The organism is Paenibacillus dendritiformis, from assembly GCF_945605565.1.
GTDB classification, from domain to species: domain Bacteria; phylum Bacillota; class Bacilli; order Paenibacillales; family Paenibacillaceae; genus Paenibacillus_B; species Paenibacillus_B dendritiformis_A.
The window spans coordinates 4,018,952-4,134,294 of the sequence record NZ_OX216966.1; the positions used below are offsets into that span (position 1 = coordinate 4,018,952).

The window sequence follows — 115,343 nt, forward strand, 5'->3', positions numbered from 1 at the left end:
ATTGACCTGTAAAATTAGGTCTAGAAAGGGGAGGGGACTACAAACATGAAAAAAGAAATACTTGTGTTTATTTCGGATAACTATGCAGACTGGGAAAGCGTTTTCATTTGTGCAGAGCTGAATAAACCCGAAACAGGATTCATCATTAAAACATTGGCAGTTAATAAAAAGCCAATAAAATCAATGGGTGGCTTCACGGTTGTTCCAGACTATTCACTTGCTGAAATGCCAACACATTTTCATATGCTGATCTTAGTGGGGGGCACTTCATGGCTGAAAAGAGAGAATGATGATGTAAAGCAAGCAGTTGATTTATGCATTAAAAAACGTATTCCGATTGCGGCGATATGTGATGCGTGTACTTTTTTGGCGGATAAAGGATATTTAGATGATAAAGAGCATACAGGCAATTCACTAGTCTATTTAGAGAAGTATGCACCAAACTACAAAGGCTCGAAGCACTTTATTGAAAAGCAAGTTGTTTCAAAAGATGGATTGATTACTGCTAACGGAACATCAGCGGTTGAATTTGCTAAAGAAATTCTTACATATTGGCAGGTAATGCAAGAAAACAAACTAGAAGATTGGTATCAGATGTTTAAAGTGGGCTTTTATAAAGAATAAACATATGTCTTCGTTAAAAAATGCCGCATTTGTGGCATACGGTTTCTTGTGTGAGTTTATCATTATCCTTTGATTTTCTCGTCCCGCGTTAGACAAGACTAGTGAGTAAAGTTAAAATGGTCAGATGATCGTAAACATGAAGAGGGGTGTTCCTTGGTGACAAAGAGTAGAATGAATCCAAAGGTTGATGAATATGTAAGTAAAGCCCAAAAGTGGAGAGAAGAATATGAGAAGTTAAGAAATATTGTTCTTGACTGTGAGCTGACCGAAGAATTTAAGTGGATGCATCCTTGTTACACGTTTGAGAAAAAAAACATAGTTTTAATACATGGATTTAAAGACTATTGTGCGCTTCTGTTTCACAAAGGTGCCTTGTTACAGGATGCCCATGGGATTCTAATCCAACAAACGGAGAATGTACAGGCGGCGCGCCAGATTCGGTTCACCAATCTTCAAGAAATAGTTGAAATGGAAGCCATCTTGAAAGCCTATATTTATGAAGCCATTGAAGTTGAAAAAGCCGGTTTGGAAGTGAATTATAAAAAGAATACAGAGTTCATAGTTCCTGAAGAATTTCAAAATAAACTCAATGAAAGCCCTGACTTGAAAACTGCTTTTGAAGCATTGACGCCAGGACGGCAAAGAGCATACCTTCTTTATTTTTCCGAACCCAAACAATCCAAAACTCGAGAGTCAAGAGTTGAAAAATGTATGCAGCAAATTCTCAATGGAAAGGGATTAAGGGATTAAATGAGATTAGAATATTCGATGAGAAAATAAAGTACAACATGGGGTCACATTTATCTTAATACATCAGGATGTATTTTAGGTCTTTACCACAATCTTTTGACTATGCAAAAAGTACGCGCTTCCATTTTGCTTACCTATCCGTATCCGGATACTGGAGCACCTAATTTTTGGATTATCATTTTTCGAGTGATGAAGGTATAGGATTGAACACGATGTATCCTCGCTTTTTTACAGTTTCCAGCTATAGGATAAAAAAGAAGCTGCCGATAGAAGCCCTCGGCAGCCAGTTTAAATTGGCGGAACTTATCTGTTCTAAATAAAGATCATTATGGCCCGGGTACGTCAGTTTCGGCTTAAAGCGGCCCTTGTGGTCCTTGCTCACCTTGAGGCCCTTGAGCGCCAGTTGCTCCTTGCGGTCCTTGATCACCCTGAGGTCCTTGAGCGCCAGTTGCCCCTTGCGGCCCTTGGTCGCCTTGAGGTCCTTGGTCGCCCTGAGGCCCTTGAGCGCCAGTTGCCCCTTGTGGTCCTTGGTCGCCCTGAGGTCCTTGAGCGCCAGTTGCTCCTTGCGGCCCTTGGTCGCCTTGAGGTCCCTGAGCGCCAGTTGCTCCTTGCGGCCCTTGGTCGCCTTGAGGTCCTTGGTCACCCTGAGGTCCTTGAGCGCCAGTTGCCCCTTGCGGTCCTTCAGGTCCTTGCTGACCTTGAGTACCTTGAGGCCCTTGAGGTCCTTGCTGGCCTTGAGTACCTTGAGGTCCTTGGTCGCCTTGAGGCCCTTGGTCGCCTTGAGGTCCTTGGTCACCAGTTGCTCCTTGCGGTCCTTGGTCGCCTTGAGGTCCTTGGTCACCCTGAGGCCCTTGGTCGCCTTGAGGTCCTTGGTCACCCTGAGGTCCTTGGTCACCCTGAGGTCCTTGAGCGCCAGTTGCCCCTTGCGGTCCTTGGTCACCCTGAGGCCCTTGGTCACCCTGAGGCCCTTGGTCGCCTTGAGGTCCCTGATCGCCAGTTTCTCCTTGCGGTCCTTGGTCTCCCTGAGGCCCTTGGTCGCCTTGAGGTCCCTGAGCGCCAGTTGCTCCTTGCGGCCCTTGGTCGCCTTGTGGCCCTTGGTCACCCTGAGGCCCTTGAGCGCCAGTTGCTCCTTGAGGTCCCTGATCGCCTTGCGGTCCTTGGTCACCCTGAGGCCCTTGAGCGCCAGTTGCCCCTTGAGGTCCTTGGTCACCCAGAGGTCCTTGGTCACCCTGAGGTCCTTGGTCGCCTTGAGGTCCTTGGTCGCCTTGAGGCCCTTGGTCACCTTGTGGCCCTTGGTCACCCTGAGGCCCTTGAGCGCCAGTTGCTCCTTGAGGTCCCTGATCGCCTTGCGGTCCTTGGTCGCCTTGTGGCCCTTGGTCGCCTTGTGGCCCTTGGTCGCCTTGAGGTCCTTGGTCACCCTGAGGTCCTTGGTCGCCTTGAGGTCCTTGGTCACCTTGTGGCCCTTGGTCACCTTGTGGCCCTTGGTCGCCTTGAGGTCCTTGGTCGCCTTGAGGTCCTTGTTCGCCTTGAGGTCCTTGGTCGCCTTGAGGTCCTTGGTCGCCTTGAGGTCCTTGGTCGCCTTGAGGTCCTTGGTCACCTTGTGGCCCTTGTTCGCCTTGTGGCCCTTGTTCGCCTTGAGGTCCTTGGTCACCCTGAGGTCCTTGGTCGCCTTGAGGTCCTTGGTCGCCTTGAGGTCCTTGGTCACCTTGCGGTCCTTGGTCACCTTGTGGCCCTTGGTCGCCTTGAGGTCCTTGGTCGCCTTGTGGCCCTTGGTCGCCTTGTGGCCCTTGGTCGCCTTGAGGTCCTTGGTCACCCTGAGGTCCTTGGTCGCCTTGAGGTCCTTGGTCACCTTGAGGTCCTTGTTCGCCTTGCGGTCCTTGGTCACCTTGAGGTCCTTGGTCGCCTTGTGGTCCTTGGTCGCCTTGAGGTCCTTGGTCGCCTTGTGGCCCTTGGTCGCCTTGTGGCCCTTGGTCGCCTTGTGGTCCTTGTTCGCCTTGCGGTCCTTGGTCACCTTGTGGCCCTTGGTCGCCTTGTGGTCCTTGTTCGCCTTGCGGTCCTTGGTCACCTTGTGGCCCTTGGTCGCCTTGAGGTCCTTGTTCGCCTTGAGGTCCTTGGTCGCCTTGAGGTCCTTGGTCGCCTTGTGGCCCTTGGTCGCCTTGAGGTCCTTGGTCGCCTTGAGGTCCTTGTTCGCCTTGCGGTCCTTGGTCACCTTGAGGCCCTTGGTCGCCTTGTGGCCCTTGGTCGCCTTGAGGTCCTTGGTCGCCTTGTGGTCCTTGGTCACCTTGAGGTCCTTGTTCGCCTTGCGGTCCTTGGTCACCTTGAGGCCCTTGGTCGCCTTGAGGTCCTTGGTCGCCTTGCGGTCCTTGGTCGCCTTGTGGCCCTTGGTCGCCTTGAGGTCCTTGGTCGCCTTGTGGTCCTTGGTCGCCTTGAGGTCCTTGGTCACCTTGTGGCCCTTGGTCGCCTTGAGGTCCTTGGTCGCCTTGAGGTCCTTGGTCGCCTTGTGGCCCTTGGTCGCCTTGTGGCCCTTGGTCGCCTTGAGGTCCTTGGTCGCCCTGAGGTCCTTGAGCGCCTTGTGGCCCTTGAACGCCTTGTGGCCCTTGGTCGCCTTGTGGCCCTTGGTCGCCTTGAGGTCCTTGGTCGCCCTGAGGTCCTTGAGCGCCTTGTGGCCCTTGAACGCCTTGAACGCCTTGAGGTCCTTGAGGTCCTTGAGGTCCTTGAGGTCCTTGAGGTCCAACTCCTCCATCTGTCCGTGTAGCCTCCCAATGATTCAAAATGGGATCGGCTACTACTCTAACCACTCCGGCGTTGGGTACAAGAAATACCCTCATACTGTCACCCGGATTGAAATTCATTTGAGCGGTGAAGTTTACTGTGAAAGGAAAATCAGGTTTATCCGTATTTCGGATAAATAACCTTCCGGAGTTGTTAGGTCCTTCCAATACGAGTGCAACGAATTCCACTTGAGGGTTCGCCACAAGCAAAAGGCTGACGCTTATCGTATACACGCCACCCTCGCTGGCGACGAAGGTAGAAGTCGCTGGGTTGTACTCGCCGTTCAAATCATACTCAACGGTTTGAAAGAATAAATTGAACGGTCCTGGGTTTAAAATAATTTGATCTGCACTCGCACGAGCTCTAAATGCGGATTCGGCCAACTTGATGTCACCTCCGTATTCTGATGCAGCTCCACTCCCAAAAAACTTCAGATAGTGAAGCCTTTAATATAGTATGTGGTAATGCGCGGCGAGCCTCGGCTCTTGCAGAGGTGAAATCGTATATTGTGAAATGGCCGAAAAAAGCTTTTTTTAACCAGAAAAGTACGCCGGCACGAAGGGAGCAGCTTTGGGAGAGCGCTCGGTCACAATGTCTGCAGAAGCATCTGCACAAAGAAGCCCGGAGAGGAAATCGTGCTGTTCCTCGACGGAGACATGGTCACTTTCGACGGGGAGCTGATTCCGTTCATCCAGTCAGTTGAGCAAGGGATGGACGTTGCCTTGAACCGACATTCCGGAGTAACAAACCGCAAGGATGCGCCCGGCTATGCGCCGATATCATTCACGCGCATCAGGGGCTTTTACCTATCGGGAAAGGGGCTGTTGCTTCCCTGAAGCAACCAAGATTTCCGATCGTTCACCCGCAAAAAAAGCCGTCTCCCAAGCGGCAGCCGGCTCTTTACTTTTAATCGGAATTGGGGGACAGTCTATTCATGGTGCAGGAACAGTCTGCTTGGTCCCGATATACAGCGTATCTTTCTCGGACAAACCGTACAGGTGTGCTTCCTTGACACCGTATTTTTCCGCCAAATTAAATAAAACGACATGAAACCCGGCCGCTTCCAATCGGCCAACGAATCCTTTACGATTATAAATGCGTACATGATCGTCTTGGCCGAAGTGTTCTTTTCTTGCCTGCGGCGAGGTCACCGCCGGGTCCTCTAGAATCTCCTCGAAGTTTAAAGCGATCGGCACTTGCAGAATGCTCCAGCCGTTCGGTTTCAATACGCGGTAGATTTCTCCCATTGCTTTGTGATCTTCGATAACATGTTCCAGTACATGGCTGCAAATAACAGCATCGAATGTTTCGTCAGCGTAAGGCATAGCCGTTAAGTCCACCCGTTCCATTTCCGAATCCTGAGGCATTAAATCGCCGCATATATAGGAAATGTTCGGATATCCTTTTAACCATTCTCTTAAATTTCTCTCGGGTGCAATGTGCAGTAATTTTTGCGGCCTTACGAGCAAATCCGTTTCCCTTTCGATATAGAATTTATACAACCTTTCCCTGTCGAAAGAGGAGCACACGGGACACATGGCGGTCAGCTTGTTCCACATTTCATACTGGCACTTGGGAAAATCGTAAATATCCGGCCACGGGTGAAACCGTACAATCGTATTATTGCAATAAGGACAATAGTAAGGACCCTGATGTTTGAGATGGTCAACCAATGATTTTTCTCCTTTCCTAATTCTTATCAAGCCGTTTTTTGATGACGGCTGGCACCCCCGCAGCCATAGTAAAGTCAGGGATATCGCCTTTGACAAAGGCTCCGCCGCCAATCATAGACCAGCAGCCGATGCGGCATTTCTCCCGAACCGAGGAGCCGATGCCGATGTAGGCTCCTTCGCCTACGGCTACATTACCTGCCAGATTCACACCCGGGGCGATGGTGACATAATCGTCAATGACCGTATCATGACTGATGTTGGCGCTTCGATTGATGATCACATGGCATCCGATCCGGATATTATCGGTAAGGATGGCCCCTTCGCAGATCATGCTGCCTTGCCCCACGATATTTCTCCTCGACACACGGACACGCGGATGGATTAGCGGGTCTGCGATGCGGAATCCCGACCGGATGGTATCGTAAGCGAACCGCTTCTTTAATGCCGGGGCTCCGACCCCGGCACAAACGATCTCGATCTCATGCCGCATCGCTTCAATATCATCAAGCGTTCCCAATACGGGAACTCCATTCACCAGTTGACCTTTCATTTCAGGCCGTTCGTCCAGGAACCCCAGCACCTGCACTCCCATCTCTTCGCAAAGCCAGTTGACCTCGCGGGCGTGTCCGCCCGATCCCCAGATGATGATCTTTCTCATATGGCATTCCCCTCGGTAATGCTTCCAAGCACCTTCACAATCCGCCCAACGGTGGCCTCATTCATTTCCTCCCAGAGAGGCAGACTGATAATACGGTCTGCAATCCGTTCCGTCACCTGAAGATCGGAATGGGGGTAGCTTTGAAACTGCTTCTGCTGATGGCATGCGGGGGAGAAGTAAGTCCGGGCTTCAATCGAATGGGAGGCTAACCGCCGGATGACTTCCCGGTTGCCGGGAGGGTCCGGGCTCAGCATAGAGAAAAATTGCAGGGGCACCCGGCCTTGCATCTTTTGGACAGACCATCCCCGCTGCATTAGATCCTGTTGCTGCAGTTCACGATGATAATAGCCAATGATCGTTTTTCTTCTCTCCTGTACTGCCTGGAACCCTTCAAGAGTGGCTAAGGCGATAGCGGCGGTATATTCCGATATTTTGCTGTTTAAGCCTAACAATACGGATTCCCTGGAGCTGGAGAAGCCGAAGTTGCCGGCCCGGCGGATTCGCTGAATGAGATCCTGGTCCGCGCTATACACCAGCCCGCCTTCTCCGACGCCAAACGTTTTGGTCGCGTGAAAGCTGAACACCACGGCTCCGCCGAAGCCTTTGCCGAATTGTGCGGCATCCTCCGGAACGGTCGTTCCAAAGCTGGCAGCCGCATCGATGACGACTGGAATTCCTTCCTTTAGCAGTTTATCGTATATGGATAAATCGATAGCCGAACCGAAAGTGGCGTAAGGGACGATGACCGCGATCTGCTCGCCCAGCCGCTCAACCGTTTCCACCACTTGTGCTCTGTTCATTTGCCAATCATCCGGTTCAATATCCAGGAAATATGGCTCAAGCCCGCACCACTCGGCGGCAAGAGGGGTCGCTGCAAAAGTAAAGCTGGGCATCACCGCATATTTGCCCCGGGGCCGCTTGCTTTGCGAAATCGCCAGTATCAGCCCGAGAGTAGCGTTATGCACCGTCACGGCTGCGCCGATGCCGCCGAACATTTGGGCAATCACGCGCGTTTCAAACAGATGATTTAAGGGTCCGTAATTGGAGTAAATCCGGCTTGCTTCTATTTTTTCAAAATAAGAAAGCAACCGCTCCTTTTTGACTAAATTCGGTCGCAAGAACGGAATTTCATACATGAGGCACCCTCTTCTCACTGGAATCCTTTTTCCAATCAATGTGTGTACCTTAGAGTATGAACCCCATGAACGGGGGGGGAACGGCGAATACCTTACCTGGCTCTCCGATTTTCACAGTCCTCATTCTACTGTATTCAAGATCGTATCGATCCGCTGAATGTCTTCTGCAAATTGCGGATATCCCTGCACGCGTACGCGGTAAGCAAGAAGAGCGGTTTTGTACAGCTCCTCCGTTTCCAGAAAGCCCTCCTCTCTGGAGGCGATCGTTATATCAAGCCATTCGCTGAACGCTTTAAAACCAAGCGCGTTGTTGTTTTGGCTGGCATGTAATCGAAAATAGCTGAGCGCTTCCGGAATATAAACCGCTTTTCCTTTGGACAAGAGAGATAACCAGGCAGCCATATCGTTGATCAGCGAGTATTGCTTCCCGCGGTATACTCCGAACCGTTCGGTAAGGTCCGCTTTTTTAAACAATACGGTCGTCGGTTCGCCGATCATATTTAAGCATCGGGTTAATGCGATGTTCCCCAGCGTTTTTCCATCCATCACTCTTGTCTCTTCGTAGAGTCTGACCGTTGCGGCGATAGGCGGAAGAAAGCTCCCCGATTCATTAATGGTTTGCCGGTAGGACGTGACTAGCGTGATGTTTTCGAATTCGTTAAAAAAGTAAAGCATTTTGGAGATCTTTTCTTTATGAAATACGTCGTCATCCATCAAGTAATTGATATATTCCCCCGAGGCCAGGTCGAAGCATTTGTGCCAGTTTTCAAGAAAAAGGTTTTTCTCGTTTTTATGGTATTTAATCTGGGGATAAGACGGCAGATAAGCTGCTTCCAGCATTTGTTGCACTTCGTTATTGGAGCTGTCGTCACAAATGACGATTTCGATATTCGGGTAGGTTTGTTCAAGTACGCTGTCGATGGCGATTTTTAGCGTATGGGGCCGGTTATAAGCGGGAATCACGACACTAACCAACGGATGTGCCAAGATAACTCCACCTTTCTTAAAAATGAGTTGTATCCCTCTTTGTACGATCGGATTTCTACCTCTCAGACTATTCGGTCTCAAGCGAATTGTGCGTTCATATAAGGCTTTTGGGTGGACAAATAGGAGAGCAGCGGAATACACTGCGTATGTGAAAGAAGAGAATGGTTCGTCACTTGGCTCCAGTTTTGCGTTCGACATTTGAGAAAGGGGAATCAACTCTTGTCATCGGACTTCATTCCTTTATTGACGGTTCATCTGTTTTTGACAGACAAGATTTCGAAGGATAAATTGAAAGAACCGATCTTGGAGTTGGAAGAAAACCACATCACCGTGAAAATGTATGGACCTGATGATCCATTAGTCGATGCCGGCCCCCGGAAACCGCGTGTCTATGTGTCCATAGGAGATGAATGGGAACCTTTTGCAACCCTAAGATCGCTGCCTATTCAGGAAAAAAAACGTTGGCTGCACTTCCATTCGCCGGACGAACTCGAATCGCATAAATTGTTTTATTGCTGGATCAGAGCAACGGATCCTCTCCCTGAAAACAAAGCCGTTCCTCCTACCCGTTTTTCTTCCGAGACGCCTCTCATATCCGTGTTCACGGCCAGCTACAGGTCAAAAGAAAGAATTCAACGTCCTTATCGATCGCTTTTAAATCAAACTTACCCCAACTGGGAATGGGTCATTGTGGACGATTCCGGAGATAACGAGGAGACGTACAAGAATGACTTGCTTCCTTTGAAAGACCCTCGCGTGCGCAGATATCGCCAGGATTCCCGCAATGGCTATATTGGGGCGCTCAAAAGGTATGCCGCAGGCCTTTGTACAGGGGAAATCTTAGTTGAGGTGGATCATGACGACGACCTGATGCCCGATTGCCTGGAGAAGATCGTCCGGGCATTTCAGCAAAATCCCGAATGCGGATTTGTTTACGGGGATTGCACCGAGGTGTACGCAGAGAACCTTCATGCGCATTGGTACGGCTGGGATTGCGGTTTTGGATACAGCGTATTTTATCGGGTGTGGCTGCGTGAAATGAACCGTTGGCAAAATGCGCACAGGCATACGACGATCAACGGCAATACCGTACGCCACTTGGTCGGGTTGCCGAATCATCCCCGCGCATGGTCTCGGGATTGTTATCATCTGGTCGGGGGTCATCGCGATGAGTTGCTGGTGGCCGACGATTACGACATGCTGATTCGGACGTTTCTTTGTTCCAAGTTTGCGGCCGTTCCTGATTTACTCTATATCCAGTATCGGAACGAAAGAGGAAACAACACCACGTTTCTAAGAAATAAGCAGATTCAGATCTTGGTCAGAGAACTGGAACGGGTTTACCACGATAGAATTCATTCGAGGCTGACCGAGCTGGAGCTGCCGGAGCATCTGCCGTACAGCCGTATATGGGAGACCTCCGTACACGATCCCGCCCGTAAAACGGCTCATGTCATTCATGAAGACACTTCCCGAGCTTCGATATTGTTCCCGATTCCTTATTCTCATCCGGAAACGGAGCATACTCAATTAAGAAAGACCTTCCAAAGGGGGATGGAGTCGGGCTTTAAGAACACCGAGGTTATCGTTGTGGGCCGTATCCCCAAGGAAGTGGAGTTTTTCGCTTCCCAAGCGCCTGCGGGGGCGATCCGCTGGTGGCCGATGGAGCCGGACGATTCCTTGGAGACTTGCATCCAGTATGCGAAGTATTGTGCATCCTGTAAAGAGAAAGTGGTTGTGATGCCTTAAAAGACCGGGCGAACGAGACAGGAGATCGACGACCATTTTCGAAATGCGTATCATGCCAGCGGAAAACCCCTGCGTTACTAATGAAGCACACCCCTTAGAATGGACATTGGATAAAACCCGTGGTTAATCCGATGATTTCTAAGGGGTGCATTTTGATGGCGAGAAAAGGTCAGAAAATAAGGCAAGATTTAAAAAAGTAGAAAGATACATTGAATGAGACAAATACCATCGCTCGACTTTGAAATTTAAATTTTGTTACATAAATCATTTAAATCTATAGTAGAAGGACGGTGCACAGAGAGATTGCAAACCAAAGAAAATATTTTGACTTATAACGAAGTTGTTTCAATCAGCAATACCTATTTACTTGCAGTAGTATCGGAATTGTTCGGATTAGAAGGATATGAAATTCAGCGGATTCCGGCACATGACGGAGGGCGGAATGTCGTATATACCTGTGAGAAAGAGGGCGCCGACGCAAAAATACTCAGAATCGCCTTCTTACCTGACAGAAGCCGGAAAGATTTTCTGGCCGAAGTTGAGTATATCAGGTATTTATTCGAGCATGGCGGAAGTGTCTCGGATGTAGTCAGTTCCCGGAAGGGGAATCTGCTGGAAGAGATCACTCATAATAATCACACCTTTTTTGTCTGCCTGTTTGTAAAGGCCAAGGGAAAAATGCTGGTGGAAAATCATTATCGGTACCGGGAAGGAGTTCCTATTACCGAATATTATTATAACTGCGGTAAAGCCCTGGGGAAACTGCACCAGATATCAAAAGGGTATACTCCTGTCCATCGCCGGTATAGTTTTTTTGATAAATACAATGCCGAATATATCGATAAACTGATTCCCGACTCTTTATCTCTGCTTAAGAAGAAGCTGGCAGATCTTCTTAACACCTTAGAAGAATTGGACAGAAACCGTGAGACTTACGGTATGATCCATTTTGATTATAACGATGGGAATTATTCGATAGATTTTGATACCGGGCAACTAACTGTATATGATTTCGATAATTCATGTTTCGGTTGGTATATGTATGACCTGGCAGACCTCTGGAGAGGCGGGGTGGGCTGGACACGATTTGAACCCGACGCTGGTAAACGTAAAACGTTTATGGATGCTTATTTTAAAACCGTTCTCGCGGGTTACAGATCCGAGACTAATCTCGAAGATTCGATGTTGGATCAGTTGCCTTTATTTATTCAGGTATGTGTCATGGAAAATATCGTTGCCTCCTTCGAGGATATGCAGAACAGCGGTGAAGAGCCCGAGTGTGATGAGGAGCTGTCGTATCTTATAATATGCATGGAAGACGATATCCCGTATTATGGATTTTTCCATGAAATTTTCTCTTGTGAAGAGCCTTTTGAATACGAGCAACGAAATAGGTAGTCTTAGGCCAACACAATCTTTAGCGTAGTCAAGTAGGTGTCTAGCAACATCGGGCCGATCAAGTAACGCTCGTACCCGCGATACTTCGCGGCCAGCTCATTCGGATGGCCTAGTTCAAGCAGTACGCTTTCGACATCCTCTTTAGATGCTTGGCCAGCTGGTATGTGTTCTTTCAGCATATCTTCAATCAGGCTTGCAGACTCATTCTTCTAATGAAATCAAAGAAGAACCTGGATAGTTTTATCTGGTTCTTCTTTATTGCATATAAACATACATATCAAATGTTTGTCTCAATTATATGGTTAGGAGAGATATGGAATGAGTTCTTTGGTTCTCGGTTTTCAGGAAATGAAAAACACGCAGCTATTGCACGTTGGCGGAAAAGGGTTGAATTTAGCGGAGTTATCAAAAATTGAAGGAATACAAGTACCAGAAGGATTTTGTATTACAACAGCGGGATATCAAAAAGCAATCGAGCAAAACGAAACGTATCATGCTTTGCTCAATCGACTAACTATGCTAAACGTAGAAGATCGAGATCAAATTGGTGAAATCAGCAGGAAGATTCGACAAATCATTTTGGAAGTAGAAATTCCTTCTGATGTTGTGAAAGCAGTAACTCAATATCTCTCCCAGTTTGGCGAGGAGCATGCTTATGCCGTACGTTCTAGTGCGACTGCTGAAGATTTGCCATATGCCTCTTTTGCTGGTCAACAAGACACCTATTTAAATATTATCGGCAAAGAAGCCATCCTGCAGCATATCAGCAAATGCTGGGCCTCCCTATTTACGGATCGCGCAGTAATCTACCGTATGCAAAATGGATTCGACCACAGTCACGTTTATTTAGCCGTTATCGTTCAAAGGATGGTGTTCCCACAAGCTTCGGGGATTTTATTTACCGCTGATCCGATTACTTCTAACCGAAAGGTGATATCGATCGATGCCAGTTTTGGACTTGGAGAAGCACTGGTCTCTGGCCTGGTATCTGCCGATTGTTACAAAGTAAAGGAAGGGGAGATCGTCGATAAGAGGATCGCGGCCAAAAAATTGGCAGTCTATGGACGAAAAGAAGGGGGAACAGAGACACAACAGATCGATCCTGAGCAGCAAAAGACTCAAACCCTAACTGAACAACAAATTTTACAATTAGCACGCATCGGAAGGCATATCGAAGCATATTTTGGTTGCCCGCAAGATATCGAATGGTGTCTGGTTGATGATACCTTTTATATTATCCAGAGTCGGCCAATCACGACGTTATACCCGATTCCTGAAGCGAATGATCAGGAAAATCGCGTTTATGTATCTGTCGGTCACCAACAAATGATGACCGATCCCATGAAACCGCTGGGATTGTCTTTTTTCCAGTTAACAACTACAGCACCCATGCGTAAAGCCGGTGGTAGGTTGTTTGTTGATGTGACACCTATGCTGGCTAGCAGAGACAATATATTAAATTACCTGGGACGATCCGATCCGCTTATCAGAGACGCACTGATAACCGTAATAGAGCGAGATTTTATAAAGATGTTGCCAGATGATAACACAGCACCAAGTCCGATCAAAAGCAATGCAGACAAAATGCATGAAATTGAAAACAATCCGTCAATCGTTCCTGATTCGATTAAGCGTAATCAAGAATCGATCGAAGCGTTGAAACAAAATATCCGAACGAAATCAGGATCGGAGCTGTTTGATTTTATTCTTGAAGATCTCCAGCAATTAAAGAAGATTGTATTTGATCCGCAAAGTATAGATGTGATTCTGGCTGCAATGGATGCAGCAACATGGATCAATGAAAACATGAACGAGTGGTTAGGTGAAAAACACGCAGCAGATACACTTTCTCAATCTGTACCGGGCAATATTACTTCGGAAATGGGACTGGCGCTATTGGATGTCGCTGATGTGATCCGTCCTTATCCGGAGATCATTGAATATTTGCAACATGTCAAAGATGAGCGCTTTTTAGATGAACTGCTTACGTTTGAAGGCGGGCAGGAAACCCGAGACGCGATCTATGCTTATCTCGACAAATACGGAATGCGATGTGCCGGAGAAATCGATATAACTAGAAGGCGTTGGAGCGAGAAACCAACTACGCTTGTCCCGTTGATCCTTGGGAACATCAAAAACTTTGAGCCTAATGCTAGCCAGCGGAAATTTGAGCAAGGGCATCAAGAAGCTTTGAAAAAAGAACAAGAGTTATTAGAACGATTAAAGCAATTGCCTGATGGTGAACAAAAAGCTAAAGAAACAAAACAAAAGATCGACTTCATCCGGAATTTCAGCGGGTTTAGGGAATATCCAAAATACAGCATGATTAATCGCTACTTCGTGTATAAGCAGGCTTTGCTGAAAGAAGCCGAACAACTCGTACAAGCGGGCATCATTCATGAAAAGGAAGATATCTTCTATCTCGCTCTTGAAGAACTTCACGAAGTCGTACGCACCAATAAACTGGATTACCAAATCATTAACAAACGAAAAGACGAGTACAACTATTATGAAAAACTAACTCCACCACGTGTTATCACGTCTGATGGTGAAATCATTTCAGGGGAGTACAAACGAGAAAATCTGCCTGACGAAGCTATTATAGGTCTACCCGTGTCTTCCGGAGTTATAGAGGGACGCGCACGTGTCATCTTGAACATGGAAGATGCTGATCTAGAAGATGGAGATATATTAGTCACCTCCTTTACTGACCCTAGCTGGACACCATTGTTTGTATCGATAAAAGGCCTGGTCACCGAAGTTGGCGGACTGATGACCCATGGAGCAGTTATCGCACGTGAATATGGCTTACCAGCAATTGTCGGAGTGGAGAATGCCACCAAGCGGATAAAAGATGGCCAACGAATTCGCGTGCATGGAACAGAAGGGTATATCGAAATATTGTAATGACTGAATACGTCAAGTAAGAGCCTTTGTCATAATGGACGGCATTACATGCAATCTGTGAAATATGAAGAGAGCAACACGTAGCGACAGGCACTCGTGTTGCTCTCTGTTCTAAGCACCAGGCTTCTTAACGACAAGGACCCAAACTTCAATTTCGAACATGCGGTTTTTTTATTTGATGTCATCACCTTCTTGTCATTTTCATTTAACAAGAAGGTGATGACATTTCCGTTTTTGACAAGAACTTGATTCCTTTGCCGTAAAGGACAAGAACATGATGCCAATGCCGATTAGCCCGATGATATTTTGATCGGTCTTCCAGCGTCATGACCCACTTAGAGAATTCCGATGGTGACATGCTCTTTAGGCTACCATGCATTCTGCGGTTGTTGTAGAAATCCATATAACGATCAAGTGCTTCATAGGCCTCATCAAGTGTCATAAATTCCCTCAGGCTGAACAGATCACATTCGAGTAAGCTATGAAATGGCTCAATGTACGCGTTCATATTCGGGCTGCGCGGCGGGATGCGTTCATGGACGATCTCCAGGCTCTCGCACGTATCACCAAACAGCTTGCTGACAAACTGAGGCCCGTTGTCGGTGCGGATGGTAGGTAAGTCATCGCCGGGATTCAGACGTTCTTGCGGCGCACGGCATAGTGGTTCACATGAATCCCTTTCTTCTCGCTCATATCCTCACCTCAATGAGATCAGGGTTACATCTGAAATTCAGTATTGTTATTTTGTCGATCACTTCATTTTTTTCGTTTTGTAGCGATTTTACAACTTCTTTACAACTCGACCTTACTTCTTATATATCCAATTAGTATATTAACGATGGGTCGATTGCTTGCCGATCATGATCAGTCTTATTAATAGGGACATAGAGTGACATTTTGTTTACATGTTGATCAAACTTTTGCGACATCTGCCAGCTATAGCGGAATAAGCAGAATAACCGCCATTTGCAAGGAATTGTAGAACACCTATAAAATAACCATTTTGAGGAGGAATGCTAATTGTCAGTCAGTATCAGGCTGCCGGACGAGTCCGGCAGTGAAAATAAAACAGAATCAACCGCCAAGCATGTAGCGGATTCCAAAAACAACGGACTGAAAAACAATGCGGTTTTAGGCGAATCAAACCAGATGTTCGTAGATGTACCGGCTCCGCTTCAGGACGGGGAGCAAGTTGGCGTCGCCAACCGGGATTCTGCCGAAATAAGGAACGCACGAGCTAATTCGCGGGGGGCGGGGCGCCTCGTGGGACTTGATGCAACGCGGGGGTTAGCGGTCATAGGGATGTATTTGCAGCACTTCGGATCGAACGAAACAATTTCTGCGATCGTTTCCGGGAACACAACGCTGCTGTTCGTGCTCTGTGGCGGCATCTCCTACTCTATCATGGCACGACGCATGATGGATCAAGGAGCAGAGTCGACTACATTCCGGGCGAGAATGCTTGCCCGTGCAGTGTTCGTCGATCTTATCGGGTATCTCCTCATCCTGCTAAATACTCCGTACGGGGTGATCCTGCCCGCCTATGCGGCAATGTTCGTACTGGCGTTGGTGCTGGTTCATCGTTCGATCCGGGTACTCGTTACGACAGCAGTCGCTTTGACCGTGGTGGCCCCGCCGCTGATGATTCTTGGGATGAGTGTCCTAGGGGGAGGGGACGTCCTAAGTGATATTGCGGGCGGTCCGATGTCCGCGCTCGCGATCGCACCCGCTTTCGTCGCCGGTATGGCGATCGGGCGCCTTGACCTCACCAAGGTGCGTACCGCACTCTCACTCGCGGGCGGTGGCGGTCTCACGCTCGCCGTGGGTAAGATGCTGAGCGCTTTCGTTATTCCCGGGCTGAGCCGTTCCTTCGATGCGTGGCTCATTGGCCTTCAAGGCACGGTAAGTGCCGTGCCGACCATGCCGGAGCCGAATGCAATCTGGCCGCTCAACACGGAACCGCCGCTGTGGAACATGCTTCTCTGGACATCTCCGCACAGTGCGTCGACGTTCCAGACGCTGATTGGGCTGGGGGGCTCATTCCTCGTGCTTGGACTCGTATGTCTCGTACCGAAGAAGAACTCTGTAGTGTTACTGCCTTTCGCGGCAGTCGGACGCGTGGCCTTGACGATGTATGCGGTTCAATTCGTCGTGATTTGGTCTCTCGAACTGGCGGGGATAGAATATGGTCTTGGAGGGATTCCATACGGTGATTTTCTCGTTGCGGCCGCAACGCTGGTGACAGGGTGGTTGATCGCGCGGCTCCCTTTCGGTCCTATCGAGTCATTGATGAGACACTTCGACCGCGCGTTCAGCGCCTCCCGAACATCACCGTACTCGAGTAAGCGTTCCTCCTCGACGACGGCTTTCTGACCTTCTTGCTTTCGTCTTACGGGGAGGAGTTCCGAGATATAGCTTGGTACCTGACGGATGAGTATTTCGGGATCAGCACTATAATCGCCAACATCTTAACGAAAACGTACGCTAAGCAAGTTTTTTAGCAGCGAACTATGACCCGAGAGATGGACACTTAAAAAAGAGCCCTCTCTCGGGTTCTTTGCGTTTACAAAAGCATAGACGAACTTCGTGCCCGCATTAATGAATACATTCACTTTTACAACACCGAGCGATATCAGTGGACATGAAGTTCAACGTTGAAGTTGATCGGCTTACTATTTTCTACCTATCAGGTGTTGACTTTTCAGTGGTAGTAGCAGCGTTAATAGGGTTGTGCTTTAGATAAGTCATGGAACCACCTATAAAACGTTCTGTACTTATCGTGTATAATTAGTACAGATTTTCAAGTAAGGAGAGCTCTAAAAGATGAAAAGGAGAATTTTAATCGTCGAAGATGATGTTAACATAGCCAATATCATTAAAATGAATCTAAACCTCGTCAACTATGCAACGACCGAGGTACATGACGGATTAGCGGCGTTGGAAGCAGTAAAGCGAGAGAAGTTTGATCTTATCCTGCTGGACATCATGATTCCGAAGCTGGACGGCTTTGCTTTAATGGAAAAAATTCAGCCTTGCCGCATACCGGTTATCTTCCTCACCGCGAAAAGCTCTGTGTACGATAAAGTGAACGGACTCAAGCTGGGGGCAGACGACTACATGGTCAAGCCCTTTGAAGCGATCGAGCTTTTAGCGCGGATCGAAACGGTGTTACGTAGATCCGGCAAAGAAGAGACCATGATGGAGTATCGAAACGTGCAAGTCACCCTGGACAAACGAGAGGTAACCCTCGATGGCGAGCCTGTTGAATTGACACCAAAAGAATACGATTTGCTTGTCGTACTGCTAAAAAACAAGAATATCGCACTTTCCCGAGAGCAGTTACTCAATAGAGTATGGGGCGACGTCTATTACGGTGAGACAAGAACGGTTGATATGCATATCAAATCGCTGCGTAAAAAGCTTCAGCTAAAGGACCATATTAAGACCATTTACAAAATCGGTTACCGGCTGGAGGATTAATCGATGAAGCTTTGGCAAAAAATTTATTTGTTTACGATTCTGACCTTCGTTCTTGTCTTTAATGCGGCTTCCATCATGGTCATTGAGCAAAATCATAGCAAAATGCTGAACCAGGAAATCACTAGTACATTGAGTCAGAACATGAACATTCATTCTAGCGTTGATGCGATCGTTCCGGTCTTCGGCATCTTTGATTCCATTGATTACGAGAAAGCCGTATTAACGAACATCGCCAAAGAATTTGTGGAGAAGAAAAGCGATGACCAACGCATTTATTTGCAAATATTGAACGATAGCAAAGAGGAGATTTTCAACAATGCAGACTTCATGATGCCGATACATCGCGAGGAATTGGACAAGCTGGCTACGGATGAAATCAAATATATTTTGCGGGATATCAACAAGCGTACGATATTGTTTACAACAAATGTTACGGATATTAATCATAAAAGCTACGTGTTCACCTATATGAAAGACATTACTTTCTTGTACCGGGAGCGTGCGGACCAGTACCGTTTTTTCGTTGGAGTAGATTTGATCACATGTTTAATCTATATGCTTGTTATGTTTTTCGTAAGTAAAGGGCTAACGAATCCAATCAATCGCCTCAACCGAACGGCTCAAGTCATTGCGAAGGGCGGCTTTTCGGAACGTGTTCATCTGAAATCGAAGGATGAAATAGGTATCCTGGCACGTAATTTCAACGATATGGCTTCGGTTGTTGAAAAAAAAATCAATGAACTGGAGCGGCACAATCAAGAGAAACAAAGGTTCATCAACAATCTTACCCATGAACTAAAAACACCTCTGACGTCGATTATCGGATATGCGAACTTCCTAAGAATCACCAAATATAATGAAGAGCAGTTTCTAGACGGGTTGGATGTTATTTACTCCGAAGGGAAGCGTCTGGAGTCGCTTTCAATGAAGCTGATGGACTTGATTTTGCTTCAGGAGGACCATTATCAGATGGAAGAGTATGATCTGAGGACTATCATCACAGAGATCCAACCAACTTTAGAGATGAAAGCCAAGGAGAAACAAGTTACGATTGTCATTGACTGCAAAGAGGGTAGGTTGCTGCTGGAAAAGGATTTGATAAAAATCATGATCTTCAATCTGGTAAACAATGCCCTCAAGGCATCTGCCGCAGGGCAAAGCATTACGCTCCGTACTCACTGGCGCGGAAGCCGTTACGTTCTTGAAGTAATCGACCAAGGCATCGGTATTCCCAAGGAGCATCAAGACAAAATTTTCGAACCGTTCTACATGGTGGATAAAGCTAGAACGAGAGCCAACAATGGAGCTGGCTTAGGCCTTTCGATATGTCAGAGCGTGGCAAGCATACATCATGCCGTCATTGAAGTGAGTAGTGAAGAGAATCAGGGCACGACGATCGGGGTCATCTTCGATCAGAGAGAGCGAAAGGTGAGATGATACAATGAACAAGCTCAGCATCCTTATTGTATCCGCAGCCTTCATGATCTTGACAACGGGATGTGTGGGATTCTACGACACAGTCGAAAAAGACATTGTTATGGTTAAAAAAGTAAGCAAAAATAAAATAAGCAATGAAGTAAAATACGAAGAGGTGCTATCTCAAGATACCGCAAAGACACTAAGCTTGAATGCAGTCAACAAATATTTCGATACACAGCTATCGAGAGACGATGTCCAAATCGAGTTGATGGAGATAGATCAAAAAAATTTGAAAGGTCTAGTAGAACATGGCATCAACCAGCGGCTGTCTCAGCAGGAGAGGGAGGATTTCGAAACAGAGCTGGAGAAAACTCCTGGTGGCCTATTTTATTTGACATTAACTGTTTCTTCCAAACGCAATGAAGTATATAATATCGTCCTTAATGCAAGAAACGGCGATGTGCTTAATATCTATAAACTGAATCTTGACCGTAATAAAAGTATAGATGGAAGTAGATTCATTGAACAAATAATAAAAACTGCAAATAAATTTATTCAAGAAAAGGAGAATTATAACTTGTCTGATCTGACTATGGATTTTCGAACAATCCTCTCGGATACGGCAGAAGTGTATTATTGGAGTAAAAATAACCAATTAAAATATCATGTCATTGTTCATTTAGAAGAAATGCAGGTGATTGGATTTAACAAGGATATCCTGGCGATGCTCAAATATTATACAGGGTTGACAAACTACCAATACTGGCAAGATTACAGAAACTAGACTAGTTGCTCAAAAGCAACTGGTCTTTTTTTTACGCTGTCCTGACAGTGTTACCATTAAAAGATTCCCTCAATCTTCATTCGCACTCTCATGGCAAGTTGCCCATAGATACAAACGTCACTTTCCTTCAAGCTAGCCTACTGGTACTCGAGAAAATTCGACAATTTACAAATTCATTACAACTCCATCTTACTTATCATATAGTTACATTTTATGCTTATGTTAAGCCATTAACAATGTTTAGCGTTGGGAGGGGGCGTCAGAGGGGCTCGTCAATGGAATTTTGCTCCTAAAACGTTTAACACCCTCTAAAGGAAAATGATTAGGAGGAGCAACATGATTGGGATTGGAAAAGGAAATCAAAATAATCGAGCTAAAAAAAAGAAGGTATGGATGTACGCTTCGATCAGCATTGGCGTTTTATTACTGTGCATCGCCTGCCTTTTTACCTATCAGGCCATTGGGGCCTTCAATGCACTCGATAGTTTGGATAAACCGAAGGACACGGTACCGATTGGCCAGTATAAGGAAGATGAGTCAATGAAACCCGTCAAATGGGAAGGCACTGAACGAGTCAACATCCTGCTGATGGGTGGTGACAATCGAGGGTTAAAGGAGAACGAGAAGGCTCGCTCCGACTCTATGTTACTTGCAACTTTTGATCCTGTCACGAAAAAAGCGCATCTGCTGTCCATTCTGCGTGATACCTACGTCAGGATTGAAGGCCATGGCGAAGGACGAATCAACACGGCCCTTGCACTAGGCGGACCGAACCTTGCGATGAAAACGATTGGTGATTTGTTAGGCCTTGACATTCAATACTACGTCTATACTGATTTCGAAGGATTTAAATCACTTATTGATGCGATCGACGGCATCGATTTCTATGTTGAGAAAGACATGACCTATACCGATAAAGCCGATGGGAACCGGTACGATATTCACTTGAAAAAGGGACAGCAAAAGTTGGATGGCGATAAAGCGTTGCAATACGTGCGTTTTCGTCATGACGCAATGAGCGACTTCACCCGCACCGAACGGCAGCGCAACCTGCTTTCGGCCGTAGCCGATAAGTTGAAGTCCGGTTGGAATCTCGTAAGGATGAAGCAAATATTAGAAAGCGTGGCGCCTTACATCAAGACAAACTTGGACATCTCCGACATGTTGAAACTGGCTGCGCTCGGTGCGGAGAGCCACATGGCCGGATCCGCGCAAATTCCACCGATGGATCTGCTCGTCGGCAAGTCAGTGAGGGGCGCCTCTGTTCTGGGCGTGAAAAACAACGAGAAGCTTCGTGACTATGTGCAGGAAGTGCTGTTGAAAGACGACGAGGGCAGCGTAAACACCGGCGGCAGTAGTGATAGGAAATAAGCGATATGTGGATGAGATTTTGTCAATGTATCCGGGGAATGCCTCGTCCCACCAACCATATAAAAAACTACTTTAGTAAAAGGGAGGGGAAGTGAAATGTCATTAACGATGGGTAGGTTGGATAAGCTTCATTCGAACAGGCATCTTGATGTTATGAAAGACAAACGACGCTATATGCCGGGACTGGATGGACTCCGGGCTTTAGCCGTTCTCGCTGTAATTGCTTATCATTTTAACTGGGGCGTGGCCTCGGGGGGATTATTGGGAGTAGGTGTCTTCTTTGTACTCTCAGGCTACCTCATAACGGATTTGCTGATGGAAGAGCGTAAGAGGAAGGGTCGAATCAACATGAAACAGTTCTGGTTGAGGCGCATGCGCAGACTGTTGCCGGCCATGCTACTTATGCTGTGCATTCTAACCGTCTATCTTACGATTGTTGATCCAGGAAGGCTGTCTTCGATTCGCGGGGATATTTGGTCATCGTTAACATATACGAACAATTGGTATTTAATTTACCATAATGTATCCTACTTTGAAAGCTTTGGTCCCCCTTCACCTATCGGACATCTTTGGTCGCTCGCTGTGGAGGAACAATTTTACTTGATATGGCCGTTTCTTCTCATGATCGTGATTTCTACTTTTGCCCCAACGCGCGGCAAACTTTTTTTGCTAATTCTTGCGGGAGCAGCCGTTTCGTTTGCATTGATGGTATTTTTGTATGAGCCAGGCACAGACCCGAGCCGAGTTTATTACGGAACGGATACAAGGGCTTTTGGGCTGTTGATTGGAGCAGCACTTGCAATCATATATCCAAGCCACAAATTTTCTGAACCATTTTCGCGAAAGGGAAACGCTTGGGTTAACATTTTTGGCGTTGTCGGTCTCTGCATCGTGATGTATATGTTGACAAAGACCGGGAAATACGATGAATCATTATACCGCGGCGGTATGGTCGTCCTCTCCGCAGCATCTGCATTGGTCATTGCGGCTGCGGCGAGTCCGTTCAGCGCAGTAGGCAAACTGCTTGCCTGGAAACCCCTTCGCTGGATCGGAGTCCGATCTTATGGCATATATTTGTTGCATTATCCGATTATTGTCTTAACGGGACCTGCAGATCCAAACGTGAGTCCGAATCTTCTTCTCCAGCTAGCCCAACTAATGATAACTGTTGTATTAGCCGCGCTGTCCTATAGATTTGTAGAGGAGCCCATTCGGAACGGGAAGACAAACCCATTAAGGAAAGAGGTTAGATATATGAAAAAATCAAAACCGATCAAACATTTGTTTATGCTGTTTTCCGTCGTTATGATCATCTTCATTTGTGTAGCTTGTGCAAGGGCAGGAAGCGAAAATTCCATCGAAAATTCGAAACAAACTGAATCGGCACCATTGAATAATTCAAAATCGATGTCACTTAATGCCGACTCGCAAGTCACAAAGTCAACAACCAAGGATGAGAAGCCCTCTAAGTCATCCGTAGAAGTTACAGCAATTGGTGACTCCGTGTTGGTCGGAGTAGCGCCTTATCTGAAAGAACTAATACCCGACATTGACATAGATGGTAAGGTAAGTCGGCAAATGTCTGAAGCGAAGGATGTCGTGGCACAACTCGATTCGAAAGAGAAGTTAGGAAAGATTGTCATTATTGAGCTTGGCACGAATGGGCCATTTTCTTCCGAAAAACTCGAAGAACTACTCAATACAATCGGTGAGAATAGGCAAATCTATCTCGTTAACTCCCGTGTGCCGCGAGACTGGCAGGATTCAGTAAACGAATCATTGGCCAAAGCGGCCGAGGAGCGTTCCAATGTCACATTGATCGACTGGCACTCGCTTAGCGCAGACAAATCTGAATGGTTTGCGGAGGACGGCGTTCACCCGCAACCGGAAGGAGCTAAAGCATACGCTTCGCTTATTGCTAAGTCAATTCAGTCCAAATAGCATGAAATTGTTATACCACAATATTCCTGTCACCGCGGAGCCCGTCAACATTTTAACGAAAATATTACGCTAAGCCTTCGGATATGGCCGGCTTGGCGTTTTTTCTTCCGTTAATTTGAGACTTGTTGTAGCATTTGGATGGTTTTTACACATCATGGACTAATAATGAGTAGAAGATAGAAATGAGAGGATTTTTTATGTTTGAAGGAAAAGTTCGTAAGGTTACCATCACCTTGCTAGCAGCTTATACCGTTGTGATTCTCTACTTCCTGTTCTTCGCCTTTGACAGAACAAGTCGTATTCATAACCAAGAGTATTGGTATAACCTAATACCAAATGGGGTTCCTTTGTATTTTCCATTAGGTAGAGACTTTCAAAGTTGGTTTTTTAACTTTGCCAACTTCGCAGCTTTTTTACCTTATGGGATTTTAATCCCGCTACTGTTTCCTTGCCGGTTTTTACGATTTATTATTCTATTTTGTGTGTCTATTTTTATGATTGAAATACTACAAATGATAACACATTTAGGAAGTTTTGATATTGATGATGTTTTCATTAATACATTAGGCGCTACGATCGGATTTTGCGCACAAAAACTAGTACCTCGTTCTAAAGATACAATAAAGGGTATGAGTAAAGTAGTCATAATAACGATCCTCCTTTCATTTGGTACAACCGTAATTGTTGAAGGAGTGAATAATCTTTTTGAAATACATCAAAAATAGAAGAAGGCATAGAGATAGGGCACTCCCAACATAGTTGGAGAAGTTGCCCCCCTCATTAGAGTAACTGTGACACAAAGTTACCATCTTGCTTGGAGGAGAGGCCAAAGTTACCCTCAATAGATTAATTTAGACCAAAATTAAAAGGGAAACTCAAAGTAAACTGGGCCGAGCGGCGCCGATCGTAATTAATTACGTAAAAGAATAGTTTAACGAGGAAGTCGAGAGAAGACGCCGGCTTATCGAGCAAAGTCGAAGGCTTAAAAGCAATGATGTCTTAATCGAAGAGTTAGTTGCAATGAAATAACTGGTATGTTAATATTGCGCTAACACTTATGATAGGAGTTGAAGAGGATAATGTAAAATTTCTTGCTTACGTTTAAAGAATAAAACAAGTTCTGTTTTGTTCTTTATTGGCAAGAAAGTTACCTTATTCTTTTCACTCAAAAAATATGTCCTTATCTGACTCTGCGTAGGGTTGGATTTGCTTTATTTTTTTTGAGCTGTAAGAAAGGTCAACTTTCTTGCAGCTCTTTTTTATTTGTGAACCAAGGAGGTTTTTGGAGTGTCATTGATCAAGGTAACTAACCTGACGTTTGCCTATGACGGCAGTTACGACAACATTTTTGAGCATGTAAGTTTACAAATCGATACCAACTGGAAATTGGGCTTTACGGGGAGGAACGGCCGGGGCAAGACGACGTTTCTCAATCTGCTGCTCGGCAAGTATGAGTACAGCGGAACGATTTCCTCTAACGTCAGCTTCGAGTATTTCCCGTTCCACGTCGAACACAAGGAAAATTATACATTCGATGTGGTAGCCGACATCTATCCCGACTATGAGCACTGGCAACTCATGCGCGAATTTTCGCTGCTGAAGTTATCAGAGGATGTGTTGTACCGGCCGTTCGACTCGTTGTCCAATGGAGAACAGACGAAGGTAATGCTGGCGGTCCTGTTTTTGAAGGAAAACAGCTTTTTGCTTATCGACGAGCCGACAAATCATCTGGATCTGCATGCTCGGAAGCTGGTAAGTGACTATTTGAACGACAAGAGCGGGTTTATATTGGTATCACACGATCGGGCGTTTCTCGACAATTGTGTGGATCACATTATTTCGATCAATAAGACCAATATCGAAATCCAGAACGGAAATTTTTCAGACTGGTGGGAGAATAAACAAAGACAGGACCATTTCGAACGGGCCGAGAACGAAAAGCTGAGGAAGGACATTAAGAGGCTGTCCGAAGCGTCCAAGCGGACGAGCAACTGGTCGCACGAAGTAGAAAAAACGAAAAACGGCACCCGTAACTCCGGCTCCAAGGTCGACAAAGGATACATCGGTCACAAGGCCGCCAAAATGATGAAACGATCCAAATCGATCGAGCAAAGACAGCAATCCGCGATCGAGGAAAGATCCCAGCTTCTGAGAAACGTCGAGAGCTCGGAAAGCCTGAAAATAGCGCAGATGACTTATCATAAACACCAATTGGTCGAGCTTGACCGCATTTCGATTCATTATGGAGAGAAGAACGTTTGCCGCGACATCAGCTTTACTGTCGAGCAAGGGGATCGCATCGTGCTCTCCGGTCCGAACGGCTCAGGCAAATCCAGTTTGCTCAAACTGATTTGCGGCGAGGAGATTCCTCATTCAGGCGTGTTTCGAAAAGGGAGCCAGTTGAAAATTTCTTACGTTTCACAAGATACCTCGCAGTTGCGGGGCAATTTGTCGGAATTCGCCAGATCCAGCGAGATTGACGAAAGCTTATTCAAAGCGATTTTGAGAAAACTCGATTTTTCGCGCTTGCAATTCGAAAAGGACATCGCTTCGTTTAGCGGCGGTCAGAAGAAGAAGGTTCTGATCGCGAAAAGCCTCTGTGAACGCGCTCATTTGCATGTTTGGGATGAACCGCTTAATTTTGTCGACGTCATTTCCAGGATGCAAATCGAAGAACTGCTGCTGGAGCATTCACCGACTATCCTTTTTGTGGAGCACGACAGCGAGTTTTGTAAACATATCGCGACAAAAGTTGTGGAACTGAAAGTTTAACACACTCTAGGAGGATGAAAGCGATGATCATTGAGGTTGAGGTTGTAGATGATTATGTGAACCGGTTCCTTCCGGTTGACCCGGTTCACAAAAAAATAAATCTGTTGCCGGAGGTTTACCAATCTATCGACAGATGCACGTAGCGATTATGTCCGCAAACGCATCGTGTTTTTTCCTGCATAGTTGGTTAATGACGCATTAAAGCGCCGTTCGGCGGTTGCTTTTTTGCATTTTCTCCGGCGGTAAGGAGAACACATGAAACCAACCTCGAAATATGAAACGATTGGGCAGATCTTGTCCGACTTCAAGCAGCCTGCGTACCGGTATGGGCAAATTATGGACGCTATTTTCAAACAAAAAATTGCTGAATACGAACGGATCACCATACTGCCTAAATTTTTGCGAGAAGAGCTGGCCCGGACGCTTGGTCCGTATGTCTCCAGCGTTATTCCGGTAAAGGAACTCACATCGCAGCAGGTCAGCAAGGTGCTGTTTGCCATCGGGGGTGGCGAACGCATAGAGGCCGTACGACTTTCCTATAAACGGGGGTGGCAATCGTATTGTATTTCCACCCAGTGCGGCTGCGGGTTCGGGTGCCGCTTTTGCGCGACCGGTACCATCGGCCTGAAACGGAATTTGACCGCCGACGAAATTACCGACCAATTGCTTCACTTTCACGTGAACGGCCACGCCCTGGACAGCGTGTCCTTCATGGGCATGGGGGAGGCCCTCGCCAACCCGCACCTTTTCGATGCGCTGGCGATTTTGACCAACCCGCATCTTTTCAGTTTAGGACATCGAAGAATTACGGTTTCCACCATCGGCCTGTTGCCAGGAATCGATAGGTTGACGCGCGAGTTTCCACAGGTCAATCTAACCTTCTCGATGCATTCGCCGTTCGACGATCAACGGAGCGAACTGATGCCGATCAATAAGCGGTTTCCGCTCCGCGACGTGCTGAATGCATTGGATCGCCATATCCGGCATACGGGAAGAAAGGTGTATATCGCGTATATTCTTCTTCGAGGGTTCAACGATTCGGCGGAGCATGCGAAAGCGGTTGCCGCCCTGTTGAGGGGAAGGGGAGCTTGGGAACATCTTTACCACGTGAACCTAATTCCCTACAATTCGACAGAAGTGACGCCTCAAAGCTACTTGCCATCTGACCCCGAAAGGATCAAAATGTTCGTTCGGACGTTGAAAATAAATGGTGTGAACGTTACGGTCCGAACTCAATTCGGATCAGACATTAATGCGGCATGTGGTCAGCTATACCGAACTGAGTAGTCGACGTTTGAAATTTAACATACAATGCCTGCCGCAATGCATTTGCGACAGGTAAGAGAAGCGGTTGCCGTGAAGAAGGCAGCCGTTTTCTGCTATGTTAAGAGGCGCAATAAGAAATTCATAACCCATATAGGAAAGTTGTTGTTCAAGGTATTATACGGGAACGAGCAGAAGAGCTTGTTAGTCAATCGATGTACCCTTTAAAAAGAGGTATCCTGAAGGGCCCTCAGCAGAACGATTTGAAGCTCGGCAAGGCATACGGTAACCTACGGGGCGATGGATTTCTGCGAACATACGTGCTATAATCGATCCGCCATCTTGATTGATTTTTCCTTAGATTTTAAGCAATGAAAAGGCTTGCCGATTTTCAAAACCATCATTTGGAGGAATGCAATGTGGTAACGATTGCAGAGGTGTCTCAGGACTTAGAGAGATTTACAATTTTTATTTCTAATTTAATCCCTTACTCTGATGATGTTCTATGCACACCAATAGTTGGTACATGGTCGATTCGGGACATTATTAGTCATATTATGGGTTGGGACAAAAACTTTAGTAAGACACTTAACCAGGTTATAAACAATGAAGAAGTAAAACTGGAAGAACATCACGATGTACAGGCCTTTAATGAAGCATCGGTTGCTTTCGGCAGAAAAATGAAACTGCAAGATTTACTACAGGAAGCAATTTCCCAACGCAAACAACTGACAGTAAAACTCAATATGGTGTCTGAATCAGCATTCGTCAGACAATTCCATAATAGCGCGTATACGCTGGAAACTTTTTTGCAAGAAATGTTTATTAACCATGACAAGTATCACGAAGAACAAATAAGAAAATATCTTCAAACGGTTCGATAAAATAAGGTCAATCAGCGTCTTCTTCTTGGGCAGTTTTCTCGTGTTCCCGGCTGACAAAAGCATAAAGACATTACATACCGCGTAAATCGCGGTTTTTTATTTTATATCCCCAGGCGGGTATAATAACTTTGTTGGTTATTTGTTTTTACTGTTCTGTTGTTATCAAGCGGAATTTTTTCACCAGTTCACGTTATTTGGAGCCTTGGGAAAAGAACTACTCCCTGATCATTACACACAATAATAGCCAAGTTCAGCAATTTCTATCCGGAATGATGTACAGCAGGTTGACTTTGACTGCACATTGACCGACCTATAAAGGACAAGCGGATTGTTCTTCTTGGCGAAAACGCATCGCATGGGATAGGGGAGCGGTTTACTGGAAGCAACCCTGTCAGTACCATCGTCATAATTATCAAAGGAGGCAAAAATAGTATGAAAATCATTGTTACCAGTATATTCGTACAAAATCAAGACAAGGCACTGGAGTTTTATTCAGAAAAACTGGGGTTTGTAAAAAAGGAGGACGTTCCAATGGGGAAATTTAGATGGATAACGCTTGTTTCTCCCGATGATCAAGAGGGTACCGAGCTTTTACTCGAACCGAATGACCATCCAGCCGCAAAGGAGTATCAAAAGAAGCTGTTTGCCGAAGGCATCCCAGTAACAATGTTTGGCGTTGCAGATATTCGCAAAGAGTACAAACGATTAATGGAAAAAGGCGTGAAGTTTACTATGGAACCGACAGAAATGGGCAAGGTCACAATAGCTGTCTTCGACGATACATGCGGCAACCTAATTCAGATAGTGCAGAAGTAACTTGATGACGAAGTTTGAAGCGCTGATTTTTGCGCTTCATGGATTAGCCCAGCAGGATTGGGTAGAATGCGTTCGTGAAATGAGAGCCGTCTTCATCGTATTGAATCTTATGCTGCCGGAAAATGGGGGCAAGGTCGATGTAGTCTACTCCCTTCTCTATTGCCATCTTCTGCAGGGCTGCGTTGAACGTTTCAATCTGCGGGTTCATGAACGCACCGACCGGCGATGCGGCATCTACCGGCGTAATCGACAGAACGTAGACGCGCGCCGCCGGCAGCAGTTCCCTTATACGATCGACCAGCCGGCTATATTGCTGTTTCTTTCCGTCATAGATTAATGCAGACTTTGCCTTAATCTTGTCACGGCCATGCTTCACATCTTTATTGGAGAAGTTCACTATGACCTTCAAGTTAGGACCGTACTCTGCGGATTGAACAAGCCAATCCGGTGTCAGTACCTTAAATGCCGTCATTTCCTGCGTTACGGCTTTGGCGTGGAACGGCGAGCAGACTTTGGGACTGCACTATCAATCGCTTCGATTGATCCGGAAGGCAATAAAATATATAAAGACGGCGTAGATCTGCACTTAACAAAAATGGAATTTGAGCTTATGTGCTGTTTTGTCCGTCACAGAGGCCAGATTCTGTCACGTCGGCAACTGCTGGACTTGGTGTGGGGACTCGATTATTTTTGCGATCCGATAACGGTGGATACCCATGTACGCAGCTGCGGGAGAAGGTGGGGGAAGATGTGATCAAAACGCACCAGGGGCTTGGCTACAGCGTGGAGGCGGGCGATGAATAAGCTGGGGCGCAAGCTGTTTATAAGCATCTTAGTCTCCGTCTTGCTCATTTTCGTCATGTTTATGTTGCTGGCGAACCTGTTTATGCCGAAATACTATATTTACAAAACGAAAGAACAGCTCAGGGAAGCCATAAATACGATAAACGGGCTTCCGGAAGCGGGATGGATCGATGCAATCCCGCAGATTGAGCAACAATACCGCGTGACGATCGTGTATGGCGATTTGCAGAAACGAACGGATCGATATGGCTTTCGAGAAGCAGGGTGCCGAAATATTCTGCATATGAGCAACGGCCTTCCGGGAGAGATAACCGATGCATCCGACTGTGGGAGCCCTTTTACGTAGAGGAAAGCTCGCGGCATAAAGAAATCAGGTGAAATAATAAAACCTGATACTGTGAAGGGAGCTTTTTCATCCTCAGAGGAAAAAGGAACATTTGCAGCTGAAATGCTGCAGATGGCCGTATTTAGGAGAACAAAAAACTCAAATAAAAAATAGGTCGTTTTTTACATTTATAAAATGTGACACATCGTATTGTCGAAGGACAAGAACATGTATAGATTATGATCCGCGTAATATTAAACCAGAATGGATATAAGCCGTTATCCAGATAAAGGGGCTAGAATAATGTAGGATGGAGGTGAGTACATGAGACATAAATTCATCAATAGCAAAATGCTAAAAGGAAAGCCCTTGTCACAGGATCACGTCCTATCTCGTCACGTTCCGGAAACCCATTGGTATCATGCTGCGACTCTTACCAAGATGCTCCAATCCTTCCCTGTATTATATATCAAACCCGATAAAGGTTCCTCAGGAACGGGGATTATCCGGGTCAAGAGGCTTAATAACTCCGAAAGTCTGGTCTCATTCAAGGCATCGTCCAAAAAGTACCCCAATACAAAAATCGCATCCGAAGTAGCAAAGAGAATGCACCGCGGAAAAAAGTACATTATCCAGCAAGGGATTCCACTAGCGACCTATCGAAAGAAACCTTTTGATCTGCGGATTGTGCTGCAGAAACCATCCAACCAGTGGTTGCTTACCTGGATGAGCGCCAAAGTCGCGCCTAGATCCAATTCCATCGTCACGAATGTGGCAAAAGGAGCTCGCGATGCAAAGATAATGGAAGTCCTTCGAGGAGCCGACCAACAGCTAAACGTACCCACAGTTCTGAAAGAGTTAAGCGGTGTTTCCTACAAAATCGCACGTAAATTGGGTTCTCGTTTCCCCCTTCGAATCGTCGGATTGGATATGGGGATCGACAAGAAAGGAAAGGTATGGTTTATCGAGGCTAACACGAGACCTAGCTTTCACGGATTAAACAAGTTCGATCCTGTGCAATACCGAAGATATCTTCTTGCAAAGAAGCAGACAGAAGCAAATAGCTGAAAAGTTCGTGTAAAAATCAATCAAATTAAGACGTGTAACCTATTTCTGAATGAATTAGAAAGTGAGACACAATTTTCAAGATTGTGAGCATGGAGACATCGTTATTCTATGAGTTCCAACAACGGCTTTTGCACGATTGGAGTAATAAATAAGGCAAAGGATTCAACGTTGAAGAATGTTCACAAAATAGTTTAGGTTTATCTATTGTAAATAGCTAGTTAGAGGATAAACTAAAAGGGAGCATGCAATTTGAATCTACAGCGTGTGGAACAACAGTTTCATTCACGTTTAAAATGTAATAGAGGACTACAAAGGCGTAGTCTTACTAAAGCAAAGAGGCTTAAGGTTATAGCATTCCTACTTGATAGGAAGCGGTATAACTTTAGGCCTCTTTGTGTTTATTCTCTGGTATGGGAAATGAGGACCTATCCAAATTTTATATCCAGAATATGGCGTCATCGTTTTCCGTTCCGCGTATTGTGATTACGGAGAAAGTAGTCATATAGCGTATTGAAATTTGTTTCATACCTCTTTTAGCCGAGAACAGAATCGATGTTCAAAAGTGTATCACAGCTGTAATGGTGCTATGCTCATTGCAAGTAAAATGGTTCCAAAAAATTGCATCTAAGAACTAGAGGAGGATACCTATGAGTATCGATAAAAAGATGATTGAAGAGATGGTTCGTAAAATCATCATGGAAAAAGTAGGGGCTGATGCTATTGAACAGAACGTTCATAGAGGTCCTGGAGGGATTACTTCTGTTAAAGTGCCAAATATGAAAGTAACAGAAGAGGATCGTCTCGATACAGGCAACCCTAATGATATCGTCTATTGTAAAGATCTTTTTTCGCTAAAGGAAAGTCCAAGACTTGGCTGCGGTATCATGGAGATGAAAGAAACAACCTTTGACTGGACACTTAACTATGATGAAATTGATTATGTGATTGAGGGACATCTGGATGTTATCATTGATGGTACAAAGGTGTCAGCTGGTCCAGGAGAAGTGATCCTGATTCCAAAAGGAAGTAAGATTCAATTTTCTGTGCCAGAATATGCACGATTTATCTATGTAACATATCCGGCTAACTGGGCAGAACAAGCGTAACATTCTAATTTCTACTCGCCGGAGGAAAAGCGGTTTATATTCGAGGATACGTATGAAGGGGAACTGACAAACTTGAAGTGCACCCCTTAGAATAGACATTGGAAAAACCCCTGGTTAATCCGATGAATTCTAAGGGGTGCATTTTTTATGGCGTATTCATTTTTACAACAACAGAAGACCGCAACGAAAACGAAAGAAGCTGACGCCGGTTGAGTACCGACGCCAGCTTGCGGCTTGTTTTGTTTTATAGGACCAAGTTCTTGTCCCGAGCTGAGGACAAGAACTTGGTCCTTTTGCCGAGTTGATGAATGTCTAATCAAGAGCCTTATGCCGAGGCAAGCGATGCGGCATATACGCCTATCGATCCGCGGCCTCCAGAGAAGCGCAAGCATTATATGCTCCACCGTCAATAGTGGAGCATGGTTTGTGCTGACCCAAGCGCGGTACCACAAGGAGCTGTAGCAGCCGGCCCAGGTGCAGTGTGTTCGCCATCTGCAGCGAGGGCTGCAAGCGCATGTTAACGACTGGGCTGAAGGTGCCGCAGAGAGGCGGGACCTCACGCTATTGTAACTGCTTCTTGATCCCGCTTAACTTTTCGGTTTGGCTGCTTCGGATCGTGCCACAGGTGAAGCCGCAGGGTTACTGGATTGAGCTTGGGGAGATCTAGGGCGTACTCGCAGATGCCTAAGGAATCCGCGCCTGTAGAGTCGGCGCCGGCTGGCGCGTAAGCTCCCGGCCTTCGCGGAGCGCGTGGGCGGGAGGATGCTAAAGACGGGCACAAACATGCTGGTGCCGAACAAAACAAGTGGAGCGATACGTTGCTGTAACTGGTGAATCCGGCAGGCGGGCGCTATTTGATTCCAACCAAAGAAGTTCCTTCGTTTAATGGAGAGCCTTAAAAAAATTATTAAAATTTTTATAATAACCCTTTACATACTATAGGGGGGTAGGGTATATTGGTTGTAAAATTAAGGAGGTGAGGCAATGTAGATGATGTCAGAAAGTTTTAATGAAAATTGTTGTAATCCATCAATGCTGCTCATAAGACGGTACAAGAAAAAGCCACCATTCAGATAAAGTAATAAGCCATATATTGAAAGGAATGAAAAATTATGAGTTTAGAAGCTTTAAATGAACAAGTAAAAAGGGATCTTTCTTATCTTGCATTTGGGGGAGAGGACTGGGTATGCCCAACCTACCATCCTGAGGGGCATGTCTACGATGCCGTGATTATAGGAGGGGGCCAGTGTGGCTTAGGTGTGGCCTTTGGGCTTTTGCGTGAAAGAATATCTAATATCCTTGTCATCGACGAAAACGTTGAAGGATATGAAGGGCCATGGGTAACTTACGCTCGTATGATGACATTGCGTACGGCTAAACATTTGATATCCATTGATCTTGGAGTTCCTTCTCTGACATTTCGCTCCTGGTGGGAAGCGCAATTTGGACCACAAAGTTGGGAGGACATCGATAAGATTCCACGGAACGATTGGATGAACTATTTACGTTGGTATCGAAAGGTTCTTAACTTACCTGTTGTTAATGAGGTAAAGGTGAAGCTTATTGAGCCTGCAGGGGAAAATGTTTATCGACTGCATATGGAAGGAGCGGGAGCATCTTCTCATACATTGCTGGCCCGCAAGGTTATCTTAGCTACTGGTATTCAAGGCGGAGGGGAATGGCACGTACCATCTATGATTTCCGAAACATTACCTCGTCACCTCTATGCACACACCTCAGAAGACATTGATTTTGAGACCCTTAAAGACAAGAAGGTGGCCATTTTAGGCGGTGGGGCCTCAGCTTTTGACAATGCCAATTTTGCATTATCTGAAGGCGTGGGTTCGGCTCATGTGTTTGTTCGCCGCACGGAGTTGCCGCGCATTAACCCACTTCGACAAATGGGGGTATCAGGTCTAATAGAACGTTTTCATGTTCTATCTGATGCTGATAAATATTCCGTTATAGCCCATTACTTTAAGCATCAACCTCCTACAAATGACACGTTTGCACGTGCAGCTTCACATCCAGGCTTTACATTACACTTAGGTGCACCATGGCTTGACGTACAGCATGAAGCTGAGAAGGCTATTGTCACTACTCCACAAGGTAATTTCACTTTTGACTTTCTAATCATTTCCACTGGTCTTATGACTGATCATTCTTTACGTCCAGAGTTAAAGCTCTTCGAACGCCATATTGCACGTTGGGACGACTATTATCATGCACCTGCTGAGATCGCCAACCATAAGCTTGATGCGTATCCTTACCTTGGCCCTGGCTTTACTTTCACATGCCGGGACAAAAAGGATACAAAGCTTCTTCATGGGCTTTTTGTTTTTAACTATTCAGCTATAGTTAGCTGTGGTATCTCAGCCTCTTCGCTCCCTGGAATGAGATATGGGATACCTAGACTCGTTTCAGCTATAGCAGACCAACTGTTCTCTGATAATCGGGAGGAGATTCTGAAAAACTTCTATTCTTATGATGAAGCTGAATTCGTTGGAGAATGGACAATGACTTAGTTTCCTATTCAACTATTGAAGGGAGGATAGGCAATTGGGGAAGGTCTTTACAAAATCGACATGTGCCTTACTATTATTAGTCTTTATTTGGGGTGGAAGTTGGCCAATCTATAAAATGGCTGTGCCTTATACGCCCCCGTTATTATTTGCAGGTATGCGTACAGTAATTGGGGGCCTTATCCTTGCAGCTCTCCTATATAAAATGAGGAACAGGATCAACTGGCGAGAAAATTGGTCTAAATATTGTATTTCAGCATTCTTTAATACGATTCTCTTTTTTGGGTTACAGACAGTAGGGCTTAGTTATTTGCCAGGAGGATTGTTTTCCGTGCTTGTCTATTTTCAGCCCGTTCTACTTGGATTGTTTGCTTGGATTTCGCTTGGAGAGTACATGTCGCTGTTTAAAATTATGGGTATGATTATCGGATTTATTGGAATTGTAGTTGTCAGTGTGGACGGATTAACCGTTCATGTATCGAGCATTGGTGTTGTCTTAGGGTTGCTTGTGGCATTTAGCTGGGCACTTGGTGTGGTTTATGTGAAAAAGGTGAGCAGCGAAGTAGATGCTTTCTGGATGGTGTCTTTGCAGTTTATAATTGGTGGAGTTATTCTAATAGGTACTGGAACCATTGTTGAAAACTGGTCAGCAATTGAATGGAATGGCAAGTACCTTCTTGGACTCGGATACGGCTCCACTTTCGGCATTCCACTGGCCTATATCATTTACTATAAACTTATTAATGCTGGGGAGGCAAGCAAAGTCGGGACCTTCACGTTTCTTGTACCGATCATTGCCGTAATCATCAGTACGGTGTTTTTAGATGAACCGGTAACTTACCGCCTTGTCGTAGGGCTGTTATTAGTAGTTGTAAGTATTTATTTCGTGAATTATCGCGGGAAAAAGGTGAATGCTTCATTATTCAATAGAGCGCAGGAAAAATGTAATACGAAAGATGTCGGATGACAAGAACGTATATGCTTAAAAGCCGCGTCATTTTCATTTGACAAGAAGTTGAATCATATATTCTGCCTGATCATTCTGATCGACAGCGGCAATCGATTTTGACAGGCTACAACACCTTTATGTTTAATCTGAAAAAATGGTTGGGTACGAAGTTTAACGATGAAAAGCAGACTGCTCTTTCCGTGTACCTGCTTCCTAATCTTCCTTATGACAATAGAGATTTTAGTGTCCGTACAAAGGCCATTACTAATGCAAAAACCAAGCGAAAAGAAGACACTTCAGCTGTAACTCCGTTATTGCCTGAAATAAGGGCAGAGGGGCATCTTAGATAATCAAGTGAGCCGGCTGCGTGAAGCTTACCGTACGGCCATTATGAACGTTAGAGAGCAGCGATTGGCACTTTCAATAGAATTTCATTACGATGAATCAGTTACAATGTTAAGGAATTTCCCATATTAAAAAGCCTAATTTCTCAACATTTGTATTGAGAAATTAGGTTCTTTTCGTTATTCCGTTAAAGCGCCCTTTAATGGCATAACAACACATAATCCTCGATAAGATTATAGTTTATCGATTAATGTCTCCCATGTAAGTTCAAGAACACCTGTCATATTTTGTCGTTCATTTGAAATATATGTTATAACTGCATTTTTATCTGGCAACATTACAACATATTGACCATATAAACCATCCATACGATATGAATTAGAGCAAGAGTTCATCCATATTTGATAGCCGTATCCTTGATGATGGTCTGCCGTAGCAAAATAAGGAATAAAATCGTTGGTCTTTATTTGGACAGATGTTGCTTGTTCAATGTAACTTGAAGGAATCAGTTGCTTACCTTTCCAGACACCTTTATCGAGAATTAATTGCCCGAATCTGGATAATTGTTCTGCTGTTAAATATAAACCTGAGAATCCCTGTGGAATTCCTTTTGAACATGTCTCCCATTTAGGTTTTGGTATGTCTAAATGTTTAAATATTCTTCTATCTAAGTATTCATCCAAGTTACTTCCTGTAGTAATACTTATGATTTTTGAAAGCATATAGGTTGCGGCATTGTTATATGTAAAATGAGTACCTGGTTTAAATACAATCGGTTCATCAAAGAATAATTGTGAAATATCCCATTCCTGACCACTACTCCAATCAGCCTTCATAACTGGGCATTCTGCATGTCCAGTTCCCATGCAAAGCAAATCATGAATAGTCATCTCTTTTAGGTATTCATGATTTGGGTCATGTTGAATATCTGAGAAAAAATCTATAACATGGTCATTAATTTTAAAGTAGCTCTCCCTAATGGCAATACCGACTGCCATTGATGTAAAGGTTTTGCTTACTGAATATAAAAGAGCAGGCCTTTCTTCTTCAAAATCATGTTTTGCAATTATATTTCCATTTTGCCTAACAATTACATTCAGAACATGAAGATTCTTACTATTTACAGATAAAATCAAATCATTCAATAATTCATTATTCATTGTAACTCTCTCCATTAAATATATATTTCTTAACAATCCTTAATTCGTATAATCCTACTAACTTGAGTAGTTTTAAATGTATGACATATAAATTATAACATTAGTGATAACTTGTTTAAATGTAATGCTTCACAAACTTCATACCAATGTTATCAAAAATATTTTTGCTTGAGATATTAAATGGCCCTTTAATGGAATAAGGAACGATTATTGTTTCCCTTCCGACAGCTTTCTATATAATGAAGCCCTAGATATTCTTTAGTTATAAGTTTGATTGACAAAGCCTTGATTCGACTCTATATTCTCATATAATGTGTCACATTATATTGGCGCTTCCCGGTATTATCTTCGGGAGAGCCTTTTTTTATTGCCTATGAATGGTGCAGTTAGGGGGAACTATGGGGAGCTGTTTCATCAATACTGTCCAGAAGAAGCAAGCAGTAAATACTCCCTAATTGTGTTCGATGATGAAAAAAAAAGGCTTTTATACAGCTTACCGAATATTATCATCATCAAATCACAAGGATTGGTGAGAGTTCTGTTATTGCATATATCAATGTATTAGAGCCCTTTTTCTACTGGCTTAAGCATAAGAGCCAGTATCAAGGCAGAATAGTGGAGTGGAATGATGAACCAGAAGCTGTACAAGTGGCCGTAAGAGACAAGTAGAATGGTTCCAGAATGTGGTATATTTGATGTAGTGATACTTTCTAAGTTGAGGTGCTTATGAATCCTACGTTTAACACCTATATCCAATCTCTTGCCGGACGGGACGTGACCGTCATAGGGGCCGGCGTCAGCAACTCACCGCTGATCCGCATGCTGTGCTCAGCCGGGGCGCGCGTAATCGTACGCGACCGTAATCCAATCCTGCCACGGGATGAGTGGGACGAACTAGGCGTCGAGTTGCACCTAGGGGAAAGTTACCTAGATCGAGTTGGGGGCGATATAGTGTTTCGCACTCCAGGCATACGTCCAGACCATCCGGCGTTGGACTCGGCCCGCGCCGGCGGCAGCCGTGTGACCAGTGAGATGGAGGAGTTCTTCGCGTTGTGTCCCTGTCCCATTTTCGGTGTGACCGGTTCGGACGGTAAGACCACAACAACGTCACTGATCGCAGATATGCTGGGTAATGGGGGACATACGGTGCATCTGGGCGGTAACATTGGCACACCACTTCTGGCACACGTGGGAGAAATGTCGCCGCTGGACACGTGCGTGGTCGAGCTGTCCAGCTTCCAGTTGATGGACATGACGTGTTCTCCCCATGTAGCGGTGATTACCAATATCTCTCCCAATCACCTCGACTGGCACCGCGACATGGATGAATATACCGCCGCGAAGCGCCGCCTGTTGAATTTTCAGAATGATGACGATCTTGCCGTTCTCAACGGTGATAATCCGGTGACCGCCTCACTGCGTGGGCGAGGGCGGACCAAGTATTTCGGAGGTCACACGATCCGCGATGGCGTGATCGACGGTCTAGTCCCAATCAATGACATTCGTTTGCCGGGGTGGTATAACGTGGAAAATGTCATGGCTGCCGTGGCCGCTATGCAGGGGATTGTGCCGGACGAGGCAATCCTAGAGACGGTTCGTACTTTCGTTGGCGTGGAGCACCGAAATCAGTGGGTTGCAACTGTGGCCGGCGTGCATTATTATAACAATTCCATCGGTTCCAGCCCCGCCCGTACCGTCTCCACACTGCATGCTCACGTGGGCCGAGTATTGCTGATCGCCGGCGGACGAGATAAGAGGGTACCGTTTGACGAGATGGCCAGGCTGCTGCCCGATCATGTCAAGGTTTTGCTGTTGATCGGCGAAGCAGCCAGTCAAATCGAGATTGAGGCGCGCAAAGTGCCGAATTGCCCACATATTATCCGCTGTGAAGGCTTGGCTGAGGCAGTGGAGCAAGCGCACAAGTTGGCCGTACCGGGTGACACTGTGCTGTTGAGCCCTGCCTGCACTGCATTTGACCAATACCGAAACTTTGAAGAGCGTGGGCATCACTTTGTAGAATTAGTCAGGCAACTGTCAGTGGAAAAAGATTGAAAAATGTTTAATGTTTCATGAAGAACGTAATAAATTCTTCGGTACCGCGTGAATAGCATGGACGTATCGTGCAGATTAGCTCTATTAACTGCCAGACTATGATAATCGGGTAAGGCAAGATAACGAATAAACGATAGCTTATTATGAATACCGTATCAGCCGATCACATCGAGCGGCTGCTTTTTCATTGGAAGTGCTTTAAGCTAAAGCAAAAAAAACTTATATAATGTGACACATCATAAAAGATCATAAAAGAAGGGGTAATTGATTAAGCAGGGAAAAACAACACATATAATGTGGCCACATCTGTCGGGGGACAAGAACATAGTCCCATTGAAAGTCGCTAATTTAGCGGTTTTTTTGTTTTATCGGTACAAGTTCTTGTCCCGAGTCGAGGACAAGAACTTGTACCGATTACCGTAATGGACAAGAACATGAGCCGATTACCGATTAGATAAGTATCTAACTATGTTTCCATGCAATCTCATTAAGCTAACGGGCAGGATACTTTAAGATCATGCGAGGTGAACCGTATCACAAGTAGATCAAATTTTTAGGCTCGGGGCGTCAAGTTTGGGGGCGGGTAAAGAAAAAGCCCCAACCAATCAAGCAGTACTTCTATGCGATCGATCGAACACAAATACTAAGTCCTATCTCCTTATGCGCGTGGCCCACCGGACGGTAACTGTAAATGGAGTACTATTCGATTTACAGATCACGATATTGGAGGGACTTGTAGACTGTTGTCGAGGTTGAGGCCGTGGCCGAAATCCGTTTGCGCTACCGAAGGCTATCGACCGAATTTGACCGTCGCCAAGGAACGTTTGGAGCATCTAGGTGTGACTGTCCTTTCTATGGAAGATGATGAGCATCTTCCTTTTGAGACCAGCCAGTTCAATCTGGTGCTGAACAAGTACGAAGCTTATTCGCCGCGGGAGGTTCGGCAGGTGATCATCGATGGCGGCTACATCCTCACTCAACAATCGGGAGGCACTGATTGTCACGAGATCAACGAGCGATTCGGCGTGCCGTTAAATAGTGAATTTGCGTACTGGTGGCTCGTGACCGTCTGAAGGTGACATACTCTGGCGTTCTTAGGAGTGGGCGAATTCGCACAACTAAATTGGACGAGGTTATTAGTACTCATTTATCTGAATCTGTCGTACTATGTACAGATTACTGGCGGGCTTTCAGCTGATATGCAAGAAAAAGTAATTAGATTTAAGTCCGACGGGAAACAGCGTGTAAAGGTGTGTACCATATTCAGAATGTCAACAACTACCACAGCCGTGGAAAAACTCCTATCAACCTATTCTGAGAATAGGTACCAGAAAATGTGGCAGTCTTTATTAACTTGCTATGAGTAATTTGGAAAATATTCAACAGCTGTGTCAGAAAGTCTCGGATATAAGTATCCAGATTACGATGGAGCCATTACTAAGTATACGGATCATGTTTATACTTCATTAAAATGAACTATGTAAATGACCGCCTTTTTGTGGGCGGTTTTCTTTTGAAACAAAAATCAACAACAAGTTTTAACATAGCTCTTTGAATAAAGGCATCTACTTCTTCTCTGCTTTCAGCGCCAATGGAAATTATTACTTCTGCGCTATGGGAAGCATCTGCGGTTTTCGAACCTCTGAATTTCTCAAGCGCCGCATCCGGGAACAGCAGAATGGCAAGTTTGGCTCTCTCGTTACCAACGCTCACTGCATGGAATCGAATCTCATTGAAAAAAGCAGTTGACCTCTCAACATCTTTGACCAGCAGGTTAATCCAAATCTCATGTGACATGGCAGTAGCCTCCTGGAATATATTTTCAACCATTCCTACTATACTTTACTTCTGGCAGCAGAAGTGATTCTTATAAAGGAAACCGCAAGGTATGACATTCCTGTCATACATCCTGCGGTTTCTTTAGTAAATTTATTTACTTACCTGCTCCAGGATCTTTCTGTCAAAGTATCGATCTGGCCAAGAATGGATTTCGCATCAAAGAAGAAGTTACGTTTTATGTTTTGGAGCAGAATTGGGAAAATCCAGAGGATTAACAGGATACGATAGAGGAATAAAACAGCAGCAGCCTAGGACCTTAATTCCAGGGCTGCTGCTGCGTCTTCGTCAACATGATTGTTTTGTGTCATTGACATGGAACCGATGTTTGAACTCTTGCATCATTAATACGCAAGCAGACACGCCCAATTGACTGAGAGTTTCCCTCCTTTGCCACCTGAAAATTCACTCGAATTATACTCGACATTTGATTTCGATTAAAACAAACCGATTACTCGGTATGTTTTCAAGGGGGTTTTGAGCATGGCTCTTGACATAGTTATATTATAACTAGTAATATTATGACTATGAGAAAACTAATAAAAACACAACGTTCCCCACTAGCCATGGCCGTACTCGCACTTCTTGCAGAAGAACCCATGCACCCGTACCGAATACAGCAGCTCATCAAAGAAAGAGGAAAGGATCAAATAATTAACGTTCGCCAGCGTACGAGTATTTACCAAACCATTGAGCGTCTACTGCGGGACGGACAGATTTCTGTTAAAGAAACGTTGCGGGAAACCGGAAAACCAGATCGAACTGTCTATGAAGCAACTAAGGAAGGAAGAGAAATATTAATAGAATGGCTTCGTGAGGTGCTATCTACACCAATACAGGAGTTTCCTAATTTCCCAGTTGCAATATCGTATATCAGTATATTGTCACCGCAAGATGCCCTAGAGAAACTCGAGCAAAGGTTAGATGTATTAGAAAAAACAATACATCAGATCGATAATAATCTCCAAACCTACAAGAGTATCATTCCAAGACTGTTTATGCTGGAATCTGAATATCAAAAGGCGGTATTAGCAGCAGAATTGGAATGGGTTCGTTCTGCCAGCGAGGATATCAGGAATGGCTCCCTCTTCTGGAACGATGAGTGGCTCCGTGATATTTCGGAGCGACTGACCAGCAAAGAGGAGTAATTTTCAAAAAATGAAGAGAATTATTAAGGAGGAGTTTCGCATGATAAACAAAGATGTAACAGCAAAGGAATGGATTTAACCAAAAGCGACTTGAAAAATTCTGATCTTCAAGCAACAGACCTAATACGGAAAGTTTGACTATAGTAATCTGAAAGCAACTGATTTTAGTCAATCTGATTTAACAGGGTGTTCCTTTAAATGCAGTAACTTGGAGGACGCTGTATTTGATGGTGCCAATTTGAATGAGGCTATATTCGATAAATCCGACTTGAGGGGAGCAAGCTTTAAAGAATGCACGTTAGACAACGCTAAGATATGGATGTGCAATGTATCCGGCATAAGTTTTGATAACTTGACGTTGAAAGGTGCTAAATTTGATTATTCCGACTTAAAAGACGCATCTTTCCGAAATGCCTTTTTAATCAATGTATCATTCAAATCGGAACTAAAAAAAGTGATTTTTGATGGTGCAACGATGGAAAAAGTGACGTATGCGATACTAAAAGGAAATAAAGCAAACCTTGATCATGTAAAGGTCATATAACAAGCCTACTTCGGAGGAGCACTATCGTGAAACGAAAAAAGAGTAACTTAGGCATCGTCATTGCAGGACTTTTACTTGGTATTTTAATGGGGTCAATGGATAACACCATAGTCGCAACTGCTATGGGCACTATCGTCGGTGAGCTTGGAGGGTTAGACAAATTTGTTTGGGTTACATCGGCCTATATGATTGCTGAATTGGCCGGCGTACCGATATTCGGCAAGCTGTCAGATATGTATGGTCGCAAAAGATTTTTCGTTTTTGGTCTTTTAGTATTTATGATAGGTTCGGCTTTGTGCGGGACAGCGGGTTCCATAACGGAACTGGCGCTATACCGCGCTATTCAAGGTATCGGCGCAGGAGCCATCATTCCAATCGCTTTTACAATCATGCTTGACGTTGTTCCGTTTGAATCGCGCGGCAAATTTGGTGGCATCTTTGGTTCCATTTTCGGTTTATCGAGCATATTTGGACCGCTGCTCGGCGCGTACATTACCGACCATATCAAATGGCAATGGATATTCTACATTAACCTGCCTGTAGGCGTACTGGCGGTTTTAATGATTGTGCTTTTTTACAAAGAATCGCACGAGCATTCGAAGCAACCAATCGATTGGGTTGGTGCGTTTACACTTATTGGTGCAGTCGTCTGCCTGATATTCACGCTGGAGCTTGGGGGCAAACAGTATGCATGGGACTCCGCTGCTATTTTGGGACTATTCGCCGGGTTTATCCTGTTAGCGATTGCGTTTCTTATTACCGAGGCAAAGGTAAAGGAACCAATAATTTCGTACAGCTTGTTCAAAAACCGTTTGTATACAACAAGCATCCTAATTTCCTTATTTAGCAGTGCAGCGTTCATCGTCGCTTCAGTATACATGCCAATTTTTATTCAAGGTGTTTTTGGGGGGAAAGCAACGGATTCCGGACTTGTGCTGCTCCCTATGATGCTTGCCTCTGTCGTGACTGCAATGATTGGCGGTTTTGTGATAACTAAAGTACCGTATAGAAATGTTATGATTTCAACTTTGCTTGTGTTAGTCGCCGGTGTTGTGCTTGCATCGACCCTTAAGAGTGATTCGACACGATGGTTAATTACATTAAGCATGATTTTAATTGGATCGGGTATCGGATCGTCGTTTTCTGTGCTTGGCAATGCTGTCATTCACGGAGTAGTGGCGAGACAACGGGGAACTGCGAACTCCACACTTACATTTATTCGTTCGCTTGGCATGACTATCGGAATAACGACGTTCGGCATTATTCAAAGCCAGCTGTTTTCGAATAAATTGGCGAATTATCTTCAATCCATGGGTGATAAAGATCCACGATTGCCAAAAGGTCTTGACATGAAAGACCCGCATATACTGCTTTCACCGGAAGCGCGTGAACACATTCCGCACGAAATTTTGGACCAAATTAAGAACATGCTTTCCGACTCGATTACGCATACGTTCGCATGGGCGATTATTCCCGCTGCTCTTGCATTTTTCATCTCCTTTTATATGGGACGATCGAAGCTTGATGCGTCTGCAAATGCGGATGAAGAATATGTTGCAGGATATTAAGGAGTTTTGCAAAATGAACTGCATACCCGCTGCAGTCAAAATTAAATATTGTCTAAAATGACTCAAATAGGAGGTCGTAAAGCAATGGCAAAATTTTTAATCAGTACGATGCCTGCTACTGGACATGTAAATCCAATCCTGACAACTGCAACGAAAATGGTTGAAGAAGGGCATCAAGTAGTATGGCATTCAGGACCGGCAATGGAAGAGAAAATAAAAGCCACCGGAGCAAGTTTTGTTCCATTCAAGCATACGCCCGATATTATCGAAAGTGCGGTAGATAAACAGGAAAAGGGCCTTGCTGCAGCAAATGCTGCTGTGACAAGCTTATTCGTCGACCCCATGCTTGGCCAGATGAAAGATTATCAGGAGATTATAAAAGACTTCCCTGCAGATGTATTAATTGTTGACATGTGTAGTCTGGGAGCTTACCTTTTTCATGAAAAAGGAGGTCCGGTTTGGGCAAGCATAGGAATGATTCCTTTGAGAACCGAAGAAAGCGCCATGCATGGATCTGGAAAACCTCCCGCTAAAAGTGCTCTTGGAAGGCTTAACAATCGTATAATAAATTGGATCGGGACACACGTTATGTTAAAAGATGTTACTAAAAAAATGATTAACGATCTTAGAAGTATAAAAGGGCCTGACATCCCTAAAGGTAAAACCGCTTTTGATTGTCTTATGTCTCCATTCTTGCATCTACATGGCACAACAGCAGCATTTGAATATCCATATAAGGAACTCCCATCTCAACTTCACTATGTTGGACCTATGCTACCTCCAATGCCCACAGACTTCATACCTCCCAAATGGTGGTCAGAGCTTAGCTCAGGCAAGCCTGTCGTTCATGTAACTCAAGGGACGGTTGCTACGGATGTTGAAGAACTGACACTGCCGACAATTAGGGCAATGGCGGATGAGAATGTACTTGTTGTCGTTACTACGCCAAATCCAGAAAAACTGGGGAACGTACCGGGCAATGTACGTGTAGAGCGCATGATCCCACATTCTATCCTGCTTCCCTATGTTGATGTTATGGTTACTAATGGTGGATTTAATGGTGTCAAGGTCGCACTATCCCATGGCGTTCCTCTTGTGGCGGCAGGGATTCTATCCGATCAACCCGAAGTGTGTGGTCGTATTGAATACTTCGGTGCAGGGGTTAATCTTAAAACCAGTACCCCAAGCAGTTCTCAATTAAAGGAAGCTATATTAAAGGTACTAAAAGAGCCAGCTTATCGTAGCAAAGCAAAAGTCATTCAGTCAGATTTTGCTTCCCATGATAGTGCAATGGAAGCGGTACGATTGCTTGAACGTCTAGCGAAAACAAAAAAGGCTGTTCTTCGGGAAGCTTAATAATATTGTTTAGTCAATAATAGCCTCTACAGAAAAAATAAATCAGGTGGTATTAAATGGAGATTCGCCAACACGATAGACTGCGCCCACACAGACCGTGTACTGCAGCATGTCGCCAGACCAGGAGAAGTACTGGCTGAAATCCACCGGGTGCTTCGCCCTGGGGGGAGAATTGTCCTCGCTGAGCCGGATTGGGATACGCTAATTATTGACTATCCCGACCTCTTGGTAGCGCGAGCCTATACTCGTTTTGTAACAGACATCGTCGTACAGAATGCTTGCATCGGGCGTCAACTTGCCGGGATGGCGAAGCGTTCTGGCTTCGATGTTGCGAAGGTGATACCCGTCACGACCGTATTCGAGGACGTCTCCGAGGCGGATAAAATTTTTGGTATCTACCGTGTGACGGAACGTGCTGTTGCTGCAGGGTACATGGAAGCCGATGTGGCCCGAATGTGGAGAGATCTATAGAAGATTGCGTCAAGATACCGAAGGACTGATACGCAAGGAAGAAGCTGAGCAAGCTGCGATAGTATATCTCGATTCGGTATACGATAGCGTGCGTAAATGATATCTGGTTGCTAAGACCTATTGGAATGCTTCCTGATGGACCAAATCAAGATAGAGTTTTATTTTTAAAACATTTGAAGGAATAGTTTCTTTTTTATCTATCAGGTGCTAGAGGTCACGAATGTATAATCATTACACAAATAACTGAAATTGCCGAAGGCGGAGTGTATGCTTCGTTTGAGGACTAGGAAGGTAATATCGTCAATATTGTTGGAGACAGGTAGTGACTGTATGAAATGAGAGGAGTATTTCTATGCGATCGATCGAGCACGAATACTAAGTTGGAGAAAAAGGATTGACCAGGAAAGATTTTCTCGGTGAGGCTGGGGTCTATCGAATGAAGTTTTAGTTTATTGGTCGCTAAGCTAACGGGCAGTTTAGCTAATGTTAAGAAATTGCAAAAATACTTAAACGTCCTTTTAAGTTTATATGGGGGCCTTAGAATAATCCTTCAGTATTGTGTTTTGATTTTCTCGGTCAAAGTATTGATAATTCTAATAAGTTCCGAATCCTGAAGAATTAACTTCATTATTTTATCATGTGTATGAATTATTGTAGTATGATCACGTCCTCCAAATGCTTCCCCAATTTTCGGTAATGAGGAATCTGTGAGTTCTCTGGAGAGGTACATTGCAACCTGTCTCGGTATGGCCACTGCTTTTGTTCGCTTGCGCTCCTTCAATACTTCAGGTCGCAACCCATAATATTCTGCTACATATTGCTGGATCTTAGGAATTGTCACAACTTGTGGGGGACAGGAGAGAATAATATCTTTTAAAGCATCTACTGCTAATTCAACGCTAATTTCCTGGCTAACTAGAGTAGAAAATGCAACAACACGAATGAGAGCACCTTCTAACTCACGAACATTTGAGTTGATATTGCTTGCAATGTATACCATTGCTTCATAGGGAATATGAATCATTCTCTGCCTGAGCTTTTTTTAACAAAATTGCAATTCTCGTTTCAAGATCTGGAGGCTGAATATCTGTTAATAGACCCCATTCGAAGCGTGATCGTAATCTTTCTTCTAATGTTTGAATTTCTTTAGGCTTCCTATCACTTGAGATAATAATAGCTTTGCCTTCCTCTAAAAGAGAATTAAATGTGTGGAAGAACTCTTCTTGCGTTTGTTCTTTACCAGCAATGAATTGAATGTCATCAACCAATAGAACATCAATAATTCGATACTTACTTCGAAAAGCTTCACCGCGGTTATTCATAATCGCATTGATAAATTCATTAGTCGCTCATCATCAAGGACGATCCGTATGAGAAGCGCAACGTAGCGGAAAGCGGAAATGCGTTTCTGTGATGTTGAAGTCGTTCCCCATTTATAACTCGATTTGCATGCCGCCGGCTGACAAACAAATCCGTTTGTGTTGTCACGTGACTATAAAGTCACCTTAAAATGTGTTACCGTACAGTACCGGTGTCAAGCGGCTCAAATCATTTTTGTTAGATCACCCGAGAAGACGGTGTGACGTTCGGCCGACCCAGGCAAGGAATTGATGAAAAGTTTATGCGAGCTTATCAGGAAGGGAGGCCGAATAACGGCAACGGAGGCCATGCGGCAGAGTGGCATGACAAAACCGACTTTTTACCGGCGCAATATAAGTTTCAAAAATCCCAATGTTCCATTTACAAAAATATATTCGGAACTTTGTCATTTGAGAGAATGGAGGGTTTATCGGTCTAATGTGGAATAATTCCATATTGAGGGCGGATTAACATAACGGGTAGTTTACTTCAATCCGCAAGTTTTATTTAGAACAATTTGATAAATGATCGGAAGTGACTAATGAACATTCGTATGTTGAATGACTCTGATGCCCAAGTGTATAGAGAAGTAAGGTTGCGTGCATTGAAAAAATGACCCCGATGCATTCGGATCAACGTATGAGCAAGAAGAAACTAAACCACTGGGGCACATTATAGAAAGGATACACCATACAAAAGATCAATTTACATTGGGATGTTTTGACGACAGTAACAAATTAGTTGGCATTGTCAATTTTTCACGTGAAAACAGGCTTAAGACGGCACATAAAGGAAACATTTACGGTATGTACGTAGAGCTGCCCCCGATCGGCGCTTCCGGATCCGCTCGTTCTGCCGTCGCGCAGCGTGGACCTGACTTGCGGCCACCACCTCAACTAGGTGATTCGATCGCTCTCTAGATCCGGCCGTTTCGTTCGCTGCGCTGGCCGGCGTGAGACGGCCATAGTCGCCGTTCTCTCCATGACATATTGTCGGATCATATCGTGGAATGGTCTTTGGCTCATAACGGTCCGGCTAAACGTGAAAAGGATCAATAACAATTTAGATAGGACGAGAATTGCAATGAATTGTTAAGCTCTAACGGGAAACAGTAGATTTAAGTAATCAATGAGACGAAGAGGGGGAAACCGAAATGAAGACGATCAAGTGCATGATGGACCACCTGTACTGGGCGGACGGATGCATCTTGGACGCGTTTTAAGGAGAGTGAGACGAAGAACAAGGACCTTCTGAAGCTGGTTCGGCACCTAGCAGTCGCGGAACGAGTCTGGCTGTCCCGATTGCAGAGCAAAAGCAGCGCGCAATATTCGTTGTGGGAGGAAGCGGAAGACCTGACGGCGATCCGGACGATGTTCGAAGAAAACGTCGAGCAATATCGCGTCTATATCGAAGGACTCGAGGAATCCGAGTTGGACGAGATGATCGACTATGCGAACCAGAGCGGGGTTCCGTTCCGAACGTCCGTCCGGGACATCCTGTTGCAGGTCCTCTTACATGGGCAATATCATCGGGGACGATCAACCGGGCACTTCGGATCGAATCGGCAGAGCCTGTCCAAGTCGATTACATCACGTTCGCGAGGCTTTAATGGGGCCTAATAATCACCATTACTCGGAATGGGATTGGCATTGAACTAACGGGAAACGATAGTTCAATGAAAAAAAGGGCTGCCGAGTGGCAGCTCTATTTCCCGCTAACGGTTAATATAGTCGATAAGTAGGGATATCAACGGGAGGAATCTCCTCGTTGCGCTAACGGGCAGGGTAGTTGAACATAACTGTGAATGATGTTCATTGTCTAAAAACGCATCCTTAATATCACAATTATGAGACTCTATACTTTTGAGTTATAATCCAATTGTATTTCGGTATAATATGATTGTTTAAAATACTGTTTGACTGGTGATTGAACATTTGATAAGATGGCGTAATACCCTTTTCAGGGTCATAATTTAGGGGTGATATCCATGCCTTTACAAATGCATGAAGATTTTATTAACCTAGCCAAAGAAAAACTTCGTGAGGACTATCGTTTACTTGGACTTCTTGCAGGGGGTTCCATGATTACAGGTTTTATGGATGAGTACAGCGACTTGGATTTAATTGTTGTATACGATGCCAGATACCGAGAAGAGATAATGGATTACCGCATTCAAATTGCAGAGAAACTAGGAAGTTTATTGTCTGCCTTTACAGGTGAACATGTGGGAGAGCCACGATTAATTATTTGCTTGTATGGAGCGCCGCCATTACACGTTGATTTAAAGTTTGTTACTGTTCAAGAACTTGAACAAAGGGTTGAGAATCCAATTATCCTTTGGGAGAGAGGCGCAGAAATAAGTGAATTAATTCAAAGAACATCACCGAGCTATCTATACTCTAGTCCCCAATGGATCGAGGATCGATTTTGGGTATGGGTGCATTATGGTGCGACAAAACTGGGAAGAGGAGAATTATTCGAGTTAATCGATCACCTTACCTATATGCGAAGCTCAGCGCTTGGACCACTGTTTCTTATCAAAAACGGTGAACTTCCAACAGGAGTAAGAAGACTCGAAAAATATGTGAGCGAAGAACTTGAAGAACTAAAGGAAACTGTTCCAAACCATAGTACAGAGAGTTGTTACCACGCTTTACAAATGACCATTCGGCTATATCAACAACTTCGTCAACATGTAGGGAATATCGAATATAAAAAAGAGGCGGAACAAGTTTCAGTTGCTTACCTTGAAGCTGTTTACTCCTCTTTAGATAAATAGACAAATCATTTTGTTAAAAAGCGACGGTAATCGCATTAAAAATATGAAATATAAGTAATTCAAGTAACGGGACACGATAGCTTAAAACGCGGCTGCCGGCATATATCGGCAGCCGCGTTTTACCCAAAGTTGAGGGACGATTATATGAATCAACAGCTGATTAAGTTCAAGATTGACAATGTATCTTTTGAACTTCAGGATCAGCACGATTTCACATGGCTTCAATCTATTGGTAATGTTTTTTGTGTGTTTGATCAGCAAAATTCTGGTAACATTAGTTTCGGAATCGAAAAGAACGGTAAAAAGCTATTTGTTAAATACGCGGGTTGTAGACCATTGGAGTTTTCCGGAAACCCTAGAGATGCAATTTCTAGGTTAAAGGTTGCCGTGCCGGTGTATAAGACATTAGAACGTCCGAATCTCATTAGACTTATTGATCATTTTGAAACGAAAGATGGGTATGCTGCTATATTTGAATGGTTTAATGGCGAATGCCTGCATTCACATTGGTTGTTTGCCGATCCACCAAAACATACTCATCCTGAATCGCCTTTCTACAGATTCAAACAGTTATCCATAGAGAAAAGGTTGCAGTCAAATCAGTATGCAGAAGAAATGGGTAAATCTAAATCATAAAAAGAGGGTGAAGATAAAACGAAAATTGTCGAGGGACAAGAACATGGTCCCATTGAAGTCGCTATTTTAGCGACTTTTTTATTTTATCGGTACAAGTTCTTGTCCTTTAACGGTACATGTTCTTGTCCTCCGACAACATCATATAAAAACCCTTGATATGCAAGGGATATTGTCTCATCATAGACATATGTACAAAATACTATATAATATTAATTTCTAAGTTCTGTTGACGAGTCTATGTTTCTGCTGTATTTTCATATAGTGTTACACATCATATGTGGACATCCGTTTCATTGAAACGGAAATGTCCTTTTTTTGTGTAAATGAAGGTGGAGGTTGTGGAGGAAATGGCTTCGTTTTTTCATGCATATTGTCCTGAAGGAGTGAACAGTAAATACCGTCTCATTGTTTTTGACGATAAGAAGGAAGCGTTCATTCCTCTTACAGAGTTTTATCACGATCAGGTCAACAGAATCAGTGAGAGTTCCGTAATCGCATATTTAAACACCTTAGAACCATTCTTTTTTTGGTTAAAGTACAAAAGTTACTACAAGGCCAGAAAGGTCTCTTGGAATGATGATCCAGAGGCTGTTAAGGAAGCGGTAAGGCAATATTTAATAGAACAGATGCATTGTAAGATTCGTGGCAGAGACGGGCATGAAGGCGTGTACTTAACGAGTAAAAGCTCCAAAACTGTTCAACTGTTTCTGTCCGCTATAAAAGGTTTTTATAAGACCATGATTCGCTTAAAGAAGTATACACAGGCCAATCCACTTATCGATTTAGAATATAAAGATAGTGTTTCTGAACAACCAGGGGAAAGGGGGAACAGACCAAGGATGCCAAAAGAGGCAGGTACCGAGGAACCGCTATCTTTCAGAAAGCAAACGGATTCTTATTTTAAGATCATCAATGAAGAATGGGTACCTGAGATCATTGGGGATTGGGATCTGCCATACCGCATTTATCAGGCTGGGGACACTCAGGGATGGCGGTTAAGGGATGAAGTAATAACCCGGTTTATGTTTGAAACAGGGGCGAGAATATCTGAGATATTAGAACTTACCGTTGGAGATTACAGAAAACGATCGGATATCCATGAACTAGCCGCTACCAATAAAGGCAGCTTTAAGCGACGAATCAAGTTCATTCGGATATCCCCTGAAACATTAAAGTTATTAATAAAATACGTGAACTCAGAGCGACGTCATTTCGCAAGCACACAAGTAAAATTCAACGACTTGCCTGATGGCGAACCATTATTTTTATCAACCAGGGGTACTCCATACACATACTCAGCTTTTTATTCAAATTGGTCTACCATCACCAAAAATGCCGGGATCAAACTAAATCCACATAAAGCAAGGCATTGGTTTGTGACTTCCATGTTGCGCGGCATTTATGAGCAATCTGAAACAGCTGCCCAAATCGAAGACAAGAAGAAGCAGCTTATTGAATATATGAAATGGCGAGACCCAGAGACATTAAGCGTGTATGAGCATTATTACGATGAACAGAAATTCCGAGATTTACATGAGAAGCTTCAGGAGAGCTACATGCAACGCGAGAAAGAGTACTTCAAATCAGCTAAGCAGCGCTCAGTGGTCAAAACACCTGAAATACTTACGGCTTTTGAGCTTAAGAGCTCCGAGGAGAAACAAGACTGGTTAAATGAATTTTTTGAAGGGATGGAACCGTAGTGTCTACAGCAGTGCAATTACAAGAGGAAATCCAAGACAAAACCTGGGGAGCCCTTCTTAGCGGTAAAATATCGGAGGAACTGTTACTTTTGTCTGATCCAAACGGAGATTACTACTGGGATAAAGTTGAGGAGAAAAATATCAAATATTTTGTTCGGCAATGTGCAGCTCATCCGTGGGCAAACCATTTTGCATTAGCGCTTATATGTTTGTCCGACCGAAATTTAACACCACAATCGATTATGAATATTACGAGTTCTCTGAATGCTCGATTTCGGGATTTATTCGATCATTTTAAGCTGTCGGCCATGGGGGAGTTTTTGCCAACACACATAGAACAGTACGTAACAGGTCAAATTCTGCCTGATCATTCTGATCGACAGCGGCAATCGATTTTGACAGGCTACAACACCTTTATGTTTAATCTGAAAAAATGGTTGGGTACGAAGTTTAACGATGAAAAGCAGACTGCTCTTTCCGCGTATCTGCTTCCTAATCTTCCTTATGATAATAGAGATTTTAGTGTTCGTACAAAGGCCATTACTAATGCAAAAACCAAGCGAAAAGAAGACACTTCGGCTGTAACACCTTTATTGCCTGAAATAAGGGCAGAGGGGCATCTTAGATGGAATCAAGTGAGCCGGCTGCGTGAAGCCTACCGTAAGGCCATTATGAACGTTAGAGAGCAGCGATTGGCACTTCCAATAGAATTTCATTACGATGAATCAGAATATGTAGGTGAACGATGGCATTTTATTCTTAGAGATCTTAAAGGCTTTGGCCAGTCCCAGGGTGAGAATAAGCGTTACAGAGATTTTAAAGACGAGGACTGTATTCTTGAATTTGTTAAAGCGGAAAAGTTAGAGGACGGGTCTGAAGGTGAGGGGCCGTGGTTTTTAGAGCTTCTAAGGCTAAGGTTGCTGGGTAACTGGGCCCCTGATCAAGTCTCGGATGAACGCAGAGAAGCAATAGTTGATTATCTTAATAATTGGGGATACGAGATAGAAGAAGGCGGGAAAATACCCTCTCCATTTTCTACTCGAAACCCCGGAGTACTGGTTCAAGGATTTGACGTAACACGAACTGCCAAGATTACGAATAAGCTTCTAATTAACATCGAGCCAATCTATGTGGCATGTACGTTCGCAAGATTTGCACTCGACATTATAACATCATCTGGTGCCAGAATTAATGAACTTCTGCAAATTAGTTATGATAAAGAATGCTGTGTGGTGACGGTAGATAAAAGTGTTAGTCCGCCAAGAAAAAACTACATTTTCCGATTGATCCCTAAAGGCAGGGAAGAACCAGAGAACTATTATTTGCCAGAAGAAGTCTTTAGGTTTATGTCTGAAATTCTGAAAATGCTCAAGGAATCCTATAGTTCCGATTCCATTCCAGAGGTCGAGTATGATGTTGATAGCAGAAAACATCTATTGCCACCGAAGAGATATATTTTTCAGTACCAATCGAGACACGTTAACGTTATAACACTTAATGCGATCCTTCGTTTTCTTTTGCATGGTATTGTGATTCAATCTGCAGAAGGCAATCAAGTTGTTTTGAAAGCTCATCTGTTGAGACATGCATTTGCTACACATGCGGTTCAAACGGAAAAAATACCGGTCGACATTGTGAAAACGCTGCTCCATCAAAAGGACATTGAGGTGACTTCATACTATTCTGCACCCACAGCTCAACAGGTTTCCGAATCAATAAACTCGCTTCACGAAAACTGGATTTCATATGTCGATATCCAAAAGGGGATTCTTAGGGGACCGGAAGAGCTTAAAGAGATTTATGAAGATTACCGCGAAAAGGTAGGAACCATGTCAAAGGTAGTGGGAGGTATATGTACTATTGACTCTGTATGCCCGACTAAAATGGCTTGTGTCGGATGTGGAGCAAAAGTTCCGCGTCCGGAATTTAAAGACGAAATAGCTGCCTTTTATAATTGGGCGGAGGAGAGTGAAAAACGATTTGAGCAGTTGGGTCTACTCCTTGAAGCAAAGAAAATGAAGATCGCAAAAAATAGAGCTAAAAATGAACTTAAGGAAATACAACTGATAGAGAAATCTCAAAGGGATGAGACATATGCGCCGGAAATCCGTATCACCTCAAACAACTGAACTGGAATGGCTTCAAGCATCTTACGACAAGAAGAAGAACCGTTCACTTGAGCTTGGTGTAAAAGCGATTGATACGCTTATTAAAGAGGGTAAAACGGTTTCTTACCGAACTGTTTCGGACAAATCAAAGGTTATTGATCCAGAAGGAATAGGTATCCATCAAAACACAATTCGTAAGAACCAAGAACTTCATAATCATTTTCTTCAGTATAGAACAACCAAGGTTTATAATCCACGCAAAAGGTCATCTAAGCCCTTAGATAATGATCTGGATGCTTTCAGGCACATAAAACAGGATCGCGACATAGATCGAGTCAGACAGCGTTATATGCAGTTAACAAAGCCAGAATTGGTTGATCTACTGATTCGGATGGAACAGTATATTGCATATCAGAATCAGCATTGGCTGAAAAGTGAATTTGAGAAGTTTATCAACGAATGAATCCTATCTCTTTAACAAACAATAACCTTCAAAGAAAAGGGCAGATTAACTAATTCTTCCCTTTTAAGAATTTAACATAAATGTTAATTGACGGAGCAATTTGAGTGTGATAGCATAGGTTTAACTTAAAACGAAAAGGCTATGATGAGAAATAGTAGGTATTAGGGATCTCACAGAGAGAAGATGGTTGGTGCGAATCTTCATTGATCTAATACTGAAGCAGTCTCGGAGCTGTGAACCGAACAGAGGAATCTTAGTAGGCTTCAACGGAGTTCCACCGTTATTCAGGAAACAATATCGGAGATATCCCGTATTGATAGAGTGCAGAGAAATCTGAAATTAGGTGGTAACACGGACATAATAGTTCGCCCTAAGTTGACAAGGAAATATGTCAGCTTAGGGCTTTTTTGTTTTATTTCTTCTTGCATGAATATTTGTAATTTTCCAAAAATAATTAATAATTGATGGGGGAGTTCTTTTGAAAAATTGAATTTCTGTGAGGGCGTGGGGTAGGAGATCAACTTATGCGAGAAGCTAAGTTAGTAGCGACGTCGATGGGGCATAGTTCAATCTATCTCTTCACGCATACAGCTCAATTTTATTATGAGATTGTCGGCACTGTTGAGCCACCAAATGTGCGCTATTCATCGGTAAACAAATAAAATGATTCTTGAAGTCTGACGACCCTTTCCCTACGGTCACATAAGCCTATCGGTCTCGTGAATACCAGGACGTTAGCCGAAAGAAGTTCTAAATTTAGGAGGAGTCTATATGATATTAGAAAAAGTTATAAATAGAATTGTAATACAAAGTGAATATAAGGATTTTGTTGATAAGTATATAGATAGTATACTTACCGAATTTAAAGGTAAGATTCATAGCATTTATATGTGTGGCTCGATTCCAAAAGGAACTGCTATACCTTTTAAGTCAGATGCAGACTTTACTATTGTATGTGTAAATCCCAAAGATATTGATTACGAAAGATTGTCAAATATTAAAGGCAGGCTTTTGGAGGAATATCCAATATTAACTAAGATTGATACGATAATTTGCTCGATTGACGATGTATTAAGTAAACCAAATGAGTGGGGTTTTTGGGTTAAGATAATTTGTGTTTGCGTATATGGTCATGACGTTGGTGAAAAAGTACCACCGATAATTATTTCTCCCGAGTTCATTTTAGACTTAAATACAGAGACCAAGGAGGAAGTAGATCGTGTACATAGAGGTTTACTTTCTAATGCTAGTGATAACTCATTGAAAACTAGATATATTAAAGGTTACTCTAAGAGATTAATTCGTGCATTATACTCTTTGGTTTTAGAAGATACAGGTGTATGGCAAGATGACATTATTATGATGAAAAATGCCATATTAAATTATTGTGAGATTGACTCCGCTTTAGTTGATTATCTGTATGCTTGTTACTTGGATAGTAATGTACTTGTTGAAGAGTTTCTGGGAATTGCAGATGAAGTGTATTGTTATTTTGAGAACGCCTTAAATGCAATGGCTGCTTCCAGAACTTCCTTCGGCTAACACCATATTGACGCTCCGGGTCACACTGAGAAGCGAGTGACCACATCCAGCCCCTAAGTCCGTCGGGACATCAAAAAAATAATTGTAAGAAGACAGGCAGCTGGTCACAGAAAATGATCAGCTGCCTTTGTCAGCTAACCGCATCAAGTTAAGGTTAGTGGGATACAGGAACTTATAAAAAAACAGAGTGAAAATAGAGCTATATAATGTATGACACTAAACTAAGATAGAGTATTAACAAGGGCTTTTCATGATTTATAGACATATGTACAAAATACGGGTTTTGTGAAACAGACAGTCCGAAAAATGCCGGAGACATTGACCACGATTAATTCTTTACCTTTTACTCGCATTTATTGCTTAGATAATAACTTCTACATTAATTAATATTAATGCTGCTTTCAAACTGTTTAATTAGCCACTCTTGATTGTTTTTGGCAATATATTGTTCTGCATGAATTAACATTTCAATAAGCTCTGACTTTGAATAATTCCTATATTTTCTCGTACGTTTAAGTTCGATTTTTGCTTTCTTTTTTAATGGACTTTTTGAATTAAAATGTAATAAATCATACGAATGCAATTCTGGATTAGATTTTACAGTATTTGGGCGGATGCCTTTTCCATCAATATCTAATTCTTTTGATTTTGCCGAAATACTTCTATAAGATACCCTTTCGCCATTCTGTATCAAACTATCAATGGCGAACTTCATCGGATCCTGGACTTCGGAGTCTTCATCTTTACTGGGAGGTCGGCCTGAAATAAAGCAAACTGTGGCAGCAATTTTTCGATGCTCCCCCACCTGGACTTAGCATTCTCCTTATATAAGGATACGAGCTGCTCTTCAAGTTGGAGCTCGGGAATTTGATCGAAAATTTTTGATAATGAGTCTTTATTAAATTCACAACTTTCCCCTCCACTAAATAATAACTTGCATCTTGTGTATTGATATCCCCTATTAATAGCAAAAAATGGACTATAAAACATAAAGAACTCCCGCGGTACAGTTGTTCACGGGAGTTCGTCTTCAATCTGAACCCGGCCTAAGGCCGGGTTGTATGAGATTGTTCTTCGTTTTGCGTCCACTTTTTAGGCAAATATTTATTGATCGTATGGATTCCCTCATTGTTGATTGCATAGTACATACATAATTCCCCGTTAGCATCCAGCTCGTAATGGACCTCGTCAATCAGTCCGTTTGCCTGCAAGGACAGCATATGATCCAGAAAGTTTGCTCTTGTAAATTGACGTTCTCCACCGTATTCGCTTTTCAAAGCGTCCATTGCATCATCAATATTTGCTTGCTGCACAGTGGACATGAAAAGCAGCACCCGGGAGCGAATCGGCAACAATGGCATTTGCTTACGCCTCCTTCTTTTTGAACAGATCCATTGGATTCATCGAAACTAAAAGCGCTCCAATTGTAATAATAACTGCGCCGGCAATTATTGTAGGAGTCAACGAACTACCGAGGAAGATAGCGGCAAAGACAACCCCCCACAGTACATAGGTAATGTTGAGCGACATTCCGACAGCAACGCCAACCATACTATTGGCCATATACCATGTCAGGAAAGAGATTGCCGTAAACAGGGCCGCAGCCGCAATAATGAGCATAGGCGACACGGAGCCAAGTACGGAAGTAAAGAGATCTGTCGCGCTGAAGATAGGTATCAGAACAGCAATATATACGAGTCCGGAAACGCCCTCGCGAATGGTAATGGCGATATTGGAATCAAGCATAGACATCCCGAAAGTAGCAAATACGCCTTCCAATCCCCAGCCAAGTGCGGCCACCAGAGCAAAAATAATGCCTAGTGTGAAATTATCCACTCCGCCTTCAGGCTTGACATAAGAAATGAGCGCCGCTCCGATAACACAGATGAACATGCCGACGGCCACCCGTTTATCAATCTTCTGCTTCAGGAACATTCGCGCGAAAATAGCACCAAACATAGGACAAAGCGCCGAAATAGGAATAGCCGCCGCTCCAGCCATATCAATTCCAACCAGATAGGCCCCGTTGGCGATTGGACCGCCAAACACCGCGGCAATTGCGACCATCAACCCCGGTATGGTTACCAGACTGCGGCCGATTTCTTTGATCATCCCTTTCTTGAAGTTCCAGATCAAAAGCCAGATTGCCGCCAAAGCATCATTGATCGCCGATGCCACTATAGGCGCCGCAAACGCTCCTACGACCCCCAGAAAAGGCTCTCTCACCATAGCCAGGGCAACAACAGTACTGTAAAGGCCGAACGTTAACCCGGAAATCAGTCCGTAAGCGATTCCATTTCTTCGGAAACGACTGTTCATCTTTTGTTTCAGCATGCCGGCCGAAGCCACTGCTTCCTTCATCATCCATACACCTCTGTTAAGTAGATTTGTCTTCGTAGATGTATCTTCATTGTATAGCAAAGCGGCCATTGCGCCTGTTACTAACCGTACCTCTTGTTGGACTTCCTGAATCACTTTTTTCTCCAATCTGGTACTATTCGTACTTTTAGGACGACATCGAAAAATAAAAAAACTCCCACCCAACACTTCGTCGGGGGAAGTTTCCTTGATTCTGTCTATAGAGCGTTTTTTTTAAACTCGAGCCAGAACGCTTTTTTTGTATTCCTTCGGCGTCATATTCATTTGCTTGTAGAATACCCGGTTGAAATAAGACGGATCGGTAAAGCCGCATTCTGTAGAGATGCGATAGGCGGGATACCCGGTAGTCTCAAGAAGCTTGCAGGCATGTGCAATCTTGAGCTTGTTCACATAATCCGTATAAGTAACGCCGAGCTCCCTTTTGAATATGCGGCTAAAATATTGGGCATTCATGTACACATGACTCGCCACCATTTGCAGGGTCAGCTTATCTTTGTAATTTTGCTGAATATAATCGATGGCTTCTTGAATAAAGCGCTGACATTCTTGAGCCGATTCGATCTGATAAGTTTCGGTTGCACCATTTTCTTCGGATTGAGCGGCCTTCTCCAGCCCCTTACGAATCATTTGCCGCAATTTTTCCGGCTTGACCGGCTTAAGCAGATATTCGTGTACCTGCAGACTGATTGCCGCCTGTGCAGAGGAGAAATCCGAGCTGGCGGACAAAATCGTCACGCAGGCGTTAGGGAGAAAGCGGCGAATTTCCTGTAACGAGGATATTCCATCCATTTCAGGCAGCATGATATCCATAAAAATAATATCCGGCCGATATTGCTTGGCGAGCTTAATCGCTTGCATACCGGTATCGCAAATAAGAAGCTTATCTTCAGCACCTAGCATTTCCTGCGCGATGGATTGAAGAAATTCCTGTTCTATCGGTTCATCTTCAACAAACATAACTATGCTCATTGCATCATCACCTCGCATTTGGTTGGGTGGGGATGCGGATGTTAATCGTGCTCCCGCTGTAATCAGATTTCACGATCGATAACCCATACTCTTCTCCGAAATAACGCTTCAAACGGCTATCGGTACTCCGGAAACCCACGCCGATCTTGCTGTCCGGCTGATGAATGAGCTTTAGTACCTCCGGCGAGAACCCGTTGCCATTGTCGATAACAGAAATGGTGATATCATTTTTGTACTTTTCGGCAATCAGACGAACGGTTCCTCCATCCCGCTTAGGGGTAATTCCATGAATTACTGCATTTTCCACAATAGGCTGAATCACCATATTCGGAATGCGATAAGCCTTTAATTCATTAGGAACAATGATTTCATACTGTAGACGGTTCTTGAAACGCGCTTTTTGTATATACAAATACTTCTCAATGTTATCCATTTCAGATGCGATGGTATGAAGCTGATTATCCTGCTTCACATTGTATCGCAGTAAATCGGACAGGCAATAGATCAATTCCTCCGTCGTATGGGAGTGTTCGAAATAGGCGATGCGGGCAATGGAATTCAACGTATTGAACAGGAAATGCGGATTGATGACGAGAGACATATTTTTGGCTTCTAAGTCAATCACTTTCTTCTCTAGTATTTCCTTTTCCGCAGACAGACGATTGATAATCCCTGTGTTGTCCTGCTCGCTTTCAGCGATGTCGAGCGCAATATTCCTTGCGATATGATGGCAAAGCTGCTCGTGAATATCTGTTTGATCCTTGTCAATGGTTGGAAAAGCCGATATCGCCTTCGCGACAAACTCCAAATCCAGCCCCTTCATTTCGGCCAATTCCGCCGTGTTAATCAGATACTTCTGAAATTCCCTCTCCTGGGAATACGCTTGCATCCCCGATATGAAGCCAACAACCTCATCTTTGACTATAATGGGCAGCAAAATATTCTCCATGCCGTAACAGCAAACGAACCGCCCCTGTTCGCCTGAAGTAAAGCGCTTCAAATAATCCGCGCAAGGCCGCGTAGGATTCTCCCAACAAATATGCCTGCAGAAATCAGGGGATGGATTGAACTCCAGCAACACGTCCCCATTGTTATCGTGCAGCAGCAGCGAGAACTTGGATAGAGACAGGATGCCGCTGTATCGTGCGTATACTTTGGTTGCGATCGGACTATTGGTTTTCAGCATAATCTCGTTGCACCCTTTCACCGAAAATGAACGGGAAAATAGATGTTTCATGCTAAATTTTTCACAATATATCATCTCTATTATAGCAATTTTCAACCTGTTTGGAAATAGTACATCCCTCCTCCTCAAAACCCTATTTAGAGAAATGCACCACGACTACAACCGGGATCTCGCAGACAAAAATAAACAGGCCAGAACCCGTTTTACCGGGTTTTGGCCTTGTGCAAAGCATCGAAATAAATTATTGCTTACCAGCGGGAAGAATGTGTTCCACTTCACTGTGAGGACGAGGAATCACATGTACGGATATCAGTTCCCCTACGCGCTGTGCGGCTGCGGCACCAGCGTCCGTTGCCGCTTTCACCGCACCTACATCGCCACGTACCATTACGGTAACAAGGCCGCCGCCTACCATCTCTTTGCCAATCAGGGTGACATTGGCCGCTTTGACCATTGCATCTGCTGCTTCGATAGAACCTACCAAACCTTTTGTTTCAATTAAACCCAATGCTTCCGATTTCATGTTACATTCCTCCTAAAAGTTTTGTAAGATTATAGCGCTAGCTTACCGAACAAAACTTGCTTCGGAAGCATAGGCTTATTTTATAGCTTTTTTAATTATTCCTTAGCAGCCGGAAGGATGATCTCCACTTCGCTGTGGGGACGAGGAATCACATGTACCGACACGAGTTCCCCTACATTCTTCGCGGCCGCGGCGCCAGCATCCGTTGCCGCCTTCACAGCACCTACATCGCCTCGTACCATCACGGTAACAAGGCCGCCGCCTGCCATCTCTTTGCCAATCAAGGTGACATTGGCCGCTTTGACCATAGCGTCCGCTGCTTCGATAGAACCGACCAGTCCTTTTGTTTCAACCAAACCAAGAGCTTCCGATCTCATGTTCATTTCCTCCTAGCGATTTTTTATGATTGTGACAACAGACGCCGATGTGAGATCCATCGCGTTAGCCTCTTCAACGTCGATATGACAGTCGAGAGCGGCGTCACTGCTAACTCGGATTGCGACCTGATTGTACCCTCCGCCCCGGAGACCATCAAATTGAATACTGACCATTTCTCCGTTGGTTACGCCAAAGTAAAGGGCATCATCAGGCGTCATATGAATGTGGCGCTGTGCAACCATCAAGCCGCTGGTAATATATACGCTTCCCTTAGGCCCGACCAACGTGATGCCCGGTGTGCCTTCAAGCTCCCCGGATAAGCGCACTGGAGCTTTCACGCCCAGCTTAAAACAGTCTCCCCGCATAATTTCTACCTGGCTCTGTCTCCGCACTGGGCCGAGAACACGCACTTTTTCGATGGCCCCCTTGGGACCGCAGACCGTAACGGTCTCATTACATGCATACTGACCAGGTTGGGACAAATCACGCATTTTGGATAGCGTATATCCGGCTCCGAAGAGCGTCTCCACATCAGCCTGAGAAAGATGCACATGGCGGTTTGAAATCCCTAAAGGGATGGAGCGAGTCTCCTTTTCCGCCTTGCCAGCACCGGATACAACCTCCATTAACAAGGAAAGCACTTGCTCATAGTTCCCCATCAGCTGTCACCGCTTTTCTGCAAAATAGACATCAGCTCATCGACCAGATTCAACAGCAGCGCATCCTCCTGTTGCTTCGGCGGTTGTAGAGAGGAAACAGAATAAGGGCTTTGTGCCGTACAGTCCTTAATGCCATAAGCCACACGCTTGATATTAATCAAGTGCTGTGGTCCCACATTATCTGAAGTGGCGCTGCCGCCCCAGGTTCCACATCCCAAAGTGAAGGCCGGAGCAAGCCCAGTGCTTGCGCCCACGCCGCCCTGAGTGGAACCTGTATTTACCAAAATGCGGAATACAGGCTTTTGCGCAAATTCCATGACCATATCGTGATTCTGTGTATGGATGGAGAAGCTATGGCCTATTCCTCCATTACGCAGCAGCTGGACACTTAGATCACAAGCCTCACGCCAGTCCTGTACAGTGTAAAATGCCAATACAGTAGTAAGCTTTTCATAGGACAGCGGGAATTTCTCTCCCACGCCCTGCTGTTCGCCCAACAGCACCTTGACCCCTGCTGGAATTTGAATGCCGGCCGCTTCTGCAATCACCTGAGGCGAACGTCCCACCAGTCTTGAATTCATGGCATGGCCTTTTACAAACAGCTTGGACGCGACTTTGGCAGTTTCCTCCTGATTCATAAAGTAACCGCCCTGACGCTCAAACTCCGCGATCACCTGAGGACGGATGCATTCCTCTACGATAACCGCCTGTTCAGAGGCGCAGATTGTACCATAATCGAAGGTTTTGCTGGCAATGATATTTGCTACTGCCTTTGGAATATCAGCGGTGCGCTCAATATAGGCCGGTACATTGCCCGGTCCTACCCCCAGCGCCGGCTTGCCCGCACTGTAGGCGGATTTCACCATCGCCGAGCCGCCTGTGGCGATAATCATGGCGATTTCATCGCACTTCATCAGTTCCTGCGTCGCTGGCATAGAAGGCTTGGTAACGCAGCCAATGATTCCTTCGGGAGCCCCTGCCTCGACAGCGGCTGCGTGCATGAGTTCTGCGGCCCGCATGATGGATTTCTTAGCCGAAGGATGCGGCGAAAAGATGATTCCATTACGAGCCTTTATCGCAATGATCGATTTGAAAATCGTAGTGGATGTCGGATTGGTCGATGGAATAATGCCCATGAGCAGTCCAACAGGCTCGGCAATCTCTATTAATTGATTTGTCTTATCCTCGCGGATAACCCCAATCGTTTTCGTATCCCGAATGGATTCATACAGCTCCGTGGAAGCCAGACGGTTTTTGAAGATTTTATCCTCAATCTTGCCAAATCCGGTTTCCTCCACGGCCAGCGCAGCCAGTTCCGCGGCATTGACCTCCGCTGTCCGCACCATGTTTTGTACAATTTTGTCAATCTGTTCAGCATTGTACCCTGCAAGGATATCGGTGGCGGCTTTTCCTGCACGGGCCAATTCCCGCGTTTCCTGAATCGATTGCAAGTCATAATCAAAATTTTCCAAATGAAATATCCCCCTCTCGAATCCTGCTTACTGTTGATAATAATGCCGGAACCGCTTGAGCAGTTTCACCTTGTTGGCCTTGGAAATGGTCGTCATGCTCATCCCATACGCAGGACCGCACTCTCTGGCCAGTCGGCGCAGCTTCACGGCTGTCATCGATTCCAGTTGCTCCATTGCTTTGTCAAGCCCGGCTTCCTTTACCAGCACGTCAATCTGGTGTTTGAATGGACTGTCCAGCACTGCCTGGTCTCCATCTGCCGGATTTTCATTGTCCGTTTCCGGACTGGCGTCTTCAGACGCAAGATCCTGAGCGGGATCGGCCGCCAGTACAGGGAAGCCTTCTTCACCACCGCTATTGATTGAGACATCGGGCAGCGTGTTCAATGGAATATCGAGAGCCGTATCCAATGGAACATCAGACGCTGCATCCGGTTCCGGAGTCTGCTTCGTCGTTTGCTCGGGCATCTGCTCCGCAAACTGTTCTGCTGCCTGATTATGCTGCACTGGCAGCGCCGGCTCGTCCTTCTCCTTGGCAAGGTTCGAAACGCTGCGCCGGCCGATGAGGCTCTCAATGTCGTTGTGGGGTCTTGGAATGACATGCTGGCTGACCAGCACATCACTGCCCAATTGTTGCGCCGCGGAGGCCCCTGCTTCCACGGATGCTTGAACAGCGCCGACATCGCCGGTAATCGCGATCGTCACTAGCCCGCCGCCCACATTGCACTTTTCTATCAGTTCTACCTGAGCTGATTTGAGCATGATGTCCAGACATTCAATCGCCGGAAGAAGACCCCGCGTTTCAATTAATCCAAGCGCCTGCATGCTGTCACCTCCTGTTACTGCAGCTTCCGATCAGGCTCGCCCGCCGGATACGTCATATAAAACATCCTCGCGCAGGCCGACGATCCCTTGGTCGCTTTCACCCCTTTGGGGATGAAGAGCACATCCCCCTCATGGGCGGTGAACGTTCTCTCGTTCAAAGTGACATCAAGCGTGCCTTCCAACACGATATAAGTTTCTTCGCGGGCCGTCACCTGCGAGAAGCTATCGTGATCGACAGTCAGAAATCCTGCGCTCATGGAACAATCCGGCTTCCCGATTACCTCTTGACGATATACCTTGGCACCAGATGTTCCCGTTTCGCAAGCTTCCATTTTTACTGTCCGGCCCCGCACAAGTTTCAAGCCAGTCGGATCCGTTTCCGCCTGATAAGGTGGCTCAAGAGCCGTTCCCAACAGCTTTTCAACCAGTCCTTTTTCCGATAACAACTTGAAAAATTTAAAAATGGCATTCATGTCGAGATCATCCTGAGTTTCGCAGCCTGTGGCCTCGGAACTCAAAGTCCCACATGGCTCATGGGTAAACTCCATCCCCAGCTCCCTTGCCTTATCTCGGGCCGCCGGTGTCACAATCGTGTTACTGTCAATGCAGCACCGCTTCTGTCCGGAAGCCACCCATTCCTCCACATCCGCAGCGCATATCAGTTTTTTCACAGTTCTCGCCCCTTCTCGCTGCATTCGATTTCTGTTCGAATATTTATTCGAACACGCAGTCTGCGTCAATGATGCCGACGACGGCGGCATCCACAGGAACATCGTCTGTATGCAGCATTTTGCGGGCCGAAGAGCCGGTGCAGACAATCACTCGATCGCCTATTCCAGCGCCGATCGTATCGACTACAATCAAGCGGCGCCCGTCGTCGCTTCCACCAATCACCTCGGCCAGCATCAGTTTCATTCCCACAAGGGAATCTGCTTTACGGGTAGACCAGATATTGTGAATCAATTCAGCCGCAATCATAGCAGTCCTTCCTCCCCGCTTTTCCGCTCCTCCGCTTAATCTCGGCGATGGCGTCCTCTACGGAAGCGGTGTCACCGAAAATGGCGAGAAGAATCATGTTCTGCGGGCAGCTGCCGCGAATATCCTCCACTGTTACGCCCACCACTTTTTCAGCTACATCAGCAGCCCATACCATATCAATCAGCCTTCCCTGCACCAGTCCGACTGCGTCGCATTGGGGAACTTCCCGACTGCTGGGCGCTCCTCTGCGACGCAGCAAAATGTCCAGCGTCCCCTTGGAAGGAGATTTAATAATCCGAAATTCCACTCACATCGCCTCCTGTGTACAATTCAGAGCAATGCCCAGCGGTGTGATAAACAGGGGGTTGCTAGGCTTATAGGTAGCAATGCCGGTCTTTTGCTCCATGATCGTCTCCATCCCGGACAGGCAGCAGGTGCCCCCTACCAAGTACAATTCCTTGACCTCATGGCCCGCAACATGGCGGTTGACGATGGAGGCAACCTTATCGATGACCGGCCGGAGCAGCGGCAGCAATTCTTGGTGATGGGCAGGGTCGCGCTTAAAGCAGTCTGCTTCTGAAAAACTCATCTGGTATGCCCCGGCAATGACTAAAGAAAAGTGGGTGCCACCCGTTGCTTCGTCGGCGATATAGACAACCTTGCCATCCTTCAGAATCGAAATGCCCGTCGTACCGCCGCCAATGTCTACAATGGCTCCATCGGATATTTGCAGCACGGCATTAGCCGCCGTAGGTTCATCCAGTAAAGCCGTAACTTCAAAACCCGCACCCTGGAGCACATGCTTGATGGCGCCAGCATCCAGTAAATCGGTTCCAGGAGGAATCGCCGAAGCCGCATATTCAAGTTCTGTACCCAATTGCTGCTCCAACTGTGCTTTAAGCTCCCTAACGATCTGTATCGCTCCCAAGTAGTCCACCACCATTCCGTCGCGGACGACATCGGCGTAGCGGTAAGCTCCCGCCACCGGCTTCCGGGTGTCATCTAACACCGTAAGCACCACACAGGCCGTTCCCAGATCCACACCGGTATAGTAGAACGAAGACCGTCCTGGAATCGGTTTCTGGATAACTGCTTCAAATTGCTTTAGGAGTTGATCGCAGTATGCAAAGGGTTTTGTCTCTGGCATGTTCTACCTCCCGTAGTTCTGCAAATAAGCGAGCTCAATGCGTTAATTATATAGTTGATTCCAGGAATAACAGGTTTCTCCGGCTTTTCATGGGGACTGCCTGCTGCGGCTTCCAACACCGCAAACCCAAGCTCCCGCAAAGCACAGCGCAAACGGTGGAGCAAAGCAATTTCTCTGCCCTTTTCCAACTGAATGTGAAACTCGGTTACCTCAAAGCAATCTCCCGCATCCTCAAAAAGAACATCGGCAGGAATGCCGGTACAACCCTGGAAAAATAAATCGGCAGTGGACGCGCCGCCTCCTTCCCCTTTCTGGAGGGCCGAAAACAGCCTCGACAGCTCTAGCACCTTCTGGGCGAGCAGCACATCCCGCTCCAGCAGCTCCTGCCCGGTTAACAAGAACAGGGCTGAGACGGATTGCATCTGACAGCGCAGCTTCCCGCGCCGCCAATCCCGCTTTTCCGCCTGTTGCTCCGGATTGGGGAGCGGCTCTTGCTTTTGTTCTTGATTTTGCTCTTGCGTACTATAGGACACGGCGATCTGGCGATCCGTCAAAAACTGGCGCGCCTCCGGCGTCAATCGGCTTCCATGCTCCACCATGTAGGATGTAAAAGGCTCTATCCTGTACACATTGCGCAATTCCATTTCGGTAATAAATTTCATGGTATCAACTCCACTCTTATTACCCGAACAAATAACGTTTCAATTCCCCGATTCCCCTTCCCACGGGAAGACTAATGCGGAAAAAGGGTTCGGTTATCCCGGTACGTTTTAAAACTTGTACACCGTAATTCTCATTTTCCAGCGCAAGATCAGTTTTCGTGATTACACCGACAACCGGCTTTGTGAAAGAAGACGCAAACCCGGGCGAGTAGACTTCCAGATGCCGGGACTGATCCACCAATATCAAAATGTGGCTCGCGTTCTGCGCCGTTGCAATCAAATGGCTGTACATCCAGGTATTCTCGACATACGCGCCCGGTGTATCGATCGTCTTCGGCCCGTAGATAATATCCTGCGTCCTCCGCAACGGGCGATCCGTGCCGTCAAGCGCATGGGCCAGCGTCGTTTTTCCGCAGCCTGTAGGGCCGATCAGCAAAATACGTTTTTTCATGTCCGTGTAATTTCCGCCGTCGCAAAACCCAGACTATTGCAGAACGTCTCAATAATGGCTCGCAGCGCTGTTTCCACACTGGCTATATCTCCGGTGAGAAGCACCGAACCAGTAAAGCGATCCAGAAAGCCGATTTCCACATCTGCCGCCTTGGTGGCGATATCGGCGGCAATAATGGAGGTTTCGCTGGGCGACAGCGTTAATATGCCAATAGCCCCCGCTTCATCGATGCCCAGTCTTTCATACATGTCAGGCACGGGTGAAGCAATCATATGGGCCAGCGTCACTTGTTTGCCCGGCACCGACTCCTGAATAATCCGGCCGAGATCTGGCCCAGCAGGCTGCTGCATCAACGACCTCGCCTCCTCCTCAAAGTTTTGCGAGTTTGCAAAGCGCTAGCGTTACCGAACAAAACTGGCTTCGAAAGCATCCGCTTAATGTTTGACTACCCGAACCGGGAGATCGTATTGGCTGATCTGACGTTCAATACGCTCCAGATCGGCTTCATTCAGGCTTAAATCGCGGTCAACGCCGTAAATCATATCCAATTGCCTGTATTTGTTAATTCCCAGCTTGTGATACGGGAGCAAATCGATGCCTTGAAAATTCCGGTATTCCTTATAGGGAAGCAGAAACTCCACCGTTTTGCGGATGGTGTCCGCATCATCATTGAGCCCCTTCATCAGCGGCATCCGCACCGTCACGTTATGTTTGCGGGTAATCAGTTCCCGCAAATTTTCGAGAATGCGCTCGTTGCGTACACCCGTCAATTGATAATGGCGGTATGAATCCATATGTTTCAGATCGTACAATATCAGATCGGTGAATTCGGCCATGGCCAAAATCGCTTCCGGTTTGGTATGCCCAGAGGTTTCAATGGCCGTATGGATTCCGGCGCGCTTGCACTCCTTGAGCAAATTGACCGCAAATTCGGATTGCGAGCATACTTCGCCGCCGCCCAGGGTGACGCCTCCGCCGGACGTCGTGTAGAACAGCATATCCTGCTCTACAATGTCCACAATTTCCGATACTGTCATATTCATCCCGGCGATAGAGAGCGCCCGCGCGGGACAAACCTTCTCACATTTCCGGCAGCCCATGCACTCGATTTTCCGGTCAACCACATGCTGCGGCTTGGACGGCTCCTGCGAGCCGGAATTGTCCAAACGGTGGATTTCCCGAGGACACGCCGCAACACATGCGCCGCAATCGTTGCACAGATCCCGTTGGTACATGACCTGATATTTCTTTTCCAGACCCTCCGGGTTAGCACACCACTGACAGCGCAGGGGACATCCCTTGAAGAAAATAAGCGTCCGGATACCGGGGCCGTCGTATATGGAATATTTTTGAATGTTGAAAATACGTGCCTGCCTTTCCGGCATACCTGACTCCATAGCTGTGGCTCCTTCCTTTGCCGCATATCTAAATGCCAGTATGTCTCTTCCCCGGCGTGCAGCGCCGGAGAAGAGGCACAGGGTTATTTTAGAAATGCTCAATCATCGTTCTGCTGATGATCTCATCCTGCACTTCTTTACACAATTCAACAAAGTATGCGCTATAGCCGGCGACCCGAATAATCAAATCACGGTATTGATCAGGATTTTGCTGCGCTTTAATCAGCGTTTCATTATCCACATAACTGAACTGCATTTGGCCGTTGCCGAGAATGGAGGCCGTCCGGAGCAGATTAATCAGTCCGTTCTCTCCTTCAGGTGTTTCCAGCAAACCGCGCAAAAGCTTGAAGTTATGCACCATGCCAATATTCATGGCCTCGACATCTATCTTGCTTATCGATTTGATGATAGCCGTCGGTCCCTTCTTATCATGGCCCTGGGTAGGGCTGATACCGTCGGACAGCGGCAACCAAGCTTTACGCCCATTGGCGGTAGCACCGGTCATCTCGCCGAAAGGCGTATTGTTCGAAATCGAAAGCGTGCCATGGCTGAAGGTAGAGTACAGCGTTTTAAATTTGCGATGATAGTTCTCAGTCCATCCAGTAATATCGGCTGCGATGCGATCGGCATAATCGTCGTCATTTCCGAATTTTGGCGCGTCCAGACAATCCCTGTGGATCTGCTCATAACCTTCGAAATCGGCCAGCAACGCGTCACGGATTTGCTCGAGCGAATATTTTTTGTCATCGTAAACCAGCTTCTTGATGGCAGCCATCGAATCGGCGTAAGTTGCCAGACCGGACCAAATCAAGCCAGGTCCCCAGTTATACATGGCGCCGCCGGCGGACACGTCGCGGCCGCTCTCCATCGTGCCTTCATACATGATCGACATAAGCGGCTTCGGCGCATAATCGCGGTGAACGCGCTGGCTGATTACAGTACCCACTGCGGACAGCTCGGTGATGTATTCTACCTGCTTCTTCACCGCCGCTTCAAATTCCTCATAGGTCTTGAAGTTGTTCAAATCGCCCATGTCCAATCCTGGCGTGCTTCCGTGCCAGAGCATTTTGCCGCGGTTAAGGACGAACTCAATGGCAATCGGCCACTGGGTGTATCCGGTGGAGGTCCACTGATACAAGCGTCCGGATTTTTGCGGCTCCACACAGCCCATCAGACAGTAATCGCGGGCATCTTCGATACTGCAGCCCTTCATCAGCATCATCTTGATGTGGGAATCGTCAAAATGGCAGGCCGGGAAGCCCAAACCCGCACGGACGACATCCACAATCTTCTTCAAGTATTTCTGAGGAGAATTATTGTGGATACGGCAAGCGAGTGAAGGCTGATAAACGCCGACATGACGAACTGCATCCATGAGCAGATAAGTCAAGTCGTTGCAGGCGTCGCCGCCCTCTCGTTTTTGCCCGCCGACACACATATTGACGAATGGCTGGTAGCCGGCAAAGAACTTGGAGCCGCCCGCGCTGGAAACCCACATCATTTCCGAGCATTTGATTAGGAAACAGCCTGCAATCTCGAATGCTTCAAACTCTGTTAGACGGCCGGCTTTTCTGTCCGCCTCATAGAAAGGATACATATATTGGTCCACACGGCCGACAGACATGCCTGTCTGATTTTCTTCCACCACGAGCAAAGATTCTACGGTCCAGACCGATTGCATTGCCTCATGGAATGTAGTCGGCGCATGAGCCGGTACGCGTGCGTTGATCTCGCCGATTTTTTGCAACTCTGCCTTGCGCTTCGGATTGGTTTCTTTAGCGGCCAGCTGGTATGCGTATTCAGACATCCGTTTGGCATACGCCATCACGCCTTCAGTCGTATCCAGCACGGATTTATAGTAATAGATTTTGTCGATGTCTTCAGGGTTTTGCATGGACAGCTTCGCAAGATGCTCCTTGGCTTCCCGCTGGATATCCAGCATCCCTTTCTTCATTAAAATGACATCGTAGCCTGGATTGGAGTCTCCGCCGCCGTTGATCTGATGATAGGAAAGATCGCTGACGAATGCTTCGCCGGAAAACTCCCAAAGACCAGCATCCCGGTATTGCTGTTCACATATTTCATCCACCGATTTGCCTTCCCAGAACGGGAACAGCTCCTCGCGCATAATCCGCTTGTCTTCCTCGGAGATGTAGAACGGATCCTGAGGACGGTTGTGAATGGTGTCGAGCTCATCCCGGGTCCAGCGCCAAGCGATGTCAGGCGAGAAAGCGCCCGCGCGCGGCGCGCCGCAAGGATGACCAACGATCAACTCGTTGTCCTGGATGAGCAGCGGAGCCTCTTCACACGCTTTGCGGAAAGCCTTGGCACGCAGCATAATCGCTGGCAGACCTGGATTTTCCTTGTATACCTGAGTAAAGGCTCTGGCACGATAGGTTGTAATGCTTGGCGTAGCGGTCAAATAATGTTCTTTCAAACCCCGCAAACGCTCGGTCATTCCTTCCGGGTATGCGCATTCTTCCTTATGAAGCTGGCCGAGGCTGTTTTCAACCTGCGGCTTAGCCCCTTTATCCGAAAGCTCTTTTGAAATTCCCTGGAACAGCTTCATGATCGCGGCTCGTTCTTGGGGAGCCATGGCCTTCGTTGCTTCAGCAAATTTGCTTGAAAACTCGTGAATGTTCAATATTATTCCCTCGCAATCTTGTGAGATTATCATTTAGAGGTCGCATTTAAAAGCTTTTACGATAAATGTGCACCAACTCTTCTGCTGTTGGCTGACGAGGATTGGTTGGCGTACAGCGGTCAGCCATCGCGGTCTGTGCCATGCGGGACAACGCCTCGTCAAATGCATCCTGGTCAACCCCAAGCTCACGAATTCCGTGTTCGATACCGATGGAACGCTTCAGCTTGCCAATTGCCTGGATCAAACTTACGGTTCCTTCACGGGCGGTCCGTGCCGGCAAGTGCAGCAGCGAAGCGAGCCTAGCATAGCGTTCGCAAACCCTGTCTATGACTTTTCCGCCCAGGTTGGCGTTATACTCCATTACCGCCTCTAGAAGCAGGGAATTCACCCGTCCGTGAGCAATGTGAAACGTTCCGCCAAAGGCGTGGGACATACTGTGAATGATACCAAGACCAGCGTTAGTAAATGCCATTCCCGCCATACAGGACGCATTCTGAACCCGATCCCGCGCCTCAGCATCTGCCGGATCATGATACAGCGTTTCCAGATGAGCAAATACCAATTGGACGGCTTTTTCGGCTAACGCATCGGTAAAGTCGGTCGCTTTGGTAGAGACATAAGCCTCCAGCGCATGGGTAAGAACGTCCATTCCGGTGTCCACCACGATTTTATTTGGCAATTGCTTGGTAAGGGTGGAATCGAGAATCGCTATGTCCGGTGCGATAAAATCGTCCACGATCACAATTTTGTCTCCATCCACCGTAATCACCGAAAAGTCGGTCACTTCCGATCCGGTGCCGCTGGTGGATGGAATGGCGACAAACGATGGTTTCACAAAAGGCTCGTCTTTCTCCTGCGCATATTGCCGGGCGAAGTACAGAACACCTTTCGCTGTATCAATGACGGAGCCGCCGCCCAGCGCCAGTAACACATCAGCGCCGCTTTCCCAATACACTTGAAGCGCTTCAGCCACAATACTCACGCTCGGATCGGGCTTAACACCGGTAAACACGGTAGTGGAGATTCCACCGCTTTGCAGCAGATCAACCACCTGACCCAGATATCCCAGCTTCTCCATCATCTGATCGGATACGATGCAGGCTTTCGTGCCTCGAATTTCCGCTAGTTTTTTCAGTGACTGTTCGCCTGAAAATACCTTCGATTTCATAACAAAGATGTCGTTTATCACGGGCACCTCCCTTGAATTTCTGCAGATAACCTGCCCCTAAGATGGAAGGGCATACCGGGCAATGATCTTTTCGATGTCCGGGTGTGGGTTGGGAATAACGTTTGAAGAGTAAACCTCGGTCCCCATCGCCTGTACAGCGGCGACACCAGCATCTACTGCAGCCCTTACAGCCCCTACATCTCCACGAACAAGGACAGATATATAACCGGACGCCACGTTTTCGTAACCGATCAAATCTACATCGGCCGCTTTACACATGGCATCCGCCGCTTCCATGACGAATACAATTCCAAAGGTTTCAATGAAACCCAGTGCATCATGCTTGCTCATGAACCTGTCTCCCCTCCCGGCAATTATGCGTTAATTGCATGCGCTTTCACGATTCCTGCAATAGAACGGAGCGGACGCGGCATCACATTATGGGCAGTGACCTTGCCAATCTTCGCTGCCGCTTCAGCGCCAGCCTCTACTGCCGAACGAACTGCCGCGACATCACCTTTTACCATTATCGTTACGAGCGTGGAACCAACATTCTCGTAGGATACCAGAACAACATCTGCTGCTTTAAGCATAGCGTCCGCCGCTTGGATGGCAGGAACCATGCCCAAAGTTTCCACAAGCCCGAGAGCTTCTTCTCCCCGGTATTCCATTCGAACCTCACCTCACCTGGGTAATTTCTATTTGTGAATCCGCTGTAATATCAGATACTCAACTCCTACTTGCAGGTTAACATAGGATCGACCCGTTATTATGGAAGATTCGGTAGCTGATTTTAGTATTCTAATGCCCCTTTTACCAACAATCTGGTACAAAAACGTCTTTCTTGCATCACAAGTACCAGAATGCCCTCAAGCTCGTTCGTTTCATTGAATTTCTCCGCCTATCTTGCTATAATTGTGGCAAAATCTGTGCGGCGAATGTGTGCCATGTTTAACGCATGCATATGGAATGCCGAGAAAAGGTCATCATGAAACCTCTAAACGACTTTTTATCCAAACAAATAAATATGGAAGACCTGGTGCAGCAAAAACTACGTCTTTTTTTTGAAGATGATCGTATTGTTTTTGACAAATCTCGTTTTGCGGGCGGGTTGACCAATTATAACTACATTATGAATATCCACGGAACGGAGTATGTGATTCGTAAGCCCGGTAACCTGACGGATCAAATGATCGACCGCAGGATAGAACGTGTGAACAACTGCATCGCTTCGGAGTTTGGCGTGAATTCGGAATGTATATATTTTGATGAGGAAAGCGGCATTAAGATCAGCAAGTATATTCCCGATAGCAAAACGCTAGCCGCGGCAGGCCCCTTGGCTTTGCAAAGCCTGAAGGCCGTTTCTTCTTTACTGAAGAAGATTCATGGCAGTCCCAAGCACTTCCCTAACCAGTTTGATTGGCTCAGTGAACTTGCCAAATATGAAGCCATTGTCACGCAAATCAACGGAGAATTGTTTTTTGACTACGCCTCCTTAAAAGAGCAATTGCTTCGTTTTATGGAAGTGAATGTCAAGCATGTCATTTCCGTACCTTGCCATAATGATACGGTTCCCGAGAATTTTCTTGTAGATGGGAATGGCAGTGTCTATTTGATAGATTGGGAATATTCCGGAATGAACGATCCGGCCTTTGATATTGCCGCGTATATCATCGAATCGCGTTTGACAGCAGAGGCGATTGACCAACTGTTTGAAGCCTATTACGGCAATACGTTTACGCAGGATGATCTGATGAAGGTCAAATGTTATATGATGGCCCAGGATTTGTTATGGACGGTATGGGCCCTGCTGCGCCATTATACGGGGGATGATTACCTGGATTACTGCTCGCTGCGCTATAACCGCCTGCGTCGAAATATTCAAGTATTAAGCATGCAGCCGGATTACCCTATTGCCGACATGGTGATGCGTTAGCACTCGTCGTTGCTTGCTCTGGAATGAGAAACTTTCGGAGGTTAGATCATATACAAAAACCTGTACTTTCTTATCTGCATGGATAAAAAAGTACAGGTTTTTTGTAATTTGACAATGTGAGTCTGGAGCATCTAAAATGCCTCGGATTGCACGGTGCACTCTTCCTTGAGACTTTTTGGTGTTGCGTCCAGCACATTACGAATAAAATGCGATCACTTCACATTCGCTAGACTCATTCTAATTCCGGGAAACATGTATACTATGTTTTTATCGGCATCCAGCGCCACTGTCATTTTCGTATCTTCTTTTTGCTTGAAGCAGAAATCTCCGAAGCTGTCCCATTTCACTTCAAGTCCCTGGATGTCCATATTGAACAATTGTTTCGCAATCGGTGCAACGATTTCTTTCACTTCTTTTTCCGTGATATCTTTGTTCGACATCACCCGTTCTCGCGACAAATCATAGACATATTCTGTTCTCCCTGTCTTTGCATCCAAAGCCAGCATAACATCATCGCTTCGGAGCTGCCATTGATTTTTTTTAGTGTCACCCCTAAGCAGCGCTTTCGTTACGTCAAAATCACGGCCTAATGCCGTTTCCACTGCTTTGGTTGCCTTTTCCAGAAGCTTTGGATCAAGATCGTCCTTGGCCATTTCGATTTGGGCCTCTACACGAGTCTTTGTCGAATGATTCGGATTATTCTTCCATAAATAGGCAGTGAATCCTTCCCCTCTTAACACATATGTGTAGAAAGGCGTCTTTTTTCCTTTATTATTATTGTACTGACTGACATGAACTTCTTTATCAAATGTATACTTTTTCTTCGCATCCAACCCTTTTAACACGTTCAGAACTTCGTTCTGATCCTCCGTACTGACTTTATCGATGGATTGGTTGCCGGTAATAGTAATGATTTCTCCTGTTTTTTGTTGATAGTCAATGCCGTATTTTCCATCTGCCGACTTAACCTCCACTAGACCGCTTATGTGTTGGGAAGCATCCTGCAGATTCAGCTTAACCTCTGTCCCCGCAAATTCTTTTACTGCTTTTTGCAGCTTGGCAGCCATCGTTTTGTCGATTTTAATTTTCTTGACCAATAGCTGTTCTTTCTGCACCTCTTGCGCTGCCTCAGCTCCTGCAGGAATCGGGCCTGCCAAGGTTATAACCATACTAGATACGATCATAGTCGCTAAAATAGCTTTTTTTAGATTCATATTATTGTCTCCTTTGTGTCATTGTATGAACATCCTTTTTTTATACTAACATGCAATATCCAATATTTAACTTACCTTTCTATGAATATAATCTTAAGAAACAATAAAAAAAACGAAATGTCCTTATCTTCATTTCTTCGCTATATGGCATATAGACGCTGGATGGATGATTTTAACTGTATTTGTTTTTTGAAAAATGTTACATTGTTTTGGGCTCAATAGCGCAAAGTGTTCGTGTTCGATATGTGTTATTGGGATAACGCGCAAGTCGGGATATACGTTTAGGCTCATATTAGTTTATAGTTGGGGAGGGCGTCGGCATGGACAAGAATTCGGTGTATCGAACTAACATTATAGGCGCTGGCGAGGTTGGCAGCGCTATCTCGATCGATATGGACCAAAATTCGGTGTATCGAACAAACAGCTTCTATTGGGATACAAAAGGAAATGACTTCTTGGGAGCAATTGTGCTTCCTTTTTATGGAGCATTTGTCTCAGAAGAAAAATTGCAGCTTTTTGGCGATGTCTCCGGGAAAAAGATGCTGGAGATAGGCTGTGGAAACGGTCAATCCTTGCAATATCTCGGGGAACGCCAAGCATCTGAACTATGGGCTGTCGATATATCAGAAAAACAAATCGAAAAGGCAAAGCAACATTTGACGGCATGCGGCCTTTCAGCAAAATTTATCTGCTCTCCCATGGAAGAAGAATGCGGCATACCAATGAATTATTTTGACTTTGTGTATTCGATTTATGCCATAGGCTGGACCACCGACCTTGAGGGCACTTTTTGCCGTATCGCTTCTTATCTTAAAAAAGATGGCGTATTTATTTTTAGTTGGTCTCACCCTATCCATAAATGTGTAGGTGCAGAAAATAATATGCTTGTTTTTAAAAAATGTTATTTCGATGAATCTTGGTATTCGGTATCCCTTGATGAAGGTACGCTGACATTATCGGACCGTAAGCTATCAACCTATGTGAATGCGTTGGCAAAAGCGGGATTTGTAATTGAGCAAATGATTGAGCAATCCGATGATGAAATTATGCAATCCGATAACAGCGATTTTGCAAAAAAAGCAAAGATGCTTCCTGTTACTTTTGTAATCAAAGCAAGAAAACTATAGTATCCGACTCCCTCCAACAAGATACCTTTGATGATAAAAGCATCTCCCGTCTGGTCATATCCCCGTCAAGTAGACAGTTGAAAATGAGTTAATTTACACGGCGAGCGATTCCGGGTATTCTACCGGTGATCGGTCGCCTAATTTTTTCTGTGAAAACTGCACAATTTCCCTGGAACCGGTAGGCGAAATCCGCATAACTGCGCGATTGTTCCAGACACGCCGATTCGGTAAGCTTGTTCGGTAGCTTGTTTGGTAGCTTGTTTGGTAAGCAAAATCCTGCTAAAATACAGCAATTCGATATGGACTTCTGCAGCAGAAAGGGAATCCTGCACAACGGCAGCAATTTCACCCGTTTCCCTTCAACTTAGCTCAAAAGGGCCTAAATTGATGCAGCTGTGCAGCAATTTCTCGGAAGGTGGACTCACTGAGCCGAAATTCCTGTAAAATCGCATCAATTCCCTGCAATAGATGGCGAAAGACCCGCTTCCACCCCCGAAAACTTATAAATTGTATAATATTAAGAAAAAAACCGCTTAGCCGCGCTGCTAAACGGTCCATTATGCTACATCTGAATCGACTCAATCATCTCTTGAACAGCCGTCTGCCACTCGTCTTTCTCATTGGCTGGAGCAACAAATTTAATTTCAAGATGTGCCCCATCTAATTCCGTCCATCCGACGAGACGATAAGTGTCACCCTTCTGGGATGGAATGATGACTTCATTGATCGCAATGTGCTTCCCATGCACGAGCATCGTCTCATTCTTCAACCACTCTAGCTTTTCTCCTTCACTATCTTGTTCCAAGATCGACTTCATCTTCAATCGTGCCCCATCGATTCCAGCATCGGTCACCCTTTGCTCTTGATCATGTAGCATCTCGAGCCTAACTTTGTTGTGGCTATCCGTATAGACAAGCTTCGAGTCCGATGTCTCATTCGTTTGCACCTCTAAACCCGGCGGGAGCTTCAGTGACATCATATTCGAGAACACGTTAATTCTTCCTTGCTCATGAGCCTCAGTGTCCGCAGTCTTATTATCTTGTTCTTCTTGCCCTTGCTCCCGCTCCTCCTGCTGCGGAGTCAAAGAGACCCTCTTGGGCTCACCAGCATTCTTCTCCTCGCTGCCTAAGAAGCTGCAAGCAGAAATGCTGACTGCTACCGAAAGCACCAATAGAACCATCCACTTTTTCAACCTGTTTCGATCCCTGTCTCTTCGCATTTGCATCTACCCCCATCCGCGTCTATTCATTTAAATAGGTCGTCACACGGTTTGCGACCAATTCCGCAACCGCTTGGGCCGATTTTTGACCGCTATAATAAGCCTTCGCTTCTTCTTCGATAATCGCTTGAATCTTCGACTCGTTCTTTTGCGGCGTGGCCGCATCAGCCAGCATCTGCTTGATCATGTCGATGTCTGTCTTCTGAATCGGGATCGAGGATCCCGTTGGCAACTCGATAGCGCCTTTGTCCGCAAGATCCTTGAACGTCTTCTCGTTCACCTTTTTATTGACAGAGAACCCTTGCAGTCCAGGCATCGTCTGTACTTCCTCGGACAATAAGAACTTCATAAAGTCCCACGCTTCCGCCTGCACCTTCGAATTCCGGTTTATCCCTAATACCTTATGCATCAAGAAGGTGCCTCCAGCCTGCTGCCCAGCCGCGAGCGGCTTGCGATAGATCCTTCCTTGCTCATAAAAGAGCCCTGGCCCTTCGAAATAATCTTCAGGAGAAAGGATCAAAGAAGGTGCAAAAAAAGAATCTCCTGCGCCCACCTCCGCATCCGTAACCACCTTATCCGCATACATCGTCTTCACTTGCTCCATCAGTCCAACGAATGCATTGGCATCGAAGCTGGCCGGGCGCTCTTCCTCATTGACCACGCGAGTATAGTTATCGACGAATAGAATGTTCAACATCTGCTCGGGCGGGGTATTCCCCAGCGAATACGTGTGCCCGCCGGCTGCCGCCAAACGTTTGCCTACTGCGGTGAACTCCCCCCATGTCCAGGTGCTGTCATCGAATTTTACGCCGGATTGCTGAATTGCCTTGGCATCGCCCATAAGACCGTCCAAGAAGAACCGCAGAGGCAGCGAATAGAGCCCCCCTTTCATCTTGGCCCCGTCCAGGATGTTCATCTCATATGAACCGGAATCAAAGGAAGGGTCCTCCTTCATCAAATCGCTCAAGTTCACAAGCGCTTGCTTGTCTATGTATTTCCCAACCTGCAGCCCGCTCACATCCAGGGCAATCAAATCGGCCCCTTTGCCGGACAATAGCTCGGTATTGGTGGTCTTCACATATTTCTCAAGATCACCTTCAGGATTCGATCCTTCCCCTTGGCTGTATTCCTTGATTTGAATATCCACATCGGGATGCTTCGCTTCATACATCTTCTCAGCCTGAGAATACACAGGCTCCGCTTGGGATACGGATAAGACAACGATTTTCTTCCCGTTCTGTCCCTGCTGCCCTTCTTGCTTCGCCTCATCTGCCTGTTTGCCGGCACATGCAGCCAATGTCATCGTTATTGCCATGATCAGACTAAGTACAGCACTTTTTTTCATCCTATCCCTCTCCTCTCCATTCTCCATGCGATCGATGCGGACCAAGCGCATTAGACCCTTACTCGTTGACCTTCTGTTAGCGGCTCACTGCTCTCGACAATGATCTGATCGTTCATGTATGCCCCTTGCAACACCAAGGTTTCTTGGCCATTCGTCCCTCCTAGTCGGACGGGAGCCTTGCGAACAATGAAGGTATTGCCCAGCGGGCCGGAACGCTCCTCGATGACAAGGACATAGCTGTCCTTCCCTTCATGACGAATCGCTTCGTTCGGTACGAGCATGCCTCCACCGCTCTTCTCCGATTGTGTCAATTCCACGCTCACGAGTTCATTCCCTTGAACACCCGGATGCTGGACCTTCACAACGACACGTTGAGTCGAAGTCGCCTGAGAGGCACTCCCTTCCCCTCCCTCTTGGGGAGAAGTCCCTTCATCAACGCCTGTCAGAGGACGAATGTCAGCAATGATCCCTTCAACCGGAATACTTTCCCCCTCGTGCTCGATTTGAACATTCATCTTCTCCCCGGTACGCAATGTCAGGGCCATGGCATCCGGGATGACAATCTCGAATTGATAGCCTTGCTGCCTGCTCGCTACGCTGATATCCGGCCCGCCGCTCCCTGATGGCAGTTGCGGCGTCGCACGCACCTGTGTCACGACACCGTCAAAAGGCGCGACAATGCGTCTGCGATCAATCGCCTCCGACTGCATCGTGCTCAATTTCCGCTCCTGGACACCAATGGCTAATTGAGCACTTTTTAATTCCCGCTTCGATCGGCGCGCCTGTATCTCGTCGTTATTTTGTACGGCTTCAATATAAGCATCCTGCAAGTCAACTAACGATAGCCGCTGTTGTGCAAGTCCCGCCTGTTCATCCAGGATTTCCTGCTCAGCAGCAGGATTCTCATAGGTGATTAACGTCTGTCCCTGAGTTACGCGATCCCCCTCTTTTACATGAACCTTCTTAATGAACCATTCCGCCTTGTTCGACAAGTCGATATGCTGCCGAGGCATTAGCCGGGCCGTCCCGCGCCACGTAGTGACTAACGCTCCTTCCCTCCCTTGTTCGGTTCGCACCTTCGGCAGATGTAACGTCAGCAATGTATTGCTCGCCAGGGTAAGGAAAAGGAGCAAGCTGAAGAACAGGCCGGAGAGCCACGCTATGTTTCGTTTTTTTCTTGCATCCAGCGCTTCGGTGAACCCTGTAGCCATCCTATCCCTCCTCTCATGAGCTACCCTTTAATCCCCGACATTTGAATCCCTTCGATAAAGTAAGACTCCGCATACAGGAACAGGAGAACCATTGGCGTCATATAGATCAGCGATGCGGCAAAGCCGATGCCCTGGGCTTCCTTATGAATTCTGGATAAATAGAGCGATAATGGCTGCTTGAATGCATCCTCCAAAAAAATCAACGGCTGCTCGACCATATTCCAATAATCAACGAACAGCAAGACGATCAGCGCCGCAATCCCCGGCTTCATCAGAGGCAGCATAATCTGATAGAAAATACGGTAATGACCGGCGCCATCCATCTGAGCCGCTTCAACCAGCGTATACGGAATCGATAGCATAAATTGTCTCAGCATGAACACACCGAAGGCCGCGAATATCCCCGGCAAAATAATCGCGCTAGCCGTGTTCATCAATCCCAGCTTGTCAGCAATAATATAATTCGGAACCAAGGTCACTTGGAAAGGCATGAGCATCGTCATCAAGTACACCCGAAACCAGCCTTCTCTCCCCTTGAACCGGAGCTTGGCAAAGGCGTACGCTGCTAGTGCGCTTACTACCGTCTGTCCCGCAATGATCGCCACGACCATCGCGACGGAATTCCATAACATGAACAAATACGTCGGCGTCTCCAGCAATACGTTCCTGTACTGCTCGAAGGACAGCCAGTCCGGGATAAGCTTCAGATTCACGAATGCAGGAGGCTCCCCTTGCGCAGCGACTGGCATTTTACCTACCAGCTCGTAATTGCCGCGAATTTCATGCTCCGTCATGAGTGAATTTGTGAAAGTAATCACAATAGGGAAAAGCATCATGAGCCCGATACATGCCATCACCAGCGTGACCGCCAGGTTCCGAATGAACCCCCTCTTCTTCATACTTCCTCCCGCATCATTCCATAAATTGTGTATATCGCTTCTCGAGCCGAAGAAGCATAGCCACGATGATAAAGATCCCTATCACCATAAGCGTCGCAGCCGCAGACAGCTTCTGTACATCCATCGCGAGGAACATATTGTTCATATAATGCTGAAGCGTATAGATGCTGTCATGCGGATAATCTCCTGCGATCAGGTACGTTTCACGAAATATTTTGAACGTATTCATTATCGACATCAGGACGACAAAGACCATCGTCGGCGTAAGATAGACAAGGGTAATTCCGTAACATTGACGCCATTTGCCCGCACCCTCCAACTCAGCCGTCTCATAGTAATCCCGCGGGATGCTCTGCAGCCCTGCAAGGAATAAGATGATGTTGTAGCCGATATGCTTCCATAGGTAGAACACGGAGATCACCCCTCGCGCCCAGGCCGATTTCATCCAATCTATCTGTTCAAGCCCGGCAGCGTGCATCCAAGCGTTAAGTGATCCATTCCAATCAAAAAGCACTTGCCACACCATCACGACGGAGGCTACGGGCACAACCAACGGCAGGACATAAGCCATCCGAAGAAATTGACGCAGATAGAGATTCCGGTTCAGCACGAGCGCGATTCCAAGCGACAGCATAAGCATCAGCGGGACATTCACCGCCGTGAACCAGAACGTATTCGAGGCGGCTTTGCGAAAGGAATCGCTGCTCAGCAGCTCCTGATAATTCGCTAGTCCAACAAACGAACCGCCCACCGTCCGGTCCAATACCGAGTAGACAAGCCCCATCCCGAACGGAATGAGATAGAATAAGGCAAAGCCAACGGCGCTCGGCAACAAGAACGTTACGGCCACCATCCCTTCTCTACGGCTGAGACGATTCCGCATCATGGCTTCCCGGCTTCTCCGAAGAGAAGAATGCAACACTTGTACTTCCTTCCTGGAGGTTCACTTGGAACGCCTCCTTGCCATCCGCTGCATCCTTGTAGATGACGATGGATTGACCGTTTCCTTGCGCTTCATCCCCATGGGCTCTTGTCACTTCAGGCTGATATCCATCAATATTCACATCCAATTGCTTCAAGAATGCATTGGCCATAGCGATCGCTTCCGAATCCTGCAATTGCGAAGCATGCGGAGCAAATGGCTCTAAACCGATCGTTTGAACAAAATGAAGCTGTCCTGTCTCCACATCGACATTCGCTACAACCTCTTTATGCGGTTCCTCGAATGTCTTTCCATTCTCGATCAGAATGATATTAAATTGATGAATCTGCCTTCCTCCATTGATGCCCTTGGCAATTTGCGCGCTCGCGATGTTGAAGTCCTTCGTCTCAGGAAACCCGCGGTATATGCGCGCAAGCACTTCCTGTGCCGTCTGATTGCCGCTAATCTCATCCGCATACAAGTTCGTGGTGACATAATCCGAATCCTTATCTTTGGTGATGAAGCTCCGCAGATCTTCCGTCCCGGATAGATTGAGAAGGGCTCGAATCTGCGCCGCTACGGCAGGCCCGGTATAAATGACAACCGGCACGAGAAGGATAGCCCCAAGCATACATGCAACCATGCGAACTTTCAGCTTTGATTTTGCTTTATATTTTTCATTGCGATAACGTTCGTAAGCAACTTCTTGAATGCGCTTCTGCATTTCGGACGGATTTTCCATTGCTTCCGCACAATCCTGCAGCTTATCGCGGATTTGTTGTTCAATGGACATAAAGTTCTTTCTCCTTTTCTGCTTCACAATATGGGCTGAGCTTGCGAAGCTTCTCCAGTGCTGCGTGATGTCTCGATTTGACCGTGCCTGCGGGGATGTTCAGCAATTCAGCGATTTCATCGAATGTATAGTCGTGATAATAGCGCAAAATAATGACCGTGCGAAGTTTGTACGATAACTGATGAACGATGGTCAGCATCTCCTGATGGGTCTCGGCCTCAAGGACCTGACGATCCGAGAAAATATGCTCTTCCACCTCCAAGAGCCGCTTCTTCTCGAAGATTCGGAACCTCCTCCAGCTTTTGGTCCTCCACTTCTGTATTTGCTTCAGCGCGATGCCATGCATCCAGAATCGGAAGGGACGTTTTGCATCATAATTGTCGATGGACCGCCACAACTGAAAATAAATTTCGTTCATTACATCTTCGATTTCATTTTTTTCCGTCATCAAAAAGACAACGGAGCGGTAGATTTCGGGGAATGACCATTCATAAATCACTCGAAATCCAGATGGATCCCCCTCCTTCATCCGTTCAATCCAATGCTCTATATTGATGTCTTCCATGAAAAAAGGGCCCTCCTTAGTAAGCTTACAATCTATATTGCCACGTTCATTCGAAAAGGTTCGATGGAAGCCCGAAGAAAATTAATGGAGAGTGAGCATTCATCAAGATCGTGTGCCGGTGTTCAGATACATTCGGGAACGATTAGTCCAGAACTATTTTTATTCCGATTGTTTGGTTCTTCTGTGATATCTCACCCTAATGTTACTATGGGACAGGAGATAATGACATTGACGAAAGCAGAAATGAAGAAGGCACTCCTTGTGGAGAAAATCATAGATACCAAAAAAAATCTCCCCATATAAATGGGAAGATTTTCTGAAATGACTAGTCATGACTTATGGATGCTGACGGATGTAACGTGGTTCCCCAAATGGATACATTTATATTGCTGGTTAACGGAACGTTAGGTTCATCTAAAATGGTTCTCCACCATTCCCAGGCAAGACCTGTGCATTCTCTTGCAAAAATTTTGATGTTCTTGGCATTAGGCGGAAGTGGAATCTCTGTCGAGAAATGGGCTGTTTTATCTTGCCAATTCCCTTCCCAAGTTCTATGAGTAATGATTTCTCGTCCATTCTCATCAAAGGTAAACTCGTCCCAAGACACTTCAAACTGAGCTACATATGCACCGCTATGATCAAGCGTTATTTTGCCTTTCGTATACTCTGTCGTTTTTGTCTCGATATAGTCTGTATTGTTGTGAACCGCAGCTATGGAATTGTCTTTCAAGAAGACACTGGTATATGAAATAGGGTAAGCTGGATTTTTGGTGCTAAATTCTGCATTGTCCTTGATTACATTTTGGATGACATTGAAGTCTTTCGTGACGACCTGGTTATGTGTTTGGGCATCGCCGCCTAATACGACAGCCGTAAACGAACTGTTTTCATAAATATCTTTGTACTGTCCGCTAGCTTGTATGCTCGGATTATTGAGCAATAATTTAAATGCGGTTTGTACATCGCTGCTCTTTGAGGTCGTCTCCAATTTCACGTAAATGGTTCTGCCATAAGCTACATTAGATACCATCAATGGCGGAGACTGATTACTTACCCCTTTACGGACTAATTCGGCAAACGTCACACTGTCATCAAACAAATCCGATGGATTGTTAGGAAGCGCTGCAGTTACGGTATAAAAGATTTGCTTATAAGCGGCAACCATCACTTTTTTCTCGCCGCTTGCGACCGCGTTAAAGTCGATTCCGAGCGTACCGTTAAGCACTTTAGAGTTCACATTCAATGCACTGGCAATCTGATTTTGGCTGTAAACCATGGATTCTGCGTACTGTAATCTCGCAGGCAGTGTATGCGTGCCGGAATACTTCTCACCCCAAATCGACACGAGCTGATCAATGGCACTAGAAACACTGCTGTAAGTTGGATTTTGAACGGTGATTGTATTTTCACTCTTCAACCCGGGTAAATCAATGGTAATATCTAATGGTTTTCTCGCGGCCATAACGAGACCAGGCTGATTATCCGCAAAATCCTGATTTGCAAGCTGTATTGCGCCCGGATAAGTACGGTTCGTGATCGAATCAATAATTGAAATATCTACGGGCGAGGTTGTGAGTGATTTTTTCTCCCGTTCAACCACGATAAATTTATCGTTGGAATGAATGCCTTCTTTGGGAACAAAACTGCTGATTTGATCGCCTTTTACGGCCAAAACTTCATTGCGATCATAATTTAGGCTAGCGATCCCGGCATCAATATCATTGAGTTCGTTTGTTGCAGCGAAGGAAATGCTCGAAAAAGTGAACACATGCAAACTAATTAATAGACTTGCGAGCACTTTTGTTCCTTTCACATATTTTGATTTCCTCTGTTTTGATTTCCTCATAAAGATCTCCTCCTTTTATGTAAAAATTGTATCGGTCGTTTGGCATAAAATTATGAGATTTCTAGAAAAATTACAAAGCTCCGTAACCTTTATAACACAACTTATAATTTTTTGAGTGAATTCAAGCATCTTGCGTAATATAGGCCAATTCTTGGGTTTGCCGGTTAATCCTGAAATCGGATATGAAACACGATATTTCCAAAAATACTAGGACTGAATGGATTGCGTATTTCCATTTTTAAATATGAGATATGGAAATTTGTTATTTGATAACAGGGTACAGACTGCAGAATGTCGATGGCGACTGCCCTGTCCAGATGGGTACCGTCAATAAAGCGACAAAACATACGCAGTTCGGAAAAGTAAAGCCGATTTTTCCTGCTCTAAGGGAGGAAAAATCGGCTTTAGGGAATCAATTTATTTTACTTATTCAATCCTAGACTTCGTTTATACGCGAAGATCTCCTCGACGGCTCGATGATACCCGCCTGCAGATCGGAACGAATCGCCAATTTCAACACATGCCTTTCGAATTGACGCATCCTTGAGCACGCGCTCTGCCGCCTCTCTGAGATCTCCCGCGAGTAAGCCTTCTTGATTTAGGTAAATGCCTGCACTGATTTCAGCCACACGGCGCGCCACCATCGGTTGGTCGGCGCTTTGGGGAAGCACAATCAGCGGCACCCCATAATATAGGCCCTCACTGGTGCTGTTCATACCGCCGTGTGTGATAAACAATTTGGCGTGTTGGAGTACTTCGAGTTGCGGAACATAGTTTCGAACGATAAAATTCGCAGGAATGTCTCCCAATTCCGCAATCCGGGTTTGTCTGCCGACGGATAAAATCACGGTGTACTTCGTTTCGGCGAACGCCGCAAAACAGAGCTTGTAAAAATCCTCTGCTTGATTGAAAACCGTACCGAGTGATATGTAAATCAGGTGATCCGTGTCCACATTAGAGAAATCAAATTGACGGTGAGAGCGCGGCACGATCGACGGTCCAACAAACTTATACGTCTCATCAAAGCTATCTCCATCGGGTTGAAAGCGTTTCGACGTGTAGACAATAGTCAATGGCGCGGGATTGCAGAAAACTTCGAAGCCGGAGCTAATCTGCACATTGTATCTCGATTGCACGTTACTGACCAGCTGTTGAAACTCTTGTTGTGCACGCTTATTTACGTCTGCTGGAAATTGGCGCGAAAGGCGATCTTGCAGATTGTCAAAGCTGTTGTGTTGAATTGCAAAACTCGTGCATGAGTTGATTGCCGGCAGGCCGAGTATTTGGGCAACCAAACGCCCACAGCCGAACATCGAGTCATGAATGATGTAGTCAAAGCGTTCTCCTTTGATTTGCTCCAGGACACTAGGAATGACGATGTCGGCGGTGCGCAAAAGTCCACCCACTCGCGCCCAAGGATTTCTTCCTCCGGCAAGGAACGCCTCCACAAATTTGCCGCCATCGAATGTGATCACCTCTGCGCCCGTTGGCTCGACGCGATCACGATATTGTTCCGCGGCAAAGTAAACCACCTCTTCGCCACGACGGATAAGTTCTTGAACCACACCAAGGGTTGGGTTGATATGTCCTTCGGAACCTCCATTGATTAGCAACACGCGTGCCATAGTCATCACCTTTCATAACAAAGTACACCGCTCCGACCACCTGCCAGTTGCGGTTATCGTTTCATCTATCAAACCCGCTCTAATCAAAACCGAGCTTGTCCAAGCGAATGGCCTCGTGTAACTGCTTTTTATTATATCAAAAAGATGAATTATATAAGAAGAAGTGCAACTCGAAGTATAAGCGAATTGACTTTAACTTATGGGGGGTTCCATACAAGGATTCTCATTCATGATGGAACCCGGCGCTGTTCATAATCCCGGCTGATTCGGCGGATTGGCCTGGATATAGGCAATAAACTCCCGGGATGCATAAGACAGGTATTTATCCCGGGGATAAATAAGCGCCAGCTCCCAAGCAATCTCCGGATGGGAAATCGAAACGGCATGAACGGCAAGATGATGCAAACGGTTCGCCATCGATCGGGGGATCAATGAAATTCCTAATTGAGATGCCACCATCTCGCAGCAGAAATCCCACAGGGAGGTCATATGAGCTACCTCAGGTTCGAACCCGGCCCGCAAGCATGCTTGCCACACGACGTCATGAAGGGCGAATTCCTTGGTGAACAGAATAAACGGCTCATTCTTTAATTCAACCAAACTGACCGCTTTTCTTCCGGCAAGCCAGTGGCTGCTGCTTGCAATCACAACCAGTTCTTCAGATAACAAGGAAACCGTTCGATACAGCCGAGTGTTCACCGGCAGCACCGTAACCCCAAAATCGATATTTCCTTGCTCCATCTGCGTCTCTACCTGCTTCGCGCTGTATTCTACCATGTGAATCTCAATCCGGGGATATCTCTTCTTGAAGCCGGCAATGATTTTGGGGAAGAGCAATGCGCTGATTGTAGGCATGATTCCCATCTTCACTTTTCCCCTTTGTACTTGAACCAGCTCATTAACAGAAGAAGATAACTCCTCTAGCTGTTGCAATATTTTTAAAGCCTTCTCGTTAACCAGCTTTCCTGTATCCGTGAGCACAATCTCCCTCTCGGAACGGTCTAGCAAAATCACTCCCAATTCGTCTTCGAGGCTTTTGATCATCTTGCTGATGGATGGCTGAGAAACATATAGGACCTGCGAAGCTTTTGTAAAATTTTTATGCTTGGCTACTTCTGTAAAATAATGAAGCTGTCGAATATCCATCTGATCCGGATCTGCCTCCTTCCCCTACAGGCAAAGCGGTAGCCATCCAAACCATTCATCCTCTGGCTCAACATTATGATATGCCGTCCACGCAAAAAACAGCACCGGCGCGCCGCTAAACGCTTGGTGCTGTTCGGAAATGCCAGCGAATTAAACCGGATATACCGGGTGCTTCCGCTCAGAGAAGACAACAAACTTTGATGAATAAGCCTCGAATCGGTTCACTAACTCGTCACGCAACGAATCGGCCGGAATAATCCCGTCAACAATCATTTCGGAGGCTAACCGGTAAATATCAATGTCCTGCTTATATTTCTCCCGCTCTTGTTCAATAAAAGAGGCCCGCTCGTTTTCAGGCAGTTGCGCAATTTTATTGGCATAGACGGCGTTGACCGCAGCTTCTGGCCCCATCACCGCAATTTGAGCCGTAGGCAATGCGAGACAGCAATCCGGTTCAAATGCAGGACCAGCCATCGCGTACAGGCCTGCTCCGTATGCTTTACGTACGATCACCGAGATTTTAGGCACGCTCGCTTCGGACATGGCCGAAATCATTTTCGCGCCATGGCGGATAATTCCTGCCCGCTCCACCTTGGTGCCGATCATAAAACCGGGAACGTCGGCGAGAAACAGAAGCGGGATATGAAACGCGTCGCAAAGAGTAATAAATCGGGCTGCCTTATCCGCCGAATCGTGAAACAGCACGCCTCCTTTCACCCGCGGCTGATTGGCAATGATCCCAACCGGTTTTCCGTTCATTCGGGCCAATCCCGTAATCAGTTCGCCGGCAAACAGCTTCTTCATCTCAAAGAATGACCCCTCGTCAATAATCCGGTCAATCAGGTCGTACATATTAAACGGGGCATTCTGATTGGACGGAATGATCTCTTCTAATGATTTCTCAAAGCATTGTGGTGCCGCTGCTTCCACGACCGGCGGTTTTTCGGAAAAATTGGCGGGAAAATAGGAAAGATATTGTCTTGCCATCGAAATGGCTTCTTCTTCGTTTTTGGCCAGCACATCGCCGCATCCGGATACCGAGCAATGCATGCGCGCGCCGCCCATTTCTTCTAACGTAACCTTTTCCCCGATCACCATCTCCGCCATCCGCGGGGAACCGAGATACATGGATGCATTTCCATCCACCATAATGACGATATCGCAAAATGCCGGAATGTATGCTCCGCCTGCAGCCGAAGGACCGAAGAGCAGGCAAATTTGAGGGATTTTACCCGACAATTTGACCTGATTGTAAAAAATACGGCCAGCCCCGCGCCTGCCGGGGAACATCTCGACCTGGTCCGTAATGCGGGCGCCTGCGGAATCCACGAGGTAAATCAACGGCACTCTCATTTTGTCGGCCGTCTCCTGGATTCGAATGATCTTCTCTACCGTCCGCGATCCCCAAGAACCGGCTTTTACGGTGGAATCATTGGCCATCACGCACACGATTCTCCCGTTAATCTTGCCAATCGCCGTAACCACGCCATCCGCCGGAAGGTCCTCTGCCGCGCAGTTGGCAAATAACGCATCCTCCAGCTCGAATCCCGGATCAAACAAGAGCTTCAAACGGTCGCGAACAAATCGTTTTCCTCGCTCCGCATTCTTCTGATGATAAGCCGGCGCCCCCCCTTGGCGGATCCGCGCAACTCGTTCCTGCAGCTCCTGCGGATTTATTTCTATCGACATCCCCTATTCCTCCTTATCTCCAAATGCTTGTTACTCGCCCTTAAATATGGGGGGACGCTTATCTTTGAATGCCTGCAGTCCTTCCAAGCGATCCTTGGTCGGAATCGTTACTTCATAGGCATTTTGCTCAATCGCAAGCCCGGTGCTCAGATCCGCGTCACATCCCTTATCGATGGCGAACTTGGCCTCCGCCACGGCGATAGGAGCATTTCGAACAATTTGGCCCGCTATTTCCAGGGCTTTATCGAGAAGGGATTCAGGCGGCGCCACAACCTCTACCAGCCCCATGTCCCAAGCCTCTTTGGCATCGATTTTTCTTGCCGTGAAAATAAGCTCTTTGGCGCGCCCCTTCCCGATCAGCCTCGGCAACCGCTGCGTTCCGCCTGCCCCGGGAATTATGCCAAGCGAAGTCTCCGTAAGGGCGAATGTGGCCGTTTCGGAGGCGATCCGAATATCACAGGCCAACGCCAATTCCATTCCCCCGCCCACAGCGGCTCCGTTCACGGCGGCAATGACCGGCTGGGGCAAGGCTTCTACATCATTGATGCTCTCGCGAATCAAAGAAACCGTCCTGCGCACCTGGTTGATGTCCATTCCTGCGCGCTCTTTTAAATCGGCGCCTGCGCAAAAGGCTTTCTCTCCTGCCCCTGTGACCACGATACAGCGAACAGAGCGGTCAAATTTACATGACGCGGCCGCATCCCGCAATTGTTCCAGCATCTTTATCGACAGCGCATTGGCGGATTCCGGCCCGTTTAACGTCATGAGCACAATACCATTTCCCATGTTGGAGACCACTACGGCTTTTTCCATGCTCCCCCTCCTTCCCTGAACCGAATCATGAGCCTGCCTATCCGTTCGAGTTGCCGACCTGAAGATTACGGCTTGGCAGCTCTCTTCCTATCTTTTCCTGAATAAAACGGGCCGCGGAGAGCAGCTTTTCCCGATTTACCCCCGTGTGAATCCCCATCGCATCCAGCATGTAAAGCAAATCCTCCGAAGCCACATTGCCCGAGGCCCCAGGCGCATACGGGCATCCGCCTAGACCGCCGACGGAGGCATCGAACGTCGTGATCCCCATGTCCATGGACATCAGAATATTAGCCAGCGCCGTCCCGCGCGTATCGTGAAAGTGCAGGGCCAGTTTTTTGGCATCGAAACGCTGTAAAAGAATATCCAATACCTCTTGCACCTGCTTCGGATTGGCAATGCCAATCGTATCCCCGAGAGATAACTCGTCAATCCCCATGTCGAACAACGTGTCCGATACCCGGATCACTTCGTCGACGGACACAGGACCTTCATAGGGACAACCGAAGACGGTGGACACATAACCGCGGACTGACTTGCCTGCTGCAATCGCTTCTTGTACCACTTCTCTTAGAATGGGAAAGGTAGCGCGAATCGACTTGTTAATGTTCCTGTGATTATGGGTTTCGCTGGCAGACATAAAGACGGCTGCTTCATCCACATCGGCTTCCAGCGCTCGCTCCAGACCTTGACGATTCGGAACGAGAGCTGAATAAATGATGCCAGGCATCCGTTCAATTCCTGTCGCAACTTCAGCGGCATCAGCCAGCGCCGGGATCCACTTGGGATTCACGAACGAAGTGATTTCAATGGATTTGAGTCCGGTGCCGGACAATTGGTTGATCCAAGCGATTTTATCCTCTGTTGGAACAAAGACCTTCTCATTCTGTAATCCATCCCTCGGACCAACCTCTTTGATCGTCACACTCGCCGGCCAGTTCATCTCCCCAACCCCCAGCATACGTTTACTCCAGCTCGATCAATAGATCTCCTTCATTAACAAAGTCGCCTTCGCTCACGATGACTTCCTTTACCGTCCCGCCGGAACCAACCGTAATCGCGATCTCCATTTTCATCGATTCCAACACGACCACGTTTTGTCCCGCTTCGACTTGATCCCCAGGCTTGACAAGAATTTGATATACATTCCCCGCCATAACCGCCACGATTTTGCTCATCTGAATAACCTCCTGTTCTACGAATAGCCTTTCGGTAGCTCGCCAAGGCCCTATCCGATCAAGTCATGTCTTCTCCATTACATATTTCGCAACGAAACTCGTTGTCGTATCGCCTGAACGGAATGCGGGATGCGCGATGACTTTTTGCAGCATCGGGATGTTTGTTTTGATGCCCTCAACCTGATAATCGGCCAGCGCCTGTTGAATCCGGTCAATCGCTTCGTCGCGATCCTTCCCTTTGACTATGAGCTTAGCAATCATCGGATCATAGAAAGGAGTGACCATGGAACCATCCTGTACAGCCAACTCATGGCGGATTCCGTCTCCTTCAGGTATAGCCAACTTCGTAATCACTCCCGGAGATGGGAAGAACGTCTTCGGATCTTCCGCATAAATCCGCACTTCAATCGCATGACCGTCGCGTGTCACATCGGATTGACCAAAATTCAAGGAAAGTCCGGCCGCAATTCGCAATTGCTCGGCAACCAAGTCCAAGCCGGTAATCTCTTCTGTAATCGTATGCTCCACCTGTAGACGAGTATTCATTTCAAGGAAATAGAAATTTTTATTCCCGTCAACTAAAAACTCGATCGTTCCTGCATTCCGGTATCCGATGGATTTCGCCGCCCTTACAGCCGCTTCTCCCATTTTGCTTCGTGTCTGTTCATCCAAATAGGCGGAAGGGGCTTCCTCCACTACTTTCTGATGACGGCGTTGAATGGAACATTCCCGTTCCCCTAAGTGGACGGTATTCCCATAGGAATCGGCCAAAATCTGAATTTCGATGTGCCGGGGATTTTCCACAACCTTCTCTATATACATGGCCCCATCTCCGAAGAAATCAGAGGCACGTTTCTGGTTCCCTTCAAATGCTTGCTTCATTTCCGAATCGTTATAAACGATCTGCATGCCGATCCCGCCACCGCCGGCCGAAGCCTTGAGCATGACCGGATAGCCGATACGATCGGCTGCCCGTGCGGCTTCTTCCGCATCCGCTAATGGATAGGAAATGCCGGGGACGACAGGCACACCCGCTTTTTCCATCATATTCCGGGATTCAATTTTACTGCCCATGCGGGAGATGACATCCGCGGATGGACCGATGAATACGATACCGGCCTCCTCACAGCGGCGGGCAAATTCGGCATTTTCCGAGAGAAGGCCGTATCCGGGGTGAATCGCATCCGCTTTTGAAAGACGGGCGATTTCTAAAATTTTATCGATTTTTAAATAGCTGTCTGTTACTTTGGGATTTCCGACCTCGTAGGCCTCATCCGCCATTTTGACATGCGGGGCTTCCTTATCCACTTTCGAGTATATGCTGACGGTGGCAATGCCCAGCGATTGGCAAGTACGGATCACTCGAGCCGCAATCTCCCCCCGGTTCGCGATTAGAATTTTCTTGAACATATAACCAATCCCCTTTAACAGCCGATCTGGCGTGCAATCACCATTCGTTGCACTTCCGAAGTTCCTTCCCCGATTTCTAACAGCTTGGCGTCCCGGAAAAACCGCTCCACCTGGTATTCCTTCATATAACCATAGCCGCCATGGATCTGAACGGCCTGATCGCAAGCCTTCATACAGATTTCCGAAGCAAATAATTTGGCCATCGCCGCTTCCTTCTTAAATCCTCTTCCTTGATCCTTAAGCCATGCCGCTTTATACACCATGTTGCGGGCAAGTTCAATATTCATGGCCATGTCGGCCAGTTTAAACTGGATGGCTTGAAAGGCAGATAAGCTGTGGCCGAATTGTTTTCTTACTTTGGCATAGTGGAGCGATTTGTCATAAGCCCCTTGCGCGATCCCGACCGCCATGGCCCCGATCCCGATTCTCCCTCCGTCAAGCGTAGCTAAAAATTGCTTGTATCCATGTCCTTCTTTCCCCAGGAGATTTTCCTTGGGAACGGTTACATTTTCCAAAACTAACTCCGTTGTATTCGATGCGTGAAGGCCCATCTTTTCATAATTGCTAAGGACCGTAAATCCTGGCGCATCGGTAGGCACGATAAACGCGCTGATTCCATCCGTCCCTTTGGAGCGATCCGATACGGCGGTGAGCGATAGATTTTTGGCAAAGCTTGCGTTGGTAATAAAGCATTTGGAACCGGAAATGATCCACTGATCCCCATCCAGCTTTGCTGTCGTTCGGGTTCCGCCTGCATCGGAACCGGCATTCGGTTCCGTCAGCCCGAACGCCCCCAAGTATTCTCCTGTACACAGGGGGGTTAAGTATTTTTCCTTTTGCTCGTGCGTTCCGAATAAATGGATGGGCGCCCCGCCTAACGAAATATGGGCCGAATAGGTGATGCCTGTGGAGGCGCATACCCGGCTTAACTCTTCTACAGCAATAGCAAAGCTTATCGTATCCGCTCCCCCGCCGCCGTATTGTTCGGGAAAAGGCAGACCCATGACCCCTAGCTTCGTTAATTTATGGAAAACATCCTCCGGAAATGCCTTTGTTCGATCCCGTTCATCTGCGCCCGGAGCCACCTCGCCTTCCGCAAAATCACGCATCGTCTTCTTTATCAACGCTTGTTCTTCGGTTAAATCAAAATGCATGATTTCATCTCCCCTTTCCTTTAATCGAGTCCTGTGTCGGTATCCGTGCCGTAACCTTCCATCTTGTGCTTGACTCTCTTCAAGAAGCGGCCGCACACCAGACCGTCCAACACCCGGTGATCCAGGGAAAGACAGATGTTCACCATATCGCGGACCGTAATCATGTTATCGATGACGATCGGACGCTTTACGATAGCTTCCACACTCAAAATGGCCACTTGCGGAGGATTGATGATTGGGGCTGACAGAACGGAACCGAAAGAGCCTGTGTTATTCACGGTAAAAGTTCCTCCGGTTATATCCTCTTGCGTTAACCTGCCCTCCCTCGTCTTCTTGGCCAATTCATCCACTGCTTTGGCAAGACCGGAAATGCTTTGTTGGTCGGCGTCCTTAATGACGGGAACGAATAACGCTTGATCGGTGGCAACGGCAATCGAGATGTGAACCGCTTTTTTGACGATAATGCGATCATCTGCCCACTGCGAATTTAAGATGGGGAATTCCTTCAGGGCTTCGGTAACCGACTTGATAAAGAACGGCAAATAAGTTAAAGGGATGCCTTCTTTTTTCTGAAACTCCTCTTTGATCAGGTCGCGATAACGTACCAGATTGGTGACATCGCATTCAACCATCATCCAAGCGTGGGGGATCTCCTGCTTGCTTTCCAGCATTCGTTTGGCAATCGTTTTGCGTATGCCGGTAACCGGGATCGTCTCGTCGGCTGGATGTAACGGAGAATTCAAAATCTCCAAGATGTCTTTTCTGGTGATGCGTCCGTCAACGCCTGATCCTTCGATACGGGAAAGATCCAGGTTGTTTTCTTGCGCCAGCTTAAGCACGGCCGGTGAATAGCGTTGGTTCATGGCTGCTTGCGTTGTCGCAGCATCGGCTTCCTGATATGGGGCGGCGGTGTTGGATTCAACCGGCGCGATCGCTTGATCTTCCGCCTCAATACGGCAGAGCATAGCTCCTACCGCTACCGTTTCGCCTTCTTCAACGACAATTTCGGCTATCGTGCCGCTAAAAGCAGAAGGAACCTCCGCAGTGACTTTATCGGTAATCACTTCGCATACGGGATCATACTTTTTGACTTTATCCCCGATATTCACGAGCCACTTGGAGATGGTTCCTTCCGTTACACTTTCCCCTAACTGGGGCATAACGATTTTCTCAGCCATATTCTCCTCCCGTTCGGATCATGATTGCGCCAATTCTTTCATGGCCTGATATACTTTATCCGGATTGAGCATGAAGAATTTCTCCATTGGTGAACTATACGGCATAGCGGGAACGTCCGGACCGCACAGGCGTTTGATCGGAGCATCCAATTCAAAAAGGCATTCCTCTGCGAGCACAGCTGCTACTTCCGCCCCAACGCCTCCCTCTTTGTTGTCTTCATGAATAATCAGCACTTTACCGGTTTTACGGGCAGCCTCTACAATCGATTCCTTATCCAGAGGATAGAGGGTACGCAGGTCCAGAATGTGAGCGCTGTATCCTTCTTGGGACAGTTTTTCTGCCGCTTCCAACGCAAAATGCAAGGCAAGTCCGTAAGAAATAACCGTGAAGTCTTTTCCTTGCCGCTTAATATCCGACTTCCCGATGGGAACAATGTAGTCCGAGTCCGGCACCTCTCCTTTAATCGATCGATAACATCGCTTATGTTCAAAGAAAAGAACAGGATCTTCCTCGCGGATGGCTGCTTTTAGCAGTCCTTTGGCATCATAAGGAGTGGAAGGTGTGACTACTTTTAAGCCCGGTATGTTGCAAAACATGGCTTCGACGCATTGCGAATGATAGAGGGCGCCGCGAACGCCTCCTCCATAAGGAGCACGAATGACCAAGGGACAGTTCCAATCTCCGTTCGAGCGGTATCTCATTTTGGCGGCTTCATTCACAATTTGGTTGACGGCAGGCATGATATACTCGGCGAACTGAATTTCTGCTACAGGCCTCAATCCATAAGCGGCTGCCCCAACCGATACACCAGCAATGGCCGCTTCGGATAGCGGCGTATCGATAACCCGTTGTTCCCCAAATTCCTCATAGAATCCCTGTGTAACCCGAAACACTCCCCCGCGGACCCCTACGTCTTCTCCTAGGACAAATACCCTGTTATCTCGCTGCATTTCCTCCCGAAGAGCTTGCGTTACGGCATCAATATAAGAAATTACGGCCATTTCTCACTCCCCCTATTCTGCATACACGTGCTTAAGGGCATCTTCCGGAGCCGAATCCGGGGCATTCTCCGCATAATCCGTAGCCTCATCGACTTCCATGAGCATCCGGTCATGGATTTCCTTCTCTGCAGATTCATCTAATAGCCCCACATCTTTCAGATAAGTGCTGAAGGTTACGAGCGGATCCTTCTTCCTGGCTTCTTCCACTTCTTCACGAGAACGGTAGGTTCGATCATCGTCGTCGCTGGAATGAGGGACCAAACGATAGACGACCGCCTCGATAAGCGTTGGCCCTTCTCCTCTTCGTGCTCGATCGGCCGCCTCTTTCGTGACCTTATATACCTCTAAGGGATCATTGCCATCCACACTGATGCCAGGAAATCCATAACCTTTTGCCCGATCCGCGATACTTTCACAAGCCGCCTGCTTTGAAAAGGGAACAGAAATGGCATACTTGTTATTCTCGCACAAGAAAATGACAGGAAGCTTATGCACCCCCGCAAAGTTCGCCGCTTCGTGGAACTCTCCTTGATTACTGCCCCCGTCCCCAAAGGCTGTTAACACGACAAGCTTTTCCTCTTGCATTTTTCCAGATAAAGCGATTCCAACTCCGTGCGGCACTTGACTCGATACGACACTGGACCCCGAAAGTATATTCAGTCTTTTACTCCCGTAATGCCCTGGCATTTGGCGTCCGCCACTGTTGGGATCTCCTGCTCTGGCAAAAGCGGACAGCATCAATTCCTTTGCCGTCATCCCGAACACAATGGCCATCCCCATGTCCCGATAATACGGGCATAGAAAATCCTTCGTTCGATCCAACGCATACGCCGCTCCTACCTGTGCTGCTTCATGACCTTGGCAAGACACGAGAAAAGGGATCTTTCCCGCACGATTGAGAATCCACATCCGCTCATCTACTTTTCGTGCCAAAACCATATTCTGATACATTTCAAGAGCATGGTGATCCGATAATCCTAGTGCGCGGTGCCGGTTCTCGACTTGACCATTTCCGGTTTTATTCATATCGTATCCCTCCGACAATTGTGCCGCTGCATACTGCGGTTCCCTTTATTTTACATACCGTCATTCCCATCGAGAAATATATATTGTGCATAGAAACTATGCCTAAAAAATATAGCCAGCTAACGAGATCCTGAACCGCCAAGGGCTGTTGCTGTAGTTATTTGAAAAAGTTTTCGTTGAGCATAAAGTTTAACCTGTAAACCGCAAAAATTATCAAAACTAAATATCAGATATGCAGTTATCACCTCGGAGGATTTGAAATGGATTATATAAATTCAGTAAAAAAGACAAACTCCCGCGAGTATTGCAGCCGCGGGAGTTCTTTATGATAAGGTTCGGTTTAAGATGTTGCCGGCATGCATTCATCCATCATTCATCCATTGCTTTACGAAGATCATAATCATGGATATCAATATCCAGATCCATTCCTAATGCCAGCTTGGCGAGCTGGAATCCAATAAATGGGCCCATCGTCAACCCGGACGCTCCAAGTCCGTTGGCCGCGATCAGGCCATCCCAGCCAGGAACAGCGCCTATCACCGGAAGAAAGCCGGGCGTAAAAGGACGAAAACCGACTCTCACCTCTTGAACCGTGCTGTTCGCCAAGCCCGGCGCCAAGCCTAAGCCTTTATTCAGGATTTCCTGGATTCCGCCTGCTGTTACCCTTGTATCGTAGCCTTCGATGTCATCTTCGTGCGTCGCTCCCATCACGATCTTTTCTGCGTCAAAAGCCAGCAGATATTGATCAGATGGCGGCATCACTACAGGCCAGGTCCCCGTGTCTTGTCTATCCGGAACCTGCAAATGCATGATCTGCGCTTTTTGATAACTTACCTTAAAATGAATGCCTAAAGGCTGCAGCAGTTGATTGGCCCACGCCCCTGCACACACGATGACTTCGTCAGACGAGAAGCTTTCAGCACCAACAGCTGCTCCTGTTACACGGTTCGACTGATATTGAAGCGCAGCATCTCCGTCGATCAGGATAGCCCCGTTTCTTCTTGCCGATCGGATCAACGCATCGCGCAGCGCACGGCCGTCGATACGGGCTGCCCCGCTAATATGTACAGAATGATACCCTTCCGCCAACAGAGGAAACAGCTCCTGGGTTGCTTGTTCATTCAGCCGGGTGATGTCACCGATTTCCGGTGCATCCGTCTTTCGCAACTGTGCCCGCTCCTCCATCTTGCTGATCTTCTCCACATCATCATGGATGCTAACAGCACCAACTTGAGCATAGCCGGTCTCCGTTTCTCCCTCGCTGGTGAGTTCTTCGATCAGCCCGGGGTAATAACGTGCGCCGCCTTTGGCCAGCCGGTACCAAGCCTGATTGCGCCGCTGTGAGAGCCAGGGGCAGATAATGCCGGCCGCGGCATCCGTAGCCTGTCCTTTATCTTTGCGGTCAATGATAAGGACATCCGCCCCCATTTTTGCCAACTGATAGGCTGTCGATGCCCCCAGAATCCCTGCTCCGATGACGATGACTTTCTTCATGTACACGTCCCTTTCCTCAATCACTGTATCCATTATAGCGAATCCTGCCTTCGTTCCTCTACTCCGTCCTTTATTACAACCCCCGTAAACGTAAGCGAAGCTGCCGATCATGCTGGCAGCTTCGTCAGAACTGTTCATGAGGTATGCCGTTACTTTTTTTCCATTACGGCAAAGTAATTATCTTCGTCATCGGCAAAGTTAAAAACTCTGCCGGATGGCATGTCTACAATGTCTCCGACTTTGATATTTTTAGTAGAAAACTCTCCATGTAATTCGTCGAGATTTTCCGTAAAAAATAGTAATGAAGGGGTTCCCAAATGTAATCCAGGGGACATTTTAGCAACGAATTCCTTATTGTGCAGAATGATGCTTGTTTCGGCGCCCTCTGTTGGGGCAATTTCAACCCATCTCATTCCTTGACCATTATTTTCTTCAGAAATCACTCGAAAGCCTGCTTTTTCGGTCCAAAACTTTACGGCCTCATCCTGGTTATTTACATACAGCATAATCTGACCGAGTTTATGAATCATAAACTTTGCTCCCTTCTGCTTGAAAATACGAACCCGTCTGGCCTAATTCTATCCTTCCCGGCCTGCAGCCATCCCCCCTCTCACAATTCCACCATCATTGTCCCCGGAATAAATCTCCCTAAAATATGTAAACTAAAAGCAAATCCAAACAAGGAGCTGCCCATGAAACCAAACATAAAATCGTTTCTGTTCATCATGATCATTACGTTTGCTGCTTTAACGCCTCGATCTTTGTCCTATGCGTATTCTCCACATGATAAACAACAATTAGAGAACCTTGAACCTGCATCTCCCGTTACATTGCCTAATCCGCCCTTCCAGCAGTCACAGCCACCCGAAAATTTACTGCCAATCTCTGATGTCTTGAAGAAAGGAAAGCCAATCGCCTATGACGTGATTGCCGATCTTCCTCAATGGAATCGACCGTCTTATTTGCCTTATTGGCACAGCACCTATGGGCGCTGGTCGTACGTTCCCAATCGAATCCACTTCGCCAAGCATCGATTGTTTACGTCTCCCACCAACGCTTCCGCTCTGTATGACTTTATACATAACGTGGGCATTGTTAAAGAGATGGAGAACGCTTATCACCAATTATCTTCGCTGCAACTGGATAAAATCCTCGTCGTGGTTATGAATACCGAAATTAAAAAGATAAGGTTTCATAACCGGCAGGTTGTCATTGAAGGAAAGCCCGTGCATTCCGGCCTGAACATCGTTACGATCGATAATCCAGCCCCCGGTAAATCAATCTATTTTCAGTTATCGACTTCAACCGGCGACGAGATCGACTACAGTATTTTTTAACCAAAAACGCCGCTATGCTCCCACACGTGGAAGTCAGCGGCGTTGGTAGGCATCCAAAGTGCCCTAATCAATTACGGTATAGCTAAATTTCTTTTTGCCGAATTGAACTGCAGCCTTGTAGTTGGCGGTAGAATATTTTCCAAAATACACATCCACCCATCGATAGGAGAGTCCCTTCGTATTATTAAGATCCCCGGTGTCTTCCACAATAAACGTGTTCAAGGAAGAACCATCCGGAGTCACGATCCGGTTATTCCCAGTTAACACCAACATGGTGCCGAAGGGATAAATGGGCTTGTTCCAGTTGCTGCTCCCCCAGGAGGATGGATGGACCGCTACCCCGCCAATATAGGCGGAAGCGCCGCTGGCAAACACGGGCTTGCTGACTCCGGATGGACCAAGATAAGCGGTGAAATCTTGATTCGTATACGTCGTGGCAGCGGAGGCTGAAGTGGTTGGCGATAAAGTTACAATAGCAGCGAGAAGAATGGCCATTAGACTTTTTTTCATTACATTCCCTCCCAATCAAAATTCGTTTAATTCATCGTTACACTTGATGAGGATTCAAATACGATTTTTTGCTGTTGTAATGTCTTATCCAAGCCAATTACCGTTATCGTTGCTTTGCCATCCAACACTTGCAATACAAAGTGATAGCCATTAGCCCAATCCTTGCCCGGCAGCAGATCATGCTCTGTCCTGCTTCTGGACAGTAATTCAGGACTGTCGAACACCACCTCTTCCCTCTTGATTACATGTGTGTCTACAAACGGTCCGACACCGGGATAGAGTCCTTCAACATCGCCCTTACGAATGGCAATAACCGCTCTTTTGTTATCCGGAGTTCCTACTTGTAAATTCCATCGTTCTCTTCTGCCTTGTTGCCCGCTTATCGTTCCGAATTCATCATCCACACTGGTTAAATAAAAAGGCACTGCCGACGCATCCCATTCCAGTGCTTTCGCCATTCCAAGCTCAAGGGCTTCTTGCAGCGTTACATCTTCGGTGCGAGTCAACGTGGAATTACTGGCTTGAAAGTATAACGTGGTGATCACTGCTGCGATGAAAAGAATGATAAGAACCATGATTTTTTTACTCAAGACTCATCACCGCCCTAGAAATCTAGCAAATTATTCTATTACTAGATTTAATTTACCATTTCTACCGATTACAATCAATAGCTAAATATGTTATAAAATGTTGTATATCCAACATGGGGCGGTCCCAAATGATGCAGCTTGGATTATCCGGAAGAGTCTTACTCGAATCGATTGTGAACGCTGAGAAGGTGCTAAGTCCGGGGAACAACGAAAATGCGGGCAAGAAAAAAAGCTCCCGAACCATGAAGGGAAACAGGAGCTTAAAAGCCGTTCTTAGCCAGGCAGCTTGGGCCGCGAATAATATATTACATGTTGAAAAATAACATGACGTATCAAGAGTTTGGATGGGATTATCTACAAGAGCAATCGCAAACAGCCCCCCTGAATCTCAAAGCTCGACTCGCCGAAAACTGCAAAAATGCATCTTTCCTTTATGATGTGTACTCCGTTACAGGGAATCCTGCAAAACGGCATCAATCTCTGACTATCCAATCGATAAAAGACAAAAATCGATGAAAATAATGTACTTTTGCAGGAATTTCACCAAATAGCGGCTTAAAGAGCAGAAATTGATGCATCCACGCAGCATTTCACTGCTTCATCCATCTTCCACCGGTCTGCGCGTCGCTGTTTTCCCGCATCCTCACTCTCTGTTAACTCGTCACCTCAATCATTTTGCAATGCCTATGAGACACTCCCGCTGCACATCGATTTATTCCATTGTCATCGCTCGAACAACGATGTGGCTGTCTACGTATTGCTTGAATCGGACGATCTTCCCGTTCTCCAGCTCCCATGCATGGACGAAATCTGCGCGGATAGATTTGCCCGTAGCCTTATAGACACCCGTATAGATGCCTTCCGCAATGACGATTTCCTTGTCCTTCACCTCATGATACGTATGCACGGTGGCCGTAAAGCCCTCCCATTCGGTACCGAGGCGGTCAAATACATTCGCCTTGATGCTGTCCACGCCATAATAAGTGCCCCCATAGGGATACCCTGCGGCCTCGGTCCACTCCGTCCGGTCGCTCAGAGCGGCCAGGAGATGCTCGGGACCGTCATAGGTATGGCGGATAATATCGATATTGTTTGGTTGATTCGACATATTCAATACTCCATTAATCGGTATGTGTTTGCCCTTATTGATGGAACTTCACGACATCTTCGAACGGCAGGAAGCTGCGCTCGCCCGGCTGTTCGTTCGGCTCGCCGAACGGCATTTGCGCGATCAAGCTCCATTCCTGCGGAATCCCCCACGTGCGCTTCACTTCTTCATCGATAATCGGGTTATAATGCTGCAGAGACGAACCGATCCCATCCGCTTCCAACGACATCCATACCGCATATTGCAGCATGGCGCTGCCTTGATGGGACCAGAACGGGAATTGCTCCTTGTAGCTAGGGGCATTTTCCTGCATCCGTTGAATCGTCGCTTGATCCTCGAAGAACAAGATCGTTCCTGCACCGTCGCGGAAGCCCTGCAGTCTTTGCGCCGTCGCTTCAAAATTCTCGGCCGGAACTCGCTTACGAAGCGTCTCCTTGACGATATCCCACAATTTCTCATGCTCGCCGTCCATCAGAACGACCATGCGCCCGCTTTGCATATTGAACGAGGACGGAGCATGCAGCGATGTCTTCAAAATCTCGGCGATGCGCTCCGAAGTGATCGCGGCATTTTTCGTCACTTTGCGGATGGAACGGCGGTTGATGATAGCGTCTTTTAACGTTGCAGCAGTTGTCATTGTGAATTCCTCCAATATAATAGGTGAAAGTTTAATGCAGGCAAAAATTGATATGATTAACAATGCCCATCTACATTGCATTGCAATCCTTCGATGGATTGAGCTGGCTGCCTCGATGCTTCCCGCTCAATGGCCTGGGCCAATCGCTCTTTGCTGGCAAGTCCCTGAATGACTTGGTCGCCGATAATGAAGGTCGGCACGGCCGTAATGCGGGCTTCCTCATAGGCATGTTTGATCGCCTCTTGATGAGCTTCCCGGTATTTGCGGGAGATAAGAGCCTCGCGGAAGGCGCCGGTGTCCAGTTCCACTTCCCCTGCGAGCTTCGTCAGCACCTCGATATCTTCAATGTTCTGCTCCTCCTGGAAAAAGGCAGCGAACACGCGATCCATATAGGCGTTGCCTTTCCCCTGCTCTTGCGCAAATTGGTATCCTTCAAAAGCCAAGTAAGTGTACGGATGCGGAGACACGCGAGGCAAGCGCATATCAAGTCCGAGCTTCTCTGCGGTCGGCAAAATAAAGGCATCCCATGAGTTCAGCTTATCCGGCTCGTTCCACGGATCGATCTTCGGATAAGGCGCTGGCCGCAGCTCAAATGGCATCCACTCTACCTCAACATCCTTCTCTTTTACGATTTCATCCAACGGGCCTTTTCCCAGATAACAAAATGGACATATAAAATCGGAATATGCTTTGATTTTCACCGTCATTATCGTTCCCTCACCTTCTGAACATCTCTTGATGTAACATCTATAGTTACAACTAACCGAAAAAGAACAGCCGCTGTTTACGGCCCGATGTAACCATTATAGTTACAACCCCAAAAAAAGTCAACCTCTTTGATTCATGCACTACACGATGAATATGTAATACATTTGGACGTATTTTTTTGCAAAATAGCCCCCTTGAATCTTGAAATTTTGACACTTGCGCTTTAAAGTGTTTATGTAGCCTATTTATGGCATATTCCCAAAATTTGAAGGAGGAATTGTTGATGATCGAATTTTTAAGGAGGAACGTGTGGGCATCCGTGCTGCTTTTGGTAATCCGCATATATGTGGGCTACACCTGGATATCGGCCAGCATTCACAAGCTATTTGCCGGAAGCTTTGACGCGAGCGGATTTTTGAAGAGCGCCGTAGCGAAAGCCGGCGGAGAAAGTCCCGTCGTTCAGGGCTGGTGGGCGTCGTTCCTGGAGCATGTTGCGCTCCCCCATGCCAATTTGTTCAGCCTTATGGTGCAATGGGGTGAGCTTCTCGTAGGTATTGGACTCATCCTGGGCGTACTGACCCGGACCTCCGCTTTCTTCGGCATCATGATGAATACGGCATTTCTGCTAAGCGGCTCCATCAGCATCAACCCGGTGATGATGCTCCTAACGATGTTCATCCTGGTCGCCTATACGAACGCAGGCCGCTTCGGTCTTGATCGCTACTTGCTCAGCAAGCTGAAGCCGACTCGAAGCCAATCGCCTCACAACGCCGCGCCATCGGCATAATCCGGTCACGATTCTCCGTACCAGGCGGCCCATCCACCTCAGACCCACTTTTCGGCGCATAAATTAAAGCGTATATATTCCTGTCAAAGATAAGCCCATCATACCATACGCGTTTCATACTCATCCAGCCTAAACCGATCGACGCCCGTGAAGGAACACTTTGATCACCAAAGTGAGCTTCTTCACGGGTATTTTTATGAATCCAAGAAGCTTGATCCCAACATGGTTGTATGTTATTTTTGAATGGTCAAATAAATTTGAATGTTTAATAAGGAGTGAATGTAATGACACAGCAGGACCTGTTTATCATTGATTCGCTGGAGAAGCTGAAGATCATCAGCGATCCGCTGCGAACCAAAATATTAATGAATCTGATCAAAAAAGAATACACCGGGCAGCAGCTGGCAGAACTGCTTCAAATCCCAAAAACGAAAATTTATTTTCATCTCAAGGAATTGGAGAAGCACGGGATTATCGAAATCGTGAAAGAGGAAGAGAAAAACGGGATTATGCAGAAATTTTATCGTTCGATCGCCCGGAGATTTATTCCAAGCGACGACCTGCTTCCGAGCCACGAGCTGATTGAGACATCACGACAAGTATTTTTAGAGACAGTGCTAACGACCCGCAATGAGATTGAGCAAGCGCCGCCCGAGACATTTCAATTGAGCGCAAATAATCAGGAGATCCGAAAAAATATTGCATCCACCTATCATTTCCATGCGACGGAGGCGGACTTCACCAGCTTTCTCATGGAGTTTAAAGAATTATATAAAAAGCATTTCAAGGGAAGTGAACAGACGCCAGGACCCGATGCGAAACCGTACATGATGACGCTCATCGCGTTTCAACGGCAAGACAGCAGTCCATCTGTGTTCGGAAAGGAAGAGGAAGGTTCATGACATCCAGCAAAAATATGTGGCTCCTTCTCAGCGGCGTGTTCGTATCGGAATCAGCCGCTTGGATTGGCACCATCGGCAGCCTGCAGTTTTTAAGCGAAACGTTGGACTCACGCTTTTACCAATCCGCGATTTTGGTGTCGGGAGCCCTATTCGGAATCTTCCTGTCCCCCTATGCGGGCAGAATCATTGACAGCTTTCATCCCAAGCGAATCTTGCTGTTCAGCGGGATCATCCGAATGCTGGCCATCGCGTTAATGATGTGGGCCATTTGGAGCTCTAACGTCTGGTTTATGGTTGCCTTTCAAATGATCATCGTCATCGCGTCAACGTTTTATTTTCCAACGATCAATGCCGTCATTCCCGCTCTCGTGCCGGAACGGCAGCTCATGCGAGCCAACATGCTCAATTTCAACTTGGCTACCGTGGCCAGAATACTCGGAACCGCTCTGGGCGGAGTTTTAATTACGTTCATCTCGCTGGAGCATATCTTTATTTTGTCCGGCCTTATCTATCTCCTATTAATTGCATTAACTTTGATGCTGCGCATGGAGCATGCTCCCCATCCGCATACGAATAAGAACCGCCAAAAGCCGGCCTTCTCCGAGCTGTTTCAGCTTATGCAGGCAGAGCCTGCCGTACCGAACATATTAATCCTTACATGCATTCCCTTTTTGTTCATCGGCGGCCTGAACTTATTTACGATAGAGATCAGCGAGCAGCATCAGATGGACAGCTTAAAAGGCATTATCTATGCGGTGGAAGGTACCTCCATTCTCGTGGCGGGGGTATTCATGAAGAGGCTTACCGCAAGATGGGGAAAAAGCAATATTTTATTTGCCGGCGCATTTGCGGTCATTGTCAGTATGCTTGCCCTGATTCCTGCGAATATGCCGCTCCAACTGGCCGCATTTGCGCTGTTTGGACTGGCCTCCGGGTTATTCATCCCGCTGTCCAACATGGAAGCCCAGGTCCTGATTTCAAAAGACGCATTAGGCCGATTCTTTTCCTTCAAGCGGATGATCGAAACGACGACCATTCAAGTCTCGCTCATCTTCACGGGGATGACCTTGGATCTGCTGTCACTGCCCGCTTTGCTGCTCATCTATGCGGCCTTGAGCATGGCAGCCGTTCTGATCGCGCGCCGACGATTCCGTGCGGCTCTAAGCCTTCCTCGTACATAAAACAAACAAGCCGGCTTCCCGGTAGACATCCGGTGCCGGCTATGTTTTATCAGATATTGTTGCTCGATTGCTCGATAGTTTGCGCAGCGGCCGCTTCCTTTCTTTTGAGATACCTTTTGCGAAGCAGCAGAAATACGACAATGATCGGGACGGCGATAAGGAATATATACAGAGAGACCTTATGAACCATCCCTTCTGCCGAACGGCCATAGAGGTAGAACAATAAGCCGATGGCATAGAACTTGACCGCTCTTCCGAGCGCAGCATAAGCGATAAGGCGCCACAATGGGAACTTGAGGCAGCCGGACAAAATCGTGAACACTTTAAAAGGAATCGGCGTGAACGAACCGATGAGGATGGCCGCCTCTCCTCTCTTCTTGAACATCTCGGTCGCGGAATCGACCCATTCCTTTTTGAGAAATTTGTACATAATGGAATGGCCGAGCCCCTTGCCGATCAGATAGCCGATTGGCGTGCCGAGCAGACAGGCGATATAGCCGATCGTCGCCAGCCACAGCGCGTTAGACGGATCGAGCAAGCTAAGCGACACTTGCAGGAAGAAAGCGGGTATCGGAAAAATAACCGCATCGGCGAACGAGTGGATGAACAATCCCCAGGCTCCATAATTCATGAAGAAATCAATGATTTGCTGAAACATACTTTGCTCCTATCCGGAAATCCACTTATTTATGCTTGCATCCTTCTCCGCCCTATCCTTCCTCTCTATTCGATCTCTTCGGAATGGAAAGGTAACCTAACGCGGATCCGGGGCGATCGAATCAATAGACGAATCAGGAAGACGGCTCCCCTTCACCATGACTATGACTTATCCCACAGATCCAATCGTCATATGGCCAGCATGCCAGCTATATTTTAAAATAACATTATTGCAATCAGAAGAGAACCGTTTTTATGTGAAATGGTCAGGTGCCGCAGGGCAGTCGCTATCCCCTGCCCGTTGCGGTACAATACAACAATAGCAACTTTTTCTGAAGCCCGAATAAAAGAAATGTGAAAAATTATGAAGGCATGCCCCGGCCCGTTTCACAATTCTTCATTATCGCTTTATTCTTTTTATAGTTTTATCGCTTACAGTAAGAAGGGGAAAGGATAGCTGCAAAGTGAGGAATAACAGATGACGAAGCCATGCGTATTAATTGCCGATGATGATAAAGAGATCGTCGATTTGATTGCCGACAGCCTGGAAGACGAAGGCTTTGCAACCGTCAAGGCCTATTCCGGGCAGGACGTATTGGAGCTGACGAAGGATCGCTCCTATGCGCTGCTGCTGCTCGATATTATGATGCCGAACGGGAGCGGGATCGAGATATGCCGCACCATTCGGGACCGTGTGACGGCCCCGATCGTATTCATCACGGCCAAGAGCCGCGACCTGGATAAGGTCGTCGGCTTCGAGATCGGAGCGGATGACTATATTACGAAGCCGTTCAGCATCGATGAACTGGTGGCCCGGGTGAAGGCCCATATCCGAAGAGACCATCGCAGCCAGGCGCGCCGGCAGGAGCGAATTTACGGAAATCTTATCATAGACAAGGACACTTACGAGGTAATCAAGGACGGCGTAAAGATCGATCTGTCCACCAAAGAATTTCAAATCCTGTCTTACCTTGCGGACCACCACAATAAAGTGCTGTCCCGGGAGCAAATCTATGACGCCGTATGGGGACAGAGCGAATTGGGCGATATGAATACCGTCACCGTCCATATCAAAAATATCCGCAACAAAATCGATCCGGAGAACCGGCTCATTGTTACGGTCTGGGGTGTAGGCTATAAATTTACGGGAGGACTGGCTCCTTGACATTCAGCATCAAAACCAAAATCGTTCTCGCCTTTTTCATTGTCGCCCTGCTTAACGGCGCTTTCGCCTTCGGTTATTATCAATTCTACTTGGCGGATAAGTTTATGGAGAGCACACAGATCATCGGCAAGGAAAATGCCCAATATCGGCAACAGCTGATGGAGGATATCGTGGCGCTGTACCCCGACGAGAGAGCCATCGCCTCCTTGATCCGGACGGAAGCCGCGACGCAAGGCATCCAGATGACGATGACGGATATCGATGGCCGGGAAATCGCGGCTGCGGCGGAACAAAGGGAAGGCATCGCTCTCTTCCAAACCAAGGAAGTCGTGCGGATTCAGGGCGAAGCCGTCTATCTGATCGACTTCCAATACCCTGACTGGTACGAGCAGGTGAAGCCGATGAAGAGCCTGCTCTTGCTGGTCATTGCCGTACTCGTACTCTCGGTAATCGGGCTCATTTTTTATTTGCAGAGCCACATCGTCAAGCCTCTCACTTTGCTTCATACCTATATGAAGACGTTTCATTTCAAAAATATGAAGCTTCCCAAGCTGGAGCGGCGCCAGGACGAGATCGGCGAGCTGATGAAGGATTTCGCGGAAATGGGACAACGCTTGGAAACGTCGCATAACGAACAGGTCGATATGATCGCGGCCGTCTCCCATGACATCAAGACGCCGCTCACCTCCATTATCGGCTATGTGGAACGGCTGTCCGGAAGCAAGACGCTGACCGAGGCCAAAAAAGAGGACTATTACCGGATTATTCACCGGAAAGCGAAAGATATCGAAAAGCTGGTCGAGGATTTTTCCGCCTTCAGCGACATGGAGCATGACACGCTCAAAATCGCGACGGAGCGCGTCCATGTGCGGAGCTTCATCCAGAGCATCTGCACAGAGTATGAAGAAGAGCTGCAAGCGCATCAAGCCCGGCTGGAATGGACCTGTCAGGTGCCTGAGGATGTCCAGGTGGAATTGGATATGAAGAAAATAAGACGGGTGTTTGCGAACATCGTGCATAACGCGCTGATCTACGTCAGTCCACCGGTCCATCTCCGGTTGAGCTGCGAGCTTCAGGACGGCAGCCTGCGCATCGCTTTCGAGGACAATGGCGAAGGCGTGCCTGACGAGGAACTGGAACGGATATTCGACAAGCTGTACCGGGTCGATCCATCCCGCTCCCGCGCTGGCGGCGGCAGCGGACTGGGCTTAGCCACATGCAAGAGCATGATTGAAGCTCACGGCGGCAGAATTCACGCGTACCGCAATCCGCTGGGAGGCTTGGGGATCTATTTCACTCTTCCGCTGTAGCACTCCCTCCGCAATCCCGGACAAAGCAATTGCTCCCTGGAAGGATCCAGGGAGCAATTTGCCGTACTTGCGAACATCGAACATCATATCGGATGGACCGTGTTTTGTCACGCCGTGAATTTAACCGTCCTGGAGCGCAGCGCAGGCATAATCCCGGAATGCAAGCAGATTGGCGCGATTCCATACCTTTCCGCCCGTTTTTCTCTGTTCATCGCTCACCGGCTCCGCGGAACGATAGACATCAAGCGCTTGTTGAATCAATGGATGATAGTCTAGCGGCAAATGCTTCAGCCCCCATTCCCCGCCCTCATCCTTGCTGTGCACGGTCTGGCTATTCTCATCGTACAGCTGGAACACGCGGCATATATTCAATACGCTATAAAACGGTGTATCTACGATATGCTCATCTTCAAGAATCCAGTTGAGGTCATCCCGCACCGCTTCCATAAAATGCGCCCATTCTACGGTTCCGAACACAGCGGATATCGGTGTTCCATACAGACAGATGCCGCGCTGTGTAACATACGTGAGATGCGACAGCAGGTCACTGTCGGTCCGTTCTCCATCATAGTTCACATCTTGATTGAGAATCTTGTCATGCCACTGCGCACTATAATGAACTTCAAAGGGAACGGGCACCGGGATGTCCCTGGCCGTGCGGGCCGTAATGACGCTGAGCTCCGGCTTGCCAGCCACAGGGCTGTTGGATGCCTCGTTCGCGATAGCAAGACCGACAGCCTCCGCCTTGGCAGCTTCTAGTCGCTCATCTACGACGACAATCAGGTCGATATCGCTCTTGGGCCGGTAATAGCTGCCCATCGCCAGCGACCCGTGCAAATATATCCCGATTAGCCGGTTTCCGAGCTCCTCTCGCAGCCGCTCAACCAGCGTTAGCACGAATTTCTTAATATCCTCATCACACTCGGGCCAGACTTGCGCACGAACCATGCATCTCACTCCTCTCAGAAAAAGTTGGTTAATATTGAATGGTAATCTATTTCCCGCTTCATTATCATTACTTACGTCACAAAAACGGATAAAAATTCATCGTCTTGCCGATCATGATTACCTTTTATTTCAATACCGCCGTTCGACTTCCTCCCTCGGTTGCTTCATATTTTAGAGCCCCCTGCGGCGGTCCTTCTTCCTTGCCCGAGTCTGTTCCGGGCAGCTTATCGATTCCATATACTGGCGCTGACATTCCCGCTGCAGCGTATCCATCGCCAAGGTCGACTTCCCGGAACCCGACGGACCGGTCACGACCACAAGCTTGAACATCGGAATCTCCACTGAAATGAACTTGTCTCGGTCATCCACCCCGCTTCCATGGATCGAGCTGCCGAAAACTGCGAAAATCAGGCTGTTGAGAAAGTCCAGAGGATTTTTGGGCACTTCATCAGGACTTGTCTCTCAGTAGAAAAATTTTATCTGATCGAGTGCCTGAAAACTGCACGGTTTCTCAAGACACGTTGATTCAGTAGGCAAAATCCTGCACAAACCCCCATGACGTCTACGACGTCACCCCCCAGAATGAAAATAGGTAGATGTAAACTTTTAAAGTTACTGTAGATGGTAATCATGAGACTAACAAATCCAAGGACGACTGTATTATTGGGGTACGACCCTGTTGCACAAACCGTCCAATTGCGATCGCGAGAACCGCCCAATGCACACCCAAGTGCGTGTATAAAATTTCTTTATTCAGATCGCATGATTTGTTAGTACACATGAAAGCAGGTGCAAGCATGGATGCCGTACGCGAATGCTGTTGCGGATTAGATGTCCATCAAAAAACAGTAGTTGCCTGTATCCTTTACGGGGATTTAGAATCCAAGCCCAAGAAAGTCATCGAAAGCTTTGGAACAACGACTACCGAACTACTCCGACTTCAAGATTGGCTTAACGCACATGAGTGTAAAGAAGTAGCCATGGAGAGCACAGGTGTGCTGTGGAAACCGGTATGGAATATTTTAGAGTCTAGCTGCTATTTAGTGTTGGCAAACGCTAAACAAATCAAGAATACACCAGGGCGTAAGACAGACAAGAAAGATGCGGAGTGGATTGCACAACTTCATCGTTGTGGTCTCATTCAACCAAGCGTGGTGTTGCCGCAGCATTTGCGGGATTTACGAGATCTAACGAGGTATCGTCTGAGAATCGTGGTGACCATTGCTTCTGAGAAGAATCGTATCCATAAAATTCTTCAAGACGGAAACATCAAGCTTACGAGTTTTATGAGCGATTTGTTCGGCGTATCCGGGCGTCTGCTTCTGGAAAAGCTCATGGACGGAGAAGTGCTCGTAGAAGATGACGTACGCGAACTTGTCAAAACCAAGCTAAAAACAAAAGTGCCTCAGTTAGTTGAAGCTCTGAATGGTCAGCTACGGCGACATCATCGTGTTATGATGCGTGCACACTGGAAGCACCTGCTGTTCGAGGAAGCAGAACTGCAAGAAATTGAATCATTAATCGACGAACAGCTTGAGCCTTATCGAAAAGAGATTGAGTGTTTAGACAGCATTCCCGGAATTGACAAGTCTTGCGCTTCCGCTATATTTGCAGAAATGGGGCCGGATATCGCCACGCGTTTTCCCACGGTCGAGCAATTCACCTCATGGGCAGGGGTATCTCCAGGTAATAATGAGAGCGCGGGGCGCAAGAAAAGCCGGAAATGCCTGCAAGGGAACAAGTATCTGAAACGTAGCATAACGCAAGCGGCATGGGCAAATTACAGGTCAAGGAATCGAATAGGTGAGCACTTTAGACGGATACGGAAACGACGAGGCGAAAAAACAGCAAGCGTAGCAACCGGACATCTCTTAATTAAGATCATTTATGCCATGATGAAAGAAGGAACGCCATACAAAGAAATAGACATGCAGGTACGCATGTCTAAACAAAGAACAGCTAATTTTTACGTAAAGAAACTCCAAGAGCTGGGCTTTGCACTTCAACTAACTGAAAACGAAACAAGCTAAATTTTGAAAATGATGTGATCATTTTCGGGGGGTGAGTCTTTTTTTGCTTTCTTAGAGTAATAATGGCCCGAAAAAGTTCTATTCATACATTTTGAAAGGGCTGTCGTGCTTACTTCAACGTTTTTATTTTCGTATAAAATACAGCAATTCGGTAGGGACGACTTCACCAGAAAGGGAATCCTGTAAAACTGCAGCAATTTCACCCCTTTCTCTTCGACTTAGCTCAAAAGGTCCAAAAATGATGTAGCTGTGCAGCAATTCCTCGAAATGTGGACTCATTGAGCTGAAATTCCTGTAAAATAGCAGCAATTCCCTCCACACGTTAAAACCCCAGGAGATTATGATGTCTCCAGAAGGCGATGACGTTCTGAATGCCAAGTTTCGATTAGGTAATCACCCCTCCGAAAAAAACAGGGGTTTTCCAACAGCCTGGTTTACGCATTATATTCCTGTTCCCGTAGGTTTTACCGTTTAGGCAGGATTTTTCTGCCTCATCCATTTTGCAAGGCGCCGATTACTGCTCGTTTCACCGTTATGATCGCGGACCTCTCTCCACATTTCTTCTTTTCTCAAAAACGATAGGGAGCAGCAAAATCGAACCGGCAATAATCAAGATACCGCTCA

At 46.5% G+C, this 115,343-nt stretch carries 108 protein-coding genes, 8 pseudogenes and 1 other annotated feature (1 of these 117 cut by a window edge); of the genes and pseudogenes, 52 read left to right on the forward strand and 64 right to left on the reverse strand.

Features of this window, described 5'->3' with window-relative positions:
- Positions 1-45: 45 nt before the first annotated feature.
- On the forward strand, positions 46-624 hold the full coding sequence (locus tag NNL35_RS17805; protein WP_006676087.1) for a type 1 glutamine amidotransferase family protein: 579 nt from the start codon (positions 46-48) through the stop codon (positions 622-624).
- A gap of 156 nt (positions 625-780) precedes the next feature.
- Entirely contained in the window at positions 781-1,374 is a 594-nt protein-coding gene (locus NNL35_RS17810; protein WP_006676086.1) for a YdeI/OmpD-associated family protein, read from the forward strand.
- 241 nt (positions 1,375-1,615) lie between these two features.
- Here NNL35_RS17810 and NNL35_RS17815 read toward each other — a convergent pair whose 3' ends face one another.
- The 5 genes from NNL35_RS17815 to NNL35_RS17835 form a co-directional block, all read right to left on the reverse strand.
- Positions 1,616-4,117: a hypothetical protein gene (locus tag NNL35_RS17815; RefSeq protein WP_254553627.1), complete on the reverse strand. Its 2,502-nt coding sequence runs from the start codon at positions 4,115-4,117 to the stop codon at positions 1,616-1,618.
- A gap of 961 nt (positions 4,118-5,078) precedes the next feature.
- Positions 5,079-5,819, reverse strand: a complete 741-nt coding sequence (locus tag NNL35_RS17820) for a methyltransferase domain-containing protein (RefSeq protein ID WP_006679718.1) — start codon at positions 5,817-5,819, stop codon at positions 5,079-5,081.
- Positions 5,820-5,835: 16 nt separating this feature from the next.
- Positions 5,836-6,477: an acetyltransferase gene (locus tag NNL35_RS17825; RefSeq protein WP_006679719.1), complete on the reverse strand. Its 642-nt coding sequence runs from the start codon at positions 6,475-6,477 to the stop codon at positions 5,836-5,838.
- On the reverse strand, positions 6,474-7,613 hold the full coding sequence (locus tag NNL35_RS17830) for a DegT/DnrJ/EryC1/StrS family aminotransferase (protein WP_006679720.1): 1,140 nt from the start codon (positions 7,611-7,613) through the stop codon (positions 6,474-6,476). The genes NNL35_RS17825 and NNL35_RS17830 overlap by 4 nt, the downstream gene beginning before the upstream one ends.
- 120 nt (positions 7,614-7,733) lie before the next feature.
- Positions 7,734-8,600 carry a glycosyltransferase family 2 protein gene (locus tag NNL35_RS17835; RefSeq protein WP_006679721.1) on the reverse strand — a complete coding sequence of 289 codons (867 nt, stop codon included), beginning with the start codon at positions 8,598-8,600 and terminating at the stop codon, positions 7,734-7,736.
- Positions 8,601-8,819: 219 nt separating this feature from the next.
- Between NNL35_RS17835 and NNL35_RS17840 the strand changes: the two genes are divergently transcribed.
- The 3 genes from NNL35_RS17840 (at position 8,820) to ppsA (ending at position 14,654) form a co-directional block, all read left to right on the forward strand.
- Positions 8,820-10,349, forward strand: coding sequence for a glycosyltransferase (locus NNL35_RS17840; RefSeq protein ID WP_006679722.1), 1,530 nt, complete (start codon positions 8,820-8,822; stop codon positions 10,347-10,349).
- Positions 10,350-10,652: 303 nt separating this feature from the next.
- Positions 10,653-11,747: a phosphotransferase enzyme family protein gene (locus NNL35_RS17845; RefSeq protein ID WP_006679723.1), complete on the forward strand. Its 1,095-nt coding sequence runs from the start codon at positions 10,653-10,655 to the stop codon at positions 11,745-11,747.
- A 318-nt stretch (positions 11,748-12,065) separates the two neighbouring features.
- Positions 12,066-14,654 (forward strand): phosphoenolpyruvate synthase, encoded by a 2,589-nt coding sequence (gene ppsA / locus NNL35_RS17850; protein ID WP_006679725.1) that lies wholly within the window; start codon positions 12,066-12,068, stop codon positions 14,652-14,654.
- A gap of 205 nt (positions 14,655-14,859) precedes the next feature.
- Here the strand turns inward: ppsA and NNL35_RS30690 are convergent, their stop codons facing one another.
- Entirely contained in the window at positions 14,860-15,291 is a 432-nt protein-coding gene (locus tag NNL35_RS30690; RefSeq protein WP_420832881.1) for an integrase core domain-containing protein, read from the reverse strand.
- Between the two features lie 383 nt (positions 15,292-15,674).
- On the opposite strand from NNL35_RS30690, the gene NNL35_RS17855 reads away from it, so the two are divergent.
- From NNL35_RS17855 to NNL35_RS17905, 12 genes and pseudogenes are all read left to right on the forward strand, one after another.
- On the forward strand, positions 15,675-17,027 hold the full coding sequence (locus NNL35_RS17855) for a DUF418 domain-containing protein (RefSeq protein WP_006679451.1): 1,353 nt from the start codon (positions 15,675-15,677) through the stop codon (positions 17,025-17,027).
- Positions 17,028-17,221: 194 nt separating this feature from the next.
- Positions 17,222-17,299, forward strand: a pseudogene (locus NNL35_RS30695) (IS3 family transposase); the annotation flags it as partial.
- 178 nt (positions 17,300-17,477) lie between these two features.
- Positions 17,478-18,134 carry a response regulator transcription factor gene (locus tag NNL35_RS17860; protein WP_006679452.1) on the forward strand — a complete coding sequence of 219 codons (657 nt, stop codon included), beginning with the start codon at positions 17,478-17,480 and terminating at the stop codon, positions 18,132-18,134.
- A gap of 3 nt (positions 18,135-18,137) precedes the next feature.
- Positions 18,138-19,571: a sensor histidine kinase gene (locus NNL35_RS17865; protein ID WP_006679453.1), complete on the forward strand. Its 1,434-nt coding sequence runs from the start codon at positions 18,138-18,140 to the stop codon at positions 19,569-19,571.
- A gap of 4 nt (positions 19,572-19,575) precedes the next feature.
- The gene (locus NNL35_RS17870; RefSeq protein WP_006679454.1) at positions 19,576-20,337 is read left to right on the forward strand and encodes a hypothetical protein; all 762 of its coding nucleotides are present in this window, start codon (positions 19,576-19,578) and stop codon (positions 20,335-20,337) included.
- 336 nt (positions 20,338-20,673) lie between these two features.
- Positions 20,674-21,708 (forward strand): LCP family protein, encoded by a 1,035-nt coding sequence (locus NNL35_RS17875; RefSeq protein ID WP_006679455.1) that lies wholly within the window; start codon positions 20,674-20,676, stop codon positions 21,706-21,708.
- A 96-nt stretch (positions 21,709-21,804) separates the two neighbouring features.
- Positions 21,805-23,649 carry an acyltransferase family protein gene (locus NNL35_RS17880; protein WP_006679456.1) on the forward strand — a complete coding sequence of 615 codons (1,845 nt, stop codon included), beginning with the start codon at positions 21,805-21,807 and terminating at the stop codon, positions 23,647-23,649.
- A 197-nt stretch (positions 23,650-23,846) separates the two neighbouring features.
- Positions 23,847-24,374 carry a VanZ family protein gene (locus tag NNL35_RS17885; protein ID WP_006679457.1) on the forward strand — a complete coding sequence of 176 codons (528 nt, stop codon included), beginning with the start codon at positions 23,847-23,849 and terminating at the stop codon, positions 24,372-24,374.
- 562 nt (positions 24,375-24,936) lie between these two features.
- A complete protein-coding gene (locus NNL35_RS17890) occupies positions 24,937-26,421 on the forward strand; it encodes an Lsa family ABC-F type ribosomal protection protein (protein WP_006679458.1) in 1,485 nt (494 codons plus the stop codon).
- 255 nt (positions 26,422-26,676) lie between these two features.
- Positions 26,677-27,708: a Cfr family 23S rRNA (adenine(2503)-C(8))-methyltransferase gene (locus tag NNL35_RS17895; protein WP_006679460.1), complete on the forward strand. Its 1,032-nt coding sequence runs from the start codon at positions 26,677-26,679 to the stop codon at positions 27,706-27,708.
- A 395-nt stretch (positions 27,709-28,103) separates the two neighbouring features.
- The gene (locus tag NNL35_RS17900; RefSeq protein WP_006679461.1) at positions 28,104-28,568 is read left to right on the forward strand and encodes a maleylpyruvate isomerase N-terminal domain-containing protein; all 465 of its coding nucleotides are present in this window, start codon (positions 28,104-28,106) and stop codon (positions 28,566-28,568) included.
- Between the two features lie 432 nt (positions 28,569-29,000).
- Positions 29,001-29,384, forward strand: a complete 384-nt coding sequence (locus NNL35_RS17905) for a VOC family protein (RefSeq protein WP_006679462.1) — start codon at positions 29,001-29,003, stop codon at positions 29,382-29,384.
- A gap of 43 nt (positions 29,385-29,427) precedes the next feature.
- Here the strand turns inward: NNL35_RS17905 and NNL35_RS17910 are convergent, their stop codons facing one another.
- Entirely contained in the window at positions 29,428-29,856 is a 429-nt protein-coding gene (locus NNL35_RS17910; protein ID WP_193372696.1) for a GDSL-type esterase/lipase family protein, read from the reverse strand.
- A 66-nt stretch (positions 29,857-29,922) separates the two neighbouring features.
- Between NNL35_RS17910 and NNL35_RS30820 the strand changes: the two are divergent.
- The 9 genes and pseudogenes from NNL35_RS30820 to NNL35_RS17950 form a co-directional block, all read left to right on the forward strand.
- A pseudogene (locus NNL35_RS30820) lies at positions 29,923-30,188 on the forward strand (winged helix-turn-helix domain-containing protein); the annotation flags it as partial.
- Positions 30,181-30,534, forward strand: a complete 354-nt coding sequence (locus tag NNL35_RS17920) for a hypothetical protein (protein ID WP_006679464.1) — start codon at positions 30,181-30,183, stop codon at positions 30,532-30,534. The pseudogene NNL35_RS30820 and the gene NNL35_RS17920, both read left to right, overlap by 8 nt.
- A 303-nt stretch (positions 30,535-30,837) precedes the next feature.
- Positions 30,838-31,581, forward strand: coding sequence for a YheC/YheD family protein (locus NNL35_RS17925; protein ID WP_006679465.1), 744 nt, complete (start codon positions 30,838-30,840; stop codon positions 31,579-31,581).
- A 410-nt stretch (positions 31,582-31,991) separates the two neighbouring features.
- Positions 31,992-32,084 (forward strand): annotated as a pseudogene (locus NNL35_RS17930) (hypothetical protein); the annotation flags it as partial.
- A 144-nt stretch (positions 32,085-32,228) separates the two neighbouring features.
- A complete protein-coding gene (locus NNL35_RS17935; protein WP_006679466.1) occupies positions 32,229-32,687 on the forward strand; it encodes a cupin domain-containing protein in 459 nt (152 codons plus the stop codon).
- Between the two features lie 136 nt (positions 32,688-32,823).
- Entirely contained in the window at positions 32,824-32,937 is a 114-nt protein-coding gene (locus NNL35_RS30705; protein WP_138985674.1) for an IS3 family transposase, read from the forward strand.
- Positions 32,938-33,799: 862 nt separating this feature from the next.
- Positions 33,800-35,212 carry an NAD(P)-binding domain-containing protein gene (locus NNL35_RS17940; protein ID WP_006679467.1) on the forward strand — a complete coding sequence of 471 codons (1,413 nt, stop codon included), beginning with the start codon at positions 33,800-33,802 and terminating at the stop codon, positions 35,210-35,212.
- Between the two features lie 34 nt (positions 35,213-35,246).
- The gene (locus NNL35_RS17945) at positions 35,247-36,176 is read left to right on the forward strand and encodes a DMT family transporter (RefSeq protein ID WP_006679468.1); all 930 of its coding nucleotides are present in this window, start codon (positions 35,247-35,249) and stop codon (positions 36,174-36,176) included.
- Positions 36,177-36,295: 119 nt separating this feature from the next.
- On the forward strand, positions 36,296-36,508 hold the full coding sequence (locus tag NNL35_RS17950; RefSeq protein WP_254553629.1) for a hypothetical protein: 213 nt from the start codon (positions 36,296-36,298) through the stop codon (positions 36,506-36,508).
- Between the two features lie 228 nt (positions 36,509-36,736).
- On the opposite strand, the gene NNL35_RS17955 is transcribed toward NNL35_RS17950, so the two are convergent.
- Positions 36,737-37,663, reverse strand: coding sequence for a serine hydrolase domain-containing protein (locus NNL35_RS17955; RefSeq protein ID WP_006679002.1), 927 nt, complete (start codon positions 37,661-37,663; stop codon positions 36,737-36,739).
- Positions 37,664-38,389: 726 nt separating this feature from the next.
- On the opposite strand from NNL35_RS17955, the gene murD reads away from it, so the two are divergent.
- From murD to NNL35_RS17975, 4 genes and pseudogenes are all read left to right on the forward strand, one after another.
- Complete coding sequence (murD, locus tag NNL35_RS17960; RefSeq protein WP_006679001.1) at positions 38,390-39,715, forward strand: UDP-N-acetylmuramoyl-L-alanine--D-glutamate ligase; 1,326 nt, start codon at positions 38,390-38,392, stop codon at positions 39,713-39,715.
- Positions 39,716-40,518: 803 nt separating this feature from the next.
- The gene (locus tag NNL35_RS17965) at positions 40,519-40,788 is read left to right on the forward strand and encodes a hypothetical protein (RefSeq protein WP_254553630.1); all 270 of its coding nucleotides are present in this window, start codon (positions 40,519-40,521) and stop codon (positions 40,786-40,788) included.
- Positions 40,758-41,012 (forward strand): annotated as a pseudogene (locus tag NNL35_RS17970) (IS1595 family transposase); the annotation flags it as partial. The gene NNL35_RS17965 and the pseudogene NNL35_RS17970, both read left to right, overlap by 31 nt.
- Positions 41,008-41,190: pseudogene (locus tag NNL35_RS17975) on the forward strand (aminoglycoside 6-adenylyltransferase); the annotation flags it as partial. The pseudogenes NNL35_RS17970 and NNL35_RS17975, both read left to right, overlap by 5 nt.
- 1 nt (position 41,191) lies before the next feature.
- Here NNL35_RS17975 and NNL35_RS17980 read toward each other — a convergent pair.
- Positions 41,192-41,512 carry a VOC family protein gene (locus NNL35_RS17980; RefSeq protein WP_006678999.1) on the reverse strand — a complete coding sequence of 107 codons (321 nt, stop codon included), beginning with the start codon at positions 41,510-41,512 and terminating at the stop codon, positions 41,192-41,194.
- 560 nt (positions 41,513-42,072) lie between these two features.
- Here NNL35_RS17980 and NNL35_RS17985 point away from each other — a divergent pair.
- The 6 genes and pseudogenes from NNL35_RS17985 (at position 42,073) to NNL35_RS30540 (ending at position 46,638) form a co-directional block, all read left to right on the forward strand.
- Positions 42,073-42,699, forward strand: coding sequence for a PadR family transcriptional regulator (locus NNL35_RS17985; RefSeq protein ID WP_100226432.1), 627 nt, complete (start codon positions 42,073-42,075; stop codon positions 42,697-42,699).
- Positions 42,700-42,844: 145 nt separating this feature from the next.
- Positions 42,845-43,030: pseudogene (locus NNL35_RS30415) on the forward strand (pentapeptide repeat-containing protein); the annotation flags it as partial.
- The gene (locus NNL35_RS30420) at positions 43,019-43,243 is read left to right on the forward strand and encodes a pentapeptide repeat-containing protein (RefSeq protein ID WP_274380421.1); all 225 of its coding nucleotides are present in this window, start codon (positions 43,019-43,021) and stop codon (positions 43,241-43,243) included. The pseudogene NNL35_RS30415 and the gene NNL35_RS30420, both read left to right, overlap by 12 nt.
- Before the next feature lie 26 nt (positions 43,244-43,269).
- Positions 43,270-44,811: an MDR family MFS transporter gene (locus NNL35_RS17995; protein WP_006678996.1), complete on the forward strand. Its 1,542-nt coding sequence runs from the start codon at positions 43,270-43,272 to the stop codon at positions 44,809-44,811.
- An 84-nt stretch (positions 44,812-44,895) separates the two neighbouring features.
- Complete coding sequence (locus NNL35_RS18000; RefSeq protein WP_006678995.1) at positions 44,896-46,167, forward strand: glycosyltransferase; 1,272 nt, start codon at positions 44,896-44,898, stop codon at positions 46,165-46,167.
- 51 nt (positions 46,168-46,218) lie between these two features.
- Complete coding sequence (locus tag NNL35_RS30540; RefSeq protein WP_083835614.1) at positions 46,219-46,638, forward strand: methyltransferase domain-containing protein; 420 nt, start codon at positions 46,219-46,221, stop codon at positions 46,636-46,638.
- Between the two features lie 550 nt (positions 46,639-47,188).
- Here NNL35_RS30540 and dnaA read toward each other — a convergent pair.
- Positions 47,189-47,984: pseudogene (dnaA, locus tag NNL35_RS18010) on the reverse strand (chromosomal replication initiator protein DnaA); the annotation flags it as partial.
- Between the two features lie 1,269 nt (positions 47,985-49,253).
- Here dnaA and NNL35_RS18015 point away from each other — a divergent pair.
- The 7 genes from NNL35_RS18015 (at position 49,254) to NNL35_RS18045 (ending at position 57,225) form a co-directional block, all read left to right on the forward strand.
- On the forward strand, positions 49,254-49,616 hold the full coding sequence (locus tag NNL35_RS18015) for a DinB family protein (protein ID WP_238535434.1): 363 nt from the start codon (positions 49,254-49,256) through the stop codon (positions 49,614-49,616).
- A gap of 368 nt (positions 49,617-49,984) precedes the next feature.
- On the forward strand, positions 49,985-50,776 hold the full coding sequence (locus NNL35_RS18020) for an aminoglycoside 6-adenylyltransferase (protein WP_006678991.1): 792 nt from the start codon (positions 49,985-49,987) through the stop codon (positions 50,774-50,776).
- Positions 50,777-50,920: 144 nt separating this feature from the next.
- A complete protein-coding gene (locus NNL35_RS18025) occupies positions 50,921-51,412 on the forward strand; it encodes a hypothetical protein (protein ID WP_006678990.1) in 492 nt (163 codons plus the stop codon).
- 323 nt (positions 51,413-51,735) lie between these two features.
- Positions 51,736-53,112, forward strand: coding sequence for a tyrosine-type recombinase/integrase (locus NNL35_RS18030; RefSeq protein WP_254553631.1), 1,377 nt, complete (start codon positions 51,736-51,738; stop codon positions 53,110-53,112).
- Positions 53,112-55,241: a site-specific integrase gene (locus NNL35_RS18035; RefSeq protein WP_254553632.1), complete on the forward strand. Its 2,130-nt coding sequence runs from the start codon at positions 53,112-53,114 to the stop codon at positions 55,239-55,241. Before NNL35_RS18030 ends, NNL35_RS18035 begins: the two co-directional genes overlap by 1 nt.
- Positions 55,207-55,683: a hypothetical protein gene (locus NNL35_RS18040; protein ID WP_006677908.1), complete on the forward strand. Its 477-nt coding sequence runs from the start codon at positions 55,207-55,209 to the stop codon at positions 55,681-55,683. The genes NNL35_RS18035 and NNL35_RS18040 overlap by 35 nt, the downstream gene beginning before the upstream one ends.
- 132 nt (positions 55,684-55,815) lie before the next feature.
- Positions 55,816-56,059 (forward strand) — a binding site (T-box leader).
- 395 nt (positions 56,060-56,454) lie between these two features.
- On the forward strand, positions 56,455-57,225 hold the full coding sequence (locus tag NNL35_RS18045; protein ID WP_006677909.1) for a hypothetical protein: 771 nt from the start codon (positions 56,455-56,457) through the stop codon (positions 57,223-57,225).
- Positions 57,226-57,604: 379 nt separating this feature from the next.
- Here NNL35_RS18045 and NNL35_RS18050 read toward each other — a convergent pair whose 3' ends face one another.
- The 22 genes from NNL35_RS18050 to NNL35_RS18155 all read right to left on the reverse strand — a co-directional run bounded on the left by NNL35_RS18050 (position 57,605) and on the right by NNL35_RS18155 (position 74,731).
- Complete coding sequence (locus NNL35_RS18050) at positions 57,605-58,030, reverse strand: hypothetical protein (protein WP_138985650.1); 426 nt, start codon at positions 58,028-58,030, stop codon at positions 57,605-57,607.
- A 241-nt stretch (positions 58,031-58,271) separates the two neighbouring features.
- Positions 58,272-58,586 carry a hypothetical protein gene (locus NNL35_RS18055; protein WP_006677912.1) on the reverse strand — a complete coding sequence of 105 codons (315 nt, stop codon included), beginning with the start codon at positions 58,584-58,586 and terminating at the stop codon, positions 58,272-58,274.
- Between the two features lie 4 nt (positions 58,587-58,590).
- The gene (locus tag NNL35_RS18060) at positions 58,591-59,586 is read right to left on the reverse strand and encodes a DMT family transporter (protein ID WP_244918902.1); all 996 of its coding nucleotides are present in this window, start codon (positions 59,584-59,586) and stop codon (positions 58,591-58,593) included.
- A 231-nt stretch (positions 59,587-59,817) separates the two neighbouring features.
- Complete coding sequence (locus NNL35_RS18065) at positions 59,818-60,573, reverse strand: response regulator transcription factor (RefSeq protein ID WP_040732106.1); 756 nt, start codon at positions 60,571-60,573, stop codon at positions 59,818-59,820.
- Between the two features lie 7 nt (positions 60,574-60,580).
- Positions 60,581-61,759 (reverse strand): sensor histidine kinase, encoded by a 1,179-nt coding sequence (locus tag NNL35_RS18070; RefSeq protein ID WP_006677915.1) that lies wholly within the window; start codon positions 61,757-61,759, stop codon positions 60,581-60,583.
- 241 nt (positions 61,760-62,000) lie between these two features.
- A complete protein-coding gene (gene eutM, locus NNL35_RS18075) occupies positions 62,001-62,282 on the reverse strand; it encodes an ethanolamine utilization microcompartment protein EutM (RefSeq protein ID WP_006677916.1) in 282 nt (93 codons plus the stop codon).
- 95 nt (positions 62,283-62,377) lie between these two features.
- The gene (locus tag NNL35_RS18080) at positions 62,378-62,659 is read right to left on the reverse strand and encodes a BMC domain-containing protein (RefSeq protein ID WP_006677917.1); all 282 of its coding nucleotides are present in this window, start codon (positions 62,657-62,659) and stop codon (positions 62,378-62,380) included.
- Between the two features lie 12 nt (positions 62,660-62,671).
- Positions 62,672-63,319 (reverse strand): phosphate propanoyltransferase, encoded by a 648-nt coding sequence (locus NNL35_RS18085; protein WP_006677918.1) that lies wholly within the window; start codon positions 63,317-63,319, stop codon positions 62,672-62,674.
- Positions 63,319-64,791 carry an acetaldehyde dehydrogenase (acetylating) gene (locus NNL35_RS18090; RefSeq protein ID WP_006677919.1) on the reverse strand — a complete coding sequence of 491 codons (1,473 nt, stop codon included), beginning with the start codon at positions 64,789-64,791 and terminating at the stop codon, positions 63,319-63,321. The genes NNL35_RS18085 and NNL35_RS18090 overlap by 1 nt, the downstream gene beginning before the upstream one ends.
- Before the next feature lie 27 nt (positions 64,792-64,818).
- Positions 64,819-65,613, reverse strand: a complete 795-nt coding sequence (locus NNL35_RS30425; protein ID WP_006677920.1) for a BMC domain-containing protein — start codon at positions 65,611-65,613, stop codon at positions 64,819-64,821.
- Positions 65,614-65,627: 14 nt separating this feature from the next.
- Positions 65,628-66,161 (reverse strand): cupin domain-containing protein, encoded by a 534-nt coding sequence (locus tag NNL35_RS18100; RefSeq protein ID WP_238535381.1) that lies wholly within the window; start codon positions 66,159-66,161, stop codon positions 65,628-65,630.
- Between the two features lie 166 nt (positions 66,162-66,327).
- Positions 66,328-66,534: a EutN/CcmL family microcompartment protein gene (locus NNL35_RS18105; RefSeq protein ID WP_238535382.1), complete on the reverse strand. Its 207-nt coding sequence runs from the start codon at positions 66,532-66,534 to the stop codon at positions 66,328-66,330.
- A 43-nt stretch (positions 66,535-66,577) separates the two neighbouring features.
- Positions 66,578-66,898: a hypothetical protein gene (locus NNL35_RS18110; protein WP_006677923.1), complete on the reverse strand. Its 321-nt coding sequence runs from the start codon at positions 66,896-66,898 to the stop codon at positions 66,578-66,580.
- Positions 66,899-67,738, reverse strand: a complete 840-nt coding sequence (gene eutJ, locus NNL35_RS18115) for an ethanolamine utilization protein EutJ (protein WP_006677924.1) — start codon at positions 67,736-67,738, stop codon at positions 66,899-66,901.
- On the reverse strand, positions 67,696-68,292 hold the full coding sequence (locus NNL35_RS18120) for a cobalamin adenosyltransferase (protein WP_254553633.1): 597 nt from the start codon (positions 68,290-68,292) through the stop codon (positions 67,696-67,698). Before NNL35_RS18120 ends, eutJ begins: the two co-directional genes overlap by 43 nt.
- 127 nt (positions 68,293-68,419) lie before the next feature.
- Positions 68,420-68,851, reverse strand: coding sequence for a EutP/PduV family microcompartment system protein (locus NNL35_RS18125; protein ID WP_006677926.1), 432 nt, complete (start codon positions 68,849-68,851; stop codon positions 68,420-68,422).
- The gene (locus NNL35_RS18130; protein ID WP_006677927.1) at positions 68,848-69,201 is read right to left on the reverse strand and encodes a BMC domain-containing protein; all 354 of its coding nucleotides are present in this window, start codon (positions 69,199-69,201) and stop codon (positions 68,848-68,850) included. Before NNL35_RS18130 ends, NNL35_RS18125 begins: the two co-directional genes overlap by 4 nt.
- An 84-nt stretch (positions 69,202-69,285) precedes the next feature.
- Positions 69,286-70,248, reverse strand: coding sequence for a choline TMA-lyase-activating enzyme (gene cutD, locus NNL35_RS18135; protein WP_040732108.1), 963 nt, complete (start codon positions 70,246-70,248; stop codon positions 69,286-69,288).
- An 88-nt stretch (positions 70,249-70,336) separates the two neighbouring features.
- Positions 70,337-72,892 carry a choline trimethylamine-lyase gene (gene cutC, locus NNL35_RS18140; protein WP_254553634.1) on the reverse strand — a complete coding sequence of 852 codons (2,556 nt, stop codon included), beginning with the start codon at positions 72,890-72,892 and terminating at the stop codon, positions 70,337-70,339.
- A gap of 46 nt (positions 72,893-72,938) precedes the next feature.
- Positions 72,939-74,060: a 1-propanol dehydrogenase PduQ gene (locus NNL35_RS18145; RefSeq protein ID WP_254553635.1), complete on the reverse strand. Its 1,122-nt coding sequence runs from the start codon at positions 74,058-74,060 to the stop codon at positions 72,939-72,941.
- A 57-nt stretch (positions 74,061-74,117) separates the two neighbouring features.
- Positions 74,118-74,411: a BMC domain-containing protein gene (locus NNL35_RS18150; protein WP_006677931.1), complete on the reverse strand. Its 294-nt coding sequence runs from the start codon at positions 74,409-74,411 to the stop codon at positions 74,118-74,120.
- A 23-nt stretch (positions 74,412-74,434) separates the two neighbouring features.
- The gene (locus tag NNL35_RS18155; RefSeq protein WP_006677932.1) at positions 74,435-74,731 is read right to left on the reverse strand and encodes a BMC domain-containing protein; all 297 of its coding nucleotides are present in this window, start codon (positions 74,729-74,731) and stop codon (positions 74,435-74,437) included.
- Positions 74,732-75,048: 317 nt separating this feature from the next.
- Here NNL35_RS18155 and NNL35_RS18160 point away from each other — a divergent pair, with 317 nt between their 5' ends.
- Complete coding sequence (locus NNL35_RS18160; RefSeq protein ID WP_040732110.1) at positions 75,049-75,996, forward strand: choline kinase family protein; 948 nt, start codon at positions 75,049-75,051, stop codon at positions 75,994-75,996.
- Between the two features lie 212 nt (positions 75,997-76,208).
- Here NNL35_RS18160 and NNL35_RS18165 read toward each other — a convergent pair whose 3' ends face one another.
- Positions 76,209-77,210: a hypothetical protein gene (locus tag NNL35_RS18165; RefSeq protein WP_006677934.1), complete on the reverse strand. Its 1,002-nt coding sequence runs from the start codon at positions 77,208-77,210 to the stop codon at positions 76,209-76,211.
- Between the two features lie 320 nt (positions 77,211-77,530).
- Here NNL35_RS18165 and NNL35_RS18170 point away from each other — a divergent pair, with 320 nt between their 5' ends.
- Positions 77,531-78,337, forward strand: coding sequence for a class I SAM-dependent methyltransferase (locus NNL35_RS18170; protein WP_006677935.1), 807 nt, complete (start codon positions 77,531-77,533; stop codon positions 78,335-78,337).
- Between the two features lie 562 nt (positions 78,338-78,899).
- On the opposite strand, the gene NNL35_RS18175 is transcribed toward NNL35_RS18170, so the two are convergent.
- The 21 genes from NNL35_RS18175 to NNL35_RS18275 all read right to left on the reverse strand — a co-directional run bounded on the left by NNL35_RS18175 (position 78,900) and on the right by NNL35_RS18275 (position 101,379).
- Complete coding sequence (locus NNL35_RS18175) at positions 78,900-79,517, reverse strand: hypothetical protein (protein ID WP_254553636.1); 618 nt, start codon at positions 79,515-79,517, stop codon at positions 78,900-78,902.
- Between the two features lie 61 nt (positions 79,518-79,578).
- Complete coding sequence (locus NNL35_RS18180; protein WP_040732111.1) at positions 79,579-80,901, reverse strand: ABC transporter substrate-binding protein; 1,323 nt, start codon at positions 80,899-80,901, stop codon at positions 79,579-79,581.
- A gap of 50 nt (positions 80,902-80,951) precedes the next feature.
- Positions 80,952-82,112 carry an efflux RND transporter periplasmic adaptor subunit gene (locus NNL35_RS18185; protein WP_006677938.1) on the reverse strand — a complete coding sequence of 387 codons (1,161 nt, stop codon included), beginning with the start codon at positions 82,110-82,112 and terminating at the stop codon, positions 80,952-80,954.
- A gap of 20 nt (positions 82,113-82,132) precedes the next feature.
- Positions 82,133-83,011, reverse strand: coding sequence for a carbohydrate ABC transporter permease (locus NNL35_RS18190; RefSeq protein ID WP_006677939.1), 879 nt, complete (start codon positions 83,009-83,011; stop codon positions 82,133-82,135).
- Positions 83,012-83,024: 13 nt separating this feature from the next.
- Entirely contained in the window at positions 83,025-83,897 is an 873-nt protein-coding gene (locus tag NNL35_RS18195; protein WP_238535384.1) for a carbohydrate ABC transporter permease, read from the reverse strand.
- A complete protein-coding gene (locus tag NNL35_RS18200; RefSeq protein WP_006677941.1) occupies positions 83,872-84,726 on the reverse strand; it encodes a hypothetical protein in 855 nt (284 codons plus the stop codon). Before NNL35_RS18200 ends, NNL35_RS18195 begins: the two co-directional genes overlap by 26 nt.
- Positions 84,716-85,291 (reverse strand): sigma-70 family RNA polymerase sigma factor, encoded by a 576-nt coding sequence (locus NNL35_RS18205; protein ID WP_006677942.1) that lies wholly within the window; start codon positions 85,289-85,291, stop codon positions 84,716-84,718. Before NNL35_RS18205 ends, NNL35_RS18200 begins: the two co-directional genes overlap by 11 nt.
- A 325-nt stretch (positions 85,292-85,616) precedes the next feature.
- A complete protein-coding gene (locus tag NNL35_RS18210; RefSeq protein WP_006677943.1) occupies positions 85,617-87,137 on the reverse strand; it encodes a thiol-activated cytolysin family protein in 1,521 nt (506 codons plus the stop codon).
- Between the two features lie 422 nt (positions 87,138-87,559).
- Positions 87,560-88,762 carry a macrolide family glycosyltransferase gene (locus tag NNL35_RS18215; RefSeq protein WP_006677944.1) on the reverse strand — a complete coding sequence of 401 codons (1,203 nt, stop codon included), beginning with the start codon at positions 88,760-88,762 and terminating at the stop codon, positions 87,560-87,562.
- 249 nt (positions 88,763-89,011) lie between these two features.
- Positions 89,012-89,908: a LysR family transcriptional regulator gene (locus tag NNL35_RS18220; protein WP_006677945.1), complete on the reverse strand. Its 897-nt coding sequence runs from the start codon at positions 89,906-89,908 to the stop codon at positions 89,012-89,014.
- A gap of 150 nt (positions 89,909-90,058) precedes the next feature.
- Positions 90,059-91,597 carry an acyl-CoA carboxylase subunit beta gene (locus NNL35_RS18225; protein ID WP_006677946.1) on the reverse strand — a complete coding sequence of 513 codons (1,539 nt, stop codon included), beginning with the start codon at positions 91,595-91,597 and terminating at the stop codon, positions 90,059-90,061.
- Between the two features lie 30 nt (positions 91,598-91,627).
- The gene (locus NNL35_RS18230) at positions 91,628-92,410 is read right to left on the reverse strand and encodes an enoyl-CoA hydratase (protein ID WP_006677947.1); all 783 of its coding nucleotides are present in this window, start codon (positions 92,408-92,410) and stop codon (positions 91,628-91,630) included.
- 37 nt (positions 92,411-92,447) lie between these two features.
- The gene (locus tag NNL35_RS18235) at positions 92,448-93,350 is read right to left on the reverse strand and encodes a hydroxymethylglutaryl-CoA lyase (protein ID WP_040732130.1); all 903 of its coding nucleotides are present in this window, start codon (positions 93,348-93,350) and stop codon (positions 92,448-92,450) included.
- Between the two features lie 22 nt (positions 93,351-93,372).
- Positions 93,373-93,585, reverse strand: a complete 213-nt coding sequence (locus NNL35_RS18240; RefSeq protein ID WP_006677949.1) for an acetyl-CoA carboxylase biotin carboxyl carrier protein subunit — start codon at positions 93,583-93,585, stop codon at positions 93,373-93,375.
- A 63-nt stretch (positions 93,586-93,648) separates the two neighbouring features.
- The gene (locus NNL35_RS18245; protein ID WP_006677950.1) at positions 93,649-94,995 is read right to left on the reverse strand and encodes an acetyl-CoA carboxylase biotin carboxylase subunit; all 1,347 of its coding nucleotides are present in this window, start codon (positions 94,993-94,995) and stop codon (positions 93,649-93,651) included.
- Positions 94,996-95,009: 14 nt separating this feature from the next.
- Positions 95,010-96,149, reverse strand: coding sequence for an acyl-CoA dehydrogenase (locus NNL35_RS18250; RefSeq protein ID WP_006677951.1), 1,140 nt, complete (start codon positions 96,147-96,149; stop codon positions 95,010-95,012).
- A gap of 20 nt (positions 96,150-96,169) precedes the next feature.
- On the reverse strand, positions 96,170-97,327 hold the full coding sequence (locus NNL35_RS18255) for a dihydrolipoamide acetyltransferase family protein (RefSeq protein ID WP_006677952.1): 1,158 nt from the start codon (positions 97,325-97,327) through the stop codon (positions 96,170-96,172).
- An 18-nt stretch (positions 97,328-97,345) separates the two neighbouring features.
- Positions 97,346-98,329: an alpha-ketoacid dehydrogenase subunit beta gene (locus NNL35_RS18260; protein WP_006677953.1), complete on the reverse strand. Its 984-nt coding sequence runs from the start codon at positions 98,327-98,329 to the stop codon at positions 97,346-97,348.
- 12 nt (positions 98,330-98,341) lie between these two features.
- Positions 98,342-99,355, reverse strand: a complete 1,014-nt coding sequence (locus NNL35_RS18265; protein ID WP_006677954.1) for a thiamine pyrophosphate-dependent dehydrogenase E1 component subunit alpha — start codon at positions 99,353-99,355, stop codon at positions 98,342-98,344.
- A 369-nt stretch (positions 99,356-99,724) separates the two neighbouring features.
- A complete protein-coding gene (locus NNL35_RS18270; RefSeq protein WP_254553637.1) occupies positions 99,725-100,849 on the reverse strand; it encodes an NAD(P)/FAD-dependent oxidoreductase in 1,125 nt (374 codons plus the stop codon).
- Between the two features lie 149 nt (positions 100,850-100,998).
- Complete coding sequence (locus tag NNL35_RS18275) at positions 100,999-101,379, reverse strand: VOC family protein (RefSeq protein ID WP_006677956.1); 381 nt, start codon at positions 101,377-101,379, stop codon at positions 100,999-101,001.
- 195 nt (positions 101,380-101,574) lie between these two features.
- Between NNL35_RS18275 and NNL35_RS18280 the strand changes: the two genes are divergently transcribed.
- Positions 101,575-102,186 carry a hypothetical protein gene (locus NNL35_RS18280; RefSeq protein WP_254553638.1) on the forward strand — a complete coding sequence of 204 codons (612 nt, stop codon included), beginning with the start codon at positions 101,575-101,577 and terminating at the stop codon, positions 102,184-102,186.
- A gap of 63 nt (positions 102,187-102,249) precedes the next feature.
- On the opposite strand, the gene NNL35_RS18285 is transcribed toward NNL35_RS18280, so the two are convergent.
- From NNL35_RS18285 to NNL35_RS18305, 5 genes are all read right to left on the reverse strand, one after another.
- Positions 102,250-102,696: a hypothetical protein gene (locus NNL35_RS18285; RefSeq protein WP_006677958.1), complete on the reverse strand. Its 447-nt coding sequence runs from the start codon at positions 102,694-102,696 to the stop codon at positions 102,250-102,252.
- 26 nt (positions 102,697-102,722) lie between these two features.
- Positions 102,723-103,286 carry a hypothetical protein gene (locus tag NNL35_RS18290; protein ID WP_100226386.1) on the reverse strand — a complete coding sequence of 188 codons (564 nt, stop codon included), beginning with the start codon at positions 103,284-103,286 and terminating at the stop codon, positions 102,723-102,725.
- A gap of 712 nt (positions 103,287-103,998) precedes the next feature.
- Positions 103,999-104,394: a nuclear transport factor 2 family protein gene (locus NNL35_RS18295; protein WP_006677961.1), complete on the reverse strand. Its 396-nt coding sequence runs from the start codon at positions 104,392-104,394 to the stop codon at positions 103,999-104,001.
- Positions 104,395-104,428: 34 nt separating this feature from the next.
- The gene (locus tag NNL35_RS18300; RefSeq protein WP_006677962.1) at positions 104,429-105,031 is read right to left on the reverse strand and encodes a nitroreductase family protein; all 603 of its coding nucleotides are present in this window, start codon (positions 105,029-105,031) and stop codon (positions 104,429-104,431) included.
- 56 nt (positions 105,032-105,087) lie between these two features.
- The gene (locus NNL35_RS18305; protein WP_006677963.1) at positions 105,088-105,738 is read right to left on the reverse strand and encodes a DsbA family oxidoreductase; all 651 of its coding nucleotides are present in this window, start codon (positions 105,736-105,738) and stop codon (positions 105,088-105,090) included.
- A gap of 281 nt (positions 105,739-106,019) precedes the next feature.
- Between NNL35_RS18305 and NNL35_RS18310 the strand changes: the two genes are divergently transcribed.
- From NNL35_RS18310 to NNL35_RS18320, 3 genes are all read left to right on the forward strand, one after another.
- Positions 106,020-106,526 (forward strand): DoxX family protein, encoded by a 507-nt coding sequence (locus NNL35_RS18310; RefSeq protein ID WP_006677964.1) that lies wholly within the window; start codon positions 106,020-106,022, stop codon positions 106,524-106,526.
- A 284-nt stretch (positions 106,527-106,810) separates the two neighbouring features.
- On the forward strand, positions 106,811-107,428 hold the full coding sequence (locus tag NNL35_RS18315) for a winged helix-turn-helix domain-containing protein (protein ID WP_006677965.1): 618 nt from the start codon (positions 106,811-106,813) through the stop codon (positions 107,426-107,428).
- Entirely contained in the window at positions 107,425-108,609 is a 1,185-nt protein-coding gene (locus NNL35_RS18320; RefSeq protein WP_006677966.1) for an MFS transporter, read from the forward strand. The genes NNL35_RS18315 and NNL35_RS18320 overlap by 4 nt, the downstream gene beginning before the upstream one ends.
- Before the next feature lie 49 nt (positions 108,610-108,658).
- On the opposite strand, the gene NNL35_RS18325 is transcribed toward NNL35_RS18320, so the two are convergent.
- The gene (locus tag NNL35_RS18325; protein WP_006677967.1) at positions 108,659-109,267 is read right to left on the reverse strand and encodes a YqaA family protein; all 609 of its coding nucleotides are present in this window, start codon (positions 109,265-109,267) and stop codon (positions 108,659-108,661) included.
- Between the two features lie 477 nt (positions 109,268-109,744).
- On the opposite strand from NNL35_RS18325, the gene NNL35_RS18330 reads away from it, so the two are divergent.
- Entirely contained in the window at positions 109,745-110,431 is a 687-nt protein-coding gene (locus tag NNL35_RS18330; RefSeq protein ID WP_006677968.1) for a response regulator transcription factor, read from the forward strand.
- Positions 110,428-111,741, forward strand: coding sequence for a sensor histidine kinase (locus tag NNL35_RS18335; RefSeq protein ID WP_006677969.1), 1,314 nt, complete (start codon positions 110,428-110,430; stop codon positions 111,739-111,741). The genes NNL35_RS18330 and NNL35_RS18335 overlap by 4 nt, the downstream gene beginning before the upstream one ends.
- Before the next feature lie 120 nt (positions 111,742-111,861).
- Here NNL35_RS18335 and NNL35_RS18340 read toward each other — a convergent pair whose 3' ends face one another.
- Together NNL35_RS18340 and NNL35_RS18345 are read right to left on the reverse strand one after the other, a co-directional pair.
- Complete coding sequence (locus NNL35_RS18340) at positions 111,862-112,689, reverse strand: aminoglycoside adenylyltransferase domain-containing protein (protein WP_006677970.1); 828 nt, start codon at positions 112,687-112,689, stop codon at positions 111,862-111,864.
- Positions 112,690-112,881: 192 nt separating this feature from the next.
- Positions 112,882-113,073 (reverse strand): annotated as a pseudogene (locus NNL35_RS18345) (hypothetical protein); the annotation flags it as partial.
- A gap of 413 nt (positions 113,074-113,486) precedes the next feature.
- On the opposite strand from NNL35_RS18345, the gene NNL35_RS18350 reads away from it, so the two are divergent.
- Complete coding sequence (locus NNL35_RS18350; protein ID WP_254552890.1) at positions 113,487-114,719, forward strand: IS110 family RNA-guided transposase; 1,233 nt, start codon at positions 113,487-113,489, stop codon at positions 114,717-114,719.
- 123 nt (positions 114,720-114,842) lie between these two features.
- On the opposite strand, the gene NNL35_RS18355 is transcribed toward NNL35_RS18350, so the two are convergent.
- Entirely contained in the window at positions 114,843-114,998 is a 156-nt protein-coding gene (locus NNL35_RS18355; protein ID WP_254553639.1) for a hypothetical protein, read from the reverse strand.
- Positions 114,999-115,251: 253 nt separating this feature from the next.
- A protein-coding gene (locus NNL35_RS18360) for an MFS transporter (protein ID WP_006675942.1) crosses the window boundary here: on the reverse strand, positions 115,252-115,343 show its end. Its footprint extends 1,117 nt past the window's final position; the window shows 92 of its 1,209 coding nt (coding positions 1,118-1,209); its start codon lies off the right edge, out of view; the stop codon is at positions 115,252-115,254.

Coding starts and splice junctions, on each gene's coding strand:
- NNL35_RS17805 (WP_006676087.1), top strand. CDS start 46: ATGAAAAAAGAAATACTTGTGTTTATTTCGGATAACTATGCAGACTGG.
- NNL35_RS17815 (WP_254553627.1), bottom strand. CDS start 4,117: ATGGAGGAGTTGGACCTCAAGGACCTCAAGGACCTCAAGGACCTCAAG.
- NNL35_RS17825 (WP_006679719.1), bottom strand. CDS start 6,477: ATGAGAAAGATCATCATCTGGGGATCGGGCGGACACGCCCGCGAGGTC.
- NNL35_RS17830 (WP_006679720.1), bottom strand. CDS start 7,613: ATGTATGAAATTCCGTTCTTGCGACCGAATTTAGTCAAAAAGGAGCGG.
- ppsA (WP_006679725.1), top strand. CDS start 12,066: ATGAGTTCTTTGGTTCTCGGTTTTCAGGAAATGAAAAACACGCAGCTA.
- NNL35_RS17860 (WP_006679452.1), top strand. CDS start 17,478: ATGAAAAGGAGAATTTTAATCGTCGAAGATGATGTTAACATAGCCAAT.
- NNL35_RS17865 (WP_006679453.1), top strand. CDS start 18,138: ATGAAGCTTTGGCAAAAAATTTATTTGTTTACGATTCTGACCTTCGTT.
- NNL35_RS17870 (WP_006679454.1), top strand. CDS start 19,576: ATGAACAAGCTCAGCATCCTTATTGTATCCGCAGCCTTCATGATCTTG.
- NNL35_RS17875 (WP_006679455.1), top strand. CDS start 20,674: ATGATTGGGATTGGAAAAGGAAATCAAAATAATCGAGCTAAAAAAAAG.
- NNL35_RS17880 (WP_006679456.1), top strand. CDS start 21,805: ATGTCATTAACGATGGGTAGGTTGGATAAGCTTCATTCGAACAGGCAT.
- NNL35_RS17885 (WP_006679457.1), top strand. CDS start 23,847: ATGTTTGAAGGAAAAGTTCGTAAGGTTACCATCACCTTGCTAGCAGCT.
- NNL35_RS17895 (WP_006679460.1), top strand. CDS start 26,677: ATGAAACCAACCTCGAAATATGAAACGATTGGGCAGATCTTGTCCGAC.
- NNL35_RS17905 (WP_006679462.1), top strand. CDS start 29,001: ATGAAAATCATTGTTACCAGTATATTCGTACAAAATCAAGACAAGGCA.
- NNL35_RS17910 (WP_193372696.1), bottom strand. CDS start 29,856: ATGACGGCATTTAAGGTACTGACACCGGATTGGCTTGTTCAATCCGCA.
- NNL35_RS17920 (WP_006679464.1), top strand. CDS start 30,181: ATGAATAAGCTGGGGCGCAAGCTGTTTATAAGCATCTTAGTCTCCGTC.
- NNL35_RS17925 (WP_006679465.1), top strand. CDS start 30,838: ATGAGACATAAATTCATCAATAGCAAAATGCTAAAAGGAAAGCCCTTG.
- NNL35_RS17935 (WP_006679466.1), top strand. CDS start 32,229: ATGAGTATCGATAAAAAGATGATTGAAGAGATGGTTCGTAAAATCATC.
- NNL35_RS17940 (WP_006679467.1), top strand. CDS start 33,800: ATGAGTTTAGAAGCTTTAAATGAACAAGTAAAAAGGGATCTTTCTTAT.
- NNL35_RS17950 (WP_254553629.1), top strand. CDS start 36,296: ATGTTTAATCTGAAAAAATGGTTGGGTACGAAGTTTAACGATGAAAAG.
- NNL35_RS17955 (WP_006679002.1), bottom strand. CDS start 37,663: ATGAATAATGAATTATTGAATGATTTGATTTTATCTGTAAATAGTAAG.
- murD (WP_006679001.1), top strand. CDS start 38,390: ATGAATCCTACGTTTAACACCTATATCCAATCTCTTGCCGGACGGGAC.
- NNL35_RS17980 (WP_006678999.1), bottom strand. CDS start 41,512: ATGTCACATGAGATTTGGATTAACCTGCTGGTCAAAGATGTTGAGAGG.
- NNL35_RS17985 (WP_100226432.1), top strand. CDS start 42,073: ATGACTATGAGAAAACTAATAAAAACACAACGTTCCCCACTAGCCATG.
- NNL35_RS30420 (WP_274380421.1), top strand. CDS start 43,019: ATGTGCAATGTATCCGGCATAAGTTTTGATAACTTGACGTTGAAAGGT.
- NNL35_RS18000 (WP_006678995.1), top strand. CDS start 44,896: ATGGCAAAATTTTTAATCAGTACGATGCCTGCTACTGGACATGTAAAT.
- NNL35_RS18020 (WP_006678991.1), top strand. CDS start 49,985: ATGCCTTTACAAATGCATGAAGATTTTATTAACCTAGCCAAAGAAAAA.
- NNL35_RS18025 (WP_006678990.1), top strand. CDS start 50,921: ATGAATCAACAGCTGATTAAGTTCAAGATTGACAATGTATCTTTTGAA.
- NNL35_RS18030 (WP_254553631.1), top strand. CDS start 51,736: ATGAAGGTGGAGGTTGTGGAGGAAATGGCTTCGTTTTTTCATGCATAT.
- NNL35_RS18040 (WP_006677908.1), top strand. CDS start 55,207: ATGCGCCGGAAATCCGTATCACCTCAAACAACTGAACTGGAATGGCTT.
- NNL35_RS18045 (WP_006677909.1), top strand. CDS start 56,455: ATGATATTAGAAAAAGTTATAAATAGAATTGTAATACAAAGTGAATAT.
- NNL35_RS18055 (WP_006677912.1), bottom strand. CDS start 58,586: ATGCCATTGTTGCCGATTCGCTCCCGGGTGCTGCTTTTCATGTCCACT.
- NNL35_RS18060 (WP_244918902.1), bottom strand. CDS start 59,586: ATGAAGGAAGCAGTGGCTTCGGCCGGCATGCTGAAACAAAAGATGAAC.
- NNL35_RS18065 (WP_040732106.1), bottom strand. CDS start 60,573: ATGAGCATAGTTATGTTTGTTGAAGATGAACCGATAGAACAGGAATTT.
- NNL35_RS18070 (WP_006677915.1), bottom strand. CDS start 61,759: ATGCTGAAAACCAATAGTCCGATCGCAACCAAAGTATACGCACGATAC.
- eutM (WP_006677916.1), bottom strand. CDS start 62,282: ATGAAATCGGAAGCATTGGGTTTAATTGAAACAAAAGGTTTGGTAGGT.
- NNL35_RS18080 (WP_006677917.1), bottom strand. CDS start 62,659: ATGAGATCGGAAGCTCTTGGTTTGGTTGAAACAAAAGGACTGGTCGGT.
- NNL35_RS18085 (WP_006677918.1), bottom strand. CDS start 63,319: ATGGGGAACTATGAGCAAGTGCTTTCCTTGTTAATGGAGGTTGTATCC.
- NNL35_RS30425 (WP_006677920.1), bottom strand. CDS start 65,613: ATGCAGGCGCTTGGATTAATTGAAACGCGGGGTCTTCTTCCGGCGATT.
- NNL35_RS18100 (WP_238535381.1), bottom strand. CDS start 66,161: ATGGAGTTTACCCATGAGCCATGTGGGACTTTGAGTTCCGAGGCCACA.
- eutJ (WP_006677924.1), bottom strand. CDS start 67,738: ATGCCAGAGACAAAACCCTTTGCATACTGCGATCAACTCCTAAAGCAA.
- NNL35_RS18125 (WP_006677926.1), bottom strand. CDS start 68,851: ATGAAAAAACGTATTTTGCTGATCGGCCCTACAGGCTGCGGAAAAACG.
- NNL35_RS18130 (WP_006677927.1), bottom strand. CDS start 69,201: ATGCAGCAGCCTGCTGGGCCAGATCTCGGCCGGATTATTCAGGAGTCG.
- cutD (WP_040732108.1), bottom strand. CDS start 70,248: ATGGAGTCAGGTATGCCGGAAAGGCAGGCACGTATTTTCAACATTCAA.
- NNL35_RS18145 (WP_254553635.1), bottom strand. CDS start 74,060: ATGAAATCGAAGGTATTTTCAGGCGAACAGTCACTGAAAAAACTAGCG.
- NNL35_RS18150 (WP_006677931.1), bottom strand. CDS start 74,411: ATGAGCAAGCATGATGCACTGGGTTTCATTGAAACCTTTGGAATTGTA.
- NNL35_RS18155 (WP_006677932.1), bottom strand. CDS start 74,731: ATGGAATACCGGGGAGAAGAAGCTCTCGGGCTTGTGGAAACTTTGGGC.
- NNL35_RS18160 (WP_040732110.1), top strand. CDS start 75,049: ATGAAACCTCTAAACGACTTTTTATCCAAACAAATAAATATGGAAGAC.
- NNL35_RS18165 (WP_006677934.1), bottom strand. CDS start 77,210: ATGAATCTAAAAAAAGCTATTTTAGCGACTATGATCGTATCTAGTATG.
- NNL35_RS18170 (WP_006677935.1), top strand. CDS start 77,531: ATGGACAAGAATTCGGTGTATCGAACTAACATTATAGGCGCTGGCGAG.
- NNL35_RS18175 (WP_254553636.1), bottom strand. CDS start 79,517: ATGGTTCTATTGGTGCTTTCGGTAGCAGTCAGCATTTCTGCTTGCAGC.
- NNL35_RS18180 (WP_040732111.1), bottom strand. CDS start 80,901: ATGAAAAAAAGTGCTGTACTTAGTCTGATCATGGCAATAACGATGACA.
- NNL35_RS18185 (WP_006677938.1), bottom strand. CDS start 82,112: ATGGCTACAGGGTTCACCGAAGCGCTGGATGCAAGAAAAAAACGAAAC.
- NNL35_RS18190 (WP_006677939.1), bottom strand. CDS start 83,011: ATGAAGAAGAGGGGGTTCATTCGGAACCTGGCGGTCACGCTGGTGATG.
- NNL35_RS18195 (WP_238535384.1), bottom strand. CDS start 83,897: ATGATGCGGAATCGTCTCAGCCGTAGAGAAGGGATGGTGGCCGTAACG.
- NNL35_RS18200 (WP_006677941.1), bottom strand. CDS start 84,726: ATGTCCATTGAACAACAAATCCGCGATAAGCTGCAGGATTGTGCGGAA.
- NNL35_RS18205 (WP_006677942.1), bottom strand. CDS start 85,291: ATGGAAGACATCAATATAGAGCATTGGATTGAACGGATGAAGGAGGGG.
- NNL35_RS18210 (WP_006677943.1), bottom strand. CDS start 87,137: ATGAGGAAATCAAAACAGAGGAAATCAAAATATGTGAAAGGAACAAAA.
- NNL35_RS18215 (WP_006677944.1), bottom strand. CDS start 88,762: ATGGCACGCGTGTTGCTAATCAATGGAGGTTCCGAAGGACATATCAAC.
- NNL35_RS18220 (WP_006677945.1), bottom strand. CDS start 89,908: ATGGATATTCGACAGCTTCATTATTTTACAGAAGTAGCCAAGCATAAA.
- NNL35_RS18225 (WP_006677946.1), bottom strand. CDS start 91,597: ATGTCGATAGAAATAAATCCGCAGGAGCTGCAGGAACGAGTTGCGCGG.
- NNL35_RS18230 (WP_006677947.1), bottom strand. CDS start 92,410: ATGGAAAAAGCCGTAGTGGTCTCCAACATGGGAAATGGTATTGTGCTC.
- NNL35_RS18235 (WP_040732130.1), bottom strand. CDS start 93,350: ATGAACTGGCCGGCGAGTGTGACGATCAAAGAGGTTGGTCCGAGGGAT.
- NNL35_RS18240 (WP_006677949.1), bottom strand. CDS start 93,585: ATGAGCAAAATCGTGGCGGTTATGGCGGGGAATGTATATCAAATTCTT.
- NNL35_RS18245 (WP_006677950.1), bottom strand. CDS start 94,995: ATGTTCAAGAAAATTCTAATCGCGAACCGGGGGGAGATTGCGGCTCGA.
- NNL35_RS18250 (WP_006677951.1), bottom strand. CDS start 96,149: ATGCATTTTGATTTAACCGAAGAACAAGCGTTGATAAAGAAGACGATG.
- NNL35_RS18255 (WP_006677952.1), bottom strand. CDS start 97,327: ATGGCTGAGAAAATCGTTATGCCCCAGTTAGGGGAAAGTGTAACGGAA.
- NNL35_RS18260 (WP_006677953.1), bottom strand. CDS start 98,329: ATGGCCGTAATTTCTTATATTGATGCCGTAACGCAAGCTCTTCGGGAG.
- NNL35_RS18265 (WP_006677954.1), bottom strand. CDS start 99,355: ATGAATAAAACCGGAAATGGTCAAGTCGAGAACCGGCACCGCGCACTA.
- NNL35_RS18270 (WP_254553637.1), bottom strand. CDS start 100,849: ATGAAGAAAGTCATCGTCATCGGAGCAGGGATTCTGGGGGCATCGACA.
- NNL35_RS18275 (WP_006677956.1), bottom strand. CDS start 101,379: ATGATTCATAAACTCGGTCAGATTATGCTGTATGTAAATAACCAGGAT.
- NNL35_RS18280 (WP_254553638.1), top strand. CDS start 101,575: ATGATCATTACGTTTGCTGCTTTAACGCCTCGATCTTTGTCCTATGCG.
- NNL35_RS18285 (WP_006677958.1), bottom strand. CDS start 102,696: ATGAAAAAAAGTCTAATGGCCATTCTTCTCGCTGCTATTGTAACTTTA.
- NNL35_RS18295 (WP_006677961.1), bottom strand. CDS start 104,394: ATGTCGAATCAACCAAACAATATCGATATTATCCGCCATACCTATGAC.
- NNL35_RS18300 (WP_006677962.1), bottom strand. CDS start 105,031: ATGACAACTGCTGCAACGTTAAAAGACGCTATCATCAACCGCCGTTCC.
- NNL35_RS18305 (WP_006677963.1), bottom strand. CDS start 105,738: ATGACGGTGAAAATCAAAGCATATTCCGATTTTATATGTCCATTTTGT.
- NNL35_RS18315 (WP_006677965.1), top strand. CDS start 106,811: ATGACACAGCAGGACCTGTTTATCATTGATTCGCTGGAGAAGCTGAAG.
- NNL35_RS18320 (WP_006677966.1), top strand. CDS start 107,425: ATGACATCCAGCAAAAATATGTGGCTCCTTCTCAGCGGCGTGTTCGTA.
- NNL35_RS18325 (WP_006677967.1), bottom strand. CDS start 109,267: ATGTTTCAGCAAATCATTGATTTCTTCATGAATTATGGAGCCTGGGGA.
- NNL35_RS18330 (WP_006677968.1), top strand. CDS start 109,745: ATGACGAAGCCATGCGTATTAATTGCCGATGATGATAAAGAGATCGTC.
- NNL35_RS18340 (WP_006677970.1), bottom strand. CDS start 112,689: ATGGTTCGTGCGCAAGTCTGGCCCGAGTGTGATGAGGATATTAAGAAA.
- NNL35_RS18350 (WP_254552890.1), top strand. CDS start 113,487: ATGGATGCCGTACGCGAATGCTGTTGCGGATTAGATGTCCATCAAAAA.
- NNL35_RS18355 (WP_254553639.1), bottom strand. CDS start 114,998: ATGAGTCCACATTTCGAGGAATTGCTGCACAGCTACATCATTTTTGGA.